Here is a 110,600-nt window from a genome sequence, read left to right as displayed (position 1 = left end):
GCAAGCCGTACGCGCCTTTCCGGACGACCACGTTGCAGCAGGAGGCCAGCCGCAAGCTGGGGTTCTCCGCGAAGTACACGATGCAGGTGGCGCAGCGGCTGTACGAGAACGGGTTCATCACCTACATGCGTACCGACAGCATCACGCTGTCGGAGACGGCGGTGGCCGCCGCGCGCTCGCAGGCGATCAAGCTGTACGGCTCCGCGTACGTGCCCGACAAGCCGCGCGTCTACTCCAGCAAGGTCAAGAGCGCCCAGGAGGCGCACGAGGCGATCAGGCCGTCGGGCGAGGAGTTCCGCACGCCGGGCGAGACCGGCCTGTCCGGCGACATGTTCCGGCTGTACGAGCTGATCTGGCAGCGTACGGTCTCGTCCCAGATGAAGGACGCGGTCGGCGAGTCGATCACCGTGAAGGTCGGCGGCAGGTCGTCGGCCGGCGAGGACGTCGAGTTCAGCGCCTCCGGCCGGACGATCACGTTCTACGGCTTCCTCAAGGCGTACGTCGAGGGGGCCGACGACCCGTCCACCGACCGCGACGACTCCGAGAAGCGGCTGCCCAACCTGGTGGAGGGCGACGCGCTCAGCGTGTCGCGCCTCGACGTGGCCGGCCACTCCACCAAGCCGCCCGCGCGTTACACCGAGGCGTCGCTGGTCAAGGAGCTGGAGGATCGCGAGATCGGGCGGCCGTCCACCTACGCCTCGATCATCGGCACCATCCTCGACCGGGGCTACGTGTTCAAGAAGGGCACGGCGCTGGTGCCGTCCTTCCTGGCGTTCGCCGTGGTCAACCTGCTGGAGCAGCACTTCGGCAACCTCGTCGACTACGACTTCACCGCCGAGATGGAGAAGGTGCTCGACGACATCGCCAACGACCGGGCCGAGCGGGAGCCGGAGCTGCGGCGGTTCTACTACGGCGCCGACGGCGACGAGGGCCTGAAGGAGATGGTCACCGACCTCGGTGACATCGACGCCAAGGAGATCAGCTCGTTCCCGGTCAAGGGCACCGACATCGTGCTGCGGGTCGGGCGCTACGGCCCCTACCTCGACCGCGACGGCGCTCGCGTCAACGTCCCCGAGGACATGACGCCCGACGAGCTGACGGCGGAGAAGGCCGAGGAGCTGTTCTCGCGGCCGACCGGTGACCGTGAGCTTGGTCACGATCCGGTGACCGGGCACATGATCGTGGCCAAGGACGGGCGGTACGGGCCTTATGTGACGGAGGTCCTGCCGGAGCCGGCCGCCGACGAGGACGCGCCGAAGAAGCGGACGAAGAAGGCCGACGCGCCGAAGCCGCGTACGAGCTCGCTGTTCAAGACGATGTCCCTCGACACGATCACCCTTGATGACGCGCTCAAGCTGCTGTCGATCCCGCGGCTCGTCGGCGAGCTGGAGGGCGAGGAGGTCGTGGCGCACAACGGGAAGTTCGGCCCCTACCTGAAGAAGGGCACCGACTCCCGCTCGCTCTCCTCTGAAGAGGACCTGCTGACGGTCACGATCGAGCAGGCCAAGGAGCTGTTCGCGCAGCCCAAGCAGCGCGGCAGGGGGCGGGCAGCGGCGGCGGCGCCGCTGCGCGAGCTGGGCGACGACCCCAACTCGAAGAAGCCGGTGGTGGTCAAGGAGGGGCGGTTCGGCCCTTACGTGACCGACGGCGAGACCAACGCGTCCCTGCGCAAGGGCGACACCGTCGAGGACATCACCATCGAGCGGGCCGCCGAGCTGCTGGCCGAGCGGCGCGAGCGGGCGCCCGCGCCGAAGAAGACCACGCGCAAGACGGCGGCCAAGAAGCCCGCGGCGAAGAAGCCCGCGACCAAGTCATAGCTTCGCCGGATTCGGCGGTCATCACGTGGTGGCCGCCGGACGTAGCATCATCAGTGTGTTCGTCCTGATCTTCGCCGGCGTCGTGCTGCTCGCGCATTACTACCTCTGGCGCCGGCTGGTGCGCGGCACCACCGGGCCAGGCCGGGTGCGCGTGTCGCTGACCCTGGCGCTGGTGCTGCTGCTCGCGGTCCTCATGGGGACCTTCATCGGGTCGCGGCTGGGGCTGGAGAGCTGGATCGCCTGGGCGGGCTACGTCTGGCTGGCGGTGATGTTCTACCTGGTGATCATCCTGGCGGTGCTGGAGATCCCGCGGGCGGTCGTGGGGGCGATGCTGCGCAGGCGGGCTTCGGCTCCTCAGCCTGTTGCGGCGCCTGAGCCGGTTTTCGCCAGTGAGGCGGGCGGTGGCACGGCGACCCTGACCGGGGACCCGGCCGGATCCCCGGCCGCTGGTTCCGTGCCGGCTGGTTCCGTGCCGGCTGGTTCCGTGCCGGCTGGTTCCGTGCCGGCTGGTTCCGTGCCGGCTGGTTCCGTGCCGGCTGGTTCCGTGCCGGCCGGTTCCGTGCCGGCTGGTTCCGTGCCGGCCGGTTCCGTGCCGGCCGGTTCCGTGCCCGCTGGTTCCGCGCCGTCCGGTTCCGCGGCCGGCGGTGACATGAGCAGGCGGCTCTTCCTCGGGCGGGCCACCGCGGCGATCGCCGGGGTCAGCGCGGTCGGCACGGTCGCGTACGGCATGTCGAGCGCCCTGGGCGACCCCGTGATCGAGCCGGTCACGGTCAGGCTGCCCAAGCTCGACCCGCGTCTCAACGGCCTGCGGTTCGCGGTGGTCAGCGACATCCACCTCGGGCCCCTCACCGGCATCGGTCACACCCAGCGCATCGTTCGCATGATCAACGGGCTCGAGGCCGACGTGGTGGCCATCGTGGGCGACCTGGTCGACGGCTCGGTGGCCCAGCTCGGCTCGCTGGCACGGCCGCTCAAGGGCCTGGAGTCCCGTTACGGGGCTTATTTCGTCACCGGCAACCACGAATACTTCTCGCCGGAAGGTCCTGAGGAGTGGGTCGAGGAGCTGGGCGAGCTGGGCGTACGCTCGCTGCGAAACGAGCGGGTCGAGATCGCGCACCAGGGGGCCGTGCTCGACCTGGCGGGCGTCAACGACGTCGGCGGCGCGTCGAGCGGCGACGGCCCCGACTTCGCCAAGGCGCTCGGCGGACGTACGGAAGGCCGGTCCACGGTGCTGCTGGCACACCAGCCGATCCAGGTGAGCGAGGCCGCCCGCCACGGCGTCGACCTGCAACTGTCCGGTCACACGCACGGCGGGCAGATCGCGCCGTTCAACCTGGTCGTGGGGTTGCAGCAGCCGGTCGTGTCGGGGCTCGCCACGGTGGACGGCGTGCAGGTCTACGTCACGAGGGGCGCCGGGTTCTGGGGGCCGCCCGTACGCGTGGGGGCGCCGCCCGAGATCAGCCTGGTGGAGTTGCGCAGCTGAATTCGGGGTGCTGACTTCGGGTAATGAAGTGGTCACGTGACGCTTTGATGGCGTAGAGTATCCGCGCGGATACTCTCGGAGGGCGGTCATGGCTTCTTCCCCGGTGGAGCGGGCGTTCGGACAGGAGGTCGCGTCCTGGGCCCGGCGCGGCGGGCTGCTGTTCCGTCAGGCCAGGCGGGCGGCAGATCTCAACCAGAAGGCGCTGGCCAGCGTGAGCGGCACGTCGCGCACCACGTTGTCGGCCTACGAGCACGGCAGGAAGTCGCCGACGCTGGAGACCGCGGGGCGCATCCTCGACGCGGCCGGGTTCGAGCTGGTGCTGGAGGCCAAGGTCGAGTGCCTCGCCCGCAGGACGCGTGACGGGCACACCTTCCACGTGCCCAGTCGGTTGCGGCGGCTGCCGGTCTCGGCGGCGCTGGGCGTCGCGCGGGTGGGCGGGCGCGCGTACGAGCTGGCCGACCGCGACGAGCGGCGGGCCGCCTACACGGCACTGCTGTGCGGCGGCGGGCCCGGCGAGCTGCTCGCCCACATCGACGCGGTGCTGCTCATCGACCTGTGGCGCGAGCTCGACCTGCCGGAGGAGATCGCGGCGGCGTGGCGGCCCCTGGTGGAGACGGCGCGACAAGAGGCCGGAGTGACGCATCAATGAGGTTTTCGCGGGCCTATTCGAGGTGTGTAACCTGCGCCCGGCTCTGTTGTCGTAATACCCTCAGCCACGGACGACCGGGAATATCCGGGCCGTCTCTTGACCACCCCCTTCCGGTCGACACCTGGATACGCTGAAATCATGACTGCCCCTGGCCGGAGTCGCCCGGCCCACGTGCTGGCCAATGCGCCGTTTCGACGGCTCTGGACGGCCATGTCGGTGTGCAGCCTGGGCGACTGGCTCAACCTGCTGGCACTGACCGCCCTCGCGGGCAACCTCACCGAGGGTGACTACCGCGTGCAGTCGCTGGCCGTCGGCGGCGTGTTCGTCGCCAAGATGCTGCCCGCGGTGCTGCTCGGGCCGCTCGCCGGGGTCTTCGCCGACCGGTTCGACCGGCGGCTGACCATGTTCGCGGCCGACCTGGCCAGGTTCGCGGTCGTGCTGTCCATTCCGTTCGTCAACAGCTACCAGTGGGTCATCGTCGCGACCGTCCTGGTCGAGTGCATCAACCTGTTCTGGGTCCCGGCCAAGGACGCCACGGTGCCCAACCTGGTGCCCAAGGCGCAGCTCGAGTCGGCCAACCGGCTCAACCTGCTGGTCACCTACGGCACCGCGCCGGTCGCCGCCATGCTCTTCGCGGCGCTGTCGGTGGCGGGCGACCTGATCGGCGGGGTGGTGCCGTTCCTCACCGGCCACGGCGCGACCGGCCTGGCACTGATCGTCAACGCCTGCGCCTACCTCGTCTCGGCCGTCCTCATCTTCACCCTGCGCGACATCCCCAAGCGCGACGGGGCGATCTCCACGCCGTCCGTGCTCAGGCAGGTCGTCGAGGGCTGGCGGTTCGTGGGCGGCAACCGCCTGGTGCGCGGCCTGATCATCGGCATGCTCGGCGCCTTCGCGGCCGGCGGCGCCGTGGTGGGCGTGGCCAAGATCTACGTCGAGGCGCTGGGCGGCGGCGACGCGGCCTACGGCGTGGTGTTCGGCGCGGTCTTCGTCGGCATGGCGCTCGGCATGTTCTTCGGGCTCAGGCTGCTGCGCGAGCTGTCGCGGCGGCGGCTGTTCGGGCTGGCCATCACCGTCGCCGGGCTCGTGCTGATCGCGATCGCGCTGGTGCACAACCTGGTCATCGTGGTCATGCTGACCGTGCTGCTCGGCGCGTGCGCGGGCATCGCCTGGATCATCGGCTACACGCTGATCGGGCTCGAGGTCGAAGACGCGCTGCGCGGCCGTACGTTCGCCTTCCTGCAGTCGACGGCCCGGGTGACGCTGCTGCTCGTGGTGGCCGTGGCCAACCCGCTCGCGGCGCTGTTCGGGGTCCACGCCCTCGGCATGGGGCAGATCAGCTACCGCTTCGACGGCACCAACCTCGTGCTGATGATCGGCGGGGCGCTGGCCATCGTCGTCGGCCTGCTGGCGCTGCGCCACATGGACGACAGGAAGGACGTGCCGCTGGCCGCCGACCTGATCGCGGCGGTGCGCGGCGAGCGGTTCCCCACGGGGGCCCCCGAGCACGTGCCAGGGCTGTTCGTGGCGTTCGAGGGCGGCGAGGGGTCGGGCAAGACCACCCAGTCGCGGCTGCTCGCCATCTGGCTGCGCGACCAGGGTTACGACGTCGTGCAGACGCGCGAGCCCGGGGCCACCAAGGTCGGCATGCGGCTGCGGGCCATCCTGCTCGACGCCGCGGAGCGCGGGCTTTCCGCCCGGTCCGAGGCGCTGCTCTACGCCGCCGACCGGGCCGAGCACGTCGAGAAGGTGATCAGGCCGGCCCTCTACCGGGGCTCGATCGTGGTGACCGACCGCTACGTCGACTCCTCGCTGGCGTACCAGGGGGCGGGGCGCGTCCTCGACCCGGAAGACGTCTCCAAGGTCAACGCGTGGGCGACCGGCGGGCTGGTGCCCCACCTGACCGTGCTCATCGACACGCCGCCCGAGGTGGGCCTGACCCGGCTCGGCGGGGCCGCCGACCGCATCGAGTCCGAGCCGCTCGAGTTCCACCATCGCGTACGCAAGGAGTTCCGCGCGCTGGCGGCTGCGGCGCCCGAGCGTTACCTCGTGGTCGACGGCACGCTGCCGCAGGAGGCGATCACCCGGCAGATCCATGACCGGGTCCGCGAGATCCTGCCCGACCCGGTGCCGCGCGAGTCCGAAGACGCCACGGGCACCATGCCCGCCATCCGAGACTGACACCCGATCCCTGGCTCAGGCGTACTCGGGGGTGGCGGGCGCGGTTAGCCTTGTCCCCGTGACGGTTTTCGATGACCTCGTGGGGCAGGACCAGGCGATCGCCGTGCTGTCGCGGGCCGCGGCGGCGGCCGGAGAGGTCGTCTCGGGCGGGCGCGGCGCCGGCATGACGCACGCCTGGCTGTTCACCGGCCCGCCGGGCGCCGGCCGCGAAGACGCCGCACGCGCCTTCGCCGCCGCCCTGCTCTGCCCCGACGGCGGCTGCGGCCACTGCGACCAGTGCCACCAGGTGCTCATCGGCTCGCACCCCGACCTGGAGTCCGTACGTCCCGAGGGGCTGTCCTACAGCGTCAAGCAGACCCGCGAGCTGATCCTGCGCGCGGCCGGGGCGCCGACGCAGGGGCGGTGGCGGGTCATCCTGTTCGAGGACGCCGACCGGGCCACGGAGTCGGCCGCCAACGCCCTGCTCAAGGCCATCGAGGAGCCGCCGCCGCGTACGGTGTGGCTGCTCTGCGCGCCCGCACCCGACGACCTGATGATCACCATCAGGTCCCGCTGCCGCCAGGTCACCCTCACCACGCCCGCCACCGAGGCGGTCGCCCACGTGCTGGCCACCCGCGACAGCGTGCCCTGGGAGACCGCCAGATTCGCCGCCAGGGCCGCGCAGGGGCACATCAGCCGCGCGCGTGCGCTGGCACTCGACGAGGGCGTCAGGCGGAGGAGGGAGGCCGTGCTGGGCATCCCGCGCGCGCTGACCGGCGTCGGCGAGTGCATCGCCGCGGCCGAACGCCTGGTGAAGACCGCCGAGGAGGAGGCCGCCGCCGCCACGGCCGCGCTCAACGAGAACGAGACGGCGGAGCTGCGCAAGCTCTACGGCGAGGGGTCCACCGGCAAGGGGCTCAACCGGGGCCTGGTCAGGGGCGGCGCAGGGGCGCTCAAGGAGCTGGAGGACCGGCAGAAGTCGCGCGCCACCCGCATCAAGCGCGACTCGCTCGACAGCGCCCTGCTGGAGCTCGTGTCGTTCTACCGCGACGTGCTCACCATGCAGTTCGGAGCCGAGGGGGTCGAGCTGGCCAACGACGACCTGCGCTTCGACCTCGACCAGCTCGCCAAGTCCACGACGCCGGAGGAGACGCTGCGGCGCATCGACGCGATCATGCAGTGCCGCGAACGCCTCGCGGCGAGCGTCAACCCGCAGATGGCCGTCGAGGCGATGATGCTGGCACTGCGCTGACGAACAGTTGGCGAACCGAAGCAGCAGATGAGCCCGCCAGGCGTCTCTGTTGCGTGGAAGTCGAACTACTCACCCAGCAAGAAGACCTCGCGCGGCGCCGGGTCGACGTCGCGTCGATCTTCGCCGAGCACCACGTCGGGCTCGTCCGGCTGGCCCTCATCATGGTCGGTGACCAGGCGACCGCGGAAGACGTCGTGCAGGAGGCGTTCGAGCGCACGTGCGCCGGCCGGGTCCGGCTGCGCGACGCCGACAAGCTGCTGTCCTACGTGCGCTCCGCGGTGCTCAACGGTTGCCGCTCCGTGCTGCGGCGGCGGGCGACGGTCTTCCGCAAGGCGCCGCCGTACGAGCCGCCCGTCTGGTCCGCGGAGAGCGCCGCGCTGCTGGGCGAGGAGCGCAGGGAGGTCCTGCTCGCGCTGCGCGGGCTGCCGGGCAGGCAGCGCGAGGCGCTGACACTGCGCTACTACTTCGATCTCACCGACCAGGAGATCGCCGAGACAATGAAGATCAATGCGAGCACCGTACGCTCGACCGTCACGCGGGGGCTGGCGGCGCTCGGGCGGGCGCTTGGGGAGGAATCATGAGCAGTCCCGTGGAAGACAGGCTGCGCGAGGCCCTAGCCGAGGCCGGAGCCTCGCTGGACCCCGCCACTTTGCGTCCCCTTCGCGCCCCCGAGCGGCGGTGGCGGGTGGACTACCGGCTGCTCGGCGTGGCGGCGGCGGCGGTGGTGGTGCTCGCGGGGGCGGCGACCGCCGTGGCCCTGGGCACCGGCGGCCAGGACGACGTGGTGGCCGTGGCCCCTGAGCAGAGCGAGGCGGCCGAGATGGCGGTCTTCCTGTGCTCGAAGGCAGTGACCACGGCGCCGTGCAGTGGCCGTGACGCCACCCCTCAGCAGGTCGAGGGCATCGAGGCGGTGCTGCGCGGGCTCCCTCAGGTCAACGAGGTGTCGTTCGAGGACCAGGCGGCGGCCTACGAGCGATTCAGGAAGAGCTACGCGGGCAACACCGCCGTGCTCGACGCGGTCAAGGCGACTGATCTGCCGCCCTCGTTCCACCTGAAGATCAAGAAGGGTGGAGATCGGGAGCAGGTGACCCAATCCCTCCTCGGGCTGGAGGGGCTCCAGGCGATCGTCGACCGAGCTTCGCCCGACATCACCGAGATGCCGACCGCTGATGATCTCAAGTGGCAGATCAGCGTCTTCCTGTGCGACGAAGGCACGCGCATGCCCACGTGCGGTGCCGGCCGCGACGGCGGAAAGGCCGCGACGGCCGCGCAGAAGCGCGCGATCGACAAGCTGATCGGCGCGGCGCCGCAGGTGGCGGAGCACGCCTTCGAGAGCAAGGAGATGGCTTACGAGCGTTTCAAGGAGGAGTTCCAGGAGAGCAATCCGGCGCTCGTCAACGCGACCAAGGTGGGGGACCTGCCGGAGGCTTTCAGGATCGCGCTCAAGGACGAGATGGAGGGGGGCGAGGTGGTCGAGCGGTTGAAGCGGCAGCCGGGGGTGGCGACCGTGGTCTATCAGGCGTGCGTGCCCGCGCGGCGGACGCTGTCCATCGACTTCGGCCTGGATCTACCCGCCTCGACGATGTGCCCTGGCGCCGGCTGACGTCGCGACCGGACGGCCACTGCGTCCGCTGATCGTAGGCGGGAGGCGCTACGGCCGCTCATCGTACGGACGGGGCTACGGCGGCTGGCTGATTGTGCGGCATGGGGTCACCGTCGTCGGTGGCCCCGGCCGAAGATCGGCAGCCGCCAGCCCTCACCACTGTGGCCATGCCCACGTAATGTGGCAGGGAAGACGGTAAATGACCCCTAGGCCGTCAGGAGGCGAGCTCGAGCCCATGGGAATGATCATGGCCGTGAGCTTCACCCGTTACGGGAGGCTCTACTACCTCGATCCCGGCGAGCACACCTACAAGGTGGGCGACAAAGTGCTCGTACCGACTGATTCGGGACCTGAGGTGGCGGAGTGCGTCTGGGCGCCGCAGTACACGAGCGAAGACATCGAAGGGCTGCCCGTATGCGCCGGCCCGGCCGGCGACGAACACCTGTCACGTGACGAGTCGAACAAGCGCCGCCGCGCCGAGGCCCGCAGCGTCTCGAAGCGGCTGATCAAACGCCATTCGCTGCCGATGAAGGTGGTCGGCATCGACTACCTCGACCAGGACAACGTCTACACCGTCTACTTCTCCGCCCCGCACCGGGTCGACTTCCGCGCCCTTGTCCGCGACCTGGCCCGCAACCTCAGAGCCCGGGTCGAGCTGCGCCAGATCGGCCCCCGCGACGAGGCCCGCCTCCAGGGCGGCATCGGCCCCTGCGGCCGCGACCTGTGCTGCGCGACCTTCCTCAAGGACTTCGAGCCGGTCTCGGTACGCATGGCCAAAGACCAGGACCTCCCGGTCAACCCCCTGCGCATCGCGGGGGCATGCGGCCGGCTGATGTGCTGCCTCAAGTACGAACACCCGCTGTACCAGGAGTTTCGCGCCTCAGCCCCCCGCACGGGCACCAGCGTGGAAACCCCCGAGGGGCCCGGAACGGTGGTGGGCCACAACGTCCCGTCCGACTCGGTGGTGGTGCGGCTCAACGACGGCGGACGCCGCTGCTCGTGCTCCCGGGCCAGCGTGTGCGGGCCACGGAAGGCGTACGACTCGACGTACGGGGGCGGCGGGGACGGCACGCCATAAGGGCGGCGAGGACGCGCGCGGCACGCCATGGGGCCGCGGCCGCACGGGCGGGGGTCACCGCCCTACGGTGGTCGCACGGGCGGGAGCCGCACGCACCCTACGGTGGCCGCACGCACCCTACGGTGGCCGCACGGGCGGGGGCTGCGCGGACTTTACGGTGGCCCACGGGCGGGGGCTGCACGGGTGGGGCCGGATTGTCGGAGGGGGCTTTCCTGACATCGACGGACCGATGGGAGCGAGAACCCCTCGGGCTCCTGTAGACTCTTTCACGCTGCACGGCAGATGCCGCCTTAGCTCAGTCGGCCAGAGCACTTCACTCGTAATGAAGGGGTCTGGGGTTCGAATCCCCAAGGCGGCTCAAGGTTCGACCAGGGCGTTCACCCTCTCCGGGTGGACGCCCTGGCTTGTCTCTGTTGCAGTTCTCGTTGCGGTTCACGTCCCAGAGCCCCACAGAGCGCGCCCCATACGCTGCATCCCATCGGCCGCCATCGGCGAGGCCACGTGGGTGTACCGCTGGGTCAGGCGGATATCGGAGTGCCCCAGGATCTCCTGAACCGTACGCACGTGCACGCCCTGCTCGATGAGCAGCGTGCCCGCCGTGTGCCGGCCATCGTGCACCCGCGCGTCCCGCACGCCCGCTACGTCGAGCAGCTCCTTCCAGTCATCCCAGTCGTCGCGCGGATCGATGGGCCGGCCGTTCGGCTGGGCGAAGACGAGGTCGTGGTCCTCCCACACGTTCGCCGCGGCGATCCGCTCCTCACGCTGCCGCTTGCGATGCGCCTTCAGGATCGGGAGCAGCTCCGGCGGCAGCGGCACCGTGCGCTTTGACTTCCCCTTGGGTGGCCGGAACACCAGCCCGCCGCCGGTGCGCTCCGGGCAGGTGCTCGCGTGCCGGTCGCAGTCCTTCGGGCACAGTCGCTCCGCGTTCGCCGGGATGCACACGTGCGGGCGGCCCGACTTCCGTCGCGCCTTCGCGCACCGCTTCGCGCACGGCCGCCGATGCTTGCCCTCGGTGCAGGCGGCCACGTCCCCGCAGCCGTGACGCCACTTCAGGCGGGAGATCTGCCACCACACGCGCACCGTCCCGCCGTCGAGGTCCACGTACTTCCAGCGCAGCCCCAGCGCCTCGCCCTGGCGCAGCCCCAAGGCTAGGGCCACCGACCAGCGCGCCCCGTTCCTGCGCGTCTCAGCGGCCTTCAGAATGCGGCGCGCCTCGCCTTGGGTCAGCGGCTCGATCTCCTCGCCGCCGGCGCCGGGCGGGTCCACCAGCTTGGCCACGTTCCGGCCGACCCGGTCACGCCGTACGGCTATCTCCAGGGCCCGCGACAGGATGCGGTGCACCTTCAGGACGTGGCTTGGCTTCTTCCCCTCGTTGAGCATGCGCGTGTACAGCTTGTCCAGATGCTCAGGCAAGAGCCGGTCGAGCCGGTGCTTCCCCAGATACTTGATGATCCAGTTGCGTGTGTCCGACCAGTAGCTTTCCAGCGTGGTCGGTGCGAGGTCCCGCGCGGCGATGTCGTCGAGGTACGTCGTCATCCACTGCTCGACGGTCGGCGCGCGGCCGGGCTTGTCACTCTTGCCCGCGTCCCGCTTCGACTCCAGGTCCCGCACCTTCCGCGTGACCTCGGCCTCGGTCTTGCCGGTACGGTGGCGGCGATCCGGCGAACCGTCGTCCTTCACGCCCATCGTGACCCAGCCGTGCCAGAGCCCGTCCGTCTCGCTCAGGTAGATGGACGATCGGCCGTTCGGCTTGCGGCCGCTCATCCCGCGCGCCCTGGTCGCGCGGGCGGCAGGATGCCGCGCTTGCGGGCCTCGTAGATCCACCGATGCACGGTGCGTACCGGCACCTTCGTCATCTCGGCGATCGCCGGCGCCGGCGGGTACTTGGTCGAGGTCACCCACCGGTACGTCTCGGCGACGTCCGACAGGAACTCATCCGTGAGACGGCCCTCCGGCGGCTTGAGATGCGGGACACGGCCGGGCGGGAGCTCGCCGCCGTCGCTGACGAGCATGCCGCTTGCGACGGGCTGGAAGTACATCACGGTCGCGTCTTCGGTTGCGGCGAAGTACCGGTCGAGGTCGTCGAGCGTGGGCGGGTCTACGTCGCTGGACCGGAACGAGGCGAGCGCCTGCTTGCCGGCCTCGGCAGTGCTCTGGGTCGGCGCGGAGTTGGCCAGGCTCAACGTCTGGGTAAGCAGCTGCTCGATCTGGGACAGCGGGATGCGGCGCCACGTGCGTGCGCTCAGCGGCTCGCCAGCGCCGCTCTGCATCACCACCTCTTGCAGGTCGAGCCGTTCCTTACCGGCGGGACCTGCGTACGTGAAGTGCAGGTACACCGTTGGTCCCTCGCCCGAGATCTCGCGTAGGCGCAGCCATCCCCAGGGCCGGGCCTCGATGTTCCATGCGTCGATGTGCAGTGACATGAGATGAGCATGTCAGGGTGCCACTCCGCGAGCAAGTGGCACCACGCGCTTGAGCATGTGGTGCCGCCTGCTTGCATGACCCTCTGCGACCCTCTACGATCGGAAAGAGAAAGCGGTGACACGTACGCATTCCCACTTACGCATAGGAGTCGCGCATGTCTCGGATGCTCTATCCCGCCGTCGAAGCCGCTGAGCAGCTGGGCATCAGTCTCACCACCACAAAGGCGCTGATCAAGTCGGGTGCGCTGCGCAGCGTGAAGATCGGCCGCGCCCGCCGGGTGCCCGTCGAGGCGCTTCAGGAGTTCGTCACCCGCCTTCAGGCTGAGCAGGACGGCCGCGACTAATGAGCCCCCCGAACAGCACGAGGGCGGCCCCCGTCCCAAGAGGCCGCCCCGCTCACCCGCACCGCAACCCGAACCCGAAGGAGGAGGCGAACGCGTACCCCCCCACGGTACCTCGCCCACTCCCGCCCAGTCACCTGGTCGACCCAGTCAACGTGCAGCAGCTCGCCGAACTGCTCGCCGACCACGACCACCACGACCAGCGCGCCGACCAGGCATACCGCGACGGCTACACCGACGGGCACGCGTCCGGATGGGAAGCCGGGTACGCCCACGCCCACGAAGAGATGGCCCGCCACTGGCGAGCCCAGACCGCGGCCGTGCGCGGTCACGCAGCAAGCCCCACGTACGCCGAACTCGAGCACCGCCGAGCCCAGCCCGGCGGACAGGCGTACGAGACAGCCAAGGCCCGCCGTGGCGAGTACACCGGCGGACCCGTCCCATGGGAGAACGCGTGACGACCTCGCACCACCCCGAATCCCGCTACCTGTCCGCACCGGCGCAGGCATTCGGCGACGAGATCGCCAGCCTGTTCCAACCCCGCGAACCGGAGCCGGAAGAGGCACCCACCGAGCAGCACCGCGGCCATCTGCGCATGGCCGAACGGTTCGTCACCGAGCACGCCGACCACCTCCGGCACGTGCACGGGCTCGGCTGGCACGTCTGGGACGGCGCACGCTGGGCGGCCGACGACCAGCGCGCCGACATCCAAGCAGCCGTGGCCACCACCAAGCGCGCCCTGCAGCAGATCCCTTGGCTGAAGGGCGCCGAACGCGACGACCTCATGAAGGACGTACGCAAGTCGGAATCCGCATCCGGCATCGACGGCATGCTCCGCATCGCGTCCGCCCTCGACCCCATCTCGATCGCCGCGCGGCAGCTCGACGCCGACCCGCACCTGTTCAACACCCCGGACGGGACCATTCACCTGATCACCGGCGAGGTTCGGCCGAACAGCCGCGCCGACCTGATCACGAAGGTTGCGGGGGGCACACCCGTGCGTGACCCGGACAGCGAGTGGCACACCTTCCTTGCCCGCATCCTGCCTGATGAGGACGTGCGCGCGTTCGTGCAGCGGGTGATGGGTTACGCGATGCTCGGCGAGGTCGTCGAGCACGTGCTACCGATCTTCACGGGGGAGGGGGCGAACGGTAAGGGCACGCTCCGAGACGCGCTCATGGCCGCGTTCGGGGACTACGCCATCGAGATTGACCCGGCCATGCTCATGGAGTCCAAGCACGAGCGGCACGGCGCGTTCAAGATGAGGCTCAGGGGCGCGCGGCTCGTCTTCTGCTCGGAGGTGGAGCGCGGCCGGCGGTTCGCCGAAGCCACCATGAAACGGCTGGTGGGCGGCGACCCCATCGAGGCGAACCTGATGCACAAGAACCCCATCACCTTCATCCCATCGCACACGCTGGTCATGCTGACGAACCACCTACCGGCCGTGTCCGGAGACGACCCGGCAGTCTGGCGCCGCATCCTGGTCGTGCCCTTCGACGTGGTGATCCCGGAGAAGGAGCGCGACGGAGGCTTGCCCGCGCGGCTGCGTGCCGCCGCCCCGTCCGTGCTGGCTTGGACGTTCGAGGGGTGGCGGGACTACCAGCTCAAGGGCCTCGACCCGCCCGAGGCGGTCAGGGCTCGCACGCGCGCCTACCAGGAGGCCAGCGACGCCTTGGGGCGCTTCCTGGCCGAATGGACGGTCGCCGACCCGCGCGGCACGGTGAAGGCGCGCGAGCTGTTCAACGCGTGGACGGCGTGGTGCATCGGCAACCGCGAGGAGCCGCACAGCGAGGTGATGTTCGCCGAGTCGATGGGGAAGCGCGGCTATGAGAAGCGGAAGCGCTCCGGAGTCATGACGTACGCGGGTATCGCGCTGATCGTTCCGGAGAGGGGTGGGGTGCCTTGACCTGCGGTAGGGAGGGTTGAGGAGGGTTTCCCGATAACTCTCATGCGCGCACGTGTGAGAGCCACCGGAAAACCCTCCCTAACCCTCCCTAGCTCGCTGACCAGCACAAACGCAGCCCCAACCCTCCCTGGAGGCGACCAAAACCGGGGAGGGTTCAACAAAACCCCAGGTCAAACCCCACGGAGAACTCATGAAGCCCAAGCCCGAGGACATCCAGAAAGGCGTCGCAGAAGCCTTCTGGGACTTCATCGCCAACCACCGCGACTACTCCACCCTCGACGCCATCCAGGCCGGCACGAAGGAAGCCGTCCGCGAATGGCTCAACGAGCACGCCGACGACATCACCGCCGCCATCGCCGCGGCCGTAGCCAAGGGATACCAGCCGTGATCTTCGGGGTAGAGAGCATCATCAACATCAGCGCCACCGGCCACCCCGCCGAAGTCCACATCACCTTCCCAGACGGCGAGCTCCAGTTCACCGAGCCCGTCATCGCCTGGGCAGTCGAGATCAGAGCCGACGCCGACGAGCACGGCCCCGCCGAAACTCAGATCGTCCCCGTCTTCCTCAGCAACGGCCTCGTCTGGACCCCTCGCAGGTTCTGGATGGAGTACGGCTCAGGCGTCCGAATCGAACCACGACCCGTCACCACCCCAGCGCCGAAGGACACCCCATGAACGGCAGACAGGCCCGACGCCAGCGCACCCTTGAACGCGACCGCGTCGAACAGATCCTCGACGAAGCCAGCCGCGCCACCCCCGAACACGTCGGCACCCTCCCCAACGGCAACGAAGTGTGGGTCGTCGGCCCCATCGGCTGCGTCATCCCGCCCCTCCTCGACGAATGGCCCGACGACCTCAAACACGCCCTCGACCGCCGCCGCCGCGCCACCCTCACCGGCCGATGCGACTGCGGCGCCCGCCGCCGGTGGCTCGGACCCAACAACATGACCCTCACCCACGAGGCCAACTGCCCCGCCAGCGACCCCAACCTGATCGCGCTCGGCTTCCGCCACGGCGTGCCGTTCGGCCACTGGATATGACCCCTTGACCCGCCGCCCGCGCCGCGCGGCTTCAGCCTCCTTGACCGCGGCGCGGGCGGCGACCCCAAGCGTCAGGCCATGACAGGTGCCGAATCGAGGCCAGGCCATGACAGATGAGTGTGCAGCGCCGAACGGTCGACCATGGTCGAGCCCCCTCAAGGGCTTGGCCATGGTCGACCCCATGGAAGACCAACCCCACCCCTCGACCCCATGGAAGGGAGACCAGTGGACGCACACAGGTGCACAGGCACCGCCAGAAGCACGGGAGAGCGTTGCAAGCGCCGACCCCTACCCGGAGCCACGGTGTGCCGCTCGCACGGCGGAGCAGCCCCACAGGTGCGCCGGAAGGCCGCCGAGAGGGTCGCAGCGGAGCAGGTCCTAGCCGAGCTTGCCCGGCGCGGTGTCGAGCCCGTAGCGAACCCTCTGGCCGCTCTCGCCGAGCTCGCCGGCGAAGTCCTCGCCGTGAAGAACATCTTCCGGGAGCGGGTCGCCCAGCTCTCCGAGGAGCAGTGGCGCCACACCGACGACCGGGGCGGCGAGCAGCTCCGGGCGGAGATCGCCCTCTACGAACGCGCCCTCGACCGGGCTGGGCGGGTGCTCGCGGACATCGCCCGGCTACGCATCGACGAGCGGCTGACCGCGATCACGGAGGAGCAGGCGCACACCCTCGTGCAGGTGTTCACGACGGTGCTCGACCGGCTGGGCCTGGGCGAGCAGGCCGCGCAGGTGCGCGAGCTGGTCGCCGTCGAGATGGAACGGCTGGGTGAGGCGGGATGACGGGCAAGCGGCGGTCGCCGTTCACGCTCGCGGCCGTCGAGCTGCGCGGCACGCACGAGCACGGCCGGCTGCTCTGGTCGGTGGGCGGGCGCCGCTGCTACGTGCGCGAGGCCGACGGGTCCTTGACGCTGACGGTGCTCGCCCCGGCCGGCCCGGCGCTCGTCTACGCCGTCGAGGGGGTGAGCCTCGATGCCCTCACGTGACCAGGTGCGCGCTGTCCTGACGGTGGCCGGGCTCGCCTGCCTGGTCGCCGCAGCGTGGGTGCTGCATCTGGCGGCCGGGCTCGCCGTCGCGGGCGTGTGCCTGCTCGTCGTCGAGTACCTTGCCGCGCCCGCGTCCGAACAAGATTCTTCGCCGAAGAGGCGTTGATGCAGGAGGATTTCATGCAGAACCGAAGGAGAATCGGAGAATGAACTACCCCCGATCGTGGCGGATCCGGCCTACAGCGGGCATGCCCAACGTGATCGCACCGCCCGAAGGCCGCCCCTGGTTCAGCATCAGCAACCAGAGCGGCGACCACGCCGAAGTGATCATCTACGACGAGATCGGGTATGGCGGGTACACCGCCCAAGACCTCGTACGCGAGCTGCGCCAGCTCGGCAACAGCGACCTCACGGTCAGGCTCAACAGTCCGGGCGGCGAGGTGTTCGACGGGCTGGCCGTCCACAACGCGATCAAGCGCCACCCCGGCTACGTCACCGTGCACGTTGACGGGCTCGCCGCGTCCATCGCGTCCGTGATCGCCATGGCGGGAGACCGCATCGTGGTCGCCAGGAACGCGCAGATGATGGTGCACGACGCGTCCGGCATCTGCATCGGCAACGCGGCCGACATGCGGGAAATGATCGCCCTGCTTGACCGGATCTCCGACACCATCGCCGGCGTGTACGCCGAACGGGCGGGCGGCACCGCGCGGCAGTGGCGCAAGACGATGCAGGAAGAACGCTGGTACTCGGCGGACGAAGCGATCGCGGCCGGGCTTGCCGACGAGCTCGCCGACTACGAAGCCGACCGCACACACGAGGACTTCGACCTCGCCGCCGTGATGGGGGAGCGGCTGCGCGCCGAAGTCCAGGCGGCGACCGTGCGGGAAGCGCTGCGCGAAGCCAACCGGCAATGGAAGGCAGACACGGCCCGCCTGCTCGGCGGACCCCTCACCCTGGGAGACCAGCTATGACCACGCTCGACCTGACCGGCGTGACAGCCGACGCCCGGAGCGCGCTCGTCAACAACGGGCTCGCCCGGGTCGCCGCCCGGCACCTGAACATCGGCAGCGCGATCGCCGCACCCATGGCCGCGCTCACGGCCGCGCTCGCCAGCGGCGACGACTCCCCGGACGTGGACGTGGCCGCGCTGAACCGGCGCGACCTGTCGAGCTTCGTGCGCGCCGTCGAATCGGTCATCGAGATCACACCCAACGCCGGCCCGCTCAAGCGGCTGGTCGTCGACATCGTGGCCGCCGACACGGCCGCCAACCCGGACGCCCTCCCGCTGCGCATGGTGTAGCACCCCCCACCGAAGGAGAACGGATCATGGTTACCGAGCACGACATCGCCCAAGCACAGGCCGCCCTCGACGACGCCCTGTCGGCGCTGGGAGCGCTGAACAAGCCGTGGCGGAGGCTCTACCCCTCCCCGGAGGCCGGCGCCGCTCTCTCCGCCGCTCAGGGCCGCGTCGAGCTGGCGGAGAAGCGGCTGCAGGACCTCGCCGAAGAGTACGAGCAGCAGCAAGCCGAGATCGCCGCCCGACCCGGCCGGGAGAAGGCCGCCGCCAAGCAGCTCAAGACGGCCGTCGAGGACCTCAAGGCGTCCCGCGCGCGGGTCACGCTCGCCGCCGCGAACGCTCAGGCCGCGCTCGTCGATCTGCTCGACGCCGCCATGGCGCACAACGCGCTCGTCTACCAGACCGCCGGCGAGCTGGCCGCCGCCGGCCTGGGCCCGCTCGACGGCCACGAGTGCGAGACGCAGGGCGCCGTCACGTCCGGCAGGCCCGCCGTGCGCGTCAAGGGCCAGTGGTGGCCGACCGTGGACGCGGGCAGCGTCGCCGCCTGGGTGGTGCACCGGGTGGCGCTGGCCAGGCTGGGCCGCATGAGCCCGCTCGCGGCGCGGCTGTTCATGGTCGGGCAGCGGTACGACCTGGCCCGGCGGGTGGACGACATGCTCGCCGAGGTGCCCGAAGTGCCCGCCCTCGACGTTGATCTGCCGCCCGTCCGGGTCGCGGAGTTGGATGGGCCGCGCGCGTTCTTCCGGTCGGAGGGTGAGCGGCAGCAGGCGGAGAAGGATGCCGCCAACGCCTACCAGGTGTGGGAGGCGACGGAGCACGGGCCGCGCAGGATCTCCTGACCCTGCCGCACCGAGACGTGAAGTCGGATGCCGGGGCGATGGCCGACCGGCTCGGGCTGACGACTGGGGCGGTGCGTAAGGCGCTGGCCAGCTCGTCGGGCAAGGCCTCGGGCGGCCCAGCCGGCGGCTGGACGATGGTCGGGGAGCGCGGGGCGGAGCTCGTCAGGCTGCCGTACGGGTCGCAGGTGACGAGCGCCAACCAGACGGCTGCCATGGCAGCCGGCGGGGGCGGCCCGGTGCACGTCGTGTTGGAGGTGAAGGGCGGGTCGGGCGGCAGCATGGAGGCGATGTTCGTGCAGATGATCCGCAGGTTCGTGCGGGTCAATGGCGGCGATGTGCAGGTCGTCTTGGGCGGCCGGTAGCCGTCCTGAGCGGGGGGAGGCGCCCGGGGAGGCGGCAGGGAGGCAGGGAGAACTCCCTAACCGCCTCCCTGCTCTGCCTCCCCCGGGTTGACCTGGGAAACTCCCTGTCAGGGAGGCAGGGAGGCGCGGCCGGAAACGGGCCTGGAAGGGCACAGAATCGCGTGTCGCGGCCTGGCGTGCCGCCTCCCTCCCCGGGGTCGCGGGCAGGGTCGCGCACGCTCAGGAGGTCGCGGTTCCGCGACCCTGCCGCGCGACCTGTCCGGCCAGCGGGAACGGCGAAAGGTCGCGGGTCGCGCCACCGTCTCGAACCCCCGGAATCGAGCCGATCGCGGCACCGATCGCGCCTCACGAGGAGATCGCGGGCCGCGATCCTCGCCGCGATCGGTTCGACCAGCAGGAACACGCACGGATCGCGGATCGCGGCACGCTCGCGCACCCCGAATCCGGGCCTGAAACCGCCCGTCGAGGGCGAGACATGGACCCGCCGCAACCGGTAACGGCAGCGTCACCAGGGTTACGGCCCGTTACTGCCGCCGTTACCTGCCTGACCAGCGTGGACGGGCGGAGGTAACGGGTAACGGCCGCTCGACGGCACCCCGATATCGCCCCTGGGACGGGGTGCGGGAGGGTGTAGCGGCCGTTACCGCCGTGCCGCTACCGGGTAGCGGGCCGCTACCTGTGCCGCTACCGGTCCGACCTGCGGAAAGGGGCGAAGGTAGCGGGTAGCGGCGCCTCGCCGAACCCCCGGAATCGGCCCCGAAACGGGGTGTCGAGGGGGTAGCCGTGCCGCTACCGCTACCGCCGGAGGTAGCGGCAACGCTACCCGGCACCGGCAACGGCAGCGTTGCCGGAGGCGTTGCCGCCGAACGCGCTGGCCGGGCCGGGAGTCGAGGCGCCGGCAACGCGGCAACGGGGTGCCCTCGACCCGCCGAATCCGGGGCTGTGCGAGCGCCTCGCGCCGACTGGTCGAGGCGTTGCCGCCCCGCTGTAGCGGCCCATCGACACCGTTACGGCTCCGCTACAGCCCGCGTAACGGGGTTGGCCTGCGGTGATGCCCGATGTAGCGGCGTTACGGCACCCGCTCGACGGGCGGGAATCGGCCCGTTTCGAGGCTGGTCGAGGGTGGCCGCCGGCCGCTACGCCACGGCACCGCCCCGGAGTTAGGTGATCGAAAACCGAGTTAGATTCCTAACCCGGCCCCGATCCGGGCCTAACCGCCCGCTGACCTGCGGAAAGTTAGGTGAGTTAGGTAGTTAGGCCGAGTTAGGTCGGGGCTCTTGAGAGCCCTCACAAGCGGGTTTCGAGGTCGCCCGCTGGCCTAACTCTGCCTCCGCTCCGGAGGCGCCACGAACGTCCCCACCCCGGTCACGCTGTACGCCCAGCCCTGCTCACGCAGCCGACGCAACACCTTCTGAGCCGTCCCCGCCGCAACACCGAACTCGGTGACGATCGCGTGCTGCGACGGCAACGCCGTGTCCGGCTCGAACTCGCCGGCCTCGATGCGCCCCTTCAACACGTCGGCGATCTGCTGCCACTTAGGCGCGTTCGGCTTCCAGTCGATCACTAGTGGACCATAAGCACGCGCACTGACCTGCGGATACACACGACCTGCCGTGCTTGACCATAGTCAGGTATGGCCAAGCACGGCTACTGTGGGTGCCCGGACAACAGAACGGGCCCGGCGGACACTCTGGGGGAGGCGTCCACGCGGGCCCATCGCACGGTGGAGGTGCGATCTATGGACGAGCATACGCGTGACGCGGCCGGCGTCGAGTGGCAGCCGTACGTGCCGTACGGGCCTGCCCGCATCATGGAGACGTCGTGCTGCGGCGTCTATGAGTGGGTGTGCGAGGGCGGCCAATTCCTGGTGCTGAGGAAGGGTGCGGCGGGCTTGCAGGAGTCGGGCCGCGGCCGGTACGCGGTGGCGCGGAAGGTGTGGACGGATCTGGTGCTGGCGCATCGTGCGCGGCACAGGGCGGACAACTTCGGCGGCGCGGCGTGATGGTGCCCGGGGCGGGTCCGTACGTACGGGAGGGCGCCCCGTACGCGCGTCCAGAACGCGGCTTGGCCAGCCTCGACGGCGCTGGGATGAAACCCCGAATGAAACCATGATCCAGTAACCCCCTTACCGTCGTATCGTGCAGCGGAAACGCGCCACAAAACCAAGATCATGGTGAGGGGGGGGTACCGGCGGGAAGTACAGGGGAAACGCCGAAGATCAGTACACCCTCCGCTCCAGCAGAAAGCCGCCGCCCCCAGCACGGGGGACGGCGGCCACGAGTCGGACGGTCAGGCCCGGCCGCTGCCGTTGCATGTCGGGCAGTCGGCTTCCACCGTCCAGCCGTTGAACGGCGAGCTGACGACCTTGCCCGTGCCGTTGCAGTCCGAGCACTGGGCGTTGTCGCGCGTCATGTGGAGTCGCATTCTGGGGTCTCCGATCGGGGGAACGGGGTTGCGGGGAGCGGCTGCTCCGGGCCGTCCTCCCGCCAGGGAGGAAACGGGAGGGCGACCCGCAGCAGCGCTCAGCCGCGCCCCACCTCAGCGGCGCGAATCATCGCCTGCGCGAGCTGCAAGCTCTCGTCAGTCGTCAACGTGATCCGCCTCCCGCCATCGAACGTAATCACCATGTGCGGCTCGCCACCCACGAAGCTCAACCCGACGAACCCGGGCATCGTCGATGCCGACTCCTGACCTGTCTCCGGGTCGGCTTCGGCCTGGTCGATGGCGTGCGTGAACCGGATCCGCTGGTCTTCCGTCAGCCGCTCGTACAGCGTGTCCAGGGCCCGCTGCATCTCCGGCCGCGGCTGCGCATGCGGGTTGGCGTGCCAGTAGGCGACGGTTCGCCGGCCGACACCCATGTGCTCGGCGAACTCGTCGTGCGTCATGCGGAGGGCGCGCTGCACGGCGGCCGCGTGGCGGCCCGTCCACGTGATGACGGAGGACATCTTGACGAGCGCGGACCTGAACCGGGCCACCTCCGCCGCGTCGAGCCGCGCGTATGCGGTGTCCATGATGCGCTGCGTCTCCAGGTTCAACACCATGGAGGGCTTGGACGCCCACTTCGCGATGGCGCGGGGGGAAACGCCGAGGATCTCGGCGAACGTCGTCTGCGACATGCGCAGCGCGTAGCGGAGCGCTTCGGCGCGGCGGCCCGTCCACTCGTCTTCCATGACCCGCACTTCGGGCCGCTCGTCGAGGGCGGTCATCGCCTGCCGCCCATCGCGGAGACGACCCGGCCGGGCAGGCTGGACGCCGGCACGCCGCGCGCGGCAGCGTCCTCGACGTCGCTGACGGACACCTCCAGGTAGAAGCGGTCGCCGCCGCAGTACTCCGCCTCGAAGTCGAGGGGGATCAGCACCGTATCGGCGGGCCGCCTGGTCGTCGTACTGTTCATGATGGGTCTCCATCCGGTCGTGTCGGATCGGGGATCTGGGGCGGGCCCGGTGCTCCAACACCGGGCCCGCCCGCTTGCGGTCAGGCTGTGAAGTGGGAGGGCTGGCCAGCTTCTACGCGGCGGACGCACAACGCGCGCCCATCGAGCGCGACGGCGCTGGCCAGCAGCACGGCGAGCGTGGCCACCACGGCGGCGGCCAGATAGACGGCGGTCTGCACCGCGAACCACACGGTGACGAGCGGCACGCCCAAGAGCAGGCCCAGCAGCCACCGGCCGCGGCCCTTCCAGCTCGACGGCCGGCGGGTGCCGAGCTCGGCGCGCGGGTGGCTGTCGGGGTCGGTGATGCCGCTCAGGGCCAGCAGCGCGGCGGCCAGGAGGGCGAGAACGAAGGTGGTCACGAGGGGCTCCTACGCGGCCAGCGGCAGCGCCGCGGCGGCGGGTCGAGGGGTGAGGGCGCGGATCGCGTCGGCGTACTGCAGGAGCAGCCACACGAACGGCCACGGCAGGCGTGACCCCTTGGCTTGGTTACACGGGTCGCAGGCCAGCACGAGGTTCTCCTGCCGCCACGTCCGCCACACCCGGTACGGGATGAAGTGGTCGAACGTGGCGTCAAGGTGGAGGTCAGCGAACGGCTTCGCGCAGTAGAAGCAGCGGGATCCGCCGTCGCGCTTGGCCAGCTTGCGGCGCACCTTGCGGGCGCGCATGCCGCGCAGGTTCTTCGGCCGGCTAGCGCGCGGCCACGCCGGGTAGATGACGTCACCCACGTCACGCCGCCTTCCGGAGGCGTCGAGCTGTCCGGCGGCGCACCGCCTCTGCACGGTCCGGACGGACACGTGCAGGGCGGCGGCGGCTTCGCGGGTGGTGACCGTGATGGTGCTCATGGTCAGCGGTCCGCCACGTCGAGCCGGGCGAGGATCGCGAGGGCGAGCCGCCGGGCGTCGTCGGCCGGGAAGGCCACGTCGCACATCGGGCCCGTGATGGAGATCTGGTGCTTGCCGTCCTGGGGCTGGGTGAGGTCGATGCAGAACACGGTGTGCGTGTCGCTGACGAGCTCGTGAGCCTCGACGGGCGGGGCCTCGTTGTAGTGGCTGGGGCCGTACTCGTCGTGGTCGGCCTGGCACCACGCGGGGCAGTTCGCGGGCACGCTCGTGAGAGAATGCATGAAGGTCTCCCTCTGCTCAGATCAGGGGTGGGACTCAGGGCCTGGCCGGTGTTGGTAGCACCTGCCGGGCCCGCTTGGTTTTCACCGTAGAGGGTCGCCTACGGTCGCGCAAGTACGTGGAGCCACTTTCTCGCGGGTTTCTAGCGCGAAGATCGCTGCCGGTTGCAATTCGCGTTGCGGTTCGCCCACGGTCGCGCAAGGTCGCCGCCGCGAAAACATGTCCTCGACCAGGGGCGATGACCCTCGACGGCTTTCCGCGACCTTTCGCACCGGGAACTCGTAATGAAGGGGTCTGGGGTTCGAATCCCCAAGGCGGCTCCAGGTCAGAAGCCCCTCAAGGGATCTTGAGGGGCTTCTGAGTGTCTCAGTGGGTGACTAAGCCCGGGCGTTGGCCCCGATCAGTAGCTGTCGCTCCAGCGATACCAAGGACCCTCGATGTGTTCGAAGGACGAAGCGACCGCCGGGTTGGAGTCATCGACCGGAACGTGCTCGGGGCTCCATACGTAGCCGTAGGGGTCCACACCGCCCCAGTTATCGCCCACCTTGAAATAGACGCGGTCGCCTTCTCGATGGACAGCTTGAAACTCAGCCTCTCCGATCTCCAGCGGACCATTCGTCAGGCTGCTTTCTGGCCTCATCCTCTGGGCGACCTGTTCCATCTCGGCGAATGAACGCGAGATGCGTTGCCGATCGATGTACCCGCATGACGTTAACGTTGCCAGGGCAACGAAGGTGATCAGTAATCTCACGCCCTGATTGTCCCTGTCGCGAGACCTGCCCGCGATGAAGCCAAAAGTCAAAGATGCGGTCCATTGCCACAGCGCCTCCTTGGAGGATGGGGCGGATCTGCTTGCTCGGTTACCGCTGTGCTGCTGCTGAGCAGCGAACCCACTCGCGGAGCGGGCTTTTGCGGGCCAGGACCCTCAGGGATGCCGTGGGAGATCTGAGTCGGCGAACGTCAACAATCCGTGGGTTGTGTAACCCGGGGTTACGTTCCGGCGTGCGGTATATCAGGGTCGGAGTTGAGGTTTGCTTACTGGCTTGGTCGTGGGCGGGTGGCCAAGGTGTGGGTGACAGCCGCTCTTGCGGCCCCGTGATCAATGGGTGGGCAGCGTGGGGTGAGGGGTGTTGGGGAGGGTGCCGTGCATGTCGTTGGTGAGGGCCCAGCGGCCGTGGCCTTGCCATTCGCCGCTGATGAACAGGAGGTCGGGAGAGTAGCCCTCGTAACGGAAGCCGTGGCGTTGGATCAGGTTGATGGACGGCTGGTTGGTGGGGCTGATCTGAGCTTCCAGGCGGTGCAGTTGCAGTGTGATGAATGCGTGGTGCAGGGCCAGGGATAGGCCTTCTGACATGTAGCCGTGGCCGGCGTATGGGGTGAAGGCGGCGTAGCCCAGGGAGCCGTTCTGGAAGCGGCCGCGGATGATGCTGTTGATGTTGATATTGCCGGCGATGGCGCCGGTGTCGCGGAGGCGGACCAGTAAGGCATCGGCGGATTGGCCCTCGTCGAATCGGCTGAGGAAGGTCTGGAACGCTTCCGGGGTGTCGGGGAGGTTCAGGCCGTCCGTGGCACGGACTCGGTCGAGGAACTCGTCCTGATCGTGGCTGGTCATGCGGCGCAGAACGACTCGACGGGAGCAGCCCAAGTCAGCGCTGGGTGGGTCGGCAGTATGCGTGGTTTCTTCAGGGCCGCCGTGGTTGATCATGGATCGAAGGTAAGGGCCTTATGGGTGCTGGTTCAATACACGGGTGGAGATTTCGGAGAGGGCGAGCGGCGGCCTTTCGTGGGTTGAGTACTTCCGTGAGCGTGGGTATACCGATGTGCGGCGGATCGGGGTTGGGGTTGAGGGGGTTGTGTACTCGCTCGGGGACGGGCGGGTGGCCAAGGTTTGGGTGAATGGGCGGCCGCAGACCGAGGTCAGTCGGCAGGTTTTCGCCGATGTTGCGCGGTGTCCGTTGCCCTTTGCTACTCCGCTTATTCATGACGTGCACGAGCACGATGGCGTCGTGGTGACGTATGAGCGGGAGTTGCCCGGTGTTCCCATGAGATCGGTGCATGAGCAGTACGGGCGGGAGTTGCCTGCGTCCCATAAGGAGGCGCTGATAATCGTGCTGCGGGGGCTTGCTTCGGTGCCGGGGACCGAGGTGATGCGGCGGTTGAGTGTGCAGGGGGATGATCGGCCCTTGTGGGAGGGGCATCGGCGCTTCAAGGATGCTCTGGCGGGTTTGGTCGGTCGGGCCGTTGGCAGGAATGGTGCTGCTCTCGAGGGGCGGGTTCCGGACTTTGAGGCTGGGGTTGGGAGGGTGCTGAGTGGATTGCGGGCCGTGGCTGATGGGCCGGTCTCTGCGATTCATGGGGATCTTGTGCCACCCAACGTTCATGTTGCCGGCGATGGGCGGCCTGTTGCCGTGCTTGATTTCGGGTTCTTCACGACGGCGGGGGATCCGGCGTTCGAGGCGGCGGTGACGGCGATCATCTGGGACATGTATGGGCCGTATGCCGGAGAGCACAGCGTGGAGCTGACCGAGCTCTTTGCGCGGGAGTTTTCGTATTCGGCTGATGTTCTGCGCGTGTACCAGGCCGTGTACGCACTCACCACTTACGATCTGTTCGGCATGGGTGCGGAGGACGGGCACTTTCGGTGGTGTGCCGAGCAGTTGCGGCGGAACCCGGTGTTCAGTGGAGGTCAGTGGCGGACTCGGTAGCGGAGGTGGAGGACTCGGGTGCCTTGGATCACCACGTGAGGGTCTTCCAGTAGGTGGATCGCGTTCAGCGCGCCGAAGTAGCGTTTGCCGGTGCCGAGGACTACCGGGGCTACGTCCATGGCCACCTCGTCCACCAGGCCGGCGGCGAGCATTTGGCCGCCGACGTTCCCTGCGGCGACCTCTACCGTGCGGTCGCCGGCCAGCTCCTGGGCCTTGGCCATGGCGGCTTCTATGCCGTTCACGAAGTGGAAGGGGGCCTGCGGGTCCCAGCCGGCGGGTTGCGGGCGGTGGGTGACGACCACCACGTGGTCGATGTCAGCGGGGGGTTTGCCGTCCCAGCCGTTCGTCATATCGAAGAGGTGGCGGCCGGCGATCGTGACGCCGATCTCGTCCCAGTACGGCCGGACGTAGTCGTACGAGGTTTGCGTCACCTTGATCTGGCCGTTCTCCTCGAGCGGGACGTCGCCGCTGGACATCCAGTCGAACAGCGGGCCGACCTCGTCGTTGTCCTTCGCGATGAAACCGTCCACCGACACGGTGGCGTACATGATGACCTTGCCCATGAGGCCCATATTGGCGTGTCTCCGGGGGCGGGGGATTGTAAGAAATCAAACGGCAGGAAGTGGGCCGACGTTCAGGGCGTGGCCGGGATGTTCGTGCAGGAAGCGGCGGCGGACTTCGACGTACCGGGTGGGCGTGAGGCCGGTGAACGTGCGGAACTCGTGGGTGAAGTGGGCCTGGTCGAAGTAGCCGGCGCGGGTGGCGAGGTCGCCCCAGTCGATCGGGCCCATCGGGTCGATCGCCGTCACGGTGGCGGCGAAGCGGTACGTACGGGCGAGCCGCTTCGGCGTGAGGCCGATAAGGTCCTTGAACCGCTGGGCCAGGTGCGTGCTGCTGACGCCCGCCGCCGCGCTCAGGTCGCCGATGGTGACCCTTCCCATGGCCGCCGCGATGACGCCGCTCGTGTGACGGACCAGGCCGAGGCCAGCGGCGTCGCGGAGGCGGCGGGTCAGCTCAGTCTCCAGACAGGCGAGCATCTCGTACGGCCCGGCCGCCGCGGCCAAGCGGTCACGTAATACCTCGGTGGCGCGGTGCCCCCAGATCTGCTCGACCGTGACCGGGCGGTCGCGCAGTTCGCTCGCGGGCATCGGCAGGAACGGCGCCATGCCCCACGGCTTGAAGTGCACCCCTACCGAGCGGGTGCCGGGTGGGTAGCCGAACTCGACGGCGTGGGTGGGGGTGGTGAGCACGCAGCCGTCGCCGTAGTCGGCGGTCCCGATGCGGAACGGGTCTCCGAGGTTGATGATGAGCACAGCGGACGGCATGGGAGGGAGAATCAGCCTGGGGTACGGGGGCGCGCCCGCCAGGTAGTAGAGGTCGTCGATCAGGCCGTCCAACGGGGGTGCCGGCACTCTGGACACGTACTCCACGCGCCCAAGCATCGCCGATGTCCGGCAGAAGTCGCCATACCCCGGCAGGGTCGGCATGATGGCGGGATCGGGGGTCGATGCTGGAATGAAGGGGGCGTGTCCGTGTCAGGGATCTTTTGGGGCTTGGCTTTCTGCTTGCGGCGTCTGATGCTGCTGATGCGGTGAGTGGACCCAGGAGGGGATCGTGACTTCGCGGCTGCTCATGCCTCGGCGGCGGTTATCGGGGAGCGGTTCTCAAGCGGCGGTCGTCGCGGGTGGGGTGGAGGCGACGCGGATCCTCGACTGGGGGCATCCTCGGGTGGCGCGCCTGGCGGACGAGGTGAGAGGTGCGGGGGAACGGGAGCTGGTGCGCGAGGCGCATCGGCTGATCGGTGACCGCATCCGTCCCGTCTACGCGATGAACGACGAGCAGCCCGTGTCCGTGACCGTGCGGCGGGGGCGGGGGTCGTGCAGCCAGCGGATGGCGGTGCTGGAGGCGGTGGCACGGGCTCGGGGGATCGCCACGCGGGTCAGGGGGCGGGTGATCGACGGGGCCTTCTGGTACGCGCGGTTCCCCGGCATGCGGGCCCTGGTGCCTGACGAGGTGGTGCTGGCTTGGCCCGAGTTCCGGGTGGAGGGGCGGTGGGTCGCCGTGTCGGAGATCTATGACGGGCTGTGCGTGGACTCCGGCTTCGACAACGCCGGCGCGGAGACGCTGTTCGACGCCGTCGCCAGGACGGCGGTGGACTGGGACGGCACCGTCGCGCCGACCTGCGATCTGTCGGCTCGGGTGGTGGCCGATCTCGGATATTTCGGGACGCGGGATGAGCTGTTCCGGGAGTACGGGCAGACGTTGCGGCCCGGGGTGCGGTGGGTGGTCGACCTGGTGATGAGCCGGCGGGGCGCGGGGTTCCGGCCGGTGCGGCGCTGCCTTGAGCAGGCCCTGTGAGCACGGAGCGGCGGTTCGCTTCTGTGGCAAGCCTTGGTCCCCTGGTACGTGAGGCGTTCGGTGAAGAACTCGAACGGGTGGAGCGGTTGCGGGGTGGCACCAAGAAGGGGGTCTATCGGCTGACGTTCGAGCGTGGGCCCACCGCTGTTCTCTACGTGTGGGCGGCTGAGGAGAACTTCTGGGGGGCGGGCGCCGAGAAGGGGCGTTCGGAGATGGGGCTGTTTCTGGCGGCGCATCGGGAGTTCAGCGAGCTGGGTGTGCGGGTGCCGGAGTTGCGGTTCGTGGACGGGAGTGGGCGGCTCTATCCGGGTGAGGTGGCGGTCGTCGAGTCCGGCAGCACATCGGGGAGGCGCTGAGCTTCGTTCAGGGCCCTTGCGTGGGTGGGGATATTCGAATAGGAAGGTTTCCTAGCTGATAAGCGGGAGTTGAGGCGGTTGCGTACGGTCTTAGCGGTCCTCGGGCTCCTGCTCATCACGGCCTGCGGCGGGCAGGGGGACGAGCCCCCGGTGAACGCCGAGGACGTGATGTTCGTGCAGATGATGGTGCAGCACCATCGGCAGGGCATCGAGATCGCCAAGGTCGGCACGTCGCAGGCCGCCGACCCCGAGGTCAAGACCCTGGCCTCGGCCATCGAGACCACGCAGCAGGACGAGGTCGAGATGATGACGCGCTGGCTGCGCGACTGGGACCAGCCGGTCACGGCGCCGAGCAGCGCGCACGATCACCACGGCGGCATGCCGGAGACCGACGCCAAGCGCATCCAGGAGCTCAAGGCGTCGAAGAACTTCGAGTACGACCTGCTCAACCTGCTCATCGCGCACCAGGACGACGCCGTGCAGATGGCGTCGTCCGAGGTGGCGAAGGGGGCCAATCCCGAGGTGCAGAAGTGGGCGGCGCAGGTGCAGAGCTCTCGTAAGGGGCAGATCGACATGATGCTCAAGCTGCTCAAGCGCTAGCAGAGCCTGAGAACCTGCTCATCAGCGCTGATCAATGCGGCGAGAGCCCGTCTCACAACGCTCTTCTGTGACGAAACGGTATCCCTCATAGACGCCATCCCTCAGAAGTGATTAGATCACTTGATATGTCCGAGGTAACGCGGCCCTCGCTTTCCGACGCGCTCACCGAGCGCATGCTGGAGCTCATCCGTGCGGGCGGGCACCGGCCCGGCGACAGGCTGCCCTCGACCAGGGAGCTCTCCCAGCGCTTCGCCGTCACCACCCCGACGTTGCGCGAGGCACTGCGCAGGCTCGAGGCCACCGGGGCCATCGAGATGCGGCACGGTTCCGGCATCTATGTCGGGCCCGCGATAGAGCGGCTGGTGCTGCCCAATCCGAACATGCGCGAGATGCACGCCCCCCAGCTCCTGGAGCTGCTCGGCGCGCGGATCGTGATCGAGCCGCCGCTGGCCGCGATGGCCGCGGAGCACGCCGCCGGTGCGGAGCTGGCGGCGCTGCGGCGGGTGCTCGACGAGGCGGGCAGGCATCTGCGCGGCGAGGACGCCGAGCTGCACGACGCGAACATGGCCTTCCACCGGGCGACCGCCCGGCTGGCGGGCAACAGCGTCCTGCACGAGGTGGTCGACTCGCTGCTGACCGTGCACGGCCCGGAGCAGCTCGAGATCCTGCAGATCTTCGACGACCGGCGCCGCGACTACGAGGAGCACCTGGCGATCCTGGGGGCCATCGAAGCACGCGACGCGGCGCAGGCCGAGGAGCGCATGCGGGCCCACCTGGTCGAGGTTAAGACCGTTATCGAGCACAGGTTGCAATCCCCCCGATAAGATCCAAGGAGGCCGGCTCATGTTCCGGTCACGTGTGGCCACGCTCGGCGTGGCGGCGCTCGTCCTGGCCGCCTGCGGTGGCAACGGCGCCGGCGAGCAGCAGAAGAAGACGGAGCTGACGCTCTACAACGACAAGGGCGCGTGGTCGAAGTTCTTCGACGAGATGGGCGCGCTGTCGAAGCAGCGGATCGGCCTGGGCATGAAGCCGACGGGTTACACGGACTCGGCGCAGTACCAGGCGTTCATCAAGGCGTCGTTCCGCACGAACGTCAAGCCGGACCTGTTCACCTGGCAGACCGGGGGGATGCTGGCGGAGATCGTCAAGCAGAAGCAGGTGGCCGACACCTCGGCCATCTGGCAGGAGGCGATCAAGGCGGGTGACCTGTCGCAGGACCTGCTGCCCTATTACACGGTCGGTGGCAAGCAGTACTGCGTGCCGATGAACGTCGCCTACTGGGGGATGTTCTACAACAAGAAGATCTTCGACAAGCATGACCTGAAGCCGCCGCAGACCTGGGACGAGCTCGTCCAGACGGCGGAGACCCTGAAGAAGAACGGGGTCAAGGCGTTCTACCACACCAGCGTGCTGTTCTCGTTCGTCTGGTTCGAGCAGCTCCTGGCCGGCACCGACCCCGACCTGTACGACCGCCTCGCCACCGGCAAGGCGAAGTACACCGACCCGGGCGTGGTGCAGGTGATGGAGCGGTGGAAGCAGCTCATCGACGCCGGATATTTCATCAATCCGGGCGATAAAACGGACCCGGGCGACGTCCTCAAGAACGGCAAGGCCGCGATGGTGACGTTCGGCACCTGGTTCAACACGAGCATGACCAGCCGCGACATGAAGGCCGGCACCGACTACGACTTCTTCGTCATCCCCAACGTCAACCCGGCCCTGCCCAAGACGTCGATGATCTTCGAGAGCGGCCCGCTGTGCTCGCTCACCAAGGCCGCCGACCCCGACGCCAGCATGAAGTACCTCAAGTGGTGGACCACCTCGGAGGCGCAGGACAAGTGGGCCAAGAGCCGCGGTGACGTCAGCGCCAACCCGAAGGTGACGATCGACGACAAGGTGCTCGGCACGGTCACCAAGGACGCGGGTGGCGGGAAGTACCGCCTGGTCAACCGCTACTTCGAGGCGACGCCGCCGCCGATCCTGACGGCCGCGCTCGACGGGTTCAGCAAGTTCGTCACCGAGCCGGCGTCGTACAAGGAGGTCCTGGAGACCATCCAGAAGGCCGCCGACGAGTACTGGAGCACGCATCAGTGAGTGCGGTGCCATCCCAGTCGCAGGTGAAACGGGGCGCCCCGCTGCTCGGCCGGTTCCGGCACGGGTACGTGGCGCCCGCGGCGCTGCTGGTCGCGGTGCTGCTCTACGCGCCGTTCCTGTGGACCGCCTACCTCAGCCTGACCACCTATGACGGGCTGGAGCCGCCGGTCTGGAACGGACTGGCGAACTTCGGCGAGCTCTTCGACGACGCGGCGCTGCTGACCTCGATCCGCAACACGCTGATCTGGGTGATCGGCACGATGGTGCTGCCGGTCGGGCTCGGGCTGCTGGTCGCGGTGCTGTCGTACGACATCAAGGGCGGCGCCTGGTTCCGGGTGCCGTTCATGCTCCCGTACGCGCTGAGCGGCGCGGGCCTGGCCATGGTGTGGAGCCCGATCCTGTCGCACGGCGGCATCGCGAACGTGCTGCTCGGCGTGGACACCGCGTTCCTCCAGGACGCGCCGGTGAACACGTTCGCCATGCTCGCGGTCTGGACCTGGCAGCAGCTCGGCGTGAACACGCTGCTCTTCGTCGTCGGCCTGCAGTCGATCCCCAAGGAGCCGATCGAGGCCGCGCGGCTGGACGGCGCGGCGGGGTGGCGGCTGTTCCGGCACGTGATCTGGCCGCTCATGCGGCCGCTGACGGCGGTCGTGGTGGGGCTCGCGCTGGTGGCCGGGCTGAAGACGTTCGACATCGTGTGGGTGCTGACGCAGGGCGGCCCAGGACGCAACTCCGAGACGCTCGCGGTGACCATGTACAAGGAGACGTTCGTGGCCAGCGACTACGGCTACGGCTCGGCGGTGGCGGTGCTGCTGACCGTGGTGACCGGGCTGGCCTCCTACCTCTATCTGCGCAGGCAGGTGACGGCCACGTGATCCGCCGTGCCGTGCTCGTCGTGCTCGGGCTGGTCTGGCTCGGGCCGACGTACCTGCTGCTCGTCAACGCCTCCCGGCCGGCCGGTTCGTACGACCCGGCCGGCGCGTGGGCGCCCTCGGGCGACTTCGCCCTGTTCGACAACTTCGCCACCGCGCTGGACAGCGCGAACCTGACGCAGAGCCTGGCCAGCACAGCGCTCTACAGCATCGTCTCGCCGCTGCTCGGCGTGCTCGTCGGCGCGCTGGCCGGTTATGTGATCGTGGTGCTGCGGCTGCGCCACGGGTTCTGGTGGTTCCTGCTGATCTTCGGCGGCACGATCTTCCCCTCGCAGATGCTGCTGGTGCCGCTCTTCGTCGGCTACAGCGACGCCGGCCTGTACGACAGCCGCCTCGGCATGATCCTCATCTACACGGCGATCAACGTGCCGCTGGCCGCGTTCGTGCTGCGCAACTTCTACAGCGGCGTCGCGTTCTCGGTCTTCGAGGCCGCCAGGATGGACGGCGCCTCGACGTGGCGCATCTTCTGGCGCATCTACCTGCCGATCTCGTTCACGGCGCTGACCGCCGTGTTCATCCTCGAGTTCACCTTCATCTGGAACGACCTCATCTTCGGCCTGACCCTGAGCCAGACCGAGGAGGTACGCCCGGTCATGACCGCCATCGCGGGCCTCATGACCGACGTGTACGCCGGGACCCCGGTCCCGGTCGGCCTGGCCGCCGGGCTCGTGGTCTCGCTGCCGACCGTGGTGTTGTTCCTGGCAACCCAGCGCCTCTTCGCCAGGGGCCTGTCTCTAGGGAGTGTTCAATGACCAGCCGGTTGCTCCAGCGCAGCCTGGGGAGCCCCGACTACGACGGGATCAGGCAGGCGCTGCGAGACGACACCTCGACGCCCGTGCTCAGCGTGCGCGGGCTGGAGGTCAGGGTCGCGGTGCTGCCGCTGTTCACCCACGACGGCCGCCAGGCGGTCCGGGTCTCCAGCACCGAGCCGCTGACCCACGTGCTGGTGGGCGTGGACAGCGCGTCGGGCCGCGACGTGACGCTGCTGGTGCCGGAGGTGGACGCGCCGCGCGAGTTCACGCTGGAGTGCCGCGACGACGCGGGCGTGGTGGGCAGCGCGCAGATCACGGTGACGCCGCAGCGCAAGTGGAGCGTGTTCGTGGTGCACCACTCGCACCTCGACATCGGCTACACCGACCCGCAGGGCACGGTGCTGCGCCACCACCTCGACTACCTCGACGCGGCCGTACGCCTGGGGCAGGAGACCGCGTCCTGGCCGGACGACGCCAGGTTCCGCTGGACGGTCGAGTCGTCGATGCCGGCGCTGCGCTGGCTGGAGCACCGGCCGAAGGAGATGGTGGACGCCTTCGCCGAGCTGGCCAGGGCGGGCCTGATCGAGGTGACGGCGCTGCCGTTCCAGCTGCACACCGAGGCGTGCTCGACCGAGGAGCTGCACCGGCAGCTGCGCTTCACCGGGCAGCTCGAACGCCGCTACGGCTTCGCCACGAAGTCGGCCATGCACACCGACGTGCCGGGCGCGGTCGTGGGCCTGGTGGACGCGCTCAGTCAGCACGGCGTGCGCTATCTCGCGGCGGCGCACAACTGGGCCGGGCGGTCGGTGCCGTACCTGCACGGCGGTGACAAGCTGAGCAGGCCGTTCCGCTGGCGGGCGCCGAGCGGCAACGAGATCCTCGTGTGGTTCACCGACACGCCGCACGGGATGGCGTACATGGAGGGCAACACGGTCGGGCTGACCGACTCCTACGAGCTGGCCGACGACCTGCTGCCGCGCTACCTGTCGGCGCTGGCGACGCGCGGCTACCCGTACGGGCCGGGCACCTTCGGCTGGCAGGGGCCCGACGCGCCGAAGGAGCCGTACGAGCTGGACGTGCTGCACCTGCGGGTGCAGGGCGCGCACGCCGACAACGCGGGGCCGTCGATCGTGCCGGCCACGATCGCGCGGCGGTGGAACGAGCAGTGGGCCTACCCCCGGCTGCGCAGCGCGGTCAACAGCGACTTCTTCGAGCACGTCGAGGAGCGCTACCACGACCGCCTGGCGGTGCACGAGGGCGACTGGACCGACTGGTGGGCCGACGGGCTCGGCTCTGGCGCGCGCCCGCTGGGTTACGTGCGCAGGGCGCAGTCGGCGCTGCGGGTGGCCGAGACGCTGCACACGCTGGCCGGGGTGGACGCGACCGAGCGGATCGACGCGGCGTACGACAAGGTCGCGCTGTTCAACGAGCACACGTGGGGCGCGGCGAACCCGTGGGAGGACGCCGAGGACGGCGGCGACTCGGGCGGCCTGCAGTGGACGCGCAAGTCATCGGGCGCGTACGACGCCCAGGACGACGCCTCCGACCTGCTGCACGCGGCGGCAAGGAGGTTCGGCGCGGCACTCTCGGAGTCTGGTGGCGAGGGCGGCGCGCTGTCGTCGTTCGCCGTCTTCAACCCGGCGACGTGGACGCGTACCGACGTGGTGCGCGCCTTCCTGCCCCGGGACGTCGTCGATGTGGAGGTGCCGATCGCGCTCGTGGACGCGCGGACCGGCGAGCGGCTGCCGCACCACGAGGAGCTGGTGGACCCGGCGGATTGGCCGACCAGGCCGATCGGCCGGCACGTGCACGCGGTCGTGCCCGACGTGCCCGGCTTCGGCTATGTCCGGCTCGACGTCGTGCCCGGCGAGACGCAGGCTCCCGAGCCGGTCGAGCTGGACGAGAGCGGGGTGATCGAGAACGAGTTCTACCGCGTGGCGTACGACGTGCGCGAGGGCTACATCGGCTCGATCTTCGACAAGCGGGCGGGACGCGAGCTGGTCAACGGCGAGGCGGCGGCCGGGTTCGGCCAGTACGTCTACGACCGCTACGCCACCGCCCCGCACTTCAACCACCTGTCGGGCCACGTCGGCGCGCACGACCGCACGCTGCTCGGCGACCGGGCGATCGGCGAGCACGCCAGGATCACCGAGGCCAGGCGCACGGCCGTGGGCGAGAAGCTGGTCGTGGAGCTGCGCGGCAAGGGCGTCGACTGGATCCGCACGACGATCGAGCTGCACCACGGCGTGCCGAGGCTCGACCTGACCTACCAGCTCGCCAAGCAGGGCACCCCGGCGAAGGAGGCGGTCTTCCTGGCCTTCCCGTTCGCCGCGGGCCAGGCCACGGCCTGGGAGCTGACCGGCGGCGTCGGCGGGCCCGACGTGCCGAGGGTGCCGGGCTCGGCCGAGTACATGCTGCCGATCAGGCACTGGATCGCCTTCGAGGACCCTGAGCTGACCATCGCCTGGGCCACGCTGGAGGCGCCGCTGGTGCAGCTCGGCACCATCCACATGCCGTACGCGCCGTTCCCGCCGACCCTCGACCAGGAAGACGGCACGGTGTACTCGTGGGCGCTCAACAACATCTGGGACACCAACTTCCCCGCCCAGCAGCAGGGCGAGACGACGTTCCGGTACGCGGTGACGTCCGAGACGGGCGCGGGCGGGCGGCGGCTCGGCGCGGCGGCGGCCTCGGGGCTCTGCGAGCCGTTCGTGGGCGCGCTGATCACCGACAGCCCTGGGGCGTCGGAGACGTACGTGCGCGTCGATCACCCCGACGTGCTGGTGACCTCGATCGGCTGGGCGGGCGTGCGGCTGCAGTCGCTGGCCGCCGAGCCGGTGGAGACCACGGTGACGCTGCCGGGGCAGGAGCCGGTCGAGGTGCGGTTGCCCGCGTGCGGGGTGGCCGTGGTCAGGGGGGCGCGCCAGTGAAGATCGTCGACATCAGGGCCACGACGGTGGCCGTGCCCCTGGAGGCGCCGCTGCGGCACAGCAACGGCGCGCACTGGGGGCGCTTCGTCCGGACGATCGTCGAGGTCGAGGCCGACAACGGGCTCATCGGGCTGGGCGAGATGGGCGGCGGCGGCGAGAGCGCGGAAGCGGCCTTCCGCGCGCTCATGCCGTACCTGAAGGGGCACGACCCGTTCCAGCTCGAAGCGCTGCGCTTCAAGATCGCGAACCCGACGGCGTCGCTCTACAACAACCGCACGCAGCTGCTCGCGGCGATCGAGTTCGCCTGCCTCGACCTGGTCGGGCAGCACCTCGGGGTGCCGGTCAGCGACCTGCTCGGCGGGCGCATCAGGGACGCGGTGCCGTTCGCGTCGTACCTGTTCTTCCGGTACGCGTCCGACGCCCACGCCGAGATCCGCACTCCCGAGCAGCTCGTCGAGCACACGGCGCGGCTGAAGGAGGAGCACGGGTTCACCGTCCACAAGCTCAAGGGCGGCGTCTTCCCACCGGACCACGAGCTGGAGTGCTACCGCGCGCTGGCCGAGGCGTTCCCCGGCGACCGGCTCAGGTACGACCCCAACGCGGTGCTGTCGGTGGCCGAGGGGCTGCGCTTCGGCAAGGCGATCGAGGGCCTGAACAACGACTACCTGGAGGACCCGGTCTGGGGCCTCGAAGGGCTGCGGGCCGTGCGCGCGCAGGTCGGCGTGCCGCTGGCGACGAACACGGTCGTGGTGAACTTCGAGCAGCTCGCCTCCAACGTGCTGCGCAGGAGCGCCGACGTGATCCTGCTGGACACGACGTTCTGGGGCGGCATCAGGCCGTGCGTCAAGGCGGCGGGGGTGTGCGAGACGTTCCAGCTCGGGGTGGCCGTGCACTCGTCGGGGGAGCTGGGCATCCAGCTCGCGACGATGCTGCACCTCGGTGCGGTGCTGCCGAACCTCACCTACGCCGCCGACGCCCACTACCACCAGCTCAGGGACGACGTGATCGAGGGCGGGAAGATGGCGTACTCGGAGGGCGCCATCGCCGTCCCGACCGGTCCTGGGCTGGGGGTGCGGCTCGACCGGGACCAGGTGGCCCGTTACGCCGAGCTCTACAAGGAGCTGGGCGGTTATCCGTACGACCGCGATCCCGGGCGTCCAGGCTGGTACGCGACGGTCCCCAACGAGAGGTTCGCGGATCCCGCGGTGGAAATCGCACCATAATGGGGCGATATGTCTGAAGAGTCGAAGCCTGCCGCCCCTGCCGACAACCTCGTCACCTCCTCCCACACCCTGCCGTCCGGCCAGGCGTACACCGCCACCGCCGGGACGATGGTGCTGCGCGAGGAGGTGATCACCGACGGCACGTTCGAGGGCCTGCGCCCCAAGGCCGAGGTGTTCGTCACCGCCTACACCCTTGACGGCGCCGACCCCGGCGATAGGCCGGTGACGTTCGCCTTCAACGGCGGGCCCGGCTCGTCCAGCGTGTGGCTGCATCTGGGCGTGCTCGGGCCCCGCCGGGTCGTCATGGGCGACGCCGGAGCGCTGCTGCCGCCCCCGTACGGGCTGGTGGACAACGAGGAGAGCCTGCTGCGGGTGAGCGACCTGGTCTTCATCGACCCGGTCTCCACCGGCTACTCGCGGGCCGCCCAAGGGGAGAAGGCGGAGCCGTACCACGGCTTCACCGGCGACCTGGAGTCGGTCGGCGAGGTGATCAGGCTGTGGACCACCAGGAACGGCCGGTGGATGTCGCCGAAGTTCCTCGCCGGCGAGTCGTACGGCACCGTGCGCGCCGCCGGGCTCGCCCAGCACCTGCAGTCGCGCTACGGCATGTACCTCAACGGCGTCATGCTCATCTCCTCGGTGCTCGACTTCATCACCGGCGAGTTCAACGAGGGCAACGACCTGGCCTACGCGCTCTACCTGCCGACGTACGCGGCCATCGCCCACTACCACGGCCTGCACGGCGACCGGCCGCTGGCCGACGTGCTGCGCGAGGCCGAGGAGTACGCCGACCGTGACTACCTGTGGGCGCTGGCCAGGGGCAACCGGCTCACCGCCGAGGAACGCGCGGCGGCCGTCGCCAAGGTCGCCGGGCTGACCGGGCTGAGCACCGACTACGTGGACCGGGTGGACCTGCGCATCGAGCACATCAGGTTCTTCACCGAGGTGCTGCGCCACCGGCGGCAGGTCGTCGGCAGGCTCGACGGCCGCTTCACCGGCTGGGACCCCGACGCCGGCCGCGAGCACTTCGCCGCCGACCCCAGCATGGACGCGATCATGGGGCCGTACAGCGCGGCGCTCAACCACTACCTGCGCACCGACCTGGGCTACGCCAACGACCTGCCGTACGAGGTGCTCACCTCGCGGGTGCGGCCGTGGTCGTACAAGGAGTTCGAGAACGCGCACGTGCAGGTCGCCTCCCGCCTGGGGGCGGCGATGCGGGCCAATCCGCACCTGCGCGTGCACGTCGCCTGCGGCTACCACGACGGCGCCACGCCGTACTTCGCCGCCGAGCACACCTTCGCCCACCTGCCCGTGCCGCCCGAGCTGACCGGCAACATCGAGTTCAAGTACTACGAGGCCGGCCACATGATGTACGTGCACGAGCCCAGCAGGCTCGCCCAGTCAGCTCACCTGGCGGCGTTCGTCCTCGGAGAGCAGGCGTGAGGCCTTCGCCAGGCGCTGCCTGAGGTTCTGGCGCAGCGCGGCGAAGCGGTCGGGGTTGTCGCGGACGAGGGCGTTCTGCAGGTCGGCGTCGGCCGCGTACCAGGCCGCGACCAGGCCCGACGCCCACTTGCACATGGTGTCGGCCGTCGCGGTCCGCCGCTCATCCTCCGTCACAGCCGTGGGCTCGTCGAGGTTCCAGCGGTTGTCGGCGATGGCGGCCTCGGGCGAGGGGTAGGAGTGGCCGGCCTGGCGCATGCACGACTGCCAGCGCTTGACCGCCGCCGTCACCGTCGGGTGCTTGGCGGCCTGTTCCAGCGTCAGCGAGTCCTGCAGGGCCAGCCACGGCCAGTCCGCCTCGCGCGCTCCCTCGTCCAGGGCGAGCGTGGCGCGGTCGAGGCAGCCGCGGTCGGCCGCGGTGCCGTACAGGCGGTGGCGGGTGCGCTTGGGCAGCTTGCCGGCCCAGGCGCCGGTCGTGTCGGGAGAGGGCGGCCTGGCCAGGTGGTAGCCGTGCCGCTTGGCCGCGTCCGGGTCGGTGACGCCGTAGCGGCGGGAGTTGCCGGGATCCACGGCGGCGATCGCGGCCGCGCTCTCGGCGGGCGGGTCGATGGTGATGCCCTGCCCCCGCATGCACCTGACGACGAGACGGTTGTGGGCGTTGCCCAGCACGGCCCGCTGCTCGGGAGTGGCCTTGTAGGCGTCGAACGGGAGCACGAGGTGCGACACCGAGGTGACGCCCTTGGTGGGCGCGGGCGGTGCCACCGGCTCTTCGACGCCGCAGGCCGCGGCCACCAGCACCAAAGTGCTCGCGATGAGCCGGCGGCAGCCGGTTTCCGAGGGCCAAGCCCGGAAACCGGCACTCCCTTTATCGCTCAGCGGCACCAGATGTCGAGCGCGCTGGCGCGGTTGTTGCCGATGGCGTTGTTCGCCAGGAAACCGTCGTTCGAGTTGTGCGTGAACGTGCTGTGCGCACCCGTGTAACCGGGGTGCTGCCAGAGCGTCGCACTGCAGCCGATGCGGTTGCGCACCGAGCTGGTCTCGTTGTCCATGCTGTGCCAGGAGTTGCTGAAGTCCCAGTTCAGCCAGTTGTTGTCGGCGAAGTTGGAGTCGTCCGAGATGAAGTCCCGCCAGTGGTCGACCTGGCCGCGGTTGTAGTCGTAACCGGCGTACAGGCAGACCCGGCCGCCGTAGCAGGTCGAGCGGGGGCTGGCCACCGCGGCGGCAGCGGGGGCGACCACGGTGAACAGCGTGGCCGCGGCGATGAGACCGGCGGCCTTCTTGGTGAGCCTCACAGGTTTCTCTCCGATCAGTGAGTCGTTTCTGCCGGGAACCCGGCGCGCCGGAATCGCACGCGAGCGGCCATGACCCGCGTCGATGTCCCAAAGGCGCCGCGCCCCTGGAAAGGGTCGCGGGCCCGGCCCGCCGCACTCACTGCTATCAGGGCCCTGCCCTGCGGTTTCGCCGCGTTGGCAGAAGTGTTGGCCCTCGTGGAGGAACCCGTGGTCTGCGCTCGACCTATTCGGGAAGCTCCTCGGGAAGCGCCGCGGGATTCTGCGCGAGCAGCCCGCCGTCCACCCGGTGCTCGGCTCCGGTGACGAACGACGAGCGCGGCCCCGCCAGGAACGCCACCACCTCGGCCACCTCCTCAGGGCGGCCCACGCGGCCCAGCGGATGGGTCCTGCCCCACTGCGCGACCTGCTCCTCCTGCGACAGCTCGCCCCGCCACAGGTCGGCCGCCCAGCGCAGCATCGGCGTGTCCACCGAGCCGGGGCAGACCGCGTTCACCCGGACGCCGTCCTTGGCGTGGTCCAGCGCCATGGCCTTGACCAGCCCGTTCAGCGCGGCCTTGCTCGCCGTGTACGCCGCCACCTGCGCCTGCGAGGCGAACGCCTGCACCGACGACACCACCACGATCGAGCCGCCGCCCCGGGCGCGCAACTGCGGCATCGCGGCCTTGCAGGTCAGGTAGACGCCCTTGAGGTTGATGTCGAGCACCTCGTCCCAGACCTCCTCGGGGGTGTCCTCGACCGTGCCGTAGCGCTGCACGCCCGCGCTGGTCACCACGATGTCCAGGCCGCCGTACCGGGAGACCGCGAGGTCCACCAGGCCGCGCAGGTCGTCGGCGCGGCGCACGTCGGCGACCCGGCCGGTGACGCGCTCGCCGTCCTGCTCGGCGTTCTCGTCCACCCCGCAGAACACCACCGACGCGCCGCCGGCCGCGAGCCGCTCGACCACCGCCCGCCCGATGCCCATGGAACCGCCCGTGACCAGCGCCACCTTGCCGTCGAACTCGGTCATGCCACCACCTCGGCGCGCATCTTCAACACCTTCGTCTCGTGCGGGCCCAGCTCCATGGCCGTCCCGTTGTCCACGGCCGCGGCCAGGCCGTCGGTCGGCATGCCGGCGAACGGCTCAAGGCCGACCGTGTACGCCTGACCCCACCAGGGGTACCCCGTGGTGGCGCCCAGCTCCTGCCACATCCACAGGTAGGGCAGGAGCGTGGCGTCCCACTCCACCCGGAAGCCGACCGCGCCGGTGATCTCGTACCAGCCTTCGTCGAAGCCGGTCAGGTAGACGATGTCGCTCGGCTCGCCGCGCTCGGGCACCACGCTCAGGTCCACCTCGCCGCCTCCGTCGGCGGGCACCACCGGCCACCGCCACGGGCCGCCCGCCTTGACCCGGCGCCCGCCGGGCGCGATCGGGGTCTCGTGGGGGATCACGGTGACGCCGTCGGGCAGCCTGATCCGGCCGCCCGGCCGCAGGAACGGCAGGCCGTACACGATGTGCTGGCCCCACATGGCGTGCAGCGGGAGCCCCGACTCGTTGGTGGCGCGCGCCTCGATCTCCAGCGCGGCCGTGCCGGAGCGCAGCCGCAGCACCTTCTCCATCCGGTACGGCAGCCGCCGCGTCCGCACGCCGAGCCGCACGGCGACCTCCTCGGGGGAGTCGGCCACGACCGCGCACTCCCACGGCAGCCCCGCCACCTCGCCGTGCTGCGCCAGCCGCGCGCCGCGGTATTCGCTGGGCGCGCCGCCGTTGGGGAACACGTCCTGCCAGCCGCCCTCGTAGTGGTCGATGAAGGGGGCGACGTCGTCGGGCGCGCCCTGGAGGTGCTCGCGCGGATCGCGCAGGCCGCGCGGCGTGAGCCAGACGAGGTCGGTGTCGGTCGGCTTGTGCAGGAACTCGACGACGTCACCGCCCTTGCCCGGCAGCACGGTGACGCGCAGCCGCTCGTTCTCCAGGGTGACCGCGGCCAGCCCCTCGATCGTGCCCTGGCGCAGGCGGGCCGCCCAGTTGCGCCTCACTGGAACGTCACGTCCAGGAAGCGCGGGCGGTAGATGGAGACGTCGTCGTAGTGGTCGGTGTTGACGAAGCTGTTCACGTTGTACGACACCACGAGCCCGGGCCCGTCGATCTCCGGGTGCGCGTGGGCGTTGTAGGTGAAGATGTTCCCGCTGGTTTCGGGGGTCGTGTAGACGTGCTGCTTGGCGGTGAAGGGGCCGGCGGGTGAGCAGGCGGAGTAGGCGACGATGTTCGGGTTGAGCGCCACGGTCGTGTCATGCGTGATCAGGACATATCCGGATCCGACCTTGCTGACGCTGTACTCGTTCGCCACCCCGTCCATCACCCGTGCCGAGTCGGCCGGGTTCGCCGACCAGCCGCCGTCGGCCGTGCGGTACTCCCAGCGGCCCAGCAGGCTGTCGCCCTTGACCCTGGCGATGTGCATGTACTTCGGCGAGCCGAGGTCCTCGACCCCGTAGACGTAGGTGTGGCCGCCGTCCCTGAGGATGCCCGACGCCCAGGCCACGCCATGGCCGCTCGGCAGGTCGTGCACGCTGATCGGGCGCTCAAGGCGGCCCGGCGCGAACCTCGCGACCACGTTGCGGTGCCAGCGCCAGTCCCACGCGCCTTCGCCGAAGCGCTCGTACTCCTGGTAGGTGACCTCCACGAGGCCGCCGGCCAGCGTGGCGTCGCCGGCCCAGTACCAGTGGTTCTCGTCGCGCGGGGGCATCACGGCCTTGGGCTTCGCCTCGGTGCCGCCGTGGATCGTGGACAGCCGGCCGTTGCGCTCGACGGCGAAGGTGTTGTTGAGGAAGACCGTCGAGCCGCCCTCCTCGACCACCGGGGGCCTGGAGCCGTCCTCGTTGACCCGGCCGAGGAACGTGTCGGAGAAGACCCACAGCTCCTTGCCGCCGGGCAGCTTGAGCGAGTACGTGCCGTCGGCGCCCGTCCAGTCGTCCAGGCGGTTGTTGTCGTTGCCGTGGTTGGTGAACAGGCTGGTCAGCCGGGTGTCCGGGGTGGCGCTGCGGACAGTGGGGGCGCAGGCGGACGTTTCCTGTGCCGCCGCGGGCTGAGGGACGGCGGTGAAGCCGAGCAACGCGATGGCGAGGGGGGCGAGGGCGGAGCGGAATCGCGTCATGACAGTTCCTAGGGGGAGGGACGTTCCCTACAGTTCTAGTCATTAGATCACTTGGTGTCCAGGCCCCTCGTGAGGGCGACGAAATCCGGATGACCGGGTGGCGGGGCGCCCGTTACCCTGCCGGGATGGGCCACGTGGAAGTAGGACATTTGACGTATGTGCTGCCTGACGGGCGGCCGCTGCTCAACGACGTCTCCTTCCGCGTCGGCGAGGGCGTCAAGGCGGCGCTCGTCGGGCCCAACGGCGCGGGCAAGACCACGCTCATGCGCCTCATCGCCGGCGACCTGCAGCCGGTCGAGGGCAGCGTGGCGAGCTCCGGCGGGCTCGGCGTGATGCGGCAGTTCATCGGCAGCGTGCGCGACGGCAGCACCGTACGCGACCTGCTGCTCGGCGTCGCGCCACCGGCCGTGCGACAGGCGGCGAAGCGGCTCGACGAGGCCGAGCTGGCCATGATGGAGCGCGACGACGAGAAGACCCAGCTCCGCTACGCGCAGGCCATCAGCGACTACACCGACGCCGGCGGCTACGAGATCGAGGTGCTCTGGGACACCTGCACGGTCGCCGCGCTCGGCGTCCCGTTCGACCGGGTGCAATACCGCGACGTCGCCACGCTGTCCGGCGGCGAGCAGAAGCGCCTGGTCCTGGAGGCGCTGCTGCGCGGCCCCGACCAGACCCTGCTGCTCGACGAGCCCGACAACTACCTCGACGTGCCCGGCAAGGAGTGGCTTGAGCGGCAGCTCAAGGAGACGCCCAAGACCGTCCTGCTGGTCAGCCACGACCGCCAGCTCCTCGCGAACGCGGCCGACCGCATCGTCACCGTCGAGTCGGGCAACATCTGGATCCACGGCGGCGGCTTCGCCACGTACGCGGAGGCGCGCAAGGCCCGCAACGAGCGCCTCGACGAGCTGCGCAGGCGCTGGGACGAAGAGCACGCCAAGATCAAGGCCCTGGTCAACATGCTGAAGAACAAGGCGCGCTACAACGACGGCATGGCGGCCGCCTACCACGCCGCCCAGACCAGGCTGCGCAAGTTCGAGGAGGCGGGGCCGCCCGAGGTGGCGCCGAGCGAGCAGCACATCTCCATGCGGCTGCGCGGCGGACGCACCGGCAAGCGGGCGGTGATCTGCGAGCAGCTCGAGCTCACCGGCCTCATGCGCCCGTTCGACCTGGAGGTCTGGTACGCCGAGCGGGTCGCCGTGCTCGGCTCCAACGGCTCGGGCAAGTCCCACTTCCTGCGTCTGCTGGCCGGTGAGCAGGTCGCGCACGAGGGCGTGGCCAGGCTGGGCGCCCGCGTGGTGCCCGGCCACTTCGCGCAGACCCACGCGCGTCCCGACCTGCGCGGCCGCACTCCGGTCGAGATCGTCATGACCGAGCACGCCAGGCTCAAGAACGAGGCGATGAAGGCGCTGGCCCGCTACGAGCTGGCCGGCCGCGTCGCCGAGCAGCGCTTCGAGACGCTCTCCGGCGGCCAGCAGGCCCGGCTGCAGATCCTGCTGCTGGAGCTGTCGGGCGCCACGCTGCTGCTGCTCGACGAGCCGACCGACAACCTCGACCTGGCCAGCGCGGAGGCGCTGCAGGCGGGCCTGGAGGCGTTCGACGGCACGGTGCTGGCGGTCACGCACGACCGGTGGTTCGCCGCCGACTTCGACCGCTACCTCGTCTTCGGCGCCGACGGCACGGTCTACGAGTCGTCCGAGCCGGTCTGGGACGAGTCGCGCGTGGTGCGTCCCCGGTGAGCGACCCGCGTTAAAGAGTTGGTACGGCTGGCGCGTGTCCGCTGCCGGTCGTGCCATGTTCGGGTTATCACGGCAAAGTGATCCCGCGTAGCCGAACCGTCAGCCTCCTCGCACTCGGGGCGATCTGCCTCGCCGGGTGCGCGAGCGAGGTACGTCCCGTCCAGCCCCAGCTCAAGCCGCTCGCGATGAAGGAGCAGGTCTCCAACATCGTCAAGTCCGCCGACGGGTACGCCGTCAACTGGGCGGGCGTGCTGACCAACGCCAACCCGTGGCACTTCGGCGAGCACGTGGTCGCCACCATCGTCGGCCACGACGCCAAGGGCGCCGAGGTGCTGAAGCTGGACCAGCCGCTCGACGCGGTGCCGCCGGGCGGCTCGCTGGCTTTCACCGGGCAGGCTCCGGCCTCGGTGAAGCCGGCGAAGGTGACGATCCAATACCGGCCCGCGCGGTGGCGGCAGGCGGCGCGGATCGCCTCGTCGTTCCGGCCGTTCCCGATCAGCCGGGTGCAGACCCTGCCCCAGAAAGACGGCTCTTACCTCATCACCGGATATGTCGATAATCCCTATCAAATGCCGGTGAGCAGCCTGGTCGTGACGGCGATGTTGCGTGATAAATCCGGAAAACTCCTCGGCGGTGGCGACACGTTCGTGGACGACGTGAAGGCGGGCAGCGCGCCCAGGTTCGTCCTGTCGGTGCTCGGCCTGCCGAAGAACGCCAAGGTCGCCAAGACCGAGATCACCGCCAGGACCTGGGGGTCCACCGGGCGGCCTTACGAGGAGCTGGCGCTGGCCGGCGCGGTGCCGATGCACACGGTCAAGCCGACGAGCGAGCCGTTCGCGGTGGACAGGAGCATTGCCGTCCTCTCCGAACACAAGCAGTAATTTCCGAAAATTTCGGGCGGTAATGCTGCGCGGCGCGATATTTCCGTACGGGAATCCGCCCGCTCCCAGACAAGAACCGGCCATTAGCCCGGAAATGGTGGAACTACTAGTTACCGATCCATTACCTTCGGTCACATGACTGACCGCGTCCTGGTGGAAGCACTCCGCGCCCGCGATCCAGGGGCACTCGCCACGCTCTACGACGCGTACGCGGAGAGCGTCTACCGTTACTGCTGGTCCCTTCTCCTCAGCGCCGAGAGCGCCCAGGTGGCGCTCCGCGACACGCTGATCGCCGCCGAGGCGCACGCCGGCGCCCTGGCCGATCCCGACAGGCTTGGCACCTGGCTCTACGCGCTGGCCAGAGCCGAGTGCCTGCGCCGCAGGGCCGCCGAGCCGCCTGGCGCCGACGAGGGCCTGGCCGAGGCGCCCACCCTCGACGACCCCGCCGACGCCGACCTGCGCATCATGGCCTGGAACGCCGTCCAGAGCCTGCCCACGGCCGAGCGCGAGGTGCTCGAGCTCGTCCACCGCCACCGGCTGCCCGCCGCCGAGCTGGCGCAGGTGCTCGCGCAGCCCGTACGCCAGGTCGAGCTGCTGCACGAGCAGGCCCGCGAGAGCCTGCGCGACGCCATCACCGCCGAGGTGCTGGCCAGGAAGGGCCCCTACGACTGCCCGCGCAGGGCCCGCATCCTGTCCGGCTTCTCCGGCGCGCTGACCGCGGAGATGCGCGAGCACCTGGTCAGGCACCTGCCGCGGTGCGAGGTCTGCGCGCCCCACCGCAGCCGCGAGGTCTCGGTCGCCAAGGTCTACGAGCTGCTGCCCGAGCCCGCGCTGCCCGAGACGCTGCGGGTGCGCGTGATGAGCTGCTTCGCCGACCCCGAGCTGCTGCCCTACCGCCGCTACGTCGCCCGCCGCACGGCCGCGCTCGGCGCCGCCGGGTTTCCCGTTCCCGACGCGCACCACGGCAGGAGATGGCCTCAGGCGGTGGCGGGCGCGCTGGCGGCGGTCGCGACCGTGGTGGCGATAGCGGTCATCTTCCAGCACATAGGAAGGGAGAACGGTGGAGTGACAGGTGTCGCGACGGCCGCGTTCCCGGCCACGGGCGAACCGCCCGGCATCCGCCTGCCCTGGCAGGCCGACCCCGAGGACGTCCCGTTGACCGTGCTGCCCATCCTCGACGGCACGACCACGCAGCCACTCGGCGTCACGGGGACGCCGGGGCAGCCGCCGCCGGTGGTCCCCGTGGTGGCCACGCCGACCGGCGGCTCTCCGCCGTCGTCACGGCCAGGCGAGCCGGAGACGCCGCCTTCCCGGCCCGCCTCGCCACCGCCCTCCCCGCCCGCGCCACCGGAGGAGCCGCCTACGCGGCTCACGCCGCCCGCGGAAGAGCCGCCCGAGCAGCCCCCGACACAGGCCCCGCCGACCCGGACTCCACCCCCGAAGCACCCGCACCCCCACCCGCCGAGGCCCCGGCCGTGCGGTCCCCGCACCCCGTGCCCGACCCCGTCCCCCTCGCCGAGTCCCAGCCAGACCCCCACGCCCACCACCACGCCGTCGGAACCGGCCACCCCCACCCCCTCGGACGAGCCGTCCGCGACCCCCGCGGAGAACCGCAGCTGAACCTCGTTCTGTCAGCGCTTCGGAAAGGGGCGATTGAGGCTCGGTGTGGTCACGTTACGTGAGTTAACCCGGGGGAATCGTGCGCATAGAGTAACCAACGGTTTCAGGGGGACCTATGCGCGCATTCCGGGCCGGGCTCCTCGTTGCCTGCCTGCTGGTGGCCGCGTGCCCGCCCGCGCTCGCCGAGCCGGGTCCGTCCCGCCACGACGTCAAGCGGGCCCGCCAGACCGTACGCGAGCGCTCACACCAGCTCAGCCGCACCACCGCCGCCCTGGTGACCGCCCAGTCGCGGCTCGACCGGCTGGCGGCCGAGGTGGAGTGGCTGGTGGAGGCGTACAACGGGGAGGTCGTCCGGCTGCGCAGGGCCGAGCAGGCGCAGCAGCAGGCCACCGCCCGGCTCGCCGCCGCCGACGCCGAGGTCGAGCGGGCCAGGCAGGACGTCGCGCTGCTCGCCGCCGAGAACTACGGCGGCCTGGGGACGGTCAAGCCGTACATGGGGATGCTGGCCGACCGCGGCGGCACGGACGGGTTCCTGCACCGGGCCATGGTGCTGGGCTATCTGGAAGAGGAGCAGGGCGCGGTCATGCGGCGCCTGCGCGACGCCCAGGAAGTGGCCGCGATCCTGCGGACGTACGCGGGGCGGGCGCACGCCGAGCGGCTCGCGGCGGCGGAGAGCGCCCGGCGGGCCAAGCTCGCCGCCCAGACCGCGGTCGCCCGCCAGCGGCGCGAGACCCGGCAGCTGATGGCCCGCAAGACGACCCTGCAGCGCAAGGTGAACGCCGCCCGCACCCGCGCCCAGCTCCTCGCCAGGCGGCGCGCGGCGGCCCTGTCAGGGCTCGTCGCGGGCGGCTCGCGGATGGGGGACGTGGCCGCCAACTGGGCGCTCACCCAGCTCGGCAAGCCGTACGTGTGGGCCGCCGCCGGCCCCGAGACCTATGACTGCTCGGGACTGACCATGCGGGCCTGGGAAAGAGCGGGCGTGCGGCTCGACCACTGGACGGGCACCCAGTGGACCTCGGGCCCGCACGTGCCGCTCGACCAGCTGCGCCGCGGCGACCTGCTGTTCTTCGCGCACGTCAGCGGCAATCCCTCGACCATCCACCACGTCGGCATCTACGTCGGACGCGGCCAGATGGTGCACGCGCCGCAGACCGGCGACGTCGTACGGGTGGCCTCGATCTGGCGCGGGGACCTGGTGGGCGCCACCAGGCCCCGCTGACGGCAGGTCAGTGGTGACCGTGCTCCTTGGCCCGGCGGAACGAGCGCTCGATCTCGGCCTCGGCCTCGATGCGGCCCACCCAGTTGGCGCCCTCGACCGACTTGCCCGGCTCCAGGTCCTTGTAGACCTCGAAGAAGTGCTGGATCTCCAGGCGGTCGAACTCCGAGACATGGTGGATGTCCTGGATGTGGTGCATGCGGGGGTCGGTGGACGGCACGCACAGCACCTTGTCGTCACCGCCCTTCTCATCCGTCATCCGGAACATCCCCACCGCACGGCACGTGATGTAGCACCCGGGGAACGTCGGCTCCTGCAGCAGCACCAGCGCGTCGAGCGGGTCGCCGTCCTCACCGAGGGTGTTCTCGATGAAGCCGTAGTCGGCGGGGTACTGCGTGGAGGTGAACAGCAGCCGGTCAAGCCTGATCTTGCCGGTCTCGTGATCGACTTCGTACTTGTTCCGTTGTCCCTTGGGAATCTCAACGACAACGTCGAACTCCACCGCGGTTCCTCCGCTCAGGCCCCCGGGCACCCCCGGGCGGGCGTTAATGTCTCGTAGGCGAACACAGGAGAGAGGGCAGGCGACGTGGCGCGGCGCGACCGGTTGGTGATGCTGACCACCCTCGCCGTGCTCCAGATCCTGACGGTCGTCATCGGCGTTTACGCGATGACCACCGACTTCAACCTGAGCGCGCTGACGAGCGGGTCTGCGCCGACCGATCCGACGGCGTCTCCGGCGGAAGGCTCTCCCCCCGTCCCCGTGGTCACCGCGGGGCCTGTGCTGGCCCAGCTTTCGGCGAAGTCAGGAGACGGACCTCTCCCGACTAAGGGTACTTTGACGAAGCAGTTGGCCAGCGCGCTGGGTGACGATGCGCTCGGCGGACGGGTGGGCGCGGTCGTCCTCGACACCGTCACAGGCGAGCAGCTCTTCGCGGCCGATCCCGACACCGCCATCACCCCCGCCTCCACCACGAAGATCATCACGTGCACCGCGGCCCTGGCCGCGCTCGGCCCCGACGCCCGGCTGTCCACCCGCGTCGTCCAGGGGACGAAGCCCGGCACGATCGTCCTCGTCGGAGGCGGCGACCCCATGCTCGCCGGTCCCCAGGCCAGGTCGTCCGACTACCCGAAGCAGGCGAGCCTGAACACCCTGGCCGCGCGCACCGCCGCCACGCTCAAGGCGCGGGGTGTGCGCAAGGTCACCCTCTCCTACGACGACAGCCTGTTCACCGGCAACCCCAAGGCGCCCGGCTGGAAGCCCAACTACATCCCCGACGGCGAGGTCGCCCCCGTCCACGCGCTGATGATCGACGAGGGCCGCCAGGACCCCCGCTTCCGCGCCCCCCGGGTCCAGAACCCGCCCCAGTACGCCGCCGACGCCTTCGCCAGGCTCCTCGCCAAGCAGGGCGTCTCCGTCGCCAGGTCCGTACGTCCCGCCAAGGCGCCCGCCGGCGCCGCCGAGCTCGGCCGCGTCGACTCCGCCCCGCTCTACGCGCTCGTCGAGCACACGCTGACCCGCAGCGACAACGACCTCGCAGAAGCCCTCATGCGGCACGTCGCCATCAAAGAGGGCCAGCAGCCGTCGTTCGGCGGCGGCGGCAAGGCCGTGAACGCCGTGCTGCAGCGGCTCGGCCTGGCCCAGAACGTCTCGCTCTCCGACGGCAGCGGCCTGTCCATCCGCAACCGCATCAGCCCTCATGCCCTCGCCAAGGCCATCGCCCTGGCCGGCGCGCCGCAGCACCCCGAGCTGCGCGCGGTCGCCACCGGCATGCCGATCGCCGGCTTCTCCGGCACGCTCGGCAACGGGCGGCGCTTCACCGGCGGCGACAGCAAGGACCAGGTCGGGCTCGTCCGCGCCAAGACCGGCACGCTCAACCACATCAACACGCTCGCCGGGCTCGCCACCACCAAGGACGGGCGGCTGGTCACCTACGCCTTCATGGCCGACCAGGTGCCGGTCAACGCCGAACCCGTGCTCGACCGGCTCGCGGCCATCGTCGCACGTTCCTGAGCACGTTCCTCCGCACGGTCCTTCGCGGCCCGCCCCAGAAGCACGTACCGTGGACGGTATGCAGGTGATCGACTGGGATCTGGCCGTCACGACCGGCACGCGCCTCGTGCGCCCCGGCCCACAGGTGAGCCGGGAGGAGGCCAGGCAGGCCGTCGCCGAGCTCCGCACCCTGTCGCGCGAGGCCGAAGGGCACGTGCGGCAGTTCACCAAGATCCACACGGAGACCGCGCCGCAGCCGGCGACCATCGTCGACCGGCCCGGCTGGATCAAGGCCAACGTCGAGGGCTTCCGCGTGGTGCTCGAGCCGCTCACGCAGCGCATGGGCAACTCCGACAACCAGCCGCCGGCCATCGTCACCGCCGTCGGCTCCCGCATCACGGGCGTCGAGGTCGGGGCCGTGCTGGCCTTCCTCGCCTCCCGCGTGCTGGGCCAGTACGAGCTGTTCCTGCCGCCTGACCCGACCGGCCAGGAGCCCGCGGGGCGGCTCACGCTCGTCGCGCCCAACATCGTCCACGCCGAGCGCGAGATGGGCGTCAACCCCCACGACTTCCGCCTGTGGGTGTGCCTCCACGAGGAGACCCACCGCGTGCAGTTCACCGGCGTGCCCTGGCTGCGCGAATACGTGCGCTCCCAGATGACCGAGTTCCTGCTCGCGTCCGACCTCGACCTGCCCACCCTGCTCGAGCGCCTCCGCAACGCCGCCGACACCGTCGCCGACGTGGTGCGCGGCGGCGAGGGCAACCTCATCGACGCCATCCAGTCGCCCGGCCAGAAGGAGATCCTCGACCGCCTCACGGCCGTCATGACGCTCGTGGAGGGCCACGGCGACTACGTCATGGACGCGGTGGGGCCGTCCGTGGTGCCCTCGGTGGCCGACATCCGCGCCAAGTTCGCGCAACGCCGCGAGGGCGGCTCCCGCCTCGACCGCACGGTCCGCCGCCTGCTGGGCATCGAAGTCAAGATGAAGCAGTACGCGGAAGGTTCCGCCTTCGTCCGCACGGTCGTGGACCGCGTGGGCATGGACGGCTTCAACAAGGTCTGGACGTCGCCGGAAACCCTCCCCACCACCCCGGAGATAGCCGACCCGACGTCCTGGATCAGCCGCGTCATAGGCACCCCGGCCCTTCCCGCCTAACAGAGAAGCCGGGACACCCAAGCCTCACGACCCCGCAACAGCGGCACCCGCCCACACCACCGCACCGCCACTGAGGGCCTCGCCCCTCGGGGTTCTCACGAGCACCGCGTCGGCGGGGTGTGGCGCGGCGCTTGTCGGGGGCGGGGTGGGGGAGGCGGGAGAATGCCTGCGTGGGTCCACATCCGGCTGTTGCTGATGTACGTAGGGCTGTGCGGGAGGCGTTGACCGGTCTGCCCCAGGGGGCGCTCGTTCTTGTCGCCTGTAGCGGTGGGGCTGATTCGCTGGCGCTGGCGGCGGCGACCGCGTTCGTGGCGCCTCGGGCCGAGCTCAGGGCCGGGCTGGTGACGGTTGACCATCAACTGCAGGAAGGCTCGGGGGAGCGGGCCGTCTCGGTGGCGCGCATCGGGTCAGAAATGGGGCTCGATCCCTCCGAGGTGCTCACCGTCACCGTTGGCACCGAAGGAGGGCCTGAGGCGGCGGCCAGGGAGGCTCGGTACGCGGCGCTGAGCGGGGCGGCGGAGAGGCTGCGGGCGGCGGCGGTCTTGCTGGGGCACACCAGGGATGATCAGGCTGAGACGGTTCTGCTGGGGTTGGCCCGGGGAAGCGGGACGCGGAGTCTGTCGGGGATGGCGTCCGTCGCGGGGATCTATCGGCGGCCGCTGCTGAGCATCCCTCGGGCGACCACGGTGGCGGCTTGCGGAGCGCTCGGTCTGCGGCCCTGGGATGATCCGCACAACGAGGATCCGCGCTTCACCCGGGTGCGGGTCCGCCGGCGGGTGCTGCCGGTGCTGGAGGCGGAGCTCGGGCCGGGGGCGGCGGAGGCGCTCGCGCGGACGGCGGCCATGGCGCGGGAGGACGCGGACGCCCTCGACGAGTGGGCAGATTCCGCGTACGGAAATTGCGCTCTAAGCGATATCGGCGGGTCGGTGAGGCTGCCGGTGGCGGAGTTGGAGAAGCTGCCCGGCGCCGTGAGGCGGCGCGTGGTGCGGAGGGCGGCGATCGCGGCGGGAGCACCGCCCGGAGCCCTGTGGGCGACCCACGTGCTGGCGGTGGACCGGCTGGTCACGCACTGGCACGGGCAGAAAGCCGTGCATCTGCCCGGGGGTCTGTCCGCCGTCCGGCGGTATGGCACCCTGATATTCGCCATCAGTCCCATCCCGTAAGGAACCACAGGTGGACGCTGCCGACATGGGCAATGACCTGGAAAAGGTGCTCATTCCCGAGGACGAGCTCCAGGCGAAGATCAAAGAACTCGCGGCCCGGATAGACGAGGATTACGCGGGCAGGGAAGTGCTGCTCGTCGGCGTGCTGAAGGGCGCGGTCATGGTGATGGCCGACCTGGCCAGAGCGTTGCACGTGCCGGTGCAGATGGACTGGATGGCGGTGTCGTCGTACGGCGCGGGCACCAAGTCGTCCGGCGTCGTACGCGTGCTGAAAGACCTCGACACCGACATCTTGAACCGCCATGTGCTGATCGTCGAGGACATCATCGACTCGGGCCTGACGCTGCACTGGCTGCTGGAGAACCTGAAGTCGCGCAATCCCGCGTCGCTGGAGATCTGCGCCGCGCTGCGGAAACCCGACGCGGTGAAGGTGCCGATCGACGTCAAATACGTGGGCTTCGACATTCCCAGCGAGTTCGTCATCGGTTATGGGCTCGACTACGCGGAGCGCTACCGCAACCTGCCGTTCATCGGCACCCTGGCGCCGCACGTATATCGATAGCGCTTCGGGCCCTCCGTTCCGGCAATGGCCGGGAACATGGCGCAACGTGACGTACGTTGATAGGGCAAGACCGGTGCAGCGGGCGGGTCCCTCCGTGCGCTCTGCCGGTGTACCTTCAGACTCCGGGAGGGTGACCACGTGTCCCCTTCGGGTAGTCAGAAGTCGCGGTGCCGGATGCCGCGGCCCCGGGCGTGCCCGGGGTTCCAGGCCATGGTCAGGAAGGGACGGGCCCGCAAGGGGTTCCGCATCGGATGGATCTCAAGCGATTTACACGTGGGCCACTGCTGTGGATCCTGGGCATCGTCGTGCTGCTCCTCCTCGTCACCCAGCTCTGGAGTGGCGGTGGAAATTACAAGTCGGCCGACACGTCCTTGGTTCTCCAGCAGATTCGCGCCGGAAACGTCAGCAACGCCAAGATTGTCGACAAGGACAACCGGATCGAGGTGAAGCTCGTCAACCCGGTCGCGGTTGAGCCGGGCGGCACTCCGACCAACCTCATCCAGTCCGACTGGGTCACCGGCTACGGCAGCAAGCTGACCGACGAGCTGCAGGCCCAGGTCGACGCCGGCAAGACCAAGAGCTTCACCACCGAGGTGCCGCAGGAGAACATCCTGTTGAGCCTGCTGGTGAGCTTCCTGCCGATCGTCATCATCGTGCTGATCTTCCTGTTCATCATGAACCAGATGCAGGGCGGCGGCTCGCGGGTGATGAACTTCGGCAAGTCGAAGGCGAAGCTCATCACGAAGGACACCCCCAAGACCACGTTCGCCGACGTCGCGGGTGCCGACGAGGCCATCGAGGAGCTCCAGGAGATCAAGGAGTTCCTGCAGGCCCCGGCCAAGTTCCAGGCGATCGGCGCCAAGATCCCCAAGGGCGTGCTGCTGTACGGCCCGCCCGGCACCGGTAAGACGCTGCTGGCCCGCGCGGTCGCCGGCGAGGCCGGGGTGCCGTTCTACTCGATCTCGGGCTCCGACTTCGTCGAGATGTTCGTCGGTGTCGGCGCCTCCCGGGTGCGCGACCTGTTCGAGCAGGCGAAGGCCAACGCCCCCGCGATCATCTTCATCGACGAGATCGACGCCGTCGGCCGCCACCGCGGCGCCGGCCTGGGCGGCGGTCACGACGAGCGCGAGCAGACGCTCAACCAGCTGCTCGTCGAGATGGACGGCTTCGACGTCAAGGGCGGCGTGATCCTCATCGCCGCGACCAACCGGCCCGACATCCTCGACCCGGCGCTGCTGCGCCCCGGCCGCTTCGACCGTCAGGTCACGGTCGACCGCCCTGACCTCGAGGGCCGCAAGGGCATTCTCAAGGTCCACGGCCGCGGCAAGCCGTTCGCTCCCGACGTCGACCTCGACGTCATCGCGCGCCGCACCCCCGGGTTCACCGGCGCCGACCTGGCCAACGTGATCAACGAGGCGGCCCTGCTCACCGCGCGGGCCGACCAGAAGCTGATCACGATGGACGTCCTCGAGGAGTCGATCGACCGCGTCATGGCAGGGCCCGAGCGCAAGACGCGGGTCATGTCCGACAAGGAAAAGAAGATGATCGCCTACCACGAGGGCGGTCACGCACTGGTGGCGCACGCGCTGCCCAACTCCGACCCGGTCCACAAGATCACGATCCTGTCCCGCGGCCGCGCGCTCGGTTACACGATGACGCTGCCGATGGAGGACAAGTTCCTGGCCACCAGGTCCGAGATGATGGACCAGCTCGCGATGCTGCTCGGCGGCCGCGCGGCGGAGGAGCTCGTCTTCCACGAGCCCACCACCGGCGCCTCCAACGACATCGAGAAGGCCACGGCCGTCGCCCGCCGCATGGTCACCGAATACGGCATGAGCGAGCAGCTCGGCGCCCGTAAGTTCGGCACCGGCCAGGCGGAGGTGTTCCTGGGCCGCGAGATGGGCCACGAGCGCGACTACTCCGAGAAGATCGCCTCCACGATCGACGAGGAGGTCCGCCGGATGATCGAGACGGCGCACGACCAGGCATGGGACATCCTGGTCCAATACCGCGACGTGCTCGACAACCTGGTGCTGGAGCTCATGGAGAAGGAGACGCTCTCCCGCGAGCAGGTGCTGCAGATCTTCGCTCCCGTGGTGGTCAAGGAGCACCGCCCGTCCTACGCGGGCTACGGCAAGCGGCTGCCGTCCGACCGGCCGCCGATCCTGACCCCGAAGGAGCAGTCGGCCAACGGCTCGCTCACCTCGGGCCACCAGGATGCCCTGCCCTCCGGGGAAAGTACGTGACGCAGCACGACGTCGACCTCGGGCGGATCGAGAAGGCCGTACGCGAGATCCTCTACGCCATCGGCGAGGATCCCGACCGCGACGGCCTGGTCGAGACGCCCGCCAGGGTCGCCCGCGCGATGGCCGAGCAGTATTCGGGGCTCGGCCAGAAGCCGGAAGAGGTGCTCAACAAGGTCTTCGACGTCGATCACGACGAGATGGTGCTCGTGCGTGACATCGAGGTCTACTCGACCTGCGAGCACCACCTGGTCCCGTTCCACGGCCTGGCCCACGTGGGCTACATTCCCAACGCGAAGGGCCAGGTCACGGGCCTGTCGAAGCTGGCCAGGCTGGTCGACGTGTTCGCCCGCCGGCCGCAGGTGCAGGAGCGGATGACCTCGCAGATCGCCGACGCGCTCATGCGGGTGCTGGAGCCGCGTGGGGTGATCGTGGTGGTGGAGTGCGAGCACCTGTGCATGACGATGCGCGGCGTACGCAAGCCGGGCGCCAAGACGGTGACGTCGGCCGTGCGGGGCGACTTCCGTACGAGCGACAAGACCCGGTCCGAGGCCATGGCGCTCATCCTGGGGCGCTGATCAGGTCGCGCGCGGCGAACGGGGTACCCACGATGTCAGCAGGTGTGGGGAAGCGCCTAGGCTTGGCCCATGACTAGCGTGCCCATCAACGTGCCGGGAGGTGCGGATCGGTGCCTCGTCATGGGTGTGGTCAACGTGACGCCCGACTCGTTCTCCGACGGCGGCAGGTGGTTCGGCGCGGAGGCCGCCGTCCAGCACGGCTTCGACCTGGTGGGTCAGGGGGCCGACATCGTCGACGTGGGCGGCGAGTCCACCCGCCCTGGCGCGGCCCGGGTGCCGCTGGACGAAGAGCTGGCCAGGGTGGTCCCGGTGATCAGGGCGCTGGCCGCCGACGGCGTGGTGGTGAGCGTCGACACGATGCGGGCCGAGGTGGCGCGGGCGGCGGTCGAGGCGGGCGCGCGGCTCGTCAACGACGTCAGCGGCGGCCTGGCCGACCCGGAGATGCCACGCGTGGTGGCCGACACCGGCGTCTCCTACGTGGTGATGCACTGGCGGGGGCACAGCCACGACATGGAGTCCCGCGCCGTCTACACCGACGTGGTGACGGAGGTGCGCGAAGAGCTGAGCAAGCGGGTCGATCTGGTGATGGCAGAGGGCGTCACGGAGGAGCAGATCGTGCTCGACCCGGGCCTGGGCTTCGCCAAGAACGCCGAACACAACTGGGCGGTGCTGGCCGGCATCCCGCAACTCGCGGAGCTCGGCTTCCCGCTGCTCATCGGGGCTTCACGTAAACGGTTCCTGGGGCGCCTGCTGGCCGAACCCGACGGCACGCCCCGGCCGTTCAGTCGCAGCGACGACGCCACGCTGGCCGTGACCGCACTGGCCGCGCACGCCGGAGCCTGGTGCGTACGCGTGCACGAAGTAGGTCCCAATGCCGATGCCGTGCGCGTGGCCGCCGCATGGAAGAGAGCCGGAGCAGGCACATGAGCGTCGACACCGCCGCCATCGAGACGGTCAACCAGGAGTTCTACACCGCCATCGAGAGCGGCGACCTGGACAAGATGACCGAGATCTGGGCCGAGGACACCACCGACGACCAGGTGAGTTGCGTACACCCGGGCTGGACCCTGCTGTCGGGCCGCTCCGAGGTGCTGCGGTCGTGGGCCCTGATCATGGCCAACACCACCTATATCCAGTTCGTGCTGACCGACGTCAACACGACGGTGCTGGGTGACGTGGCCGTGCTGACCTGTGTGGAGAACATCCTGACCGCGGGGGAGGAGGGTGAGGCCAGTTTCGCCGCGGGCAAAGTGGTGGCCAGCAACGTCTACATCCGCACCTCTCAGGGCTGGCGGTTGTGGATGCACCACGGGTCGCCGGTGCTGCAGGCCGACGACGACGAGGAGGAGGAAGGCGAGCTTGAGCGCTGACCGCATCACCCTCAAGGGCCTGCGCGCCCGGGGCCGGCACGGCGTGCTCGCTGCCGAGCGTGAGCTCGGGCAGGAGTTCGTGGTGGACGCGACGCTGTTCCTCGACACCGCGCCGGCGGCGGCCGGTGACGACCTCACCAAGACGGTCCACTACGGGGAGCTGGCGCAGGCGCTGGCCGCGGTGGTGGAGGGCGAGCCGGTCGAGCTGATCGAGACGCTCGCGCAGCGGCTCGCCGACGTGTGCCTGGCCAACGAGCTGGTGCACAAGGCCGAGGTGAGCGTGCACAAACCGGCGGCGCCGATCCCGGTGCCGTTCGACGACGTGATCGTGACCATCGAGCGGAGCCGCGGATGAAGGTGGTCCTCTCTCTCGGCAGCAACCTGGGGCGCAGGTTCACGACCTTGCAGGACGCGCTGGACGCCCTGTTCGACGCGCCTGGCCTGAAGTTCGTCAAGGCGTCCCCGGTCTACGAGACCGACCCGGTGGGCGGTCCAGGCGGGCAGCGGCCCTACCTCAACGCGATCGTCATCGCGGAGACCACGCTGGAGCCGCGGACGCTGCTGGAGCGGGCGCTGGGCGTGGAGAACGCCTTCGGCCGCGAGCGCCTCGAGCGCTGGGGCCCGCGCACTCTCGACATCGACCTGATCGTGGTGGGCGACGTCGTCTCCGACGATCCCGAGCTGACGCTGCCGCATCCCCGGGCGCACGAGCGGGCGTTCGTGCTGGTGCCGTGGGCCGACTGCGACCCCGAGGGGGTGCTGCCCGGCAAGGGCGCGGTGGCGGGGCTGCTCGAAGGGCTCGACCGGCGGGGCGTACGCCTGCGCGAGGATCTCAAGCTGCAGAGGCCCGATTGAAGCCCACGTCCCCCGGCCCCCTCGTCGGCATCCTGGTCGTCGTCGCCCTCGCCACCTGGGCGGCGATCATGATGAGTGACTACGGCAGGCTGCCGCTGCTGCCGTGGACCGCCATCCCCACCCTGCTCCTGCTGGCGCTCGGCGAGGGCTACAGCGGCTGGGCCACCAAGGCCAGGCTCGCCCGCAAGCCGGGCACCAAGCCGGTCGAGCCGCTCGCGGTGGCCCGGCTGGCGGCGCTGGGCAAGGCGTCGGCGTACGCGGGTGCGGTGTTCGGCGGCGTCTTCGCCGGCTTCGCGCTCCACACGGTGCAGCTCCTCGACAGGGAGACGCCGCGCAGCGAGTTCTTCATCGCGACCGGCTCGTTCGTCTCCTGCGTGCTGCTCGTCTGCGCGGCCCTCTACCTGGAGCACTGCTGCCGGGTGCCGAAGAAGCCGGAGGACGAGGAGCGCCGCTAGCGCTCGTCGGGCAGGCCCTCCACGGCCCGCTGCTCGGCGGCGGCGAGGCGGTCGTGCCAGATCTCCCGCTGCAGCAGGCGCAGCGCGCGACGCAGCACGTCGCTGGGCCGTTCACCGTCCCGCAACGCGGTACGGATGATCCGCTCGTCTTCGGCGTTGGCCCGGAAGGCGATCTCAGCCATGCGTCGAGCTTATGGACCCGCCGACAGCCTTGTCCTGCGTTTGCCGGACGGGAGCCCGGCGCCGGCCGAAGAGGTAGATGACGGGCGTGGTGCAGATCAGCGGCCCGATGACGGCGATCGGGCGTTCGAGCCACCATTTCAGGTCGGGCGGGATCTGGTCGCCGAGCGTGCCGAAAAGCCACCACGACAGGCCCAGCGAGATGGCCATGCCGGTGGTGTGGAAGAGGAACAGCGGCAGCGAGTACCGGTTGATGAAGTCGTTGAGCCGCCGCCAGCGCGGCCGCTCCAGCACCTGCTCCATGGCCGGGCGCAGCACCTCGACGAGCCCGATCTGGAACAGCAGCAGCGCGACGATGACGAACGTGGGCGGCGCCATGTTCGACCACTTGTCGCCCGGCACGCCGACCATCGAGCCCGGATAGATGCCCGAGTACACCAGCCCGAACAGGGCGAACAGCCCGGTCCACAGCAGGGCGGCGTCGTAGCGGCGCGGCAGCTCCACGACCCGGTCGTAGAAGAAGCCGGCCTGGTGGGCGAGACCCCAGACGACGATCATGTTGAGCCAGCCGGCCCACTCCACGCCGTAGCGGAAGCGCAGCACGTCCACGACCAGCGCCGTGCCGCCGAGCCAGATCAGCGCGAGCACGTCGTAGCGGCGGTGCAGCCACAGCGCGACCGGCAGCAGCGCGATGAGCACGAGGTAGACGCCGAGGAACCACAGCGGGCTGAGCACCAGCAGCACCACCCGCCACATCCAGTCCACCTCGAACGTGTACGTCACCACCGCCCCGATGACGACCCACACCCCGGACAGGAACAGCGCGGGTAAGGCGAGCGCGCGGATGCGCCGCAGCACGAACGCGCCGATGCCGGCCCCCCGCCCCTTGGCCCGCCGCCACGACAGCAGGTGCACGTGCCCGCCGACGTAGAAGAACAGCGGCAGCACCTGCAGCAGCCAGGTGAGGATCCACAGCCCAGAGGTGAAGCCGAGCGGGCTGGTCGGCTCGGGGCCGTGCGGCTTCCATGCGAGGATGGTGAACGCCCAGTGCCAGACCACCACGACGATCAGGCTGAGCGCCCGCAGCCAGTCGACGTACTTGTCCCGTTGTTGCCCGCTCACTTGTCGATGTCACCCACGACGAAGAACATCGAGCCGAGGATGGCCACCATGTCGGCCACCAGGTGCCCAGGCAGCATCTCCCGCAGCACCTGGATGTTGCTGTACGACGCCGAGCGCAGCTTGAGCCGCCACGGCGTCTTGTCGCCCTTGGAGACCAGGTAGTAGCCGTTGATGCCGAGCGGGTTCTCGGTCCAGGCGTACGTGTGACCCTCCGGCACCTTCAGCACCTTGGGCAGCCGCTGGTTGATCGGCCCTGACGGCAGCGAGCGCAGCCGCTCGACGCAGGTCTCGGCCAGGTCGAGCGAGACCTTGAGCTGGTCGAGCAGCACCTCGAACCGCGCGTGGCAGTCGCCCGCGCCCCGCGTGACGACCTTCACCGGCAGCTCCCCATAGGCCAGGTACGGATCGTCGCGCCGCAGGTCGATGTCCACCCCGGAGGCACGGGCGATGGGGCCGCTGACGCCGTACTGCAGGATCTGCTCCCGCGTCAGCACCCCCACCCCCTTGGTGCGGGCGATGAAGATCTCGTTGTGCAGGATGAGGTTCTCGATGTCGGGCACCCGGCGACGGGTCTCCGCGACGGCCGCCGACACCCGGTCGAGCCAGCCCAGCGGCAGGTCCTCCTTGAGCCCGCCGACCCGGTTGAACATGTAGTGCATGCGCCCGCCGGAGATCTCCTCCATGACGGCCTGGATGCGCTCGCGCTCGTTGAAGGAGTAGAACAGCGGCGTCATCGCGCCCAGCTCAAGCGGGTAGGAGCCGAGGAACATCAGGTGGTTGAGCACCCGGTTGAGCTCGGCCAGCAGCGTGCGGGCCCAGACCGCGCGCACCGGCGGCTCCATGCCCAGCATGCGCTCGGCCGCGATGACCACGCCCAGTTCGTTCGCGAACCCCGACAGCCAGTCGTGCCGGTTGGCGAGCATGATGATCTGACGGTAGTCGCGCACCTCGAACAGCTTCTCCGCGCCCCGGTGCATGTAGCCGATGATCGGCTCGGCGGTGGCGATGCGCTCGCCGTCGAGCGTCAGCCGCAGCCGCAGCACGCCGTGGGTGGACGGGTGTTGCGGCCCGATGTTGAGGATCATGTCCTCGGTGGCCAGCTCTTTCGCGCCCGCGCCGATTCCGACCACACGTTCCGTCATACGGCCATGCTGCCACCGTCGTCGCTGGTGATCCAGCTAGGGGGTTGGTCAAGAGATGGCATGCGATGACATCCCATAGCCGGACAGGGGGAGGAATAGCTGGAACGGGGGGAGATAGGACCATGAAGAGAGTTCTCTTCGACATCGCGGCCCTGATCGCGCGCGTCATCACCGGCGTGATCTTCGTCGCGCACGGCTGGCAGAAGTGGCAGGGCGGGCACTCCGCGATCGCAAGCGGCTTCGGCGAGATGGGCATCCCGATGCCCGAGCTGGCCGCCGGGTACGCCATGGTCGTCGAACTCATCGGCGGGGTGCTACTGATCATCGGATTGGCGGTCCGCCCTGTGGCGCTGCTGCTGCTGGTCAACATGCTGGGCGCGATCATCTTCGCGCACTGGGGCAAGGGCGTTTTCGTGGGCGAAGGCGGCTGGGAGTTCGCGGCGGCACTCGCGGCGCTTTGCCTGCTGTTCCTGGCGCTGGGCGGCGGGCGCATCGGGATCGACGGCATCCTCTCGTCGATGTTCCGGCGGCGGCACGAACGCCGGGCCGCCGAGGAGGACCTGGTGTCGTACCGGCCGAACAGGACCGACACCACCACCGGCACGACCGGCTCTTACGGCGGCACGGACACCGGCTCCTACGGCGGGCCCACCACGCCCGCCCGGTCCACCACCGGGGAGCCGCCCGACGTCCCCAGGCAGCCGGGCGCGCCGCAGCAGGAGCCGCGGCAGAGCCGGCTCAACGACGAGGACATGCGGGAGATCGACTCCCTGGTCGCCGACGAGCCGCCCCAGCACCGCAAGCCACCGAACCGCTGAGTTCGGCGAGCGGGCCGCCGGCGAAGGCCGCCCGGAAGCGCACGCCCGTAAGGGCCGCCCGGTAAGGCCGCCCGGAAGGGCCGCCCGGTGCGGCCGCTGGACGTCAGCGTGCGACCAGGTCGCGCAGGGCCGACACCAGCCGGTCCACGTGCTCCTGCGTCGTGCCGATGCCGATCGAGGCCCGCACGGCGGACGCGGTGCCGTCCTCGCAGCCACCGTCGGCGGCGCCCAGCAGATGACGGACGAACGGGTGCGCGCAGAACTTCCCGTCGCGCACCCCGATGCCGTACTCGCCGGACAGCACCTCGGCCACCTCCCGCGCCGAGTACCCGGCCACGGTGAACGACACGATGCCGACCCGGGGGTGGTCGGGACCCCACAGGGACAGCTCGCGTACCCCGTCGATGGAGGCCAGCCCGGCACGCAGCCGCGCGATCAGCCGCTCCTCCTCGCGCACCAGCTCGGTCCAGCCGGTCGCGGTGAGCGCGTCGCAGGCCGCGGCCAGCGCGATGGCGCCCAGCACGTTGGGGGTGCCCGCCTCGTGGCGCGGCTCGGGGTCGTCGTGCCACTCGACGTTTGCGGCGCTCTCGCCGACCGAGCGGACGGCGCCGCCGCCCTTGAGGTACGGCTCGCCGTCGGCCAGCCAGTCCCGCCGCCCGACCAGCGCGCCCGCGCCGAACGGCGCGTACAGCTTGTGCCCGGAGAAGGCCACGTAGTCGAGGTCGAGCGCGGTCAGGTTGAGCCGCCGATGCGGTACGAGCTGCGCCGCGTCCACCAGGATCCGCGCGCCGTGCCGGTGCGCGATGTGGGCCAGGGCCGCGATGGGCCACAGCTCGCCGGTGACGTTGGAGGCGGCGGTGACGACGAGCAGCTTGGGCCCGTCGATGGCGGCGAGCGTCTCGTCGGCGGCGCGCACGGCCTCGCCGGGGAAGGCGGGCGGGGCCAGCCGGACCGCGTTCGGCCAGGGCAGCAGGGAGGCGTGGTGCTCGGTGTCGAAGACGACGGCCGTGGTGTCCTCGGGCAGGCAGCCGGCCAGCAGGTTGGTGGCGTCGGTGGTGTTGCGGGTGAAGATCACCGCGTCGTCGGGGCGGGCGCCGACGAAGGCGCGTACGGTGTGGCGAGCCTGCTCGTACCGGGCGGTGGTGAGCTGGGAGGCGTAGCCGGCGCCGCGGTGGACGCTGGAGTAGGCCGGGAGCGCGGCGGTGACGGCGGCGCTGACCGGCTCGAGACAGGGGGCGCTGGCGGCGTAGTCGAGGTTGGCGTAGCCGACCAGGCGGCCGCCCTTGACCGGCACTTCGAGGTCGGCGCCCAGGACGGCGGGGATCGGCCGGGCCTGCGTGGCGGGCGCCGGGGTCTCCTCGGCGGCACGGGCGTTGCTGAAGATCGTCAGAGTGGACACGGCGAACCTCCTCGGGGTCATCGGACCCCTGGAAGCAGCCGAGGAGCCCGCGCTTGCCCGCCACACCTCGTGACGGACCAGGTCTTCACCCGGGGCACCCCGCCGCGGACGCGAGGGTTGCCGGCCAGCTAGCCGGGGCTTGACGCTGGCACTCATGACCTACGAGGGGAACTATAACCGACACCCGGGCGGAAATCGCAAGCCGCGAACTTCTGCGTCCTCTTGCTCGTTGCTACCGGAAACCCGCCTGCCCTCGAGTCATGGAGGTACCCGATGCTCGACTGGGTGGCCGATCCGCAGATCTGGATCGGCTTTTTAACCCTGGTCGCCCTTGAGATCGTGCTGGGGATCGACAACATCATCTTCATCTCCATCCTCGCCGGGAAGCTGCCACCCGAGCAGCGCGACCGGGCCCGCGTGCTCGGCCTGGCCGCGGCACTCGTCAGCCGGCTGCTCCTGCTGTTGGGGCTGTCGTGGGTGGTGCAGCTCACCGAGCCGTTGTTCGAGGTCTTCGGTCATGAGATTTCGGGACGTGACCTGATCCTGCTGCTCGGCGGCCTGTTCCTGCTGGGCAAGAGCGTCACCGAGATCCACCACAACATGGAGGCGCCCCACGACAAGGACGGCAAGAAGCCCGCGGCCGTCTCCTTCACCTCCGTGATCCTGCAGATCATGGTGCTGGACATCGTGTTCTCGCTCGACTCGGTGATCACCGCGGTCGGCATGGTCGACGAGCTGGGCGTCATGGTCGCGGCGGTCGTCGTGGCCGTGGCCGTGATGCTGTTCGCGTCCGGGCCGATCAGCCGGTTCGTGGACAGCCACCCCACGATCAAGATGCTGGCGCTGGCGTTCCTGGTGCTCATCGGCGTGATGCTCGTCGCCGAGGGCCTCGACCAGCACATCCCCAAGGGCTACATCTACTTCGCGATGGCGTTCTCCGTCGTGGTCGAGCTGCTCAACATCCGGGTGCGGAGCAGGAACGCGAAGAAGGAGGCGTCCGCTTCTAAGATGAAATAGTGGGCTTTGATCCTTGGAATCCGGATTTCGTGGCGTACCCGTACCGCGTCTACGACGAGCTGCGCCGCGAGGCGCCCGTCAGCTACTTCGAGCCGACGGGCCAGTGGCTGATCTCCCGGCACGCCGACGTCAACGCGCTGCTCAGGGACCGCCGCCTGGGCCGGTCGTACTTGCACGTGGCCGGCCACGAGGAGTTCGGCAGGCCGCCGGAGCCGGAGTTCCAGGAGCCGTTCTGGCGCGTGATCAGGGCGGGCATGCTCGACGTGGAGCCGCCGGTGCACACGCGGTTGCGCCGGCTGGTCTCCAAGGCGTTCACGCCGCGCATGGTCGAGTCGCTGCGGCCCCGCGTCAGGGCCATGGCGGGCGAGCTCGTGGCCGCGTACGTCGAGAAGGGCGGCGGCGACCTCATCGCCGAGGTCGCCGAGCCGCTGCCGGTCACCGTCATCGCGGAGATGCTCGGCATCCCCGACGGCGACCGCCACCTGCTGCGCCCCTGGTCGGCCGACATCTGCGGCATGTACGAGCTCAACCCCACCCTGGAGGCCCAGCACACCGCCGTACGCGCGGCCACGGAGTTCTCCGGCTACCTCAAGGCGCTGGCCGCCGGCCGGCGCGCGAACCCCGGCGACGACCTCGTCAGCGCCCTCACCCAGATCGACGAGCTGACCGAGGACGAGCTGGTCGGCACCTGTGTGCTGCTGCTCAACGCCGGTCACGAGGCCACCGTGAACGTGACGGGCAACGGCTGGTGGTCGCTGTTCCGCAACCCGGCCGAGCTGGCCAGGCTGCGCGCCGACCGCTCGCTGCTGTCCACCGCGGTCGAGGAGCTGATGCGGTGGGACACGCCGCTGCAGATGTTCGAGCGGTGGGTGCTTGAGGACATCGAGGTGCACGGCGTACGCATCCCGCGCGGCTCGGAGGTGGCCCTGCTGTTCGGCTCGGCCAATAGGGACCCCGAGGTGTTCGCCGACCCTGACCGGCTCGACGTGGGCCGCGCCGACAACCCGCACATCTCGTTCGGCGCCGGCATCCACTTCTGCCTGGGCGCGCCGCTGGCCAGGATCGAGCTGGCGGAGTCGTTCGGCGCCCTGCTCGACCGCACGTCGAAGCTGGAGCTGCGCGAAGAGCCCGCATGGAAGCCCGGCTACGTCATCCGCGGCCTCCGCGCGCTGAACCTGACGGCCACCCCCGCCTGAAGCGGCGGACGCCCGCAGCCGGGCTTCGCCGGGGCGTGGCGGCGAGGGTCACTTGCTCTGGCTGAGCCAGCCGAAGCCGCCGAGCCCGGTCGCCTCCAGCAGCTCGCCCTCCTCCGAGGCCCGCGCGAGCGCGCGCAGGTAGCGGCGCGGATCGGTGCGGGCCAGGTCGAGGGGCGGCCGCGCGCCGGTCAGCCCCAGCTCGCGCAGCGCCTCGCGCTGTGTGGACAAGGCTGTGGATATCGCGCCGGCCCGGCGCCCGGCCTCGGCGCACGCGTCGAGTGCGACGTGTGCGGTGATGTCGCAGCTCCCGTCGGGTACGGGGGTCACGACCGACCCGTCCCGGTATCCGGTCAGCGTTCCACAGGGCGGACGGTTATCCACAGGATGTGCATAATCGATGGCGATCGCCCGGCCCCTGGTGAGACGGAGGAGAACGGACGCCCACGCCTCGTCACGCGGCCTGCCGATCTCGGCCCGCGCCCCCACCCGCGTCAGCGGCCACCACCGGTCGAGCCACTCGCGGTCGGCCGGCCGGAGCGGCCCGCCCAGGCGTTCCTCGCCGGTGTGCACCTCCACCATCACCACCCGGGGCCCGTCGGCGGTCTGCTCGACAACGTCGAGCGGCACGTTGTCGAGCCACTCGTTGGCGACGGCCAGCCCGGTGAAGCAGCACGGCAGCTCTCTCGACCAGCCGATCGCCTCGGGCAGGCCGGCGGGCCTGGGCGACAGCTCGATCGCCGTGACGCGCAGCCGGTCGCGCAGCGCGGGCTCGGCGCGTTCGAGGACCTCGGCGACCAGCACGCCCTCGCCCGCCCCGATGTCGACCAGGTCGAGCGCGTCGGGTTTGCCCAGCTCGGCGTCCACTTCCGCGAGCAGCGCCAGCACCGCCTCGGCGAAGGCCGGGGACGCGCTGACGGAGGTGCGGAAGTGGCCCGAGGGGCGTTCGCGGAGGTAGAAGCCCTCCTCGCCGTACAGCGCGCGCTCCGTCGCCGCGCGCCATGTGAGCCACATGCCTGGACTATCTCATGACTTCCCATCGCGACGCACTGTCATTGAATGACTACTCATTGTCGCAATCATGCGTTAGCGTTTACCTGTTGTCATCGAGTGATTGCGCTGTGCCGACCTCCAGGTGGCGCGGCTTTCACTCGCCGAAGAAACACCCCGCGGTCGTGCAGGCCGCGAAAGAGAGGAGCCCTCGTGCTGAAGAAGGTCATGGTCGTCACCGGAGCCGTCGCCATGCTCTCGCTGGCCGCCCCGGCGCACGCCGACATCACCAACGGCACCGGCGGCGTTGTCTCCGGCAACCAGCTCCACGTCCCGATCGTCGCTCCGATCAACGTCTGCGGAAACGCGGTCGCCGTCATCGGCCTCGCGGTCGCGGGCTGCAAGGGCGGCGCCAACGCCTACGCGCCCAGCCACCACTGAGCGCACCCATAGAGCCCGGGCCGGCGCAGGCCGGCCCGGGTTCATGTCCCGGCTGGTCGGTCGGCGGACGACCAGCCGGCGCACTCCCAAGGGGTCAGCGCGATCGCGGGCGTCGGGTCCACAGAGGACTCGGCGCCCGCTGCCTTCCTGCGATGGCCCCTCTCCTCATCTCTTCCGACAGGGGGTGCACCAGTTCGCATGCCCTTGTCCCTTTTGTCGTTAACTCAACGCGCGGCAAAACACCGGTCACACTCGCCACTCCGCGAGGCCGTTACCCTGGTCGGCAGTGCCATCACGTTGGTCAGGGGTGAGACGTCATGGACGCAGGGGACCGCCCGGCACGGCTGACCGTCGGCGTGCTGGGGGCCGGCAAGGTGGGCTCCGCACTCGGCGCGGCGCTCGCGCAGGCGGGCCACCGGGTGGTGGCCGCCAGCGGCGTTTCCGACAACTCCCAGAGATGGGCGGCCGAGCGCCTCGGCGTCTCGCCGTCCAGGCCCGACGAGGTGGTGGCGGCGGCGCAGCTGATCCTGCTCACCGTGCCCGACGACGCGCTGCCCGACCTGGTGGGCGGCCTGGCCAGCACGGGCGCCGACCTGCGGGGCAAGATGCTCGTCCACACCAGTGGCGCGTACGGCCTCTCGGTGCTCGACCCGGCGGCCGAGGCGGGCGCGCTGCCGCTGGCGCTGCACCCGGTGATGACGTTCACCGGCCGCGACGACGACCTCAACAAGCTCACCGGCATCTCCTACGGCGTGACCGCCCCCGACGTGCTGCGGCCGGTCGCCGAGGCGCTGGTGATCGAGATGGGCGGCGAGCCGGTCTGGATCGCCGACTCCGACCGCCCGCTCTACCACGCGGCCCTGGCCGGCGCCGCCAACCACATGGTCACGCTCATCGCCGAGTCGGGCGACCTGCTGCGCGGCATCGGCGTCGAGCATCCAGGCCGGATGCTGGGGCCGCTGCTCGGCGCCGCGCTCGACAACGTGCTGCGGCTCGGCATCGCGGGCCTGACCGGTCCCGTCGTCAGGGGAGACGCCGGCACCGTACGCAAACACGTCGACGCGCTCATCCTGGCCGCGCCCGAGGCGGCCGACGCCTACATCGCGCTGGCCAGGCTCACCGCCGACCGCGCGCTGGCGGCCGGGCTGCTCAAGCCGGAGGAGGCCGAGCGGCTGCTCGACGCACTGGGGGGCAATATATGGACCTGATTGTCGCGTTCGGAGGACTGTTATGGAGCTGATCGTCGCCAGGAACCGGGAAGACCTGGTCAAGGCGCGCCGTGGTGGCACGGTGGCGCTGGTGCCCACCATGGGCGCGCTCCACGAGGGGCACCGGTCGCTGATCAGGCAGGCCCGGGTGCGCGCCGATCAGGTCGTGGTCAGCATCTTCGTCAATCCCTTGCAGTTCGGCCCCAACGAGGATTTTTCGCGCTATCCCCGTACTTTTGATGCCGATCTGGACGTGTGCCGGGCCGAGGGCGTCGAGGTGGTCTTCCATCCCTCCGCCGAGGACATGTATCCGCCCGACCGCCAGGTCGGCGTCTCCTCCGGCGAGATGGGCCGCGTCGTCGAGGGGGCCGCGCGCCCGGGGCACTTCGACGGCGTGCTGACGGTCGTGCTCAAGCTGTTCAACCTGGTGCAGCCCGACCTCGCGGTCTTCGGGCAGAAGGACGCCCAGCAGCTCGCGCTCATCCGCCGCATGGTCGCCGACCTCGACCTGCCCATCGAGATCCTCGGCGCCCCCACCGTACGCGAGCCCGACGGCCTGGCCCTGTCCAGCCGCAACCGCTACCTGTCGGACGACGACCGGCAGGTGGCGCTGGCGCTGTCGCGGGCGCTGCGGGCCGGCGCCGCCCGGCTCATGCCGGACGAGATCAGGGCGGAGGCGCGCGAGGTGCTCGACGCGGCGGGTCCCGCGCTCGACGTCGACTACCTGGCGCTGGTCGATCCGGCCACGTTCGCCGAGGTCGATGACGACTTCGAGGGCCTGGCCGTGCTCGCGGTGGCGGCCAGGGTGGGGAGCACCCGGCTGATCGACAACGTCACCCTCACGCTGGGGCCGGCCGACCGTCCGTCCTGAGCACCCCCCGGGGCATGCTCACGCGCGCCCAGGCGTTATCGTCATAGTGACGAAATCGCCTCAGTGAGGAGACCCCCATGAGTGCACCGGCGATTCCCCTGCGTCTGACCGCTCCCGACCCGGGCTGGACCGTGGACGCGGATGTGGTCGTCGTGGGCTCCGGCGTCGCGGGCCTGACCGTGGCCCTGCGCTACGCCGAGCTGGAGCCGGCGGCCAAGGTTCTGGTCGTCACCAAGGACGGCCTGTCGTCCGGCTCGACCCGCTGGGCGCAGGGTGGCATCGCCGCCGTGCTCGACCCGCATGACACCCCCGAGGAACACCTGAACGACACGCTGGTCGCAGGGGTGGGGCTGTGCGACGTACGGGCGGTGCGCACGCTCGTCACCGACGGCCCGGGAGCGCTGCGGCGGCTGATGGCGAGGGGCGCGCGCTTCGACCGCACCGGCGACGGGGAGCTGCAGCTCGGCAGGGAGGGCGGGCACCGGCGGCGCAGGATCGTGCACGCCGGCGGCGACGCCACGGGCGCGGAGGTGCAGCGGGCCCTGGTCGAGGCGGTGCGCGCGGGCTCGATCGAGGTCATCGAGCACGCCCTGGTGCTCGACCTGATCAAGGACGCGCAGGGCCGGGCCAGGGGCGTGACCCTGCACGTCATGGGCGAGGGCGCGCGCGACGGCGTGGGCGCGGTGCACGCCAGGGCGGTGGTGCTGGCCACCGGCGGCATGGGCCAGGTCTACGCGGTCACCACCAACCCGGTCGTCTCCACCGCCGACGGCGTCGCGCTCGCGCTGCGGGCCGGTGCGGTGGTGCGCGACATCGAGTTCGTCCAGTTCCACCCCACCGTGCTCTGGCTGGGCGCGGGCTCGACGGGGCAGCAGCCGCTCATCTCCGAGGCGGTCAGGGGCGAGGGGGCCTTCCTCATCGACCACGAGGGCGAGCGGTTCATGACCGGCGTGCACGAGATGGCCGACCTCGCGCCGCGCGACGTCGTGACCAAGGCCATCACCCGCAGGATGCGCGAGACCGGGCGCGAGCACGTCTACCTCGACGGCCGCCACTTCGGCCGCGAGATGTGGGAGACGCGCTTCCCGACGATCTACGCGGCCTGCCGCGAGCACGGCATCGACCCGGTCACGGAGCCCATCCCGGTCGCGCCCGCGGCCCACTACGCCAGCGGCGGCGTCCGTACGGACCTGCGGGGCCGTACCAGCATCGACGGCCTGTACGCCTGCGGCGAGGTCTCCTGCACCGGCGTGCACGGCGCGAACCGGCTGGCCTCCAACTCGCTGCTCGAAGGGCTCGTCTTCGCCGAGCGCATCGCGGAGGACATCCACGCCGTACGCCCGTCGCCCGGCGACCCGGTGCCCGCCTCCGCCCAGGAGGGGCTGGTGGACCCCCGGGTCAGGTCCAGGGTCCAGGCTCACATGAGCGCGGGCGCGAGCGTGCTGCGCAGCCGCGAGTCGCTCATGCAGACCGCCAGGGCGCTGCGCGACGCCCGGTGGACGCCGGTGGCGGTGCCGCCGCGTACCGAGTCGTGGGAGGCCACGAACCTGCTCACGGTGGCCACCGCGCTCACCGGTGCGGCGGCGGCCCGGCTGGAGACGCGCGGCTCGCACTGGCGCGAGGACCACGACGTACGCGACGACAACGAGTGGCTCGGCCACCTGGACGTGACGCTGACCGAGGAGGGGCTGCGCATGACGTACACGCCGCATGAGGACACGATGCCCGCGCGCCTGGCGCAGGAGCTGACGGCGGCCGGGCTCGACCCGGCCGAGGTGGACGCGCTGATCGCCCGCGCCCTGGAGGAGGACCTCCAGGAGGCGGGCGACGTGACGAGCCTGGCCACGATCCCGGCGGAGCAGCGGGCGGTCGCCGACGTGGTGGCGCGCAAGGACGGCGTGGTGGCCGGGCTGGCCGTGGCCGAGGCGGTGTTCGTCCGGCTGGGCGCGGCGCGGGCCGAGCGGACGGCCAAGGACGGCGAGCGGGTCAGGGCGGGCGACGTGCTGATGACGCTGGAGGGCCCGGTGCGCGGGCTGCTGACGGCCGAGCGCACCGCGCTCAACCTGCTCACCCACCTGTCCGGGGTGGCCACGCTGACCGGCCGCTGGGTGGAGGAGATCAACGGTACGGGCGCGCGGGTGCGCGACAGCCGCAAGACGCTGCCGGGACTGCGGGCGCTGGAGAAGTACGCGGTGCGCTGCGGCGGCGGCGTCAACCACCGGATGTCGCTGTCGGACGCGGCGCTGATCAAGGACAACCACGTGGTGGCGGCGGGAGGCGTGGCCGAGGCGTTCAGGGCGGTCAGGGAGCGGTACCCGGACCTGCCGATCGAGGTGGAGATCGACCGGCTGGACCAGCTGGACCCGGTGCTCGACGAGGGCGCCGAGCTGATCCTGCTGGACAACTTCACGGTCGAGGACACCGCGCGTGCCGTACAAGTTGTGAAAAATCGGGCGAAAAACAGGGTTGCTCTTGAGGCGAGTGGGGGATTGACCTTGGAATCGGCCCGTGATGTGGCGGACACTGGCGTCGACTACCTTGCGGTGGGAGCGCTAACGCACTCAGCGCCGGCCCTTGACATCGCACTGGATCTGCGGGGGTAATTGATGCTGCTCACGATCGACGTCGGCAACACGCACACGGTGCTGGGACTGTTCGAGGGCGAGGACGTCATCGAGCATTGGCGGCTCGCCACCGACGCCCGCCGCACCGCCGACGAGATCGCGGTCGTCCTCCAAGGGCTGCTGGCCCAGTCGCCGCTGCTCAAGGGGGCCGACGTCGACGGCATCGCCATCTGTTCCACCGTGCCGAGCGTGCTCAACGAGATGCGCGAGATGTGCCGCCGCTACTACGGCGACGTGACCGCGGTGATCGTTGAGCCGGGCATCCGCACCGGCGTGCCCGTACGCATGGACAACCCCAAAGAGGTCGGCAGCGACCGCATCGTGAACGCGCTGGCCGCCATCGACCAGTACGGCGGCCCCTGCGTCATCGTCGACTTCGGCACCGCCACGTCGTTCGACGCGGTCTCCGCCAAGGGCGAATACGTCGGGGCGGTCACCGCGCCCGGCATCGAGATCTCCGTGGACGCCCTGGCCGCGGCCGGAGCCCAGCTGCACAAGGTCGAGCTGGTCAGGCCGCGCTCGGTGATCGCCAAGAACACCGTCGAGGCCCTGCAGGCCGGCATCATCTACGGCTTCGCGGGCCAGGTGGACGGCATCGTCGAGCGCATGGCCGCCGAACTCGCCGACGACCCCGACGACGTCACCGTGGTGGCCACCGGCGGCCACGCGGCCCTCGTGGTGGGCGAGTCGCGCTCGATCGACGTGCACGAGCCGTGGCTGACCCTCATCGGGCTGCGGCTGATCTACCACAGGAACGCCGGCTGATCCCCGTACACGTGGAAGAGCGGCCCCCCGCCGATGCGGGGGGCCGCTCGCGTTCCTGCCACGGTCAGTGGCGGGCGGAGTAGATGTAGTCCCAGCGGCCGCAGTTCGTCGGCCACGCGTTGTGCTGCGGGCCGGCCTGGCAGACCTGCACCCGCACGGCCGAGACGTCCTCGACCTCGAAGCGGAAGCGCTCGAAGCCGGGGTAGCCGCAGTACTTGTCGGTGTAGACCGTGTCCCAGCCGCTGCGGAACTCGCGGGCCTGGAAGGTGACGAACGCGCACTTGCCGCCGCGGCGGTAGGTGCGGTTGTCGCGGTCGTAGAGGCGGCCGGCGACGCTGACCTCGTTGTGGGTGCCGCGCCGGTTCCAGTCGACGCCGATCCAGCCCTCGGCCTTGGCCAGGCCGAACTTGGCGTAGACGGGGCCCCAGCTGTCGGAGGAGTCCCGGTGGTGGTCGAAGCCGGAAGCCTGAGCGGCGGTGGGAAGTGACAGGGCGAGAGCGGTCGTCGCGGCGGCGGCCAGGAGCCCTGTGGCGATCTTCTTGAACATCTTCTCTCCTTGAGCTCCCTGGGCCGGCTCCCTACCGGCTCCCCCCTGAGCTCGTGAGATATTGGTAAGCCAGGGCTCTTGCAGAGGATCTACAGCAGGCCGACGAGCCCTTGCAGTTCGCCATATCCCCTACCCTTTGATGTTGTGAGCGACGAACTTCCCGAGCAGATGCGCATCCGGAGGGAGAAGCTCGACCGCCTTCGCAGCGAGGGCGTCGACCCTTACCCGGTGAATTTCCCACGCACGGCCACCAACGCCGAGGTCAGGGAGAAATACCAGGGCCTGGAGCCCGACACCTCGACCGGCGACAGGGTCGCGGTCGCGGGGCGCGTCATGCTCAACCGCGTGGGCGGCAAGCTCTGCTTCGCCACCCTCCGCGACGGAGGCGGCGACCTGCAGGTGATGATCTCCCTCGACAAGGTGGGCGAGGAGTCGCTGGCGAGCTGGAAGCGCGACGTCGACCTCGGTGACCACGTCGGCGTGAGCGGCGAGGTCATCACCTCGCGGCGCGGCGAGCTGTCCATCCTGGCCGACAGCTGGCAGATCACCGCCAAGTGCCTGCGCCCGCTGCCGGAGAAGCACATCGGCCTCACCGACCCCGAGGCGCGGGTGCGCCAGCGCTACGTCGACCTCATCGTCAACGACGAGGCCAGGAAGATGGCCAGGGTCCGCAGCGCCACCGTGCGCGCGGTGCGCGACTTCTGGCACGAAGAGGGCTACCTCGAGGTCGAGACGCCGATGCTGCAGCCGATCCACGGCGGCGCGGCGGCCAGGCCGTTCAAGACCCACATCAACGCCTACGACATGGAGCTCTACCTTCGCATCGCGATCGAGCTCTATCTGAAGCGGCTCGTGGTGGGCGGCATCGAGAAGGTCTTCGAGATCAACCGGAACTTCCGCAACGAAGGCGCCGACTCGACCCACAACCCCGAGTTCACGATGCTCGAGGCCTACGGCACCTACCTCGACTACAACGACATGGCCGACCTGACCCAGCGCATGTACCAGAAGGCCGTGGTGGCCGCGCTCGACACCACGGTGGTCGTGCACGACGGGCAGGAGATCGACCTCGGCATCGCCGAGTGGCCGCGCATCACGCTCTACGGCGCGGTCTCGCAGGCCGTGGGCGAGGAGATCACCACCTCCACCACCCTTGAGGAGCTGCGCAAGCTGGCCGACCGCCGCGAGGTCCACTGGGACCCGAAGTGGGGCTCGGGCAAGCTCGTGCAGGAGCTGTTCGAGGCGCTGGTCGAGCACACGCTGGTGCAGCCGACGTTCGTCATGGACTATCCGCTGGAGACCTCGCCGCTGACCCGCCAGCACCGCGACGACCCGCTGCTGACCGAGAAGTGGGACCTCATCGGGTTCGGCACCGAGCTCGGCACCGCCTACTCCGAGCTGATCGACCCGATCGAGCAGCGGCGCCGGCTGGTCGAGCAGTCGCTGCTGGCCGCCGGCGGTGACCCCGAGGCCATGCAGCTCGACGAGGACTTCCTGCAGGCGCTCGAATACGCCATGCCGCCGACCGGGGGCATGGGCGCCGGCATCGACCGGATGATCATGGCGTTCACCGGCAAGAACATCCGCGAGACCATCCTGTTCCCGCTGGTCAAGCCCAGCCACTGAGCCCTGTCATTGTTATTGGGCCCAGTCATTGAGCCCAGTCATTGAGCCCACTCATCGGGAACGGTCACGGCGGCGCTGCCCTGAGGGCGGCGCCGCCTTTTCACGTGCGCGGTCAGGGCACTTCTTGACTCCTGCGCCGAACTACATTCTGGTCGGCCGCTTTCCGACATCTGATCGTCTGTAAGCACCTGGTCAAGTTCGCAGTCCCGCAGGCAGGTCGGGCGCGCAGGCGCGGACGACTCCGCCGCGTGGCCAGGGGCGGCCGTCACGAGCCGGCCCGTGACGAGGCCGCGCCGCCCGGGAACACCTCACCGACCGGCCGTTCCGTCGTGCTGCCCGTGCGTCTGTCGGGCGGCTTCTCATGGGTGGGAAGAGAAAGATCGAAAGGCGTTCGGGGCCGATTTTCGCGTTGCGCAGGCCTGCTATTTGGCGGCGTTCTGTAGCGCTTTATCGCCAGGGCGTCACATATTTCGGATCATGTCAATAGCGCTGGTCAAGCCACACGGTTGTCATGCTTGACGACCTTTCCAGGATGCGTTTACGGTCTGCGAGGAGCAACCTGGGTCCGGTCGAGAGGCCCACGTTCTGCTGTTGGGGGGGAGGGCTCCCGATGGAAGTGCTCACTGAAGGCGTTGAACTCAGCCATGCGGACCTCGCATTGCTGTCGGAGCTGGCGAAAGGGGTCACGGTCGATCGAGTAGGCAGACGGCTGGACATCAGCGGCCGTACCGTACGCCGGAGACTGCGGGGCATCTGCGACCGCATCGGCGTCGCCACGGCGATCGAGGCCGTGGCCTGGGCGGCCCGCCGCCAGCTGATCTGATGATCGGCGACGGGCTCGCGTGGGGCGGGCCCTGCGGGCCTCTGCAGGGCCTTCTGCGGACCTCGCGGGCGGCTCAGTAGGGGCGGCTCAGTTGGGGCGGCTCAGTCGGCGATGCGCACCGCGCCGGCGAAGGGCCGCCGCTCGATCGAGGCGATGCGGACGACGTCGCCGGTCCGCGGGGCGTGCACCATCATGCCGCCGCCGAGGTAGATGCCCACGTGGTGCAGGTCGCTGTAGAAGAACACCAGGTCGCCCGGGCGCAGCTCGGAGCGGTCGATGTGGCGGCCCGCCGTCCACTGGCTGCCGGTGTAGTGCGGCAGCGAGATGCCGACCTGCTGATATGCGGCCATGACGAGGCCGCTGCAGTCGTAGGAGTTGGGGCCTTCCGCGCCCCACACGTACGGCTTGAGCTGCTGCGTGAGCGCCCACCTGGCGGCCTGGGCGGCCTTGCCGCTGCCCACGATGGGCAGGTTGACGCGCTGGGCCCGGGTGCCCGGCCGGCCCGCCTCGCCGAGTGCCCGCCTGAAGAGGTTGCTCTCGACCTTGGTGACCAGCTTGGTGATCTTGTCGCGCTTGCTGTCGAGGTCGGAGATGAGCTTCTCGACCTCCTTGATGCGGGTGGCGGCGCCCGCCTTGGCCCGCTCGGCGGCCTCCCTGGCCTTGGTGACCTGGTTGACCGCCTCGCCCTGCTGTTGCTGCAGCACGTACGTGGTGGCGGCGCGGTCGAGGAACTCGTCGGGGTCGTCGGAGGTGGCGAAGGCGAGGGCGCGGCTGAGGCCGCCGGTGATGTAGGCGTTCTCGGCCAGTGCGGCGGCCTTGGCGCGCTTGGCGGCGAGGTCGGCCTCGCTGGTGGCCAGGGTCTTCTTCGCGGCGTCAGCGGCCCTCTTGGCGCTCTTGAGCTTCTCCCGCTGGCTGTTGTACTCCTCGGCCAGCGTCTCGATCTCGGTGTGCATCTTCTCGACCTGCTTGGCCAGGTCTTGGAGCGAGGGCTTGGGGTCGGCGGACGCGGAGCCTACGGGGGCGGCGACCAAAAAGGTGGCCAGTGTGACACTTATTACACCGAGCAGACGCGACCGCCGGGAGGCACGTTGCAGAGGGCGGGCGTGCTTGCCCGCGGTCGTCCTCTCACGCCTGCGCGTGCGCTTCACCAACCAGCTCCTCTCGTCGACGCCTGCCGGGTTAGCTGACGGGTTCGGGCCGGAGCAGCCCTACCGGACGTTGCGGATTCACCCCGATGGTGGCGCTGGGGGGCGTCACCGGCGGTTCCCCGGCTCCTCCTCGTGGAGGATTAGGCGTGTCGCCCGCGCGCGACACGCGGGGAACATCGTCGCTGGACACTAATGCACTCCGGGTTCGTGCTCAACCAGAACTGCCGACTCTGTAGAGGTTTCACAACCGAAGAGTCACAAGGTGATCTCGTGCCCCGCCGTACGAAACGCAACTTATGACGGATTTGCCGCCCGATCTGGTGACTCGCGGGCCTGCTCAGAGCGCGTGCTCAGATGAGCACGAGTTGTAACAGCATGGGCCGAGACGTGGGAGTTAGGGCCGAGCCGTAATGACATCTGTACCCTGGATGGCCATGGAGCAGGTGGCCGAACTGACAACAGCCGAGACCGCGGTGGTGGTCCGGCGCGCCCGCACGCCCGATGTGCGGGACATCAGGAGGCTTGTGGACACCTACGCGGGGGCGGGCTCGGGCTCGCGGCTCCTGAAGAAGGCCACCGTCACCCTGTACGAGGACGTACAGGAGTTCTGGGTGGCCGAACGGGGCGGGCAGGTCGTCGGTTGCGGTGCGCTCCACGTGCTCTGGGAGGACCTCGCCGAGGTCCGTACCGTGGCCGTGGACCCGCAGTGCCGTGGCATGGGCGTCGGCCATCGGATCGTCTCGGCGCTGATTCAGCAGGCGAATGATCTAGGTCTGCGGCGTGTATTCTGTCTGACTTTTGAGGTCGACTTCTTCGCAAGACTGGGCTTTCGCCAGATTCAGGGCACGCCGGTCTCACCCGAGGTGTACGCCGAACTGCTGGCCTCGTACGACGAGGGTGTCGCGGAGTTCCTCGACCTGGAACACGTCAAACCGAACACCCTGGGCAACACCCGCATGCTGCTGCATCTGACATCGGGTGACGCGGACCTTGACCAGATGGAAAGGTGATTGTTGATACCTATGTCGATACGTTGGGCAGCACAGGCATGTGTCCTGACACGTGCCACATGCGCACTCGAAGCGAGGTGACACGGTGAGCACCGGACAGCCGCCGTATCCACAGGACGAATCCGGCGAGAATTCTGCACCCGGCACCCCTTACGGGCAGCAGAACACGGGCCGCCACCCCGGCGAGCCCGACCCGGACGTCACTGTGGTCGGCTACCGGGCGGACGACGCCTACGGGCAGCAGCCCCAGTACGGACAGCAACAGCAACAACAGTACGGCTATGGCCAGCAGCAACCCCAGTACGGTCAGCAGCCGCCCTCATACGGCCAGCAACCCCAGTACGGCCAGCAGGGCTACGGCCAGCAGCAGCAGTCGCAGCCCGGTTACGGGCAGCAGGGCCACCCCCAGCAGGGTTACGACCCCCAGCAGCAGGGCTACGGTCAGCAGCAGCAGTCCCAGCCGGGCTATGGCCAGCAGCCCCAGTACGGACAGCAGCCCCCGTCGCAGCCCGGCTACGGGCAGCAGGGTTATGACCCCCAGCAGGGCTATGGTCAGCAGCAGGGGTACGGCCAGCAGCCGCCGTCCCAGCCCGGCTACGGCCAGCAGCCCGGCTACGGCCAGCAGCCCCCGTCCGGCCAGCAGGGCTACGGTCAGCAGCAGCAGTCGCAGCCGGGCTACGGCCAGCAGGGCTACGACGCCCAGCAGGGTTACGGGCAGCAGCAGGGTTACGGCCAGCAGCAGCAGTCGCAGCCCGGTTACGGGCAGCAGGCCTACGGCCAGCAGGGCTACGACGCCCAGCAGGGCTACGGGCAGCAGCAGGGCTACGACCCCCAGCAGCAGTACGGCCAGCAGCCCGGCTACGGGCAGCCCCAGCCGTACGGCCAGGGCGGTTACGGCCAGCAGCCCGGCTACGGGCAGCCCTACGGCAAGCCGGTCGGCGTCCAGCCGCCCGGTGCGCCCGCGCCGCTCGCCGAGTGGTGGCAGCGCCTGCTCGCCAGGCTCCTCGACGGCGTCATCTTCGGCATCGTGCTGTACGTGGTGCAGCTCCTGCTGGCGCCGCTGTACCCCTCCTACAGCTCGATCACGGGCCTCACGAGCGGGCTCACCTTCGGGATCCTGTACTACGTGGTCGTCTCGATCGTCGTCACCATCGTCTATCTGCTCTACGACTTCCTGCTGACGAAGATGAAGGGCCAGACCGTCGGCAAGATGGCGCTGGGCATCAAGGTCGTCCAGGTCGGCGGGCAGCTGCAGCCCGACGGCGTGCCGACCGACGTCGCACTCAAGCGAGCCCTGCTGACGGTGGGCGGCTACATCTTCTACTGGGTGCCGATCCTGGGCCCGATGATCGCGGGGCTCATCTACGCGCTCAACGGCGCGTCGCAGCTCTGGGACAAGCCGCTGCACCAGACGTTCGGCGACAAGTTCGGCAAGACCGTGGTCGTCAAGGTCAGATAGCCCTTCAGGGCGACACAAGGGCCGGCTCTGCGCCGGCCCTTGTGTTATGTCCGCGTCCCCTGGTGAAAATGGTCAGAGTCCCCGTGCGCCGCGAACACGTGAGGTGGGAGATATGGCCGGGACACCACCAGGACCGCAGGCCCGCCCCGCTGAATGGTGGGAACGCCTGGCCGCCCGCTTCATTGAAGCGCTCGTCTTCGGGGTCTTCTATTACATTCTGTTCATTGCGCTGTGGGGCTTCTTGCGGACTGTCGGGATGTCGGAGGTGTTCGGCGGCCGGCTGCCCGGGGTGATCGGATGGGCGGTGGCCGGGTTCGCTTATGCCGGTTACGACTGGTGGGCTCATTCACGGCGCGGGCGCACCTTCGGTAAGGCGATCATGCGGATTCGCCTGGCGCCGGACGACCGGCCGCCCCGTACGCTGCTGAAACGATCGCTGGTCTATCCGGCGCCGCTGATGCTCATGGGCATTCCGGTGGTCAATCTGGTGGCCGGAATGCTGCTCTTCGGCGTGGGGCTGCTCATCCTCATGGACAAGCCGCTGGAGCGGGGGCCGCACGACAGGGTGGCGGGAACGCGGGTGGTAAAAGATCTTCGGTGAGACCGGCGTACCTGGGGCGATGTCTTTTCGTAAAATTTTCGGTTGATCCGGTAAGGAGCCTGGAGAGACTGGCATTAGGCTATGGGGCGTCCGGGTTGCCGGATGATGGCGCCCCTGCGACGCGCAGGGCATCTGTGTGCCGCTATGGTCGGGTACGGGTGGTCATCGCCCGCGCGTCATGAGGAGCCGGGCTCCCGTGGCGGCGCGCCGAGCGCTTTAAGCGCCCCCGAAACCCCGCTAGCCGTGGAGGCGAAGGACGAATGGAAGCCCTAACGGACGTATTGTCAGCGCTCATCCCCCCTCTGGTGGTGGCCGGCGCCTTCATCTTTGGCGTAGTGAAGTTGGTCCGCTCCGAGGCTCTGGGGGGCCGCCGAAACCGCGAGGATCGGCCCGAGCGGCAGAACTGATCGGCCAGTCAGCCGAATCCCCGTAGCGCTGAATTGTCTCCACGCCTTTCCGGGTATATGTTTGGGCAGGCGAATGAAACAATGCTCCGCGAAAGGATTGCGTACATGGCCAAGCAGATCCAGGAGATTCTCATCGATGACCTCGATGGGGGCGAGGCCAATGAGACGGTCAGCTTCGCTATTGACGGCTCCTCCTATGAGATTGACCTCAGCGACCTTAACGCGAAGAAGCTGAGGGACGCTCTCACGCCTTTCGTGCAGCACGCGCGCAGGGCGGGCGCCGTATCCACGCGTCGCCGCGGTCGCGGCGGCAGCCGTGCGATGAGCCGGGAGAAGAGCTCGGAGATCCGTCAGTGGGCCAAGGCCCACGGCCTGCCCGTCAGCGAGCGCGGCCGCATCGCCTCCACCGTCGTGGAGAAGTACGAGGCCGCTCACTGACAAGTCCGTCACTCGACCATGCGCTTATGATGTTCGCCTTGGACCCCGGCGGCCGCCATAAGCGCATGATCGTTTCCCCGGTGTCCCGCCGATCCGGACTCCGGTGGAGGATGATCTCCTAAGACGCCCAAATGTGGGCGTTTTGGGCGCGCGCGTTCACTGGCCATCCCCGGCGCCGGTTTCCGGCGGGTTTCCGGCCGGGGCCGCGTTATGCGGGCGAGCGTGCGCCGAAAGCCGTGTGGGGCGGCCGAGCCCATTCAGGAGTACGCTCCGTGCACGCCGGGCAGGTCGCCCCCATTGCCGTTCCCGGCGTCGTCCGCTTGTGCGCGGGCGAAATCGGCGACCGCCGGGGGTTAACCCGGCCGCCCAACTCTTCACGCGCTGTAGCGTAAAAGCGTGATCCACTGCCGCCGCTTCCGGCGGGAAACCCGTGGCGTACGGATGCGCGGCCGCGCGGGATATCCCGGCCCCGCCCTCCGCCCGCGGGCATAAGACACGAGTATGAGCAAGCCTCACGCATTGCCGGTTCCCCAGCATCGGCCCACAATGCGGCCGACTCGCGACCGGCCGGCATTCCGATTGCCGTGCACCTGCTAGTGCAAGGATCACGAGGAATGCGACGCATCAACCGGTGACGGCGTCTCATCATGCGGGATGCGTCCGGTAACCGGGCTGACCGGATGCCGCATTACCGATTACCGTCTGTACGGGCGCATGCAGAAGCGCGGTGCGCGCAGGGTGGCGAGTTGTGCTCAGGGCGTAGTGTGCTCGCTTGGCCAAGTCTCGCATCACCACATACGATGACGTCAGAACAGATACGCGGCATCAGCGACGCGCGGGCGAAGCGGCGTCCCCAACGCCGCCTTCGTGCCAGGCGTCCGATGGCCAGATCCGTGAGGGATCCGCGTACGCCGCGAGTGGCAATTCGCAGTCGCCCCGCCGGGGCGGCTTAAACATCGTTCGCTTGCGGCGTATCGGGAACATGTCACCCCCGAACAGTAGTTGGATGGAGGGTGAACGCCCTGCTCTCGGGGAACGTGTCTGCTATAGAGCGTGTCAGCGGCAGAGGGCACGGTTCGCCGAGCCAGGGCTAGCATGCGGGAGGACGGGACCGGATTTACCGGCCTGACTGACCGCTCTGTGAGGAGCGACGAGATGTTCGAGAGGTTCACCGACCGAGCGAGGCGTGTTGTCGTCTTGGCCCAAGAAGAGGCCAGGATGCTCAACCACAACTACATCGGCACTGAGCACATTCTTCTTGGTTTGATCCATGAAGGTGAGGGCGTGGCCGCCAAGGCTCTGGAGAGCCTCGGCATCAGCCTTGAGGGTGTGCGCCAGCAGGTCGAGGAGATCATCGGCCAGGGCCAGTCGGCTCCGTCGGGGCACATTCCGTTCACCCCGCGGGCCAAGAAGGTCCTCGAGCTGTCGCTCCGTGAGGCTTTGCAGCTGGGTCACAACTACATCGGCACCGAGCACATCCTGCTCGGGCTCATCCGTGAGGGTGAGGGTGTGGCGGCCCAGGTGCTGGTCAAGCTTGGAGCTGATCTCAACCGTGTCAGGCAGCAGGTGATCCAGCTGCTCCACGGTTACCAGGGTAAGGAGCCGGCCGCGGCGGGCGGCCCCCAGGAGTCGGCCCCGTCCACGTCCTTGGTGCTCGACCAGTTCGGCCGCAACCTGACCCAGGCCGCCCGCGAGGGCAAGCTGGATCCGGTCATCGGCCGTGAGAAGGAGATCGAGCGGGTCATGCAGGTCCTCTCCAGGAGGACCAAGAACAACCCCGTTCTCATCGGCGAGCCCGGCGTCGGCAAGACCGCCGTCGTCGAGGGCCTGTCGCAGAAGATCGTCAGGGGCGAGGTGCCCGAGACGCTGAAGGACAAGCAGCTCTACACGCTTGACCTCGGCGCCCTGGTCGCCGGCTCCCGCTACCGCGGCGACTTCGAAGAGCGCCTGAAGAAGGTGCTCAAGGAGATCCGCACGCGCGGCGACATCATCCTGTTCATCGACGAGCTGCACACGCTCGTGGGTGCGGGCGCCGCCGAGGGCGCGATCGACGCCGCCAGCATCCTCAAGCCGATGCTGGCCCGCGGCGAGCTGCAGACGATCGGCGCGACGACGCTCGATGAATACCGCAAATACTTGGAGAAGGACGCGGCGCTCGAGCGGCGCTTCCAGCCGATCCAGGTGGCCGAGCCCTCGCTCAGCCACACGATCGAGATCCTCAAGGGTCTGCGCGACCGCTACGAGGCCCACCACCGCGTGTCCATCACCGATGACGCGCTCGTGGCCGCCGCGCAGCTGGCCGACCGCTACATCAGCGACCGCTACCTTCCCGACAAGGCGATCGACCTCATCGACGAGGCCGGCTCCCGCATGCGCATCCGCCGCATGACCGCGCCGCCGGACCTGCGCGAATACGACGAGAAGATCGCCAACGTCCGCCGCGACAAGGAGTCCGCGATCGACGCGCAGGACTTCGAGAAGGCCGCTGCCCTCCGCGACCAGGAGAAGCAGCTGCAGCTCAAGCGCGAGCGGCGGGAGAAGGAGTGGAAGGCCGGCGACATGGACGTCGTGGCCGAGGTCACTCAGGAGCTCATCGCCGAGGTCCTGGCGACCGCCACCGGCATCCCGGTCTTCAAGCTGACCGAGGAGGAGTCGCAGCGCCTGCTCCGCATGGAGGACGAGCTCCACAAGCGGATCATCGGCCAGGACGACGCCATCAAGGGCCTGTCCCGCTCCATCCGGCGCACCCGCGCCGGGCTGAAGGACCCCCGCCGTCCCGGCGGCTCGTTCATCTTCGCCGGCCCGTCCGGCGTCGGTAAGACCGAGCTGTCCAAGGCGCTGGCGGAGTTCCTCTTCGGCGACGAAGACGCGCTGATCAGCCTGGACATGTCGGAGTTCATGGAGAAGCACACCGTCTCCAGGCTCTTCGGCTCGCCTCCCGGCTACGTCGGCTACGAAGAGGGCGGTCAGCTCACCGAGAAGGTGCGCCGCAAGCCGTTCTCCGTGGTCCTGTTCGACGAGATCGAGAAGGCCCACCCCGACATCTTCAACTCGCTGCTGCAGATCCTGGAAGACGGTCGCCTGACCGACGCCCAGGGCCGGGTGGTCGACTTCAAGAACACGGTCATCATCATGACCACCAACCTCGGCACCCGCGACATCTCCAAGGGCATCGGGGTCGGGTTCGCGAAGTCCAACGACACCGAGTCCAACTACGAGCGGATGAAGGCGAAGGTCCAGGAGGAGCTCAAGCAGCACTTCCGGCCCGAGTTCCTCAACCGTGTCGACGACATCGTGGTCTTCCACCAGCTGACGCCGGTCGAGATCATCAAGATCGTGGATCTGATGCTCGCCCAGGTCGATGCCCGCCTGAAGGACCGCGACATGGGGCTCGAGGTCTCGTCCGAGGCCAAGCAGCTGCTCGCCGACCGCGGCTACGACCCGGTCATGGGCGCCCGGCCGCTGCGCCGGACGATCCAGCGCGAGCTGGAGGACTCCCTGTCGGAGAAGATCCTCTACGGCGAGCTCCGGCCGGGGCAGGTCGTGAAGGTGACGGTGGAGGGCGAAGGCGACGACGCCAAGTTCATCTTCAAGGGGGAGACCTCCTCGAAGATCCCGGACTCGGCCGCCGCGATCGCCGCGCCGATCCAGAACTGACGCCCCCTCGAGGGCTCGGTTGAAAGCCCCCGTGTGAGTCGCTCACACGGGGGCTTTCGCGTGTCTGTGGTGGGCGGGGGGCTTTCGCGGCCTAGGGTCAGCGAGGGCCTTCGCGTGTCTGGGCTCGGCGGGAGGCTTCGCGTGTCTGGGGTCAGCGAGGGCCTTCGCGTGCCCGAGCGTCAGGGCCTGATCAGACGGCCGTAGGCGGCGCGGATGTCCGACGTCGAGGACTTGACGAACATGTCACCGGGCGGGCCGAGATCGTAGGTGTAGTAGGTGTAGTGGATGCGGCGCGGGCAGCTGGTGCCGGAGATCTGCACGCTTGTCGGGCCCACGCGCTTGCCGGTGCGCAGCTCGTAGACGCGTACGGGGATCTTCCGCTTCCTGAACGTCACGTCCGCGTAGCCGCCGGGGGCGTGGGCGGACAGGTACGGGCAGGTTCTGACCGCGGCGCCGTTCTTGCTCTCGCCGGCGCAGATCACCAGGACGGCGTCCTCGGGGTCCTTGGCCAGCCACGACTTGGGCAGCTTCGCCCGGTGGTCCTTCCTGCCGACCATGATCGCGCGGTGCGGGCCACCGCCCCGGTAGCGGGGCGCGCCGTGGTAGGGCGCGGGACGCTTGCAGTAGTCGGGCTCGTCGCCCTTGAGGAGCTTCTTCACGTTCGCCAGCTCGATCTCCAGGCCGGCGCGCTCCTTGCCCTTCTTGGCCTTGGCGGCGAGGTCGTCCTTGGGGTACTGGTCGAGCAACTGCTCGTACTGGGCCTTGGCCTGCTTCCACTCCTTGTCCTCGGCGAGCGCGTCGCCGCACCCGACGATCGCCGCGGGCGCCACCTCCGGGACGACGTCCGCTGCGCGGTCCAGCACGCCGTCGCCGGTCTTGTGCTCGGCCAGCCAGTCGGTGATGGTCCTGGTGGCGCAGGCGTCCTTGGCAGGCAGGGCGCTGAGGAAGCCGTCCAGGACCTGCGCCGCCTTCGTCTCCTGGCCTGCCTTGAGGGCTTGCTTCAAGTGAGCGAAGCCCGTCTCCAGGGCCTTGGTGTCGCCGGTGAGGGCGGTGGCCAGATCGGCGGTGGCCTGGGCGAGGAAGAGGTCGGCCCTGCGGCCCTCGGCGCCCTGCCAGAGCGCGGCCGGATGCTCGCGATAGGTCTGGAGGGTGCGGGCGGCCAGCAGCCGGTCGCCTGCGGCCTGCTCGCCGGCCGTCACCAGCAGGCGGCAGGCGGCGCTGCCGTTCTCGGCCCGGGCGCTCAGCGGGGCGTCGGCCAGGTGGTGGCCGGCCCCCAGCCCGTCCAGGATCGACAGCGCCCGGGCGCAGTCGCCTCGGCGGTGGGCCGCTGCGGCGTCCTGCTCGATCCGGGCGGCGTCGAAGCGCAGGTGGCCGACGGCCAGCAGGACGACGAGGGCCGTACCGAGTCCTGCGAGCCGCTGCTGTCGCACGGGCTCGCCGCCGCGCGCCAGCCACCAGCCGTGGGCGATCGGGGCGGCCCACCACACCAGCACCAGGACCTCGAACCAGGTGGCCCGTACGGCCATGGCCAGCACGACGAGGAGCCCGCAGGTGACCACGCCGGTGCCGAGGGCGAGCAAGGGCCGTCTCATCATCAGGTAGCCGACGCCCAGCAGGGAGGCGTTGCCGAGCGCCACCGCCACGGGGTCGTGGGCCGGCTCCGGCCGAGGTGAACTCACAGGACCCATGAGGGCGCCCTCCTCCGACGAACGGCTCGCCTGCATTGTGGGCGCCTTGGCCGGGGAGGGGTCCCGAGAGCTCTGAGGGGGCTTTTGGGGGGATGGTGGCGTTTGCCCGATGTTCGGGGTGGATGGGCGGTTCTGGGGGCTGTACGAGGGGGGTACAGGCGGCTCTCACTCCGGTTGTTGCCGAAAAGTGAGGTCGTTGCCTAATCGTTGGATGGCCGGGTATGCCACCACCGCGAGTAGTACTACACTGCGTAGAGCATCGCCAAGTCTCATCCGAGTGAGCCACAAGAGCGCGATCTCAAACTGAGGCTGCTCCCAGAGGAGTAGCGGACCATCAACTCAGGGCGGACGCGCGCAGCAGCCGCAGGCAGGCATGCTCACTTGGTCGCACGTCCGAGGCGGGCGACGAGACAACATCAGCAAGCCGTGGAGGAAACCGATGCGCCTGCGTCACGATGACGGAACGCTCGTTCACCTCGCCTACAACGCAGGCGTCCACCCCGCTGAGGACCTGGAGAACCTCATCGCGCACCTCACCCGATACGCGGTCCCGGTGCGCAAGCGGCTGGGCGTGGAGCGGATGGGGATCGGGTTGTGGCTGTCTCCGAGCGTCGCCGACCACCTCACCGCCGACCGGATCGAGCTCGTACGCCTGCGCCGCTCCCTTGAGGAGCGCGGCCTGGAGGTCGTCAGCCTCAACGGCACCGGCGGTCGCAACCAGGACGTTCCGGGCCCCGACTGGGCCAAGCCCGAGCGCTACCGCTACACGATGGCACTGGCCAAGATCCTCGCGTTCCTGCTGCCGGAGGACGTCCGGTTCGGCAGCATCTCCACCATCCCCATCGGCTGGCGCCGCGACTGGCCCGCCGACCTGCACTCCATCGCCACCCGCCGGCTCGAGCGGCTGGCCCGCGAGCTGCGCGGCATCTACAGCACGACCGGCAAGACGATCAGGGTCGGGTTCGAGCCGTGGCCGGGGTGCGTGCTGGAGACGACCGAGCAGGCGCTGGAGCGGGTGGGCGGCATCGACTCCGAGCACCTGGGCGTGTGCCTCGACGCCTGCCACCTGGCCTGCGGGGCCGAGGAGCCGGGCGCGGCGCTCAAGGGGCTCGCCGCGGCGGGCGCGCCCGTGGTGAAGCTGGGGCACGTGCACAACCACACCGGCGAGACGCCCAGCACCGGGGCCGTGCTGCACGACACGCTGACCGCCATGCTGTCGGGGGCCGTGAGCGGGAGCGCGCACATCGAGGTCGAGACGCACAACCTGACCGTGCCCGGCCGGGCCAAGGGGCCTGGCGCGCTGGTGTCGCTGCTGGCCGAGGAGCTGGCCTGGGCGCGGACGAACCTGACCAGCCTGGGGTTGCAGCTGGCCGCCTGATTCGTCGCCGAGGGGCCCGGTCGCTTGTCGGCCGGGCCCCTCGGCGTTCTCAGAGGTTGCCGAACCAGCCGGGGGTGTCCAGGCGCCAGGGGTTGGCGGGGGTCATGGCGCGCAGGTCGGCTTCGAGGGCGCGGAGGCGGTCCTCGCCGAGCTCGGCGGCCCAGCGGGCGCGCAGGGTGTCGAAGATGCGGGCCGAGCGGGTGAGGGCGTCGATCCCGTATGGGGTGAGGCGGACGAGCTTGCGGCGGCTGTCCTGGGGGTCGGCGGTGCGTTCGACGTAGCCGGCGCTCTGCAGGGTGTCGATGGTCTTGCCGGCCGCCTGTTTGGAGACGCCGAGCGCGCGGCCGAGCTCGACGGCGGTGGTGCCGTCAGGGCCGATGGCCTGCATGACGAAGCCGTGCATCGGGCGCAGGGCGGGGTGGCCCTCGCGGGCCAGCTCGGCGTGCAGCTCGTCGATGAACATGCGGAACGCGAGCAGCAGGCGCAGGGGCAGTTCGAAGCCTGGGCTTGACACGATAGACAACCTGGTTAACTATATCGACAACGTGGTTGCCTGAATCTTAGGGGTGAAGCCTGGTGGCTGTCATAAGAGGCGCGCAAGCGCGCCGGTCGGAGACTCCCGTCGCGGTCATGACGACGTTCGCCTCGCCCACGCAGGGCGGGGCGGCCCGGTCGATGTGGCGGGTCGACGCGCGGCCCGGTGCCGTGGGGCCGGTGCACGACTTCGACTGTGAGCAGGTGTGGAGCTGGGTCGCCGGGGCGGCGAGCGTCGAGCTGGGCGGGCTGACGTACGCGGTCGCCGCGGGGGACACGGTCGTCATGCCGGCCCGTACCGTGCGGCGGGTGCTCGCCGACCCCGACGCCGGCTACAGCGCCGTCGTCACGGCTCCTGCCGGGGCTCGGGCGCTGGCCGCCGATGGTGCCGACTACGGCGTTCCGCCGTGGATCGCGTGAGAGAGAGGGGATGGCGATGAGTGTGGTCACGGCGTCAGAGGCGCGGCGGGTCGAGACGCCCAACGGGGTGATGACCACGCTCGCCTCGCCGACGCAGGGGCAGGCGGGGGCGGCGGTCTGGCGGGTGGAGGCGCGGCCGGGCATGGTGGGGCCGGTGCACGCGTTCGACGCCGAGCTGGTGTGGACGTGGCTCGACGGGGCCGCCGTGGTGACGCTGGGCGGCGAGCGGTACGAGGTGGGCGCCGGGGACACGATGGTGCTGCCCCCGGACGTCAGCCGGCAGATGGTCGCCGACGCCGAGCGCGGCTTCGTCTCGATCGTGACCGCACCGGCCGGGGCGAAGGTCTACAACCCGGACGGAAAGTCGGAACCCGACGCGTGCGACCTCGCCCCCAAGGACACAGAGCGCCTCGTGCCCCCGTGGCTGCGGTGAGCCCCCTGCCCCACCGGCCCCGGTGAGCCCGCTGCGGTCAGCCCGCTGGGAGGGGTCACCCCTGCGGGCGGTCGGCTGAAGACCGAGGCCGGCCCGCTGGGCGGTGAGGCCGTGCCGGGCGGTCGGGCTGGGCGGTGAGGCCGTGCCGGGCGGTCGGGCCGGGCGGTGGGCTCAGGCGTGGGGGAGGCGGTAGGTGCCGTCGTCCAGTGCTTCGGCCAGGCCGTCGGTGATGAGGCCGTCCAGGGCGCGTTCGCGTTGGGCGGCGTCGTCCCACACCGCGTCCAGAGCCGACTTGGGGACCGGCCCTTGGGCGGCGCGGAGGACGGCCAGGAGGCGGCCGCGGCACTGGCGGTCGGTGCCGGCGTACGTCTGGCCCTTGCGGGCGGGGCCCGCGTGCGGCGGCTTGCCGTTCAGGCGCCAGGCGCAGAGCCCCGTGATCGGGCAGTCGGCGCAGCGGGGGGAGCGGGCCGTGCACACCAGGGCGCCCAGCTCCATGACGGCCACCCCCCACCGGGGCGCGCCCAGCTCGGGCAGCAGGCTCTCGGCGAGCCGGCGTTCGGCGGCGGAGGTGGCGGTGGGCGGGTATTCCTCGCCGCGGATCGCCCGCGCGAACACCCGCCGCACGTTGGTGTCCAGCACCGCGTGCCGCCCGCCGTAGGCGAAGCTGGCGACGGCGGCCGCGGTGTACTCGCCGATGCCGGGCAGCGACAGCAGCGTCTCGTGGTCGGAGGGCACCTCGCCGCCGTGCTCGTCGGTGATGGCGCGGGCGCAGGCGTGCAGGCGCAGCGCACGGCGCGGGTAGCCGAGCCGGCCCCAGTGGCGTACGGCCTCGCCCGGCTGCTCGGCGGCCAGCGCCTTGGGGGTGGGCCAGCGTTCCATCCACTCGTGCCAGATGGGCAGGACACGGACGACCGGGGTCTGCTGCAGCATGATCTCGCTGACCAGCACCCCCCACGGTGTCGCGTCGGGGGCGCGCCAGGGGAGGTCCCGGGCGTTGTCCTCGTACCAGTCCAGAACGGGGGTGTGCAGGAGGTTCGGCTCAACCACGCGGTCAAGCGTATTCGTAGATTAAGGCCGTCGGCGTGTCGTCACCCTACGTGGTCGCTCCCTCACCATCCTTGGCGTATGGACCCGGATACTGTACGTGGCGACGGCGGTGACATCTACTGGCGGCGCCGGATGAGCGTACTGGTGGCGGTGCTCGTCGTGGTGGCCGTGGTGGCCTGGGCGTGCTCCAGTGGCGGCAGCGGGCCGGAGCGGGAGTCCCGCGCCCAGTCGTCACCGAGCGTCAGTGCCACGCCCGCAGTCGATCCGCTGCTCGCGGGCCTGCGTACGCTGGCCATGGGCACCGCGAGCCCGTCGCCCACGCCGACGGCCAGCCCCAAGCCGTCACCGTCCGCCAGGCCCGAGCGACCGGGTGAGCCGTGCGCGGAAGAGGACCTCGTCCTTCATCTGCAGGGCGGCGGCAAGGAGCCGATCTACGCGGGCGGCGCGCGGCCGTCGTTCCTGGTGACGCTGGTCAACACGGGTTCGGTGATGTGCACGGCCGACGTGGGGCCGCGGGCCATGGAGGTCCGCATCACCTCGGGGTCCGACCGCATCTGGTCCACGGCCGACTGCGTGAGCGGCGAGGGCACCGACGTCAGGCAACTGCAGCGCGGGGTGCCGTACGTGCGCTCGCTGGAGTGGGACCGGCGGCGCTCCAGCTCCGACTGCCGCGCCACCCCGCCGTCCGCGCTGCCCGGCACGTACGTGGCCATGGTGCGGATGGGCAAGCTCCGCAGCCCGAAGGGCGTCTTCCACCTGCGCTGACCCTGGCTCACGCGCGGTCGTAGCGCGTCACCACCACGCCCGCGTCGCAGACCCGCGATCCCGCGAACCGCAGCCCCAGCCGGTCGGCGCCACGCGGGAACAGCGGCCGGCCGCCGCCCAGCACCACCGGATGCACGGCGATGTGGTACTCGTCGATGAGCCCGAGCCGGGTCAGCTCGCCCGCGAGGCCCGCGCCGCCCATCAGCAGCAGGTCGGCGCCGGGCCGCCGCTTGAGCTCGGTGACGCGATCGGCGAGGTTCGTGCCGATCACCTCGGCGGCCCAGTCGTCGTGCTCGATGGTCGTGGAGGCGACGATCTTGGTGGTGGATCGCCAGACGGGGGCGAACTTCATGTCGTGCGGGTGGTCCGAGAGGGACTCGGCGTTCGGCCAGTAGGCGACCATGATCTCCCAGACGCCCCGGCCGTACAGGAAGGTGTCGCTGCGCTCGCAGAGCGATTCGGAGTAGGCCGAAAGCTCCTCGCCCATCACCGGCCAGTCGAATGCGCCGCCGGGGCCGTCGATGTGACCGTCGATGGAGGTGTGCACCCAGAAGATGAGCTTGCGCATGGTGTCCGGTCCCTTCAGTGGTTGCTGTCACGAAGGGGTCGGAGCGGATCGGCCGTTCTCGACATGCGGCGCGAGAAATGTCCCGGCGCGGAGGAAGGCGTTCCGGCTTGCGGAAAAGCGGGGCCGACGGGGTTACGGCCTGCGGAAAAGCGGGGCCGGCAGGGTCAGACGTAGCGTTCGAGGATGGAGGACTCGGCGAGGCGGGAAAGGCCCTCGCGGACGCTGCGGGCGCGGGACTCGCCGACCCCGCCCACCGCCTGGAGGTCGTCGATGCTGGCCGCGAGCAGCTTCTGCAGGCTGCCGAAGTGGTTGACCAGCCGGTCGACGACCGTGGCGGGCAGCCTGGGCACCTTGGCGAGCAGGCGGAAGCCGCGCGGGCTGACCGGGCTTTCGAGCTGGTCGGCGCCGCTGTGGCCGAGCACGCGCGCGACCGCCGACAGGTCGAGCAGCTCGCCGGCCGACAGGTGGTCGAGGTCGTGCATGGCCTCCAGCAGGCGGCGCTGGCGGCGGCCGGCCGGGGCCGGGAGGTAGTCGCGGATGACCAGCTCGCGCTCGGAGTCGACGCCGGCCACCAGCTCGTCGAGCTGGAGCGAGAGCAGGCGGCCGTCGGTGCCGAGCTCGACGACGTAGCCCTTGATCTCGTCGGAGATGCGCCTGACCATCTCCAGGCGCTGCGCCACGGCGGCGACGTCGCGCACGGTCACCAGGTCTTCGATCTCCAGCGCCGACAGGGTGCCGGAGACCTCGTCGAGGCGGTGTTTGTAGCGCTCGAGGGTGGCCAGCGCCTGGTTGGCCTTGGACAGGATGGCCGCCGACTCTTCGAGGACGTAGCGGATGCCGTCGAGGTAGAGCGCGATGATCCGCATCGACTTGCTGATCGCGATGATCGGCAGGCCGGTCTGGAGGGCGACGCGCTGCGCCGTGCGGTGGCGGGTGCCTGACTCGTCGGTGGGGATCGAGGGGTCGGGGACGAGGTGGACGGCGGCACGGACGATCTTGTCGTCGTCGCTCACCACGATGGCGCCGTCCATCTTCGCCAGCTCGCGCAGCCGGGTGGCCGAGAAGTCGACGTCGAGCTCGAAACCGCCGCTGCACAGCTCTTCGACGACACGGTTGTAGCCGAGCACGATCAGCCCGCCGGTCTGCCCGCGCAGGATGCGTTCGAGGCCGTCGCGCAGAGGTGTGCCCGGCGCAACAGCGGCCAGCGCTTCGCGACGGCGGTCGTCAAGACTCCTGTCCACCTGACCCCCGTGTCGATCGGTCACCTCAGCTTAGCCGCGCTCAGGTGACGTGTGTGAGCGCGTCCCAGACGTTCTCCGCCTGCACCACCTCGAACCCGGGAGCGAACGCGACCGGCCCGACCGGCACCAGAGCGCGCTGGCCGCCGCGCCTGCGGCCGCCTTCTTCGAGGGACCCGGCGGGCACGAGGGCCCGCTTGAAGCCCAGCCTGGCGGCCTCGGTGAGCCGCCTGCGGACGTCTTTGACCGGACGCAGCTCGCCGGCGAGGCCGACCTCGCCGAGCGCCACCAGACCGGCGGGCAGCGGCTTGTCGCCTGCCGCGCTCGCGACGGCCAGCATGACCGACAGGTCGACGGCCGGATCGGCCAGCCGGATGCCGCCGACCGTGGCGGTGAAGACGTCGCAGCCGCCGAGCCTGGCGTTGAGCCGCCGCTCCAGCACGGCGAGGATCATCTGCACGCGGTAGGTGTCGAGGCCGGAGGAGGTGCGGCGGGGCTGCTGAGCGTCGGTGCGGGCGACCAGCGCCTGCACCTCGGCGGGCAGCGGGCGGGTGCCCTCGACGGTGACGGTGACGCAGGTGCCGGGCACCGGCTCGCTGCGCCGGGAGACGAACAGCCCGCTCGGGTCGGTGATGCCCTCGATGCCGCGCTCGTGCAGGTCGAAGCAGCCGACCTCGTCGGTGGGGCCGAACCGGTTTTTGATCGCGCGGACCATGCGCAGCCGGGAGTGGCGGTCGCCCTCGAAGCTGAGCACCACGTCGACCAGGTGCTCAAGGGTGCGGGGGCCGGCGATGGAGCCCTCTTTGGTGACGTGGCCGACGATGAGCGTGGCCATGTTGCGCTCTTTGGCCAGCCGCACCAGGTTGGCGGCCACCTCGCGCACCTGCGTGACGCCGCCCGGCACGCCCGTGGCCTGGGTGGTGCCGATCGTCTGGACGGAGTCGACCACGAGCAGCTGCGGCTGCACCTTGTCGACGTGGGTGACCAGGGCCGCCAGCTCGGTCTCCGCAGCGAGATAGAGCTGGTCCTGGATCGCGCCGATGCGGTCGGCGCGCAGCCGCACCTGGGCGGCGGACTCCTCGCCCGTGACATAGAGGACGGTGGTGCGCTCGGCGATGCGGGCGGCGGCTTCGAGCAGCAGCGTGGACTTGCCGATGCCGGGCTCGCCCGCCAGCAGCACGACCGCGCCGGGCACCAGGCCGCCGCCGAGCACCCGGTCGAGCTCGCCCACGCCGGTGGTGCGCGCCGCCGCCACCTCGGCCTTGACCTGGCCGATGGGCAGGGCGGGAGCGCTGGTGGCGCCGGCCTGCACGACGGTGGCGCCGCGGGCGCCCTCTTCGTCGACCGTGCCCCACGCCTGGCACTCGCCGCACCTGCCCACCCACTTGGGGGTGCGCCAGCCGCACTCGGCACAGCGGTATCCGGGCTTCTGGGCTGTCTTGGCCATGAGGAGCAGGCTAGCGCCCGGGGCCGACAATCCCGCCCGTACGGATCAGGACAGGCCGAGCTCGGCCTCCAGCAGGCGCTTCGGCTTGGCGCCCACGATCTGCTTGACCGGCTCGCCGCCCTCGAACAGCAGCATCGTCGGCACCGCCATCACCCCGTAGCGGGCCATGATCTCGGGGTTCTCGTCGGTGTTGAGCTTGCCGACCGTCAGCCCGTGCTCGGCCTCGATCTGCTCGAGTACGGGACCCACCATCCGGCACGGCCCGCACCACTCGGCCCAGAACTCGACCAGCACCGGCTTGTCGTTCCTGAGCACCTGCTCCTCGTAGTTCTCGGTGGTCAGCTTGATCATCTTCATCCCCTCACGAAGCAACCTGGGCAGGACTGGGCGAGCTGGGCGGCCACCTCGGCGCGCCGGGCGAGCAGCACCCGGATCTCCTGGTCGATCTCGCTGAGCTTGCGCTCATAGACCTCGACCGACTCGGCGCACGAGCCTCCTGAGCTGTGGCCGCGGCGCAGGCAGTCGACGAACGGCCGCGTCTCCTCCAGCGTGAAGCCGATCTGGAGCAGCGCGCGGATCTCGGAGACGAGCCTGACGTCGTCCTCGGTGTAGGTGCGGTAGCCGTTGGACGCCCGGCGGGCGTGGAGCAGGCCGTTCTTCTCGTAGTAGCGGAGGGAGCGGGTGCTCACTCCGGTGCGTTCCGCCAGCTCACCGATGCGCATGCGGCCAGGCTAAACGTTGACATCGGCGTCAATGTCAAGCGCTCAGAAGAAGCGCCAGCGCAGCACGTTGGGGTAGGCCAGCTCAAGGCCGGGCGTCTCGGCGACGGCCTGCTCGGCCACCTCGGGCGCGAACTCGATGCGCAGCACCGCCTCCAGGTCGGCCCTGCGCTGGAAGACCATCCTGAGGTCGAGCGGTCTGCGCTGCCAGCCGTGCCGGTCCCAGAACGCCTCGACCTCGCGGGCGGAGTAGGTCGGCACCGTACGCGAGAACCACCGCCCGAACGGCCCCCGCGTCGCGTCGAGGTCCACCACGAACGCGGCGCCGCCCCTGCGGACCACCCGCGACAGTTCGCGCAGCCCCGGCTCGCACCCCGGCCCGAAGAAGTACGCCCACCGCGCCATGGCGACGTCCACCGAGGCGTCGGGCAGCGGCAGGTCCTGGGCCGCGGCGGCGTGCACGGTCACGTCGGCCAGCCCTGAGCAGCGGCGGCGCGCCAGCGCGGCGAGGTCGCCGTGCGGCTCGACGCCGATCACCCGAGCCGCCTCCGCGGCCAGGATCGGCAGGTGGTAGCCGGTGCCGCAGCCGATGTCGAGCACGGTGGCGCCGGCCCAGGGACGCAGCGCGCGCATCGCGGCGTCGGCGGCGCCGTCGGGGTCGACCGCGCGGTTCTCCAGCTCGTAGATCTGGGGGGTGTTCCAGATGTTGGGGCTGGGGATGGCGCCCTTCGCGATCCGTGGCATGCGTCCCACGCTAGGGCCTTTCCGGCACTCCACCGGACGGGGCAGAAGGGCCTGACGCGCCAGATCGGCTTCTCCGGCTTAGGCTGGCTACGTGGCTGATGTCATCCGCGTGCCCAATGCGAAGATCGCATTGTCCACTGCTTCGGTATATCCGGAACGCACTCCCGACGCGTTCGAGCTCGCCGCCCGCCTGGGCTATGACGGCGTGGAGATCATGGTCGGGGCCGATCCCGTGAGCCAGGACATCGACGTGATCGATCGCCTGTCCGATCACTACGAGGTCCCCGTCCTGGCCATCCACGCGCCGTGCCTGCTGGTGACACAGCGGGTGTGGGGGCGCGACCCCTGGGCCAAGCTGGTCAAAGCACAGAAGGCGGCCGAGCGGCTCGGCGCGTCGACGGTCGTGGTCCACCCGCCGTTCCGCTGGCAGCGCGACTACGCGCGCGACTTCGAGAACGGGCTGGCCAGGATGCGCGACGAGACCGACATCACGTTCGCGGTGGAGAACATGTTCCCGCTGCGTGCCAGGGGCAACGACGTGGTGCCTTACTCGCCTGACTGGAACCCCATCGACTACGACTTCCCCCAGGTCACGCTCGACCTGTCGCACACCGCCGTGTCGGGCTCCGACGCCATGGAGATGGCGACCAAGCTCGGCGACCGGCTCGCGCACCTGCACCTCGCCGACGGGCTCGGCGTGACCAACAAGGACGAGCACCTCGTGCCGGGCAGGGGCAACCAGCCGTGCGCGCAGATGCTGGAGCGGCTGGCCGGCAACGGCTACTCCGGGCTGGTGGTCCTCGAGATCAACACCAGGAAGGCCACCAGCCGCACCGAGCGCATCGACGACCTGGCGGAGGGACTGGCCTTCGCCCGGCTGCACCTGGCGGCGTCCACATGAGCGGGCCGCTCAAGGATCTGGCACGGACGTTCGACCGGGTGGCCGACGCCTACGACGAGGGGCGGCCCGGCTATCCCGACGACGTCTACCGCGCGATGACGGAGGTGTCGGGCGTCGAGCTCGACGGCGCCACCACGGTCGACGTGGGGGCCGGCACCGGCATCATGACGCGGGCGCTTCGGGCGCGCGGCTCGCGGGTGATCGCGGTCGATCCGGGCGAGCCGATGCTGGCCCACCTGGTCGCCAAGGCGGCGACGGCGGAAGCCGATCCCGAGGCGGAGGCCGGCGTGAGCGGCGCGGCGAGGGTGCCGCTCGCGGCGGTGCTGGGTGACGGGAACGCGCTGCCGCTGACCGACGGCGTGGCCGACCTGGTGACGTACGCGCAGTCGTGGCACTGGCTCGACCCCGCGCTCTCCATCGCCGAGGCGCGGCGGGTGCTGCGCCCCGGCGGCGCGATCGTGGGCTGCTGGAACTTCAACCACGCCGCCCAGGCCGACTGGCTGGCCGCCTACGAGACCAGGCTGGCCGAGGAGGTGCCCACCTACTACGGCCCGGCGGTCGAGGAGTGGTCGGTGCCGCCGATCGCGTCGGCGTTCGAGGTGGTGGGGGAGCGCTGGATCCCGTGGACGCGGCTGGTCGGCATCGAGCACTTCCTGCTCGACCTGCGCTCGCACTCGTACATGGCGGCCCTGTCGCCTGAGCGGGCCGACGAGGTGGTGGGCCGGCGGCGGGCGGAGCTGCGGGCGGCGTTCCCCGAGGGCGTGCTGTCGGTGCCGATGCGGGTCTATCTGGCGGTGGGCCGGTGAGGCGCTGCCTGCCGGTCGGGGGGCCGCGATGACCGCCCAGCGGCGGCGGCCGGGGCGCAGGCCGGGCTCGGCCGACACGCGCGGGGAGATCCTGGCGGCGGCGCGGAAGGTGTTCGCGGAGAAGGGGTTCGACAAGGCGACCGTACGCGGCATCGCGCGGGAGGCCGGCGTCGATCCGGCGCTCGTGCATCACTATTTCGCCACGAAGGAGGGCATGTTCGTGGCGGCCCTGCGGCTGCCGGTCACGCCGGAGGAGGTGATCCCGCTCCTGCTGGAGGGGCCGCGCGAGGAGATCGGGACGCGGCTGGTGCGCATGCTGCTGCGGGTGACGTCCGAGCCGGAGACGCGTGAGCCGATGGTGGCGCTGCTGCGCTCGGCGATGACCCACGAGCAGTCGGCCACGATGTTCCGCGAGTTCATCTCGAACGCGCTGCTCTACCAGGTGGCCGACCGGCTGGGGGTGCCGCACCTGCGGGTGGAGGCGGCCTTCGCGCAGATGTTCGGCGTGATCCTCGCCCGTTACGTGCTCAAGCTGGAGCCCCTGGCGAGTGCGAGCCACGACGAGCTGGTCGAGCTGCTGGGACCGACGGTTCAGCGCTACTTCTGCGGGTAGAGCATTGTTCTAGAATGGGCGATGACCTTAGGGTATGTCGCGTGAGCCAGTAAAGTTACTCGTGGGTAGGATTGTGGTGCATGCCTGCGCGGCGGGTGACCGTACGCTGACAGCCAACGTCGTCTGTGGGAGGACCCGTGCTCTGGGTAGCCGTCATCGGGCTCGTCATGACCGTCGCGGCGGTGGCCGTCGCCGGCCGGAGGGTGCTGTTCCTGTACAAGCTCGCGACCGTGGGCCCACCGGCGCCCGAGCGGACCGAGTACGCCAAGACCCACATGGGCGACGAGATCAAGGCCCAGCTCGTCGAGGTGTTCGGGCAGAAGAAGCTGCTGAAGTGGACGCCGTCGGGCGTCGCGCACTTCTTCGTCATGTGGGCGTTCTTCATCCTGCTGACCGTCTACATCGAGGCGTACGGCGCGATCATCCAGGGCGCCGTCACCGGCACCCCCGACTTCCACATCCCGCTCATCGGCACCTGGGCGGTGCTGGGCTTCCTGCAGGACTTCATCGCGGTGGCCTGCGTGCTCGGCCTGGTCGCCTTCGCGATCATCCGCGTGCGCAACTCGCCGAAGCAGCTCGGCCGCGACTCCCGCTTCTCCGGCTCGCACCTGGGCGGCGCCTGGCTGGTCCTGTTCATGATCTTCAACATCATCTGGACCCTGTTCCTGGCCAGGGGCGCCGCCGCGGCCAACGGCAACTTCCCCTACTCATCCGGCGCGTTCGTCTCGCTCGCGCTCGGTGACGCGCTGCCGCAGAGCGCGCTGCTGGAGGAGATCGCGCTGCTCCTGCACATCGGCTTCATGCTGGTGTTCCTGGTCATCGTGGTGAACTCCAAGCACCTGCACATCTTCACCGCCCCGCTCAACGTGCTGTTCTCCCGCCGCCCCGACGGGCTCGGCGGCGCGCCCGAGATGCGGGTGGACGGCAAGCCGGTCGACTTCGAAGACGAGGACCTCGACCCCGAGCGGCTCGGCCGCGGCAAGATCGCCGACACCACGTGGAAGGGCTTCCTCGACTTCTACTCCTGCACCGAGTGCGGCCGCTGCCAGTCGCAGTGCCCCGCGTGGAACACCGACAAGCCGCTGTCGCCGAAGATGCTCATCCTCGACCAGCGCGACCACGCCTTCGCGGTGGCCCCCTACCTGATGGCCGCCCAGAACGGCGTCGAGCACAAGGACACCGACGTGCTCGCGCTGCTGGACAAGCCGCTGGTCGGCGAAGAAGGCGTCATCCACCCCGACGTGCTGTGGTCGTGCACCAACTGCGGCGCCTGCGTCGAGCAGTGCCCGGTGGACATCGAGCACATCGACCACATCCTCGACATGCGCCGCTACCAGGTCATGGTGGAGTCGTCGTTCCCGTCCGAGGCGGGGGTGATGGTGAAGAACCTGGAGAACAAGGGCAACCCGTGGGGCATGTCCGAGATGAAGCGGGCCGACTGGATCGGCGAGCTCGACTTCGAGGTCGAGGTCGTCGAGGACAAGATGCCCGAGGACGCCGAATACCTGTTCTGGGTGGGCTGCGCGGGCGCGCTGGAGGACCGGGCGAAGAAGACCACCAAGGCCGTGGCGGAGCTGCTGCACATCGCGGGCGTCAAGTTCGCGGTGCTGGGCCCGATGGAGGCGTGCTCCGGTGACCCGGCGCGGCGGCTGGGCATGGAATATCTGTTCACCATGCTCGCCCAGCAGAACATCGAGACGCTCAACGAGGCGGGCGTCAAGAAGATCGTGGCCACCTGCCCCCACTGCTTCAACACGCTGGCCAACGAATATCCGCAGCTCGGCGGCACGTACGAGGTCGTGCACCACACCCAGCTGCTGGCCAAGCTGGTCGACGAGGGCCTGCTGACCCCGATCACCCCGATCGAGGAGAAGATCACCTACCACGACCCGTGCTTCCTCGGCCGCCACAACAAGGTCTACTCCCAGCCGCGCGACATCATGGCGAAGGTGCCCGGCGTGCAGACCCAGGAGATGCACCGCCACAAGGACCGCGGCTTCTGCTGCGGCGCCGGCGGCGCGCGCATGTGGATGGAGGAGCGCATCGGCAAGCGCATCAACACCGAACGCGTGGACGAGGCGCTGACCACGAATCCCGACACGGTCTCGACCGCCTGCCCGTTCTGCATGGTGATGCTCGGTGACGCGATCAACGAGAAGAAGAACAACGGCGAGGCCAAGGAATCGCTGGAGGTCGTGGACGTCGCCCAGCTCCTGATCAAGTCCGTCAAGAGCGCGTCCTGACCGTAACATGTCGGACTCCTCCACATGTGATGTGGAGGTTCCGCATGTCATCGCATGTGACAGGAAGAAATCTGGCATCCACATAACGGGAAAATCACGGTAACCTCAACGTCGCATGGCTCTATTCGACGGGGAGGGGGCTCAGGATGGGCGTCGTCGTCACGGACGCCGAAGTCACCCTGGCCGACGTGCTCTCCCTGCGACTCGCCATCGACGAGCCACTGGAAGAAGGCACCGAACTCGTTCTCCGGCATCGCACCACGGGGGTGGAACGCGACGTGCTGCTCGGCACGCCAGGCGCGCGGGCGCGTGAGGCCACGCTGGCCGTCTCGCTGGAGCCGCTGCGGCTCACCGCCGGCCGGTGGGACGCCTACCTGCGCCACGAGGGCAAGCGCAGCAGGCTGCGCAGCGTCGATCCCGGCTTCTCGCTCGACCACCTCGACGCGTACGCGCTGTGCCGCCGCACCCTCGCCTACCGCTCCTACCGCACCCGCAACGGCTACCTGGCGCTGAAGATCTCCGAGGCCGAGCCGGTGGCCGAGGTGCGCTCGATCTGGTTCAGGGAGGGCCGCTTCGAGGTGATGGGGCTGCTGGCCTACACCGGCCTGGAGGACGACGACTCCCGCCACGAGGCGGTGCTGACCCTCGACCGCAGGCAGAGCGGCGCCCGCCTGACGGCGACGGCGACCGTGCAGGGCGTGCGCTTCCACGCGGCCGTGTCGCTGGTGGACGTGCTCGCCGCCGACCCCGAGGGCGCCGCCGGCTCCGGCACGTGGGAGCCTTCGCTCCAGGTCGCCGACGTGGCCACGGCGCTGAGGCTCGGCTCGCGGCTCGACGACGTGGACGGCAAACGGCGCCGCCTGCACTACCCGTCGGCCAGGGTCGACGGGGTGCTGATCAAACCCTGCTACACCGCCGACGACGAGTTGCGGATCGAGGTCGGCGGATGAGGATCAGCCTGGTGCTCGCCTCCGCGTACGGCATGCGCGGCGACGTGCGCGCCATGCTGAACCTGGCCACCGCGCTGGCCGAACGCCACGACGTCGAGGTGATCAGCGTCAGGCGGCAGAAGGAGAAGCCGTTCTTCCCCGTCAGCCCCAAGGTCACCCTGCGCAGCGTGGTGGACGCCCGTCCCGGAGTGCGTCACCTGCTGCCCAGAGGCCAGGTCCGTACGGAGGTCGCGCTCTGGCGGGTGCTGCGCAACCTCAGGTCCGACGTGCTGATCACCACCAGGCCGGGCATCGGCGTGCAGGCGGCCAGGCACGCCCCGCGCGAGACGATCAAGATCGCCCGCGAGTGGGGCAGGCCGGCCGTCCCAGGTCCCGTCAAGCGCTTCTACCCGCGCCTGAGCGCCGTCGTGACGGCCACGGAGTCGGCGCAGGAGGAGTGGACGAGGCTGCTCGACGGCGGGCCCGCCGTGCACAGCGTGCTGGACGCGCTGCCGGGCGGCCCCTGGCCGCGCTCGCGGATGGACAACAGGATCGTGGCCGCCGGGGGCCGGTGGACGCCGGTCAAGGCGTACGACCGGCTGATCCGGGCGTTCGCGATCGTCGCGGACAAGCGGCCCGACTGGCGGCTGCGGCTCTACGGCGCGGGCCCCGAGGAGCGGCTGCTGCGCTCGCTGGTACGCGAGCTGAACCTGCACAACCACGTCTACTTCATGGGCACCACCCCCGACCTCGCGGGCGAGTTCGCCAAGGCGTCGATCGTGGCCAGCACGGCGCGCAGCGAGGACCTCGGCATGGCGGTGCTGGAGGCGATGGGCTGCGGGGTTCCCGTCGTGGCGTACGAGGGCGCGAGGGGGCCCAGGGAGTTCGTGGCGACGGGCTACAACGGGGTGCTGGTGCCCGAGGGCGACCCGCCGATGTTCGCGGCGGCGCTGCTGGCGCTGATCGACGACGAGCGCCGGCGGCGCTCACTCGCGGCGGGCGCGCGCGACACGGCGCTGCGGCACTCGGCCGACGAGGTCGTCGAGCAGTGGGAGAAGCTCATCGCGGGACTGCGCTAGCACCCCGGGGTGATACCTCTTACGGGTACCGTAGAAGCATGCATGGGTACAGCGGAGACAAGCAGGCATATCTCACGCGCCTACGGCGAATCGAGGGGCAGATCAGGGGCCTGCAGCGCATGGTCGACGACGACGCTTACTGCATCGACGTGCTGACCCAGGTCTCCGCGGCGACCAGGGCTCTGCAGGCGGTGGCGCTGGGGCTGCTGGAGGAGCACATCTCCCACTGCGTGGCCGACGCCATCAACACCGGCGGGCCCGAGGCCGAGGCGAAGGTCAAGGAGGCGTCGGCGGCCATCGCGCGGCTCGTGCGGTCATGACGCGGGAGCGCCGGACCCGGCTGGTGCGGTCCTGACGAGAAGGGCGCGTGCGGTCGTAGGAAGATCGCGACGTCAGTACGCCGGGACTCATCCGTGAGGTGGATAGTCCGGCGGCGGATTGACTAGTTATGTGAAACCCCGGAAACCGGTGTTCCCGACCCCATTGGGCCGGGAACCAGGTCCCCGGTACTAGTAATCGTGTTGCTTCTTCAGCGGCTCGCCGAAGTCCGCAATCCGAGCGCGTCGTCGAGTTCGTCCAAGGTCAGCCGCCGCTCGCTGACAGCCACGGCCGTGAGCACCTCGGCGTAGAGCGCAATCTCGTCCAACGCGACACGGTCGTGGACCCGAGAGTCCAGGTCGTCGTGCCCCACCGCGTCGTCCTTCCTTCCGCAGCCCACACCCTCTACGAGGTTACGGCGCGGGCCCTTCCGGCGACATGGCCCATCGGAGTCATTCCTTTCGTCGCCTCGGGGCCCCCAGGAGGATCATTTCCCGAATCCGAGATCACAATTCAGCTAAATGCCTGATATCGGAAGTGTTGAAACGATAGAGCCGAGGTAGGGTGGAAATAGCGGTATTAGTGGTTTAGGTGTGACCTGTGTGGTGATGGTCGTCGCGTTCATGGACGATCCTGCGCACCAGCGCCGTCTGGCCCGCCAGCCCGCGCTCGGGCATCCTGGCCCCCGTCAGCCGCTCCCACGCCTGCCCCGTCGCGTACGCGGCCCCCAGCACCGCCGCCGCGCTCGCCCGGTCGGGCGGCGCCACCTCCAGCACCGGCGCGGGCGCCACCGACACCCCGCCGCGCACCGGGAAGCCCTCCGGCTCGGTCGCCTCGCCGGCCGAGGTGCCCGTCAGGCCCGCGCGGCACAGCTCCTCGTACGCCATCCGCAGCCGGTGATCCAGCCGCCCCGGCAGCGCGCCCCTGGAGTCGGACAGATCGGCCAGGAACGTGGCCGCCGCCTCCCGGGGGCCGGGCATGAAGGAAAGGGCGTCCACGAGGTCGTACAGGGCGTGGGAGAAGTGCTCCTCGAGGTCGTTCTCGACCAGCAGCGCCCGGCACAGCCGGGCCGGGCAGCGCTCCAGCCACGCCTGCCGCAGCGCCGCGTCGTCGTCGTACGGGTCGCCGATCTCGGCCTCACGCAGCATCGGCTCGACCATCGTGAGCAGCGCCAGCGCGCGCGGCCTGAACCGGGTGTCGAGCAGCAGGATCTGCGCGGTGTCGGCCATGACGGCGGCCAGCCTGAGCGCGGCGCGCGGCCGGCCTGCCCGCAGCCGCTCGGCGACCAGCGTGGCGAGGTCCAGCAGCGGCGGCGCGGGCAGCCAGCGCACCCACTCGTCGCCGGGCAGCGGGCGGCGCAGGTATTCGCCGAAGACCGTGATCAGCCGCTCGTTGCCGTCGAAGGCGGGCGCGTACGCGCACCACATGACCGTGCCCCACACGGCCGCGACCGTGCTCGGCACGTCGGAGGCGAAGATCTCATCGAAGGCCGTCAGCGGGTAGTCGAGCTCGGACTTGGTGCCGGAGGCGCGGACCAGCTGCCTGATCTGCTCGGTGAGGCCCTCGGGCACGTCGGGGCCGATGAACGACTGCGTGGAGCCGGGCTCGGCGTGGAAGTCGTAGCCGTGCGGCACCACGGCGTCGGGCAGCACCGCGGCGGTATGCCCGACCCTGCGGGCGCGCAGCCGCCGGGGCGGCGGCGCGAGGAGCCAGCGGCCGTCGGCGGGGTCATGCAGGTGCCAGCGCGCGTGCGCGCCGAACAGCCACCGGTCGCCGTCGGGCGTCACCAGGATCCTCGCCGCGAGGACGTGGGCGCGATCGGGGACCGACAGACCCTGCCAGCGCGGGTCCGCGACCATCGCGCGGACCTCCGCCTCCGTGGCGGTGAACGCATCCCAGGGTGGCACGGCGGTCATCGTACTGGGGGAACGTGGATCATCCATTGGCATTTCACGGCAGAATGGCCGCTATGAGGGCGAAGGTTGCGGGTTTTGTGGCGGTCGTCAGCGTGCTCTCCAGCTGCGGTACGGAGGCGCCGGCGCAGCCGACGCTCTCAGGGCCGGGAGTTCTCACGCTACAGAACGCCACCGCGCCGGCGCCCGGTGGGGAGGTGGGCGGCGCGTCGGCGGAGTTCGACGACGCGGCCGACCTGACCATGTGGACCAAGCTGAGCGACGCCGAGAAGGACGTCGACAGGATCGCCAGGCTCGACGTGAACAAGACCGTGAAGGGCTCGATGTACCTGGAGCCCAAGACCTCCGCCTGGTTCGACGGCTTCCGGGGCCCCTTCGTCTATCAGGAGCTGGCGGGCGACATCGTCATGCACGCCAAGGTCAAGGTCAGCGGCAAGAGCGGCGGGCGGCCGAAGCGGCTGTTCTCGCTCGGCGGGCTGATGGCCAGGCAGCCCGGTTCGTACGCCAAGCCCAACTGGGTGTCGGTGACCACCGGCACTGGCGAGAAGAGCGGCCAGGTCGAGGTGAAGTACACCCAGGACGGCAGCTCCAAGCCGAAGGAGCTGGCCGTCAAGGACGGATGGGTCGAGCTGGTGCTCGGCCGGGTCGGCCGGGTGTTCGTCGCCCTCTACAAGGAGGAGGGCGGCGCATGGAAGGTCGGCCGGCGCTGGCCCTCGACGCTGCCCGACGTGCTGCAGTGGGGGGTGACGGCCTACACCGACTGGGACAGCTACAGCACGCTCAAGCAGGACCCCGCCAAGGGCAACGCCAAGCAGGTCAAGGGCACGCCCGACCTCAAGCTCAGCGTCGACTTCGTCCGCTTCCTGCGGCCCGAGCTGCCGGAGTACGCCGACCCGCTCAACGAGGCATCGGTCTCGGACGAGGTGCTGGTCAAAGTGATGACGCCTGCCGGTGCCTGATCGCCTTGGCCTGGTAGTTGCCGGGCGTACGGGCGAAGGAGGCGCGGTCGTCGTCGGTCAGCTCGCGCACGATCCTGCCCGGCACGCCCGCGACCAGCACTCCCGACGGGATCTTCTTGCCCGGCCCCACCAGCGCTCCTGCCGCCACCAGCGAGCCCGCGCCGATCCTGGCGCCGCCGAGGACGATCGCGCCGATGCCGATCAGCGCGCCGCGCTCGACGTGCGCGCCGTGCACCATGGCCTTATGGCCAAGGCTCACCCGGTCTTCGAGTATCGCCGGCTCCCCGGGGTCGGAATGCAGGCACGACAGATCCTGTACGTTGCACTCCTCGCCGATCTCGATCCGCTCGTCGTCCCCACGGAGAACGGAGCCGTACCAGATGCTGGACGCCCGGCCGATGCGTACGCGGCCGACCACGACGGCGCCGGGCGCGATGTACGCATCGGGATGTATGTCCGGGGTCGCGCCGTCATCCAACGCTGCTATGTACATTCGAGGCATCTTATTTCCTGGTCGGGGTATGGCGTTCGGGTTGCGGACGTGGGCCGATGGCAGGAAAGTCGTTTCCTGACGTCTCGTCGCCAGACCCTCACAACCCGCAGTTTTCCCCCGCCTCACGCAAACCCTTAGGTAACCCCCATGATGAACCAGCACGAGAACTTTCCCGATCTGATGCAAGAGGACACCTTCGAGGTCGTCATGCGCGGCTACAACCGCCGCCAGGTCCACGACTACATGATGCGCACCCGTAACCAGATACGGGATCTCGAGGAGCGGCTGGCGCGGGCCATCGAGCAGGCGGAACAGGGCCGGATCGAGCTGGCCGAGGCCCGGCGGCGGATGGTCGAGACCCCGCAGAGCTATGAGGACCTGAGCCCGCGGCTCGCGCAGATCCTCCGGCTCGGAGAGGAGGAGGCCCAGGCCAAACGGGAGGACGCCGAGGCCGAGGCCAAGCGGGTGCGCGAGGAGGCCAAGACCGAGGCCGACCGGCTGGTCACCACCTCACGCGAGACCGCCGACAAGATGCTCACCTCCGCCCAGGCCGAGGCCGAGCGCCGGGTGAGCGAGGCGACCCAGGCCGCCGAGCGCATGCTGGCGCAGGCGGGCAGCGACGCCGAGGAGCAGCTGACCGCGGCCCGTACGGAGTCGGAGGAGACGCTGACCGGCGCGCGGGCCGAGGCCGAGCGGCTGGTCACCACCGCCCGCGAGGAGTCCGAGCAGCTTCTCGCCTCGGCCCAGGCGCAGGCCGAGCAGATCGTGTCGGGCGCGCGGGCCGAGGCCGACGCGCTGCTGACCGCCGCCCAGCAGCGGGCGGCCTCGATCGACGAGCAGGCGGGCCGCCGGGTCGACTACCTGAGCAACACGCACACGGAGGTCGTGCGGCGGCTCACGGAGATCAGCTCGGTGCTCGGCGACCTCATGCAGGCCGAGTCGAACGCCGGACCGCTGGCGCCGGAGGCCCAGGCCCCCACAGCGGCTCCTACTGGGGCTCCCACTGGGGCTCCCACGCCCCCGCAGGAGCATGGGGACCCCGAGCTCACGCAGGACGTCAGGAGCCGGCAGGACCCTGAGCTCACGCAGGACGTCGAGGTCCCGCAGGACGACGTGCGGGTCATCGTCGAGGACGAGACGGAGCCGGCCGTCAAGGAAGAGCCCAAGGACGTCTCGGACGACACGGACGTGCACATGGTGCGCGTGCCCGAGACCAGGGCGCGCCACTAGGCCGCCGCTGGGAGCGGAAGCCCCCGCCCCCGATAGGGTCGGAGGCTTCCGCGTTCGTGGCCCCTCCTGATTTGGGGGCCCGGTACCGGGGCCGCCGAGACGCTGGACCCGGCACCGGGCTGCTCGTGTGCGCGAGGTGGCGTGACGCTCCGTCACCTCGCGTCAAGGAGGTGCGGGGCCGGCCCCCCAGACCTCTTGCTCGCCGGCCCGCCTCTCCTGGTCCCTGAGCTGCTCGCGCAGCCCGTCGGGGTCGTCCGCGTCGATGGTCATCGCACATCCGGCCTCGCGCTGCGCCGCGCTCAGCGGATGGTGTCTCGTGGCCCACCAGCGGCCCGCGTCGCTCCGCCAGATGGTCCACTGGGGGTGCTCCCGGGCGATCTCGGCGAGATGCCGATCAAAGGACATCGCTGTCCACCTTCCCGGGCCCCGAGCGAGGTTCCATCTCTTCTCAAGATGAGCCACCTCTCTAGAGAATTCAATGATCGCCAGGGTCAGGTCAACGTTGCCTTGACATATGGCCTTGAATCATGCGTCGAAGTCGTATTGAAGTACATACGCGGCCGAGTCCAGGATCATCTCGTTGAGCTCGATGGGCAGCCCGCCCGACGTGTACGCGGTCCGCGCGATCACGATGACCGGCGTGCCGCCCGGCAGGTCGAGCAGGCCGCTCTCGCGGGGCTGGGGCATGCGGGCGCGTACCTCCTCGGTGAAGTGGGCAGGGGGCAGGCCGAGATCGCCCAGCCTGGCGTAGACGCCGCCTGGCCCTGTGTCGGCGAGGGTGATCGCACTGCCCTCGACCAGGTGGGCGGGGAAGTAGGAGGTGGCCAGCTGCACGGGCCTGGCGTCCACCGAGTAGCGCCGCCTGCGCACCCACACCTGGTCGCTGTCCAGCACGGCGGCCACCTCCTCCGCGGCGCGTTCCAACGCCACCTCCACCCCGTCCACGGTGAACGGTCGCCCGCGTGCGTCCGCGTCCCAGATGGCCCTGCCCTGACCCCACTGCTCCCGCGACAGGCGGCGGGCGCCGTGCCTGCGGATCGGTTTGAACAGCCGCACGTAAACCCCCGAACCTCGTTTGGGCACCGCCAGCCCTTCGTTGATCAGTACGGCAAGCGCCTGCCTGGCGGTGGCTCGTGCGATTGCGTATTCGGCCATCAGTGCGTTCTCGCCCGGTAGTCGGTCCCCGTCGCGCAGTTCGCCGGCAAGAATCCGGGCGCGGAGACCGTCGGCGATGCGTCGATAGATAGGGGGCTCGTGGGGTACCGGGGATTCAGACAACTTTGATCACCCTCTGTCACCAACCAGGTTGTGGCGTCTCCAGAGAACTTGCCCCGTCTTGTCCACGATCGCACAGATGGAGGCGATGGTCGCGGGCGGATTTTGAGCGGATCGTGCCCGAGTGGTGAATTCCGCAGCGTTTTAGCAGACCGTTACCGTGGAACGGTCCCGGCCGGTATTCGATCGGCCCACCAGCGGCGAGTAACCGAAGAGAAGATCGCGGCGCCGGTCGCGTTGCGGATGACGTCGTCCACGGAGGAGAAGCGGCCGAGCCGAAGCACGTACTGGAGCACTTCGACCATGACCGAAAAGGCCGCCGCGAGGGCCGCAACCCTGGCCGTCGAGGACATCGCGCGGCTGCGTACGGGCAGCAGCGCGCCCAGTGCGGCGAAGACCAGCAGATTGCCGCCGACCTGCACGAACACCTCCTCCCACGGCGCGCCGGCCAGGCCGGCGAGGTCGCTGAACGGCGCCAGCGCCACGCCGCTCGCGCCGCCCGCCGGGGTGAGGATCATCCCTGTCCATGGAGCGGTCCCCACGGCGATGCCGACGTCGGCGGTCGAGACGCGCAGGGGCGCGGGGTGGCCGGCGCGGGCGCGATGGCGGGCGAGCAGCACGATTGCTAGCAAGGCGACGGGAAGTGCAATGGTGCCAGCAATAATGACGTTTCCCCACAATTCCCACGTCCGCGCCATTTGACCATGATGGCGATGATCTAGGGGTACCGGAAGATGTCCATTCGGACAGGTCTCACCGGACGGGCAGCTGCCTATCGAGGAAGTCGAGCGCCACCGCCCATGCACGCTCCGCAGCCTCAGGGTGGTGGAACATCGGCGCCTCGCTGTTGTGGAAGGCGTGCCCCGCCTCCTCCTCGATGTGCATCACCACGTTCGGACGCGACCGCGCCGCCTCCTCCACCACGGCCACCCGGTCACGCGAGATGAACGGATCGTCACCGCCGAACACCAGCAGCAGCGGCGCGTCGATCCGCTCCATCAGCCCGGTCGACTCCGGCACGGCCGAGCCGTAGAAGGACAGCACCGCCGCCAGGCCGACCTTGGTGGCCAGCATGAACGCGACCGTGCCGCCCAGGCAGAAGCCCAGCGCGCCGACCCCGCCGCGCACCTCGGGCATGGCGCGCAGATGGGCCACGGTGAGCGCGCAGTCGGCCACCCCCTGCGGCAGGTCGAAGTCGCGGGCCAGCTCGATCGACGTCGCGGTGCCCTCCTCCGTGTGCTCGCCGCGCCAGTGCGGCCTGATGCGCCAGAACAGGTCGGGGGCGGCCACCACGTAACCCCTGGAGGCCAGCTCGCCGGCGACCTTCTCGATGTAGGGGCCGACGCCGTAGATCTCCTGGATGAGCAGGATGCCGGGCCCGCCGCCGGTCTCCGGCAGCCAGGTCCGTACGTCGAAGGTGCCGTCGTGGGCGGTGATCCGATCGGTGCGGGTCTGCATGTTCACCAGCATCGCGCATGGCGCCCGCCGCGATCCGGCGAGACGATGCGATCGGTGGGTCCGTGTCGTCCGCGTACCCGATCCCTACCGGAAAGCGAGGGAGAGATGAGGAGAATGTGGTGCTGACCCATTTCATCGGTGGCGGACCGGTGGCCGCGGGCTCGGGCTTCCCCCTCCACGACCCCGTCACGGGCACCGTGGTCAGGCACGTCCACGAGGCCGACCCCGAGGTGGTCGACCGGGCGGTGCGCGCGGCCAGGGAGGCTTCGCGCGACTGGGCGGCGATGCCCGTCGGCGAGCGGGCCGGGTGGATGCGCCGGCTGGCCGAGGGCATCGAGGAGCGCTTCGACGACCTGGTGGCGGCCGAGGTCGCCGACACCGGCAACCCGCTCGACCAGACCCGTACGCTCGACGTCCCGCGCGGCATCGCCAACTTCCGCGCCTTCGCCGAGATGGCCGCCCAGCGCCCCGAGGACGCCTTCCACCTGTCC

General features: G+C 70.0%; 119 protein-coding genes, 1 tRNA gene and 2 riboswitches (2 of these 122 running past the window's edge). Of the genes, 78 read left to right on the top strand and 42 right to left on the bottom strand.

What is annotated here, in order from left to right; all coding sequences use genetic code 11:
• From topA to ABZW11_RS04980, 9 genes are all read left to right on the top strand, one after another.
• On the top strand, positions 1–1,817 hold the 3' portion of the coding sequence (topA, locus tag ABZW11_RS05020) for a type I DNA topoisomerase (RefSeq protein ID WP_355412769.1). The gene continues 874 nt to the left of window position 1, outside the view; only the last 1,817 of its 2,691 coding nucleotides appear in the window; its start codon lies beyond the left edge, outside the window; the stop codon is at positions 1,815–1,817.
• 55 nt (positions 1,818–1,872) lie between these two features.
• Positions 1,873–3,300 carry a metallophosphoesterase gene (locus ABZW11_RS05015; protein ID WP_355412766.1) on the top strand — a complete coding sequence of 476 codons (1,428 nt, stop codon included), beginning with the start codon at positions 1,873–1,875 and terminating at the stop codon, positions 3,298–3,300.
• An 88-nt stretch (positions 3,301–3,388) separates the two neighbouring features.
• Entirely contained in the window at positions 3,389–3,949 is a 561-nt protein-coding gene (locus tag ABZW11_RS05010; protein ID WP_355412764.1) for a helix-turn-helix transcriptional regulator, read from the top strand.
• Positions 3,950–4,087: 138 nt separating this feature from the next.
• Complete coding sequence (gene tmk, locus ABZW11_RS05005; RefSeq protein WP_355412762.1) at positions 4,088–6,130, top strand: dTMP kinase; 2,043 nt, start codon at positions 4,088–4,090, stop codon at positions 6,128–6,130.
• Positions 6,131–6,188: 58 nt separating this feature from the next.
• On the top strand, positions 6,189–7,361 hold the full coding sequence (locus ABZW11_RS05000; protein WP_355412760.1) for a DNA polymerase III subunit delta': 1,173 nt from the start codon (positions 6,189–6,191) through the stop codon (positions 7,359–7,361).
• A gap of 53 nt (positions 7,362–7,414) precedes the next feature.
• On the top strand, positions 7,415–7,942 hold the full coding sequence (locus ABZW11_RS04995) for a SigE family RNA polymerase sigma factor (protein ID WP_355412758.1): 528 nt from the start codon (positions 7,415–7,417) through the stop codon (positions 7,940–7,942).
• On the top strand, positions 7,939–8,964 hold the full coding sequence (locus ABZW11_RS04990; protein WP_355412756.1) for a permease-like cell division protein FtsX: 1,026 nt from the start codon (positions 7,939–7,941) through the stop codon (positions 8,962–8,964). The genes ABZW11_RS04995 and ABZW11_RS04990 overlap by 4 nt, the downstream gene beginning before the upstream one ends.
• A gap of 241 nt (positions 8,965–9,205) precedes the next feature.
• Positions 9,206–10,042: a regulatory iron-sulfur-containing complex subunit RicT gene (gene ricT / locus ABZW11_RS04985; RefSeq protein ID WP_355412858.1), complete on the top strand. Its 837-nt coding sequence runs from the start codon at positions 9,206–9,208 to the stop codon at positions 10,040–10,042.
• Between the two features lie 284 nt (positions 10,043–10,326).
• Positions 10,327–10,400, top strand: a tRNA-Thr gene (locus ABZW11_RS04980).
• Positions 10,401–10,474: 74 nt separating this feature from the next.
• Here ABZW11_RS04980 and ABZW11_RS04975 read toward each other — a convergent pair.
• Positions 10,475–11,806 (bottom strand): site-specific integrase, encoded by a 1,332-nt coding sequence (locus ABZW11_RS04975; protein WP_355412754.1) that lies wholly within the window; start codon positions 11,804–11,806, stop codon positions 10,475–10,477.
• Positions 11,803–12,465 carry a helix-turn-helix domain-containing protein gene (locus ABZW11_RS04970; protein ID WP_355412752.1) on the bottom strand — a complete coding sequence of 221 codons (663 nt, stop codon included), beginning with the start codon at positions 12,463–12,465 and terminating at the stop codon, positions 11,803–11,805. The genes ABZW11_RS04975 and ABZW11_RS04970 overlap by 4 nt, the downstream gene beginning before the upstream one ends.
• A 155-nt stretch (positions 12,466–12,620) precedes the next feature.
• Here ABZW11_RS04970 and ABZW11_RS04965 point away from each other — a divergent pair, with 155 nt between their 5' ends.
• The 13 genes from ABZW11_RS04965 (at position 12,621) to ABZW11_RS04905 (ending at position 19,233) form a co-directional block, all read left to right on the top strand.
• Entirely contained in the window at positions 12,621–12,809 is a 189-nt protein-coding gene (locus tag ABZW11_RS04965; RefSeq protein ID WP_355412750.1) for a helix-turn-helix domain-containing protein, read from the top strand.
• A gap of 152 nt (positions 12,810–12,961) precedes the next feature.
• Positions 12,962–13,264 (top strand): hypothetical protein, encoded by a 303-nt coding sequence (locus ABZW11_RS04960; protein WP_355412748.1) that lies wholly within the window; start codon positions 12,962–12,964, stop codon positions 13,262–13,264.
• Positions 13,261–14,712, top strand: coding sequence for a phage/plasmid primase, P4 family (locus ABZW11_RS04955; protein ID WP_355412746.1), 1,452 nt, complete (start codon positions 13,261–13,263; stop codon positions 14,710–14,712). The genes ABZW11_RS04960 and ABZW11_RS04955 overlap by 4 nt, the downstream gene beginning before the upstream one ends.
• A gap of 190 nt (positions 14,713–14,902) precedes the next feature.
• Positions 14,903–15,100, top strand: coding sequence for a hypothetical protein (locus ABZW11_RS04950; protein WP_355412745.1), 198 nt, complete (start codon positions 14,903–14,905; stop codon positions 15,098–15,100).
• Entirely contained in the window at positions 15,097–15,387 is a 291-nt protein-coding gene (locus ABZW11_RS04945) for a hypothetical protein (RefSeq protein WP_355412743.1), read from the top strand. Before ABZW11_RS04950 ends, ABZW11_RS04945 begins: the two co-directional genes overlap by 4 nt.
• Positions 15,384–15,752 carry a hypothetical protein gene (locus ABZW11_RS04940; RefSeq protein ID WP_355412741.1) on the top strand — a complete coding sequence of 123 codons (369 nt, stop codon included), beginning with the start codon at positions 15,384–15,386 and terminating at the stop codon, positions 15,750–15,752. Before ABZW11_RS04945 ends, ABZW11_RS04940 begins: the two co-directional genes overlap by 4 nt.
• Before the next feature lie 462 nt (positions 15,753–16,214).
• Entirely contained in the window at positions 16,215–16,529 is a 315-nt protein-coding gene (locus ABZW11_RS04935; protein ID WP_355412739.1) for a hypothetical protein, read from the top strand.
• The gene (locus ABZW11_RS04930; RefSeq protein WP_355412737.1) at positions 16,526–16,732 is read left to right on the top strand and encodes a hypothetical protein; all 207 of its coding nucleotides are present in this window, start codon (positions 16,526–16,528) and stop codon (positions 16,730–16,732) included. The genes ABZW11_RS04935 and ABZW11_RS04930 overlap by 4 nt, the downstream gene beginning before the upstream one ends.
• A complete protein-coding gene (locus ABZW11_RS04925; RefSeq protein WP_355412735.1) occupies positions 16,719–16,898 on the top strand; it encodes a hypothetical protein in 180 nt (59 codons plus the stop codon). The genes ABZW11_RS04930 and ABZW11_RS04925 overlap by 14 nt, the downstream gene beginning before the upstream one ends.
• 40 nt (positions 16,899–16,938) lie before the next feature.
• The gene (locus ABZW11_RS04920) at positions 16,939–17,706 is read left to right on the top strand and encodes a head maturation protease, ClpP-related (protein WP_355412733.1); all 768 of its coding nucleotides are present in this window, start codon (positions 16,939–16,941) and stop codon (positions 17,704–17,706) included.
• On the top strand, positions 17,703–18,035 hold the full coding sequence (locus tag ABZW11_RS04915; RefSeq protein WP_355412731.1) for a hypothetical protein: 333 nt from the start codon (positions 17,703–17,705) through the stop codon (positions 18,033–18,035). Before ABZW11_RS04920 ends, ABZW11_RS04915 begins: the two co-directional genes overlap by 4 nt.
• Before the next feature lie 26 nt (positions 18,036–18,061).
• Entirely contained in the window at positions 18,062–18,871 is an 810-nt protein-coding gene (locus tag ABZW11_RS04910; protein ID WP_355412729.1) for a hypothetical protein, read from the top strand.
• 17 nt (positions 18,872–18,888) lie between these two features.
• On the top strand, positions 18,889–19,233 hold the full coding sequence (locus tag ABZW11_RS04905; RefSeq protein WP_355412727.1) for a hypothetical protein: 345 nt from the start codon (positions 18,889–18,891) through the stop codon (positions 19,231–19,233).
• Positions 19,234–20,551: 1,318 nt separating this feature from the next.
• Here the strand turns inward: ABZW11_RS04905 and ABZW11_RS04900 are convergent.
• Complete coding sequence (locus ABZW11_RS04900) at positions 20,552–20,797, bottom strand: winged helix-turn-helix domain-containing protein (RefSeq protein WP_355412725.1); 246 nt, start codon at positions 20,795–20,797, stop codon at positions 20,552–20,554.
• Positions 20,798–20,971: 174 nt separating this feature from the next.
• Between ABZW11_RS04900 and ABZW11_RS04895 the strand changes: the two genes are divergently transcribed.
• Positions 20,972–21,235 (top strand): hypothetical protein, encoded by a 264-nt coding sequence (locus ABZW11_RS04895; RefSeq protein WP_355412722.1) that lies wholly within the window; start codon positions 20,972–20,974, stop codon positions 21,233–21,235.
• Between the two features lie 287 nt (positions 21,236–21,522).
• Here ABZW11_RS04895 and ABZW11_RS04890 read toward each other — a convergent pair whose 3' ends face one another.
• From ABZW11_RS04890 to ABZW11_RS04855, 8 genes are all read right to left on the bottom strand, one after another.
• A complete protein-coding gene (locus ABZW11_RS04890; RefSeq protein ID WP_355412720.1) occupies positions 21,523–21,657 on the bottom strand; it encodes a hypothetical protein in 135 nt (44 codons plus the stop codon).
• A gap of 98 nt (positions 21,658–21,755) precedes the next feature.
• Entirely contained in the window at positions 21,756–22,439 is a 684-nt protein-coding gene (locus ABZW11_RS04885; RefSeq protein ID WP_355412718.1) for a helix-turn-helix domain-containing protein, read from the bottom strand.
• Positions 22,436–22,627 carry a hypothetical protein gene (locus tag ABZW11_RS04880; protein ID WP_355412716.1) on the bottom strand — a complete coding sequence of 64 codons (192 nt, stop codon included), beginning with the start codon at positions 22,625–22,627 and terminating at the stop codon, positions 22,436–22,438. Before ABZW11_RS04880 ends, ABZW11_RS04885 begins: the two co-directional genes overlap by 4 nt.
• An 80-nt stretch (positions 22,628–22,707) precedes the next feature.
• Complete coding sequence (locus ABZW11_RS04875; RefSeq protein WP_355412714.1) at positions 22,708–23,025, bottom strand: hypothetical protein; 318 nt, start codon at positions 23,023–23,025, stop codon at positions 22,708–22,710.
• 9 nt (positions 23,026–23,034) lie between these two features.
• Positions 23,035–23,508, bottom strand: a complete 474-nt coding sequence (locus tag ABZW11_RS04870; protein ID WP_355412712.1) for an HNH endonuclease — start codon at positions 23,506–23,508, stop codon at positions 23,035–23,037.
• Positions 23,509–23,510: 2 nt separating this feature from the next.
• Positions 23,511–23,789: a hypothetical protein gene (locus tag ABZW11_RS04865; protein WP_355412710.1), complete on the bottom strand. Its 279-nt coding sequence runs from the start codon at positions 23,787–23,789 to the stop codon at positions 23,511–23,513.
• 398 nt (positions 23,790–24,187) lie between these two features.
• The gene (locus tag ABZW11_RS04860) at positions 24,188–24,538 is read right to left on the bottom strand and encodes a hypothetical protein (protein ID WP_355412708.1); all 351 of its coding nucleotides are present in this window, start codon (positions 24,536–24,538) and stop codon (positions 24,188–24,190) included.
• A gap of 348 nt (positions 24,539–24,886) precedes the next feature.
• Positions 24,887–25,492, bottom strand: a complete 606-nt coding sequence (locus tag ABZW11_RS04855; protein WP_355412706.1) for a GNAT family N-acetyltransferase — start codon at positions 25,490–25,492, stop codon at positions 24,887–24,889.
• A 43-nt stretch (positions 25,493–25,535) separates the two neighbouring features.
• On the opposite strand from ABZW11_RS04855, the gene ABZW11_RS04850 reads away from it, so the two are divergent.
• On the top strand, positions 25,536–26,492 hold the full coding sequence (locus ABZW11_RS04850; protein ID WP_355412704.1) for an aminoglycoside phosphotransferase family protein: 957 nt from the start codon (positions 25,536–25,538) through the stop codon (positions 26,490–26,492).
• On the opposite strand, the gene ABZW11_RS04845 is transcribed toward ABZW11_RS04850, so the two are convergent.
• Positions 26,474–27,055 (bottom strand): dihydrofolate reductase family protein, encoded by a 582-nt coding sequence (locus tag ABZW11_RS04845; RefSeq protein ID WP_355412702.1) that lies wholly within the window; start codon positions 27,053–27,055, stop codon positions 26,474–26,476. The two genes, ABZW11_RS04850 and ABZW11_RS04845, sit on opposite strands and share 19 nt — an antisense overlap.
• A gap of 45 nt (positions 27,056–27,100) precedes the next feature.
• Positions 27,101–27,922: a helix-turn-helix domain-containing protein gene (locus ABZW11_RS04840; RefSeq protein WP_355412700.1), complete on the bottom strand. Its 822-nt coding sequence runs from the start codon at positions 27,920–27,922 to the stop codon at positions 27,101–27,103.
• 184 nt (positions 27,923–28,106) lie between these two features.
• Between ABZW11_RS04840 and ABZW11_RS04835 the strand changes: the two genes are divergently transcribed.
• From ABZW11_RS04835 to ABZW11_RS04790, 10 genes are all read left to right on the top strand, one after another.
• Positions 28,107–28,850 (top strand): transglutaminase domain-containing protein, encoded by a 744-nt coding sequence (locus tag ABZW11_RS04835; protein WP_355412698.1) that lies wholly within the window; start codon positions 28,107–28,109, stop codon positions 28,848–28,850.
• On the top strand, positions 28,847–29,206 hold the full coding sequence (locus ABZW11_RS04830) for a hypothetical protein (RefSeq protein ID WP_355412696.1): 360 nt from the start codon (positions 28,847–28,849) through the stop codon (positions 29,204–29,206). The genes ABZW11_RS04835 and ABZW11_RS04830 overlap by 4 nt, the downstream gene beginning before the upstream one ends.
• Before the next feature lie 78 nt (positions 29,207–29,284).
• Entirely contained in the window at positions 29,285–29,806 is a 522-nt protein-coding gene (locus tag ABZW11_RS04825; RefSeq protein ID WP_355412694.1) for a DUF305 domain-containing protein, read from the top strand.
• Between the two features lie 125 nt (positions 29,807–29,931).
• Entirely contained in the window at positions 29,932–30,630 is a 699-nt protein-coding gene (locus tag ABZW11_RS04820) for an FCD domain-containing protein (RefSeq protein WP_355412692.1), read from the top strand.
• Between the two features lie 19 nt (positions 30,631–30,649).
• Positions 30,650–31,900 (top strand): ABC transporter substrate-binding protein, encoded by a 1,251-nt coding sequence (locus tag ABZW11_RS04815; protein WP_355412690.1) that lies wholly within the window; start codon positions 30,650–30,652, stop codon positions 31,898–31,900.
• Positions 31,901–31,923: 23 nt separating this feature from the next.
• A complete protein-coding gene (locus ABZW11_RS04810) occupies positions 31,924–32,775 on the top strand; it encodes a sugar ABC transporter permease (protein WP_355412688.1) in 852 nt (283 codons plus the stop codon).
• The gene (locus ABZW11_RS04805) at positions 32,772–33,584 is read left to right on the top strand and encodes a carbohydrate ABC transporter permease (protein ID WP_355412686.1); all 813 of its coding nucleotides are present in this window, start codon (positions 32,772–32,774) and stop codon (positions 33,582–33,584) included. The genes ABZW11_RS04810 and ABZW11_RS04805 overlap by 4 nt, the downstream gene beginning before the upstream one ends.
• Entirely contained in the window at positions 33,581–36,514 is a 2,934-nt protein-coding gene (locus ABZW11_RS04800; protein ID WP_355412684.1) for a glycoside hydrolase family 38 C-terminal domain-containing protein, read from the top strand. Before ABZW11_RS04805 ends, ABZW11_RS04800 begins: the two co-directional genes overlap by 4 nt.
• Positions 36,511–37,737 (top strand): enolase C-terminal domain-like protein, encoded by a 1,227-nt coding sequence (locus ABZW11_RS04795; RefSeq protein ID WP_355412682.1) that lies wholly within the window; start codon positions 36,511–36,513, stop codon positions 37,735–37,737. Before ABZW11_RS04800 ends, ABZW11_RS04795 begins: the two co-directional genes overlap by 4 nt.
• Positions 37,738–37,746: 9 nt before the next feature.
• Complete coding sequence (locus tag ABZW11_RS04790) at positions 37,747–39,183, top strand: peptidase S10 (protein ID WP_355412680.1); 1,437 nt, start codon at positions 37,747–37,749, stop codon at positions 39,181–39,183.
• Here the strand turns inward: ABZW11_RS04790 and ABZW11_RS04785 are convergent.
• The 5 genes from ABZW11_RS04785 to ABZW11_RS04765 all read right to left on the bottom strand — a co-directional run bounded on the left by ABZW11_RS04785 (position 39,142) and on the right by ABZW11_RS04765 (position 43,600).
• Positions 39,142–39,981 (bottom strand): hypothetical protein, encoded by an 840-nt coding sequence (locus ABZW11_RS04785; protein WP_355412678.1) that lies wholly within the window; start codon positions 39,979–39,981, stop codon positions 39,142–39,144. The two genes, ABZW11_RS04790 and ABZW11_RS04785, sit on opposite strands and share 42 nt — an antisense overlap.
• A 71-nt stretch (positions 39,982–40,052) precedes the next feature.
• Positions 40,053–40,472, bottom strand: coding sequence for a peptidase inhibitor family I36 protein (locus ABZW11_RS04780; RefSeq protein ID WP_355412676.1), 420 nt, complete (start codon positions 40,470–40,472; stop codon positions 40,053–40,055).
• Positions 40,473–40,695: 223 nt separating this feature from the next.
• Complete coding sequence (locus ABZW11_RS04775; RefSeq protein WP_355412674.1) at positions 40,696–41,478, bottom strand: SDR family oxidoreductase; 783 nt, start codon at positions 41,476–41,478, stop codon at positions 40,696–40,698.
• The gene (locus tag ABZW11_RS04770) at positions 41,475–42,485 is read right to left on the bottom strand and encodes a DUF4432 family protein (RefSeq protein ID WP_355412672.1); all 1,011 of its coding nucleotides are present in this window, start codon (positions 42,483–42,485) and stop codon (positions 41,475–41,477) included. Before ABZW11_RS04770 ends, ABZW11_RS04775 begins: the two co-directional genes overlap by 4 nt.
• Entirely contained in the window at positions 42,482–43,600 is a 1,119-nt protein-coding gene (locus ABZW11_RS04765) for a DUF4185 domain-containing protein (protein ID WP_355412670.1), read from the bottom strand. The genes ABZW11_RS04770 and ABZW11_RS04765 overlap by 4 nt, the downstream gene beginning before the upstream one ends.
• A 125-nt stretch (positions 43,601–43,725) precedes the next feature.
• Here ABZW11_RS04765 and ABZW11_RS04760 point away from each other — a divergent pair, with 125 nt between their 5' ends.
• The 4 genes from ABZW11_RS04760 to ABZW11_RS04745 all read left to right on the top strand — a co-directional run bounded on the left by ABZW11_RS04760 (position 43,726) and on the right by ABZW11_RS04745 (position 49,056).
• Positions 43,726–45,336: an ATP-binding cassette domain-containing protein gene (locus ABZW11_RS04760; RefSeq protein WP_355412668.1), complete on the top strand. Its 1,611-nt coding sequence runs from the start codon at positions 43,726–43,728 to the stop codon at positions 45,334–45,336.
• A gap of 77 nt (positions 45,337–45,413) precedes the next feature.
• Complete coding sequence (locus tag ABZW11_RS04755) at positions 45,414–46,217, top strand: hypothetical protein (RefSeq protein WP_355412667.1); 804 nt, start codon at positions 45,414–45,416, stop codon at positions 46,215–46,217.
• 135 nt (positions 46,218–46,352) lie between these two features.
• Positions 46,353–47,837, top strand: a complete 1,485-nt coding sequence (locus ABZW11_RS04750; protein WP_355412665.1) for a sigma-70 family RNA polymerase sigma factor — start codon at positions 46,353–46,355, stop codon at positions 47,835–47,837.
• 115 nt (positions 47,838–47,952) lie between these two features.
• Positions 47,953–49,056: a C40 family peptidase gene (locus ABZW11_RS04745; protein WP_355412663.1), complete on the top strand. Its 1,104-nt coding sequence runs from the start codon at positions 47,953–47,955 to the stop codon at positions 49,054–49,056.
• Between the two features lie 7 nt (positions 49,057–49,063).
• Here ABZW11_RS04745 and ABZW11_RS04740 read toward each other — a convergent pair whose 3' ends face one another.
• Positions 49,064–49,555, bottom strand: a complete 492-nt coding sequence (locus tag ABZW11_RS04740) for an inorganic diphosphatase (RefSeq protein ID WP_355412661.1) — start codon at positions 49,553–49,555, stop codon at positions 49,064–49,066.
• Positions 49,556–49,639: 84 nt separating this feature from the next.
• Between ABZW11_RS04740 and dacB the strand changes: the two genes are divergently transcribed.
• The 11 genes from dacB to ABZW11_RS04685 all read left to right on the top strand — a co-directional run bounded on the left by dacB (position 49,640) and on the right by ABZW11_RS04685 (position 59,425).
• Positions 49,640–51,064 (top strand): D-alanyl-D-alanine carboxypeptidase/D-alanyl-D-alanine-endopeptidase, encoded by a 1,425-nt coding sequence (gene dacB / locus ABZW11_RS04735; protein WP_355412659.1) that lies wholly within the window; start codon positions 49,640–49,642, stop codon positions 51,062–51,064.
• Positions 51,065–51,122: 58 nt separating this feature from the next.
• Positions 51,123–52,199, top strand: a complete 1,077-nt coding sequence (locus tag ABZW11_RS04730) for a zinc-dependent metalloprotease (RefSeq protein ID WP_355412657.1) — start codon at positions 51,123–51,125, stop codon at positions 52,197–52,199.
• A 170-nt stretch (positions 52,200–52,369) separates the two neighbouring features.
• The gene (tilS, locus tag ABZW11_RS04725) at positions 52,370–53,362 is read left to right on the top strand and encodes a tRNA lysidine(34) synthetase TilS (protein ID WP_355412655.1); all 993 of its coding nucleotides are present in this window, start codon (positions 52,370–52,372) and stop codon (positions 53,360–53,362) included.
• A gap of 10 nt (positions 53,363–53,372) precedes the next feature.
• A complete protein-coding gene (gene hpt, locus ABZW11_RS04720) occupies positions 53,373–53,924 on the top strand; it encodes a hypoxanthine phosphoribosyltransferase (RefSeq protein ID WP_355412653.1) in 552 nt (183 codons plus the stop codon).
• Between the two features lie 251 nt (positions 53,925–54,175).
• The gene (gene ftsH / locus ABZW11_RS04715; RefSeq protein WP_355412651.1) at positions 54,176–56,170 is read left to right on the top strand and encodes an ATP-dependent zinc metalloprotease FtsH; all 1,995 of its coding nucleotides are present in this window, start codon (positions 54,176–54,178) and stop codon (positions 56,168–56,170) included.
• On the top strand, positions 56,167–56,745 hold the full coding sequence (gene folE, locus ABZW11_RS04710) for a GTP cyclohydrolase I FolE (RefSeq protein WP_355412649.1): 579 nt from the start codon (positions 56,167–56,169) through the stop codon (positions 56,743–56,745). The genes ftsH and folE overlap by 4 nt, the downstream gene beginning before the upstream one ends.
• 120 nt (positions 56,746–56,865) lie before the next feature.
• The gene (folP, locus tag ABZW11_RS04705) at positions 56,866–57,672 is read left to right on the top strand and encodes a dihydropteroate synthase (RefSeq protein WP_355412856.1); all 807 of its coding nucleotides are present in this window, start codon (positions 56,866–56,868) and stop codon (positions 57,670–57,672) included.
• A complete protein-coding gene (locus tag ABZW11_RS04700; protein ID WP_355412647.1) occupies positions 57,669–58,115 on the top strand; it encodes a nuclear transport factor 2 family protein in 447 nt (148 codons plus the stop codon). Before folP ends, ABZW11_RS04700 begins: the two co-directional genes overlap by 4 nt.
• Positions 58,105–58,470, top strand: a complete 366-nt coding sequence (gene folB / locus ABZW11_RS04695) for a dihydroneopterin aldolase (protein WP_345392389.1) — start codon at positions 58,105–58,107, stop codon at positions 58,468–58,470. The genes ABZW11_RS04700 and folB overlap by 11 nt, the downstream gene beginning before the upstream one ends.
• Positions 58,467–58,970: a 2-amino-4-hydroxy-6-hydroxymethyldihydropteridine diphosphokinase gene (folK, locus tag ABZW11_RS04690; RefSeq protein ID WP_355412645.1), complete on the top strand. Its 504-nt coding sequence runs from the start codon at positions 58,467–58,469 to the stop codon at positions 58,968–58,970. The genes folB and folK overlap by 4 nt, the downstream gene beginning before the upstream one ends.
• Positions 58,967–59,425, top strand: a complete 459-nt coding sequence (locus ABZW11_RS04685; protein ID WP_355412643.1) for a DUF3180 domain-containing protein — start codon at positions 58,967–58,969, stop codon at positions 59,423–59,425. Before folK ends, ABZW11_RS04685 begins: the two co-directional genes overlap by 4 nt.
• Here ABZW11_RS04685 and ABZW11_RS04680 read toward each other — a convergent pair.
• From ABZW11_RS04680 to ABZW11_RS04670, 3 genes are read right to left on the bottom strand one after another with little or no spacing between them, the layout of a single operon-like run.
• Positions 59,422–59,607 (bottom strand): hypothetical protein, encoded by a 186-nt coding sequence (locus ABZW11_RS04680; protein WP_355412641.1) that lies wholly within the window; start codon positions 59,605–59,607, stop codon positions 59,422–59,424. The two genes, ABZW11_RS04685 and ABZW11_RS04680, sit on opposite strands and share 4 nt — an antisense overlap.
• Positions 59,600–60,727, bottom strand: coding sequence for an acyltransferase (locus ABZW11_RS04675; RefSeq protein WP_355412639.1), 1,128 nt, complete (start codon positions 60,725–60,727; stop codon positions 59,600–59,602). The genes ABZW11_RS04680 and ABZW11_RS04675 overlap by 8 nt, the downstream gene beginning before the upstream one ends.
• On the bottom strand, positions 60,724–61,869 hold the full coding sequence (locus ABZW11_RS04670; RefSeq protein WP_355412637.1) for an NADH-quinone oxidoreductase subunit D: 1,146 nt from the start codon (positions 61,867–61,869) through the stop codon (positions 60,724–60,726). The genes ABZW11_RS04675 and ABZW11_RS04670 overlap by 4 nt, the downstream gene beginning before the upstream one ends.
• Before the next feature lie 122 nt (positions 61,870–61,991).
• On the opposite strand from ABZW11_RS04670, the gene ABZW11_RS04665 reads away from it, so the two are divergent.
• On the top strand, positions 61,992–62,687 hold the full coding sequence (locus ABZW11_RS04665) for a DoxX family protein (protein WP_355412636.1): 696 nt from the start codon (positions 61,992–61,994) through the stop codon (positions 62,685–62,687).
• Positions 62,688–62,790: 103 nt separating this feature from the next.
• Here the strand turns inward: ABZW11_RS04665 and ABZW11_RS04660 are convergent, their stop codons facing one another.
• Complete coding sequence (locus tag ABZW11_RS04660) at positions 62,791–64,086, bottom strand: aminotransferase class V-fold PLP-dependent enzyme (RefSeq protein WP_355412635.1); 1,296 nt, start codon at positions 64,084–64,086, stop codon at positions 62,791–62,793.
• 44 nt (positions 64,087–64,130) lie between these two features.
• Positions 64,131–64,246, bottom strand: a riboswitch (SAM riboswitch).
• A gap of 113 nt (positions 64,247–64,359) precedes the next feature.
• On the opposite strand from ABZW11_RS04660, the gene ABZW11_RS04655 reads away from it, so the two are divergent.
• Both ABZW11_RS04655 and ABZW11_RS04650 read left to right on the top strand, forming a co-directional pair.
• Positions 64,360–65,103: a TerC family protein gene (locus ABZW11_RS04655; protein ID WP_355412633.1), complete on the top strand. Its 744-nt coding sequence runs from the start codon at positions 64,360–64,362 to the stop codon at positions 65,101–65,103.
• Positions 65,103–66,299, top strand: a complete 1,197-nt coding sequence (locus ABZW11_RS04650; RefSeq protein ID WP_355412631.1) for a cytochrome P450 — start codon at positions 65,103–65,105, stop codon at positions 66,297–66,299. The genes ABZW11_RS04655 and ABZW11_RS04650 overlap by 1 nt, the downstream gene beginning before the upstream one ends.
• 48 nt (positions 66,300–66,347) lie before the next feature.
• Here ABZW11_RS04650 and ABZW11_RS04645 read toward each other — a convergent pair whose 3' ends face one another.
• Complete coding sequence (locus ABZW11_RS04645; RefSeq protein WP_355412629.1) at positions 66,348–67,310, bottom strand: SAM-dependent methyltransferase; 963 nt, start codon at positions 67,308–67,310, stop codon at positions 66,348–66,350.
• Positions 67,311–67,499: 189 nt separating this feature from the next.
• Between ABZW11_RS04645 and ABZW11_RS04640 the strand changes: the two genes are divergently transcribed.
• From ABZW11_RS04640 to ABZW11_RS04620, 5 genes are all read left to right on the top strand, one after another.
• Positions 67,500–67,727 carry a chaplin family protein gene (locus ABZW11_RS04640; RefSeq protein ID WP_355412627.1) on the top strand — a complete coding sequence of 76 codons (228 nt, stop codon included), beginning with the start codon at positions 67,500–67,502 and terminating at the stop codon, positions 67,725–67,727.
• 317 nt (positions 67,728–68,044) lie between these two features.
• On the top strand, positions 68,045–68,935 hold the full coding sequence (locus tag ABZW11_RS04635) for a DUF2520 domain-containing protein (RefSeq protein WP_355412625.1): 891 nt from the start codon (positions 68,045–68,047) through the stop codon (positions 68,933–68,935).
• Between the two features lie 22 nt (positions 68,936–68,957).
• On the top strand, positions 68,958–69,806 hold the full coding sequence (panC, locus tag ABZW11_RS04630; RefSeq protein WP_355412623.1) for a pantoate--beta-alanine ligase: 849 nt from the start codon (positions 68,958–68,960) through the stop codon (positions 69,804–69,806).
• A 77-nt stretch (positions 69,807–69,883) separates the two neighbouring features.
• The gene (locus ABZW11_RS04625) at positions 69,884–72,409 is read left to right on the top strand and encodes an L-aspartate oxidase (protein WP_355412621.1); all 2,526 of its coding nucleotides are present in this window, start codon (positions 69,884–69,886) and stop codon (positions 72,407–72,409) included.
• Between the two features lie 3 nt (positions 72,410–72,412).
• The gene (locus ABZW11_RS04620; RefSeq protein WP_355412619.1) at positions 72,413–73,195 is read left to right on the top strand and encodes a type III pantothenate kinase; all 783 of its coding nucleotides are present in this window, start codon (positions 72,413–72,415) and stop codon (positions 73,193–73,195) included.
• 64 nt (positions 73,196–73,259) lie between these two features.
• On the opposite strand, the gene ABZW11_RS04615 is transcribed toward ABZW11_RS04620, so the two are convergent.
• A complete protein-coding gene (locus ABZW11_RS04615; protein ID WP_355412617.1) occupies positions 73,260–73,742 on the bottom strand; it encodes a hypothetical protein in 483 nt (160 codons plus the stop codon).
• 144 nt (positions 73,743–73,886) lie between these two features.
• Between ABZW11_RS04615 and lysX the strand changes: the two genes are divergently transcribed.
• Together lysX and ABZW11_RS04605 are read left to right on the top strand one after the other, a co-directional pair.
• On the top strand, positions 73,887–75,368 hold the full coding sequence (gene lysX / locus ABZW11_RS04610) for a bifunctional lysylphosphatidylglycerol synthetase/lysine--tRNA ligase LysX (protein ID WP_355412615.1): 1,482 nt from the start codon (positions 73,887–73,889) through the stop codon (positions 75,366–75,368).
• A 610-nt stretch (positions 75,369–75,978) separates the two neighbouring features.
• Complete coding sequence (locus ABZW11_RS04605) at positions 75,979–76,191, top strand: LuxR C-terminal-related transcriptional regulator (protein ID WP_345392350.1); 213 nt, start codon at positions 75,979–75,981, stop codon at positions 76,189–76,191.
• Between the two features lie 101 nt (positions 76,192–76,292).
• On the opposite strand, the gene ABZW11_RS04600 is transcribed toward ABZW11_RS04605, so the two are convergent.
• Complete coding sequence (locus ABZW11_RS04600; RefSeq protein ID WP_355412613.1) at positions 76,293–77,222, bottom strand: C40 family peptidase; 930 nt, start codon at positions 77,220–77,222, stop codon at positions 76,293–76,295.
• 122 nt (positions 77,223–77,344) lie between these two features.
• A riboswitch (cyclic di-AMP (ydaO/yuaA leader) is annotated at positions 77,345–77,496 on the bottom strand.
• Between the two features lie 277 nt (positions 77,497–77,773).
• Here ABZW11_RS04600 and ABZW11_RS04595 point away from each other — a divergent pair.
• The 5 genes from ABZW11_RS04595 (at position 77,774) to ABZW11_RS04575 (ending at position 84,911) form a co-directional block, all read left to right on the top strand.
• Positions 77,774–78,349, top strand: coding sequence for an amino-acid N-acetyltransferase (locus tag ABZW11_RS04595; RefSeq protein WP_355412611.1), 576 nt, complete (start codon positions 77,774–77,776; stop codon positions 78,347–78,349).
• A gap of 85 nt (positions 78,350–78,434) precedes the next feature.
• A complete protein-coding gene (locus ABZW11_RS04590) occupies positions 78,435–79,808 on the top strand; it encodes an RDD family protein (RefSeq protein WP_355412609.1) in 1,374 nt (457 codons plus the stop codon).
• A 112-nt stretch (positions 79,809–79,920) separates the two neighbouring features.
• Positions 79,921–80,409: an RDD family protein gene (locus ABZW11_RS04585; protein ID WP_355412607.1), complete on the top strand. Its 489-nt coding sequence runs from the start codon at positions 79,921–79,923 to the stop codon at positions 80,407–80,409.
• A 512-nt stretch (positions 80,410–80,921) separates the two neighbouring features.
• Positions 80,922–81,254 (top strand): Lsr2 family protein, encoded by a 333-nt coding sequence (locus ABZW11_RS04580; protein ID WP_090937978.1) that lies wholly within the window; start codon positions 80,922–80,924, stop codon positions 81,252–81,254.
• Between the two features lie 1,155 nt (positions 81,255–82,409).
• Positions 82,410–84,911, top strand: a complete 2,502-nt coding sequence (locus ABZW11_RS04575; protein WP_355412604.1) for an ATP-dependent Clp protease ATP-binding subunit — start codon at positions 82,410–82,412, stop codon at positions 84,909–84,911.
• A 179-nt stretch (positions 84,912–85,090) separates the two neighbouring features.
• Here the strand turns inward: ABZW11_RS04575 and ABZW11_RS04570 are convergent, their stop codons facing one another.
• Positions 85,091–86,590: a hypothetical protein gene (locus tag ABZW11_RS04570; RefSeq protein WP_355412602.1), complete on the bottom strand. Its 1,500-nt coding sequence runs from the start codon at positions 86,588–86,590 to the stop codon at positions 85,091–85,093.
• Positions 86,591–87,038: 448 nt separating this feature from the next.
• On the opposite strand from ABZW11_RS04570, the gene ABZW11_RS04565 reads away from it, so the two are divergent.
• Entirely contained in the window at positions 87,039–87,977 is a 939-nt protein-coding gene (locus tag ABZW11_RS04565; protein WP_355412600.1) for a TIM barrel protein, read from the top strand.
• 49 nt (positions 87,978–88,026) lie between these two features.
• Here ABZW11_RS04565 and ABZW11_RS04560 read toward each other — a convergent pair whose 3' ends face one another.
• Positions 88,027–88,491, bottom strand: a complete 465-nt coding sequence (locus ABZW11_RS04560) for a MarR family winged helix-turn-helix transcriptional regulator (RefSeq protein ID WP_355412598.1) — start codon at positions 88,489–88,491, stop codon at positions 88,027–88,029.
• Positions 88,492–88,607: 116 nt separating this feature from the next.
• Here ABZW11_RS04560 and ABZW11_RS04555 point away from each other — a divergent pair, with 116 nt between their 5' ends.
• Complete coding sequence (locus ABZW11_RS04555) at positions 88,608–88,931, top strand: cupin (RefSeq protein WP_355412596.1); 324 nt, start codon at positions 88,608–88,610, stop codon at positions 88,929–88,931.
• 16 nt (positions 88,932–88,947) lie between these two features.
• Complete coding sequence (locus ABZW11_RS04550; RefSeq protein WP_355412594.1) at positions 88,948–89,364, top strand: cupin domain-containing protein; 417 nt, start codon at positions 88,948–88,950, stop codon at positions 89,362–89,364.
• Positions 89,365–89,535: 171 nt separating this feature from the next.
• Here ABZW11_RS04550 and ABZW11_RS04545 read toward each other — a convergent pair whose 3' ends face one another.
• Positions 89,536–90,411, bottom strand: coding sequence for an A/G-specific adenine glycosylase (locus ABZW11_RS04545; RefSeq protein WP_355412592.1), 876 nt, complete (start codon positions 90,409–90,411; stop codon positions 89,536–89,538).
• 78 nt (positions 90,412–90,489) lie between these two features.
• On the opposite strand from ABZW11_RS04545, the gene ABZW11_RS04540 reads away from it, so the two are divergent.
• A complete protein-coding gene (locus tag ABZW11_RS04540) occupies positions 90,490–91,176 on the top strand; it encodes a hypothetical protein (protein ID WP_355412590.1) in 687 nt (228 codons plus the stop codon).
• 7 nt (positions 91,177–91,183) lie between these two features.
• Here the strand turns inward: ABZW11_RS04540 and ABZW11_RS04535 are convergent, their stop codons facing one another.
• The 6 genes from ABZW11_RS04535 to ABZW11_RS04510 form a co-directional block, all read right to left on the bottom strand.
• Positions 91,184–91,744, bottom strand: a complete 561-nt coding sequence (locus ABZW11_RS04535; RefSeq protein WP_355412588.1) for a dihydrofolate reductase family protein — start codon at positions 91,742–91,744, stop codon at positions 91,184–91,186.
• A 164-nt stretch (positions 91,745–91,908) separates the two neighbouring features.
• Positions 91,909–92,985, bottom strand: a complete 1,077-nt coding sequence (disA, locus tag ABZW11_RS04530; RefSeq protein ID WP_355412586.1) for a DNA integrity scanning diadenylate cyclase DisA — start codon at positions 92,983–92,985, stop codon at positions 91,909–91,911.
• Positions 92,986–93,025: 40 nt separating this feature from the next.
• Positions 93,026–94,429: a DNA repair protein RadA gene (gene radA / locus ABZW11_RS04525; RefSeq protein WP_355412584.1), complete on the bottom strand. Its 1,404-nt coding sequence runs from the start codon at positions 94,427–94,429 to the stop codon at positions 93,026–93,028.
• A 45-nt stretch (positions 94,430–94,474) separates the two neighbouring features.
• Positions 94,475–94,786, bottom strand: coding sequence for a thioredoxin (trxA, locus tag ABZW11_RS04520; protein ID WP_355412582.1), 312 nt, complete (start codon positions 94,784–94,786; stop codon positions 94,475–94,477).
• Positions 94,783–95,151 (bottom strand): MerR family transcriptional regulator, encoded by a 369-nt coding sequence (locus ABZW11_RS04515; protein ID WP_355412580.1) that lies wholly within the window; start codon positions 95,149–95,151, stop codon positions 94,783–94,785. The genes trxA and ABZW11_RS04515 overlap by 4 nt, the downstream gene beginning before the upstream one ends.
• Positions 95,152–95,193: 42 nt before the next feature.
• Complete coding sequence (locus tag ABZW11_RS04510; protein WP_355412578.1) at positions 95,194–95,892, bottom strand: class I SAM-dependent methyltransferase; 699 nt, start codon at positions 95,890–95,892, stop codon at positions 95,194–95,196.
• Positions 95,893–95,983: 91 nt separating this feature from the next.
• Between ABZW11_RS04510 and ABZW11_RS04505 the strand changes: the two genes are divergently transcribed.
• From ABZW11_RS04505 to ABZW11_RS04475, 7 genes are all read left to right on the top strand, one after another.
• Positions 95,984–96,793 carry a sugar phosphate isomerase/epimerase gene (locus ABZW11_RS04505; RefSeq protein ID WP_355412576.1) on the top strand — a complete coding sequence of 270 codons (810 nt, stop codon included), beginning with the start codon at positions 95,984–95,986 and terminating at the stop codon, positions 96,791–96,793.
• The gene (locus ABZW11_RS04500) at positions 96,790–97,599 is read left to right on the top strand and encodes a class I SAM-dependent methyltransferase (protein WP_355412574.1); all 810 of its coding nucleotides are present in this window, start codon (positions 96,790–96,792) and stop codon (positions 97,597–97,599) included. Before ABZW11_RS04505 ends, ABZW11_RS04500 begins: the two co-directional genes overlap by 4 nt.
• 28 nt (positions 97,600–97,627) lie before the next feature.
• Complete coding sequence (locus tag ABZW11_RS04495; protein ID WP_355412572.1) at positions 97,628–98,212, top strand: TetR family transcriptional regulator; 585 nt, start codon at positions 97,628–97,630, stop codon at positions 98,210–98,212.
• 137 nt (positions 98,213–98,349) lie between these two features.
• The gene (locus ABZW11_RS04490; RefSeq protein ID WP_355412570.1) at positions 98,350–100,455 is read left to right on the top strand and encodes a (Fe-S)-binding protein; all 2,106 of its coding nucleotides are present in this window, start codon (positions 98,350–98,352) and stop codon (positions 100,453–100,455) included.
• Positions 100,456–100,601: 146 nt separating this feature from the next.
• Complete coding sequence (locus tag ABZW11_RS04485; RefSeq protein ID WP_355412568.1) at positions 100,602–101,405, top strand: hypothetical protein; 804 nt, start codon at positions 100,602–100,604, stop codon at positions 101,403–101,405.
• On the top strand, positions 101,402–102,463 hold the full coding sequence (locus ABZW11_RS04480) for a glycosyltransferase (RefSeq protein ID WP_355412567.1): 1,062 nt from the start codon (positions 101,402–101,404) through the stop codon (positions 102,461–102,463). Before ABZW11_RS04485 ends, ABZW11_RS04480 begins: the two co-directional genes overlap by 4 nt.
• Positions 102,464–102,501: 38 nt before the next feature.
• Positions 102,502–102,783, top strand: coding sequence for a metal-sensitive transcriptional regulator (locus ABZW11_RS04475; protein WP_080044376.1), 282 nt, complete (start codon positions 102,502–102,504; stop codon positions 102,781–102,783).
• Positions 102,784–102,992: 209 nt separating this feature from the next.
• Here ABZW11_RS04475 and ABZW11_RS04470 read toward each other — a convergent pair whose 3' ends face one another.
• Positions 102,993–103,154: a hypothetical protein gene (locus ABZW11_RS04470; RefSeq protein ID WP_020540796.1), complete on the bottom strand. Its 162-nt coding sequence runs from the start codon at positions 103,152–103,154 to the stop codon at positions 102,993–102,995.
• A gap of 214 nt (positions 103,155–103,368) precedes the next feature.
• Positions 103,369–104,697, bottom strand: a complete 1,329-nt coding sequence (locus ABZW11_RS04465) for a hypothetical protein (protein ID WP_355412563.1) — start codon at positions 104,695–104,697, stop codon at positions 103,369–103,371.
• A gap of 53 nt (positions 104,698–104,750) precedes the next feature.
• Here ABZW11_RS04465 and ABZW11_RS04460 point away from each other — a divergent pair, with 53 nt between their 5' ends.
• Positions 104,751–105,653 (top strand): hypothetical protein, encoded by a 903-nt coding sequence (locus ABZW11_RS04460; RefSeq protein WP_355412561.1) that lies wholly within the window; start codon positions 104,751–104,753, stop codon positions 105,651–105,653.
• Here ABZW11_RS04460 and ABZW11_RS04455 read toward each other — a convergent pair.
• Complete coding sequence (locus ABZW11_RS04455) at positions 105,625–106,155, bottom strand: gamma carbonic anhydrase family protein (protein ID WP_355412559.1); 531 nt, start codon at positions 106,153–106,155, stop codon at positions 105,625–105,627. The genes ABZW11_RS04460 and ABZW11_RS04455 overlap by 29 nt on opposite strands.
• Before the next feature lie 138 nt (positions 106,156–106,293).
• Here ABZW11_RS04455 and ABZW11_RS04450 point away from each other — a divergent pair, with 138 nt between their 5' ends.
• Positions 106,294–107,376, top strand: a complete 1,083-nt coding sequence (locus ABZW11_RS04450; RefSeq protein WP_355412557.1) for a hypothetical protein — start codon at positions 106,294–106,296, stop codon at positions 107,374–107,376.
• 162 nt (positions 107,377–107,538) lie between these two features.
• Here the strand turns inward: ABZW11_RS04450 and ABZW11_RS04445 are convergent, their stop codons facing one another.
• From ABZW11_RS04445 to ABZW11_RS04430, 4 genes are all read right to left on the bottom strand, one after another.
• Positions 107,539–107,781, bottom strand: a complete 243-nt coding sequence (locus ABZW11_RS04445) for a hypothetical protein (RefSeq protein WP_355412555.1) — start codon at positions 107,779–107,781, stop codon at positions 107,539–107,541.
• A 120-nt stretch (positions 107,782–107,901) separates the two neighbouring features.
• A complete protein-coding gene (locus tag ABZW11_RS04440; RefSeq protein WP_355412553.1) occupies positions 107,902–108,654 on the bottom strand; it encodes a GntR family transcriptional regulator in 753 nt (250 codons plus the stop codon).
• A 152-nt stretch (positions 108,655–108,806) separates the two neighbouring features.
• Positions 108,807–109,349, bottom strand: a complete 543-nt coding sequence (locus ABZW11_RS04435; protein ID WP_355412551.1) for a VanZ family protein — start codon at positions 109,347–109,349, stop codon at positions 108,807–108,809.
• Between the two features lie 55 nt (positions 109,350–109,404).
• The gene (locus tag ABZW11_RS04430) at positions 109,405–110,109 is read right to left on the bottom strand and encodes a dienelactone hydrolase family protein (protein WP_355412549.1); all 705 of its coding nucleotides are present in this window, start codon (positions 110,107–110,109) and stop codon (positions 109,405–109,407) included.
• Positions 110,110–110,228: 119 nt separating this feature from the next.
• Here ABZW11_RS04430 and ABZW11_RS04425 point away from each other — a divergent pair, with 119 nt between their 5' ends.
• On the top strand, positions 110,229–110,600 hold the 5' portion of the coding sequence (locus ABZW11_RS04425) for an aldehyde dehydrogenase family protein (RefSeq protein ID WP_355412547.1). Its footprint extends 1,038 nt past the window's final position; 372 of the gene's 1,410 nt are visible here — the first part of the coding sequence; the start codon lies at positions 110,229–110,231; the stop codon falls past the right edge of the window.

The sequence above is a fragment of the Nonomuraea sp. NPDC004580 genome (genome assembly GCF_040609855.1).
In the GTDB taxonomy this organism is placed as follows: Bacteria; Actinomycetota; Actinomycetes; order Streptosporangiales; family Streptosporangiaceae; genus Nonomuraea; species Nonomuraea salmonea.
This window is presented reverse-complemented; position numbering and strand designations above follow the sequence as displayed.

What these genes read in the sequence shown, in the direction of transcription:
- ABZW11_RS05010 (WP_355412764.1), top strand. Translation starts at nt 3,389, where the DNA reads ATGGCTTCTTCCCCGGTGGAGCGGGCGTTCGGACAGGAGGTCGCGTCC.
- tmk (WP_355412762.1), top strand. Translation starts at nt 4,088, where the DNA reads ATGACTGCCCCTGGCCGGAGTCGCCCGGCCCACGTGCTGGCCAATGCG.
- ABZW11_RS04990 (WP_355412756.1), top strand. Translation starts at nt 7,939, where the DNA reads ATGAGCAGTCCCGTGGAAGACAGGCTGCGCGAGGCCCTAGCCGAGGCC.
- ricT (WP_355412858.1), top strand. Translation starts at nt 9,206, where the DNA reads ATGATCATGGCCGTGAGCTTCACCCGTTACGGGAGGCTCTACTACCTC.
- ABZW11_RS04975 (WP_355412754.1), bottom strand. Translation starts at nt 11,806, where the DNA reads ATGAGCGGCCGCAAGCCGAACGGCCGATCGTCCATCTACCTGAGCGAG.
- ABZW11_RS04970 (WP_355412752.1), bottom strand. Translation starts at nt 12,465, where the DNA reads ATGTCACTGCACATCGACGCATGGAACATCGAGGCCCGGCCCTGGGGA.
- ABZW11_RS04965 (WP_355412750.1), top strand. Translation starts at nt 12,621, where the DNA reads ATGTCTCGGATGCTCTATCCCGCCGTCGAAGCCGCTGAGCAGCTGGGC.
- ABZW11_RS04950 (WP_355412745.1), top strand. Translation starts at nt 14,903, where the DNA reads ATGAAGCCCAAGCCCGAGGACATCCAGAAAGGCGTCGCAGAAGCCTTC.
- ABZW11_RS04940 (WP_355412741.1), top strand. Translation starts at nt 15,384, where the DNA reads ATGAACGGCAGACAGGCCCGACGCCAGCGCACCCTTGAACGCGACCGC.
- ABZW11_RS04930 (WP_355412737.1), top strand. Translation starts at nt 16,526, where the DNA reads ATGACGGGCAAGCGGCGGTCGCCGTTCACGCTCGCGGCCGTCGAGCTG.
- ABZW11_RS04925 (WP_355412735.1), top strand. Translation starts at nt 16,719, where the DNA reads ATGCCCTCACGTGACCAGGTGCGCGCTGTCCTGACGGTGGCCGGGCTC.
- ABZW11_RS04920 (WP_355412733.1), top strand. Translation starts at nt 16,939, where the DNA reads ATGAACTACCCCCGATCGTGGCGGATCCGGCCTACAGCGGGCATGCCC.
- ABZW11_RS04915 (WP_355412731.1), top strand. Translation starts at nt 17,703, where the DNA reads ATGACCACGCTCGACCTGACCGGCGTGACAGCCGACGCCCGGAGCGCG.
- ABZW11_RS04910 (WP_355412729.1), top strand. Translation starts at nt 18,062, where the DNA reads ATGGTTACCGAGCACGACATCGCCCAAGCACAGGCCGCCCTCGACGAC.
- ABZW11_RS04895 (WP_355412722.1), top strand. Translation starts at nt 20,972, where the DNA reads ATGGACGAGCATACGCGTGACGCGGCCGGCGTCGAGTGGCAGCCGTAC.
- ABZW11_RS04890 (WP_355412720.1), bottom strand. Translation starts at nt 21,657, where the DNA reads ATGCGACTCCACATGACGCGCGACAACGCCCAGTGCTCGGACTGCAAC.
- ABZW11_RS04885 (WP_355412718.1), bottom strand. Translation starts at nt 22,439, where the DNA reads ATGACCGCCCTCGACGAGCGGCCCGAAGTGCGGGTCATGGAAGACGAG.
- ABZW11_RS04880 (WP_355412716.1), bottom strand. Translation starts at nt 22,627, where the DNA reads ATGAACAGTACGACGACCAGGCGGCCCGCCGATACGGTGCTGATCCCC.
- ABZW11_RS04870 (WP_355412712.1), bottom strand. Translation starts at nt 23,508, where the DNA reads ATGAGCACCATCACGGTCACCACCCGCGAAGCCGCCGCCGCCCTGCAC.
- ABZW11_RS04865 (WP_355412710.1), bottom strand. Translation starts at nt 23,789, where the DNA reads ATGCATTCTCTCACGAGCGTGCCCGCGAACTGCCCCGCGTGGTGCCAG.
- ABZW11_RS04855 (WP_355412706.1), bottom strand. Translation starts at nt 25,492, where the DNA reads ATGATCAACCACGGCGGCCCTGAAGAAACCACGCATACTGCCGACCCA.
- ABZW11_RS04845 (WP_355412702.1), bottom strand. Translation starts at nt 27,055, where the DNA reads ATGGGCAAGGTCATCATGTACGCCACCGTGTCGGTGGACGGTTTCATC.
- ABZW11_RS04820 (WP_355412692.1), top strand. Translation starts at nt 29,932, where the DNA reads ATGTCCGAGGTAACGCGGCCCTCGCTTTCCGACGCGCTCACCGAGCGC.
- ABZW11_RS04815 (WP_355412690.1), top strand. Translation starts at nt 30,650, where the DNA reads ATGTTCCGGTCACGTGTGGCCACGCTCGGCGTGGCGGCGCTCGTCCTG.
- ABZW11_RS04800 (WP_355412684.1), top strand. Translation starts at nt 33,581, where the DNA reads ATGACCAGCCGGTTGCTCCAGCGCAGCCTGGGGAGCCCCGACTACGAC.
- ABZW11_RS04790 (WP_355412680.1), top strand. Translation starts at nt 37,747, where the DNA reads ATGTCTGAAGAGTCGAAGCCTGCCGCCCCTGCCGACAACCTCGTCACC.
- ABZW11_RS04775 (WP_355412674.1), bottom strand. Translation starts at nt 41,478, where the DNA reads ATGACCGAGTTCGACGGCAAGGTGGCGCTGGTCACGGGCGGTTCCATG.
- ABZW11_RS04765 (WP_355412670.1), bottom strand. Translation starts at nt 43,600, where the DNA reads ATGACGCGATTCCGCTCCGCCCTCGCCCCCCTCGCCATCGCGTTGCTC.
- ABZW11_RS04760 (WP_355412668.1), top strand. Translation starts at nt 43,726, where the DNA reads ATGGGCCACGTGGAAGTAGGACATTTGACGTATGTGCTGCCTGACGGG.
- ABZW11_RS04750 (WP_355412665.1), top strand. Translation starts at nt 46,353, where the DNA reads ATGACTGACCGCGTCCTGGTGGAAGCACTCCGCGCCCGCGATCCAGGG.
- ABZW11_RS04745 (WP_355412663.1), top strand. Translation starts at nt 47,953, where the DNA reads ATGCGCGCATTCCGGGCCGGGCTCCTCGTTGCCTGCCTGCTGGTGGCC.
- ABZW11_RS04730 (WP_355412657.1), top strand. Translation starts at nt 51,123, where the DNA reads ATGCAGGTGATCGACTGGGATCTGGCCGTCACGACCGGCACGCGCCTC.
- ftsH (WP_355412651.1), top strand. Translation starts at nt 54,176, where the DNA reads ATGGATCTCAAGCGATTTACACGTGGGCCACTGCTGTGGATCCTGGGC.
- folP (WP_355412856.1), top strand. Translation starts at nt 56,866, where the DNA reads ATGGGTGTGGTCAACGTGACGCCCGACTCGTTCTCCGACGGCGGCAGG.
- ABZW11_RS04700 (WP_355412647.1), top strand. Translation starts at nt 57,669, where the DNA reads ATGAGCGTCGACACCGCCGCCATCGAGACGGTCAACCAGGAGTTCTAC.
- folK (WP_355412645.1), top strand. Translation starts at nt 58,467, where the DNA reads ATGAAGGTGGTCCTCTCTCTCGGCAGCAACCTGGGGCGCAGGTTCACG.
- ABZW11_RS04680 (WP_355412641.1), bottom strand. Translation starts at nt 59,607, where the DNA reads ATGGCTGAGATCGCCTTCCGGGCCAACGCCGAAGACGAGCGGATCATC.
- ABZW11_RS04670 (WP_355412637.1), bottom strand. Translation starts at nt 61,869, where the DNA reads ATGACGGAACGTGTGGTCGGAATCGGCGCGGGCGCGAAAGAGCTGGCC.
- ABZW11_RS04665 (WP_355412636.1), top strand. Translation starts at nt 61,992, where the DNA reads ATGAAGAGAGTTCTCTTCGACATCGCGGCCCTGATCGCGCGCGTCATC.
- ABZW11_RS04655 (WP_355412633.1), top strand. Translation starts at nt 64,360, where the DNA reads ATGCTCGACTGGGTGGCCGATCCGCAGATCTGGATCGGCTTTTTAACC.
- ABZW11_RS04645 (WP_355412629.1), bottom strand. Translation starts at nt 67,310, where the DNA reads ATGTGGCTCACATGGCGCGCGGCGACGGAGCGCGCGCTGTACGGCGAG.
- ABZW11_RS04635 (WP_355412625.1), top strand. Translation starts at nt 68,045, where the DNA reads ATGGACGCAGGGGACCGCCCGGCACGGCTGACCGTCGGCGTGCTGGGG.
- panC (WP_355412623.1), top strand. Translation starts at nt 68,958, where the DNA reads ATGGAGCTGATCGTCGCCAGGAACCGGGAAGACCTGGTCAAGGCGCGC.
- ABZW11_RS04625 (WP_355412621.1), top strand. Translation starts at nt 69,884, where the DNA reads ATGAGTGCACCGGCGATTCCCCTGCGTCTGACCGCTCCCGACCCGGGC.
- ABZW11_RS04620 (WP_355412619.1), top strand. Translation starts at nt 72,413, where the DNA reads ATGCTGCTCACGATCGACGTCGGCAACACGCACACGGTGCTGGGACTG.
- ABZW11_RS04615 (WP_355412617.1), bottom strand. Translation starts at nt 73,742, where the DNA reads ATGTTCAAGAAGATCGCCACAGGGCTCCTGGCCGCCGCCGCGACGACC.
- ABZW11_RS04605 (WP_345392350.1), top strand. Translation starts at nt 75,979, where the DNA reads ATGGAAGTGCTCACTGAAGGCGTTGAACTCAGCCATGCGGACCTCGCA.
- ABZW11_RS04595 (WP_355412611.1), top strand. Translation starts at nt 77,774, where the DNA reads ATGGAGCAGGTGGCCGAACTGACAACAGCCGAGACCGCGGTGGTGGTC.
- ABZW11_RS04585 (WP_355412607.1), top strand. Translation starts at nt 79,921, where the DNA reads ATGGCCGGGACACCACCAGGACCGCAGGCCCGCCCCGCTGAATGGTGG.
- ABZW11_RS04580 (WP_090937978.1), top strand. Translation starts at nt 80,922, where the DNA reads ATGGCCAAGCAGATCCAGGAGATTCTCATCGATGACCTCGATGGGGGC.
- ABZW11_RS04575 (WP_355412604.1), top strand. Translation starts at nt 82,410, where the DNA reads ATGTTCGAGAGGTTCACCGACCGAGCGAGGCGTGTTGTCGTCTTGGCC.
- ABZW11_RS04565 (WP_355412600.1), top strand. Translation starts at nt 87,039, where the DNA reads ATGCGCCTGCGTCACGATGACGGAACGCTCGTTCACCTCGCCTACAAC.
- ABZW11_RS04555 (WP_355412596.1), top strand. Translation starts at nt 88,608, where the DNA reads ATGACGACGTTCGCCTCGCCCACGCAGGGCGGGGCGGCCCGGTCGATG.
- ABZW11_RS04550 (WP_355412594.1), top strand. Translation starts at nt 88,948, where the DNA reads ATGAGTGTGGTCACGGCGTCAGAGGCGCGGCGGGTCGAGACGCCCAAC.
- ABZW11_RS04540 (WP_355412590.1), top strand. Translation starts at nt 90,490, where the DNA reads ATGGACCCGGATACTGTACGTGGCGACGGCGGTGACATCTACTGGCGG.
- ABZW11_RS04535 (WP_355412588.1), bottom strand. Translation starts at nt 91,744, where the DNA reads ATGCGCAAGCTCATCTTCTGGGTGCACACCTCCATCGACGGTCACATC.
- radA (WP_355412584.1), bottom strand. Translation starts at nt 94,429, where the DNA reads ATGGCCAAGACAGCCCAGAAGCCCGGATACCGCTGTGCCGAGTGCGGC.
- trxA (WP_355412582.1), bottom strand. Translation starts at nt 94,786, where the DNA reads ATGAAGATGATCAAGCTGACCACCGAGAACTACGAGGAGCAGGTGCTC.
- ABZW11_RS04515 (WP_355412580.1), bottom strand. Translation starts at nt 95,151, where the DNA reads ATGCGCATCGGTGAGCTGGCGGAACGCACCGGAGTGAGCACCCGCTCC.
- ABZW11_RS04510 (WP_355412578.1), bottom strand. Translation starts at nt 95,892, where the DNA reads ATGCCACGGATCGCGAAGGGCGCCATCCCCAGCCCCAACATCTGGAAC.
- ABZW11_RS04500 (WP_355412574.1), top strand. Translation starts at nt 96,790, where the DNA reads ATGAGCGGGCCGCTCAAGGATCTGGCACGGACGTTCGACCGGGTGGCC.
- ABZW11_RS04495 (WP_355412572.1), top strand. Translation starts at nt 97,628, where the DNA reads ATGACCGCCCAGCGGCGGCGGCCGGGGCGCAGGCCGGGCTCGGCCGAC.
- ABZW11_RS04485 (WP_355412568.1), top strand. Translation starts at nt 100,602, where the DNA reads ATGGGCGTCGTCGTCACGGACGCCGAAGTCACCCTGGCCGACGTGCTC.
- ABZW11_RS04480 (WP_355412567.1), top strand. Translation starts at nt 101,402, where the DNA reads ATGAGGATCAGCCTGGTGCTCGCCTCCGCGTACGGCATGCGCGGCGAC.
- ABZW11_RS04475 (WP_080044376.1), top strand. Translation starts at nt 102,502, where the DNA reads ATGCATGGGTACAGCGGAGACAAGCAGGCATATCTCACGCGCCTACGG.
- ABZW11_RS04465 (WP_355412563.1), bottom strand. Translation starts at nt 104,697, where the DNA reads ATGACCGCCGTGCCACCCTGGGATGCGTTCACCGCCACGGAGGCGGAG.
- ABZW11_RS04460 (WP_355412561.1), top strand. Translation starts at nt 104,751, where the DNA reads ATGAGGGCGAAGGTTGCGGGTTTTGTGGCGGTCGTCAGCGTGCTCTCC.
- ABZW11_RS04455 (WP_355412559.1), bottom strand. Translation starts at nt 106,155, where the DNA reads ATGCCTCGAATGTACATAGCAGCGTTGGATGACGGCGCGACCCCGGAC.
- ABZW11_RS04450 (WP_355412557.1), top strand. Translation starts at nt 106,294, where the DNA reads ATGATGAACCAGCACGAGAACTTTCCCGATCTGATGCAAGAGGACACC.
- ABZW11_RS04445 (WP_355412555.1), bottom strand. Translation starts at nt 107,781, where the DNA reads ATGTCCTTTGATCGGCATCTCGCCGAGATCGCCCGGGAGCACCCCCAG.
- ABZW11_RS04435 (WP_355412551.1), bottom strand. Translation starts at nt 109,349, where the DNA reads ATGGCGCGGACGTGGGAATTGTGGGGAAACGTCATTATTGCTGGCACC.
- ABZW11_RS04430 (WP_355412549.1), bottom strand. Translation starts at nt 110,109, where the DNA reads ATGCAGACCCGCACCGATCGGATCACCGCCCACGACGGCACCTTCGAC.